Annotated in this window: 112 protein-coding genes, 1 tRNA gene and 2 pseudogenes (1 of these 115 cut by a window edge); 69 read left to right on the top strand and 46 right to left on the bottom strand. The window is 60.6% G+C overall.

Annotated features, from left to right (window positions below; all coding sequences use genetic code 11):
* Positions 1-881, bottom strand: the 5' portion of a protein-coding gene (gene treS / locus HU759_RS15900) for a maltose alpha-D-glucosyltransferase (protein WP_170037542.1). The gene continues 1186 nt to the left of window position 1, outside the view; 881 of the gene's 2067 nt are visible here — the first part of the coding sequence; it begins with the start codon at positions 879-881; its stop codon lies beyond the left edge, outside the window.
* Between the two features lie 72 nt (positions 882-953).
* Positions 954-1712 (bottom strand): AraC family transcriptional regulator, encoded by a 759-nt coding sequence (locus HU759_RS15905; protein ID WP_017138870.1) that lies wholly within the window; start codon positions 1710-1712, stop codon positions 954-956.
* Positions 1713-2033: 321 nt separating this feature from the next.
* On the opposite strand from HU759_RS15905, the gene HU759_RS15910 reads away from it, so the two are divergent.
* From HU759_RS15910 to HU759_RS15930, 5 genes are read left to right on the top strand one after another with little or no spacing between them, the layout of a single operon-like run.
* Positions 2034-3659 carry an APC family permease gene (locus tag HU759_RS15910; RefSeq protein WP_017138871.1) on the top strand — a complete coding sequence of 542 codons (1626 nt, stop codon included), beginning with the start codon at positions 2034-2036 and terminating at the stop codon, positions 3657-3659.
* Positions 3660-3670: 11 nt separating this feature from the next.
* The gene (locus HU759_RS15915) at positions 3671-4597 is read left to right on the top strand and encodes a 4-hydroxyproline epimerase (RefSeq protein WP_170037545.1); all 927 of its coding nucleotides are present in this window, start codon (positions 3671-3673) and stop codon (positions 4595-4597) included.
* 38 nt (positions 4598-4635) lie between these two features.
* Entirely contained in the window at positions 4636-5583 is a 948-nt protein-coding gene (locus tag HU759_RS15920; RefSeq protein ID WP_169986179.1) for a dihydrodipicolinate synthase family protein, read from the top strand.
* 60 nt (positions 5584-5643) lie between these two features.
* Positions 5644-7215: an aldehyde dehydrogenase (NADP(+)) gene (locus tag HU759_RS15925; RefSeq protein WP_186616860.1), complete on the top strand. Its 1572-nt coding sequence runs from the start codon at positions 5644-5646 to the stop codon at positions 7213-7215.
* A gap of 3 nt (positions 7216-7218) precedes the next feature.
* Positions 7219-8475 carry an FAD-dependent oxidoreductase gene (locus HU759_RS15930; protein ID WP_186616859.1) on the top strand — a complete coding sequence of 419 codons (1257 nt, stop codon included), beginning with the start codon at positions 7219-7221 and terminating at the stop codon, positions 8473-8475.
* A 167-nt stretch (positions 8476-8642) separates the two neighbouring features.
* Here the strand turns inward: HU759_RS15930 and HU759_RS15935 are convergent, their stop codons facing one another.
* From HU759_RS15935 to HU759_RS15950, 4 genes are all read right to left on the bottom strand, one after another.
* Positions 8643-9626 (bottom strand): GlxA family transcriptional regulator, encoded by a 984-nt coding sequence (locus HU759_RS15935; RefSeq protein WP_050547755.1) that lies wholly within the window; start codon positions 9624-9626, stop codon positions 8643-8645.
* A 447-nt stretch (positions 9627-10073) separates the two neighbouring features.
* Entirely contained in the window at positions 10074-10679 is a 606-nt protein-coding gene (locus HU759_RS15940) for a LysE family translocator (RefSeq protein ID WP_017138877.1), read from the bottom strand.
* 234 nt (positions 10680-10913) lie between these two features.
* Positions 10914-11378, bottom strand: a complete 465-nt coding sequence (locus tag HU759_RS15945; protein WP_017138878.1) for a hypothetical protein — start codon at positions 11376-11378, stop codon at positions 10914-10916.
* Between the two features lie 424 nt (positions 11379-11802).
* A complete protein-coding gene (locus HU759_RS15950) occupies positions 11803-12513 on the bottom strand; it encodes a CerR family C-terminal domain-containing protein (protein WP_186616858.1) in 711 nt (236 codons plus the stop codon).
* Between the two features lie 112 nt (positions 12514-12625).
* Here HU759_RS15950 and HU759_RS15955 point away from each other — a divergent pair, with 112 nt between their 5' ends.
* From HU759_RS15955 to HU759_RS15985, 7 genes and pseudogenes are all read left to right on the top strand, one after another.
* Positions 12626-13735, top strand: coding sequence for an HlyD family secretion protein (locus HU759_RS15955; protein ID WP_170037560.1), 1110 nt, complete (start codon positions 12626-12628; stop codon positions 13733-13735).
* A complete protein-coding gene (locus HU759_RS15960) occupies positions 13728-15296 on the top strand; it encodes a DHA2 family efflux MFS transporter permease subunit (protein ID WP_099549688.1) in 1569 nt (522 codons plus the stop codon). Before HU759_RS15955 ends, HU759_RS15960 begins: the two co-directional genes overlap by 8 nt.
* Positions 15293-16714 carry an efflux transporter outer membrane subunit gene (locus HU759_RS15965; protein WP_186616857.1) on the top strand — a complete coding sequence of 474 codons (1422 nt, stop codon included), beginning with the start codon at positions 15293-15295 and terminating at the stop codon, positions 16712-16714. The genes HU759_RS15960 and HU759_RS15965 overlap by 4 nt, the downstream gene beginning before the upstream one ends.
* Before the next feature lie 31 nt (positions 16715-16745).
* Entirely contained in the window at positions 16746-17279 is a 534-nt protein-coding gene (locus tag HU759_RS15970) for an N-acetyltransferase (protein WP_186616856.1), read from the top strand.
* Entirely contained in the window at positions 17280-17531 is a 252-nt protein-coding gene (locus HU759_RS15975) for a hypothetical protein (RefSeq protein ID WP_056860128.1), read from the top strand.
* A 27-nt stretch (positions 17532-17558) separates the two neighbouring features.
* Positions 17559-17789, top strand: a pseudogene (locus HU759_RS15980) (helix-hairpin-helix domain-containing protein); the annotation flags it as partial.
* Positions 17790-18000: 211 nt separating this feature from the next.
* Positions 18001-18498 (top strand): hypothetical protein, encoded by a 498-nt coding sequence (locus tag HU759_RS15985; protein WP_177033181.1) that lies wholly within the window; start codon positions 18001-18003, stop codon positions 18496-18498.
* 64 nt (positions 18499-18562) lie between these two features.
* On the opposite strand, the gene HU759_RS15990 is transcribed toward HU759_RS15985, so the two are convergent.
* Positions 18563-18904, bottom strand: a complete 342-nt coding sequence (locus HU759_RS15990; RefSeq protein ID WP_225932992.1) for a hypothetical protein — start codon at positions 18902-18904, stop codon at positions 18563-18565.
* Between the two features lie 229 nt (positions 18905-19133).
* Here HU759_RS15990 and HU759_RS15995 point away from each other — a divergent pair, with 229 nt between their 5' ends.
* Positions 19134-19388, top strand: a complete 255-nt coding sequence (locus HU759_RS15995) for a DUF3077 domain-containing protein (protein ID WP_170037571.1) — start codon at positions 19134-19136, stop codon at positions 19386-19388.
* Between the two features lie 118 nt (positions 19389-19506).
* Here the strand turns inward: HU759_RS15995 and HU759_RS16000 are convergent, their stop codons facing one another.
* The 6 genes and pseudogenes from HU759_RS16000 to HU759_RS16025 form a co-directional block, all read right to left on the bottom strand.
* Positions 19507-19701 (bottom strand): hypothetical protein, encoded by a 195-nt coding sequence (locus tag HU759_RS16000; protein ID WP_186616854.1) that lies wholly within the window; start codon positions 19699-19701, stop codon positions 19507-19509.
* Between the two features lie 779 nt (positions 19702-20480).
* Positions 20481-21461, bottom strand: a complete 981-nt coding sequence (locus tag HU759_RS16005) for an MBL fold metallo-hydrolase (protein WP_217858118.1) — start codon at positions 21459-21461, stop codon at positions 20481-20483.
* Between the two features lie 103 nt (positions 21462-21564).
* Positions 21565-21759 (bottom strand): annotated as a pseudogene (locus HU759_RS29875) (kinase); the annotation flags it as partial.
* Between the two features lie 116 nt (positions 21760-21875).
* Positions 21876-22814: a DUF481 domain-containing protein gene (locus HU759_RS16015; RefSeq protein ID WP_225932993.1), complete on the bottom strand. Its 939-nt coding sequence runs from the start codon at positions 22812-22814 to the stop codon at positions 21876-21878.
* A gap of 311 nt (positions 22815-23125) precedes the next feature.
* Positions 23126-23878 carry an alpha/beta hydrolase gene (locus tag HU759_RS16020; protein ID WP_186616852.1) on the bottom strand — a complete coding sequence of 251 codons (753 nt, stop codon included), beginning with the start codon at positions 23876-23878 and terminating at the stop codon, positions 23126-23128.
* A gap of 338 nt (positions 23879-24216) precedes the next feature.
* Complete coding sequence (locus HU759_RS16025; RefSeq protein ID WP_186616850.1) at positions 24217-25521, bottom strand: serine hydrolase; 1305 nt, start codon at positions 25519-25521, stop codon at positions 24217-24219.
* Positions 25522-25831: 310 nt separating this feature from the next.
* Between HU759_RS16025 and HU759_RS16035 the strand changes: the two genes are divergently transcribed.
* The gene (locus tag HU759_RS16035) at positions 25832-26794 is read left to right on the top strand and encodes a LysR family transcriptional regulator (RefSeq protein ID WP_017138895.1); all 963 of its coding nucleotides are present in this window, start codon (positions 25832-25834) and stop codon (positions 26792-26794) included.
* On the opposite strand, the gene HU759_RS30040 is transcribed toward HU759_RS16035, so the two are convergent.
* From HU759_RS30040 to HU759_RS16050, 3 genes are all read right to left on the bottom strand, one after another.
* On the bottom strand, positions 26774-27190 hold the full coding sequence (locus tag HU759_RS30040; RefSeq protein WP_026013832.1) for a hypothetical protein: 417 nt from the start codon (positions 27188-27190) through the stop codon (positions 26774-26776). The two genes, HU759_RS16035 and HU759_RS30040, sit on opposite strands and share 21 nt — an antisense overlap.
* A 294-nt stretch (positions 27191-27484) precedes the next feature.
* Positions 27485-27558: transfer RNA gene (locus HU759_RS16045), tRNA-Cys, on the bottom strand.
* Between the two features lie 212 nt (positions 27559-27770).
* Entirely contained in the window at positions 27771-30050 is a 2280-nt protein-coding gene (locus HU759_RS16050) for an acylase (RefSeq protein ID WP_186616848.1), read from the bottom strand.
* A 239-nt stretch (positions 30051-30289) separates the two neighbouring features.
* Here HU759_RS16050 and HU759_RS16055 point away from each other — a divergent pair, with 239 nt between their 5' ends.
* Positions 30290-30667: a fe2+ zn2+ uptake regulation protein gene (locus HU759_RS16055; protein ID WP_099549681.1), complete on the top strand. Its 378-nt coding sequence runs from the start codon at positions 30290-30292 to the stop codon at positions 30665-30667.
* Positions 30668-30694: 27 nt separating this feature from the next.
* Here the strand turns inward: HU759_RS16055 and HU759_RS16060 are convergent, their stop codons facing one another.
* On the bottom strand, positions 30695-30889 hold the full coding sequence (locus HU759_RS16060; RefSeq protein ID WP_017138898.1) for a hypothetical protein: 195 nt from the start codon (positions 30887-30889) through the stop codon (positions 30695-30697).
* Between the two features lie 172 nt (positions 30890-31061).
* Between HU759_RS16060 and HU759_RS16065 the strand changes: the two genes are divergently transcribed.
* Complete coding sequence (locus HU759_RS16065; protein ID WP_169986206.1) at positions 31062-31205, top strand: hypothetical protein; 144 nt, start codon at positions 31062-31064, stop codon at positions 31203-31205.
* 47 nt (positions 31206-31252) lie between these two features.
* Here the strand turns inward: HU759_RS16065 and HU759_RS16070 are convergent, their stop codons facing one another.
* The 5 genes from HU759_RS16070 to HU759_RS16090 are packed head-to-tail and all read right to left on the bottom strand — an operon-like array spanning position 31253 to position 35657.
* A complete protein-coding gene (locus HU759_RS16070; protein ID WP_170037583.1) occupies positions 31253-32014 on the bottom strand; it encodes an ABC transporter permease in 762 nt (253 codons plus the stop codon).
* Positions 32011-33210, bottom strand: a complete 1200-nt coding sequence (locus tag HU759_RS16075) for an ABC transporter substrate-binding protein (RefSeq protein ID WP_170037586.1) — start codon at positions 33208-33210, stop codon at positions 32011-32013. Before HU759_RS16075 ends, HU759_RS16070 begins: the two co-directional genes overlap by 4 nt.
* Entirely contained in the window at positions 33197-34000 is an 804-nt protein-coding gene (locus HU759_RS16080; protein ID WP_170037589.1) for an ABC transporter ATP-binding protein, read from the bottom strand. The genes HU759_RS16075 and HU759_RS16080 overlap by 14 nt, the downstream gene beginning before the upstream one ends.
* Positions 33997-35058 carry an acyl-CoA dehydrogenase family protein gene (locus HU759_RS16085; protein WP_169986208.1) on the bottom strand — a complete coding sequence of 354 codons (1062 nt, stop codon included), beginning with the start codon at positions 35056-35058 and terminating at the stop codon, positions 33997-33999. Before HU759_RS16085 ends, HU759_RS16080 begins: the two co-directional genes overlap by 4 nt.
* A 38-nt stretch (positions 35059-35096) precedes the next feature.
* On the bottom strand, positions 35097-35657 hold the full coding sequence (locus tag HU759_RS16090) for a carboxymuconolactone decarboxylase family protein (protein ID WP_170037592.1): 561 nt from the start codon (positions 35655-35657) through the stop codon (positions 35097-35099).
* Between the two features lie 102 nt (positions 35658-35759).
* On the opposite strand from HU759_RS16090, the gene HU759_RS16095 reads away from it, so the two are divergent.
* The 22 genes from HU759_RS16095 (at position 35760) to HU759_RS30015 (ending at position 64539) form a co-directional block, all read left to right on the top strand.
* Positions 35760-36671 (top strand): AraC family transcriptional regulator, encoded by a 912-nt coding sequence (locus tag HU759_RS16095; protein WP_017138905.1) that lies wholly within the window; start codon positions 35760-35762, stop codon positions 36669-36671.
* Between the two features lie 324 nt (positions 36672-36995).
* A complete protein-coding gene (locus HU759_RS16100; protein ID WP_080593797.1) occupies positions 36996-37892 on the top strand; it encodes a calcium-binding protein in 897 nt (298 codons plus the stop codon).
* 161 nt (positions 37893-38053) lie between these two features.
* Complete coding sequence (locus tag HU759_RS16105; protein ID WP_170037595.1) at positions 38054-40048, top strand: methyl-accepting chemotaxis protein; 1995 nt, start codon at positions 38054-38056, stop codon at positions 40046-40048.
* Positions 40049-40138: 90 nt separating this feature from the next.
* Positions 40139-40597: an SRPBCC family protein gene (locus tag HU759_RS16110; protein WP_017138908.1), complete on the top strand. Its 459-nt coding sequence runs from the start codon at positions 40139-40141 to the stop codon at positions 40595-40597.
* A 112-nt stretch (positions 40598-40709) separates the two neighbouring features.
* On the top strand, positions 40710-41156 hold the full coding sequence (locus HU759_RS16115) for a DUF411 domain-containing protein (RefSeq protein WP_169986211.1): 447 nt from the start codon (positions 40710-40712) through the stop codon (positions 41154-41156).
* A gap of 3 nt (positions 41157-41159) precedes the next feature.
* Complete coding sequence (locus HU759_RS16120; RefSeq protein ID WP_017138910.1) at positions 41160-41603, top strand: YqaA family protein; 444 nt, start codon at positions 41160-41162, stop codon at positions 41601-41603.
* A gap of 44 nt (positions 41604-41647) precedes the next feature.
* Positions 41648-42664: an alpha/beta hydrolase gene (locus tag HU759_RS16125; RefSeq protein ID WP_186616846.1), complete on the top strand. Its 1017-nt coding sequence runs from the start codon at positions 41648-41650 to the stop codon at positions 42662-42664.
* Between the two features lie 26 nt (positions 42665-42690).
* The gene (locus HU759_RS16130; protein ID WP_186616844.1) at positions 42691-43641 is read left to right on the top strand and encodes a D-2-hydroxyacid dehydrogenase family protein; all 951 of its coding nucleotides are present in this window, start codon (positions 42691-42693) and stop codon (positions 43639-43641) included.
* A gap of 603 nt (positions 43642-44244) precedes the next feature.
* The gene (gene glgA, locus HU759_RS16135; protein WP_169986213.1) at positions 44245-45801 is read left to right on the top strand and encodes a glycogen synthase GlgA; all 1557 of its coding nucleotides are present in this window, start codon (positions 44245-44247) and stop codon (positions 45799-45801) included.
* A 39-nt stretch (positions 45802-45840) separates the two neighbouring features.
* Positions 45841-47586: a malto-oligosyltrehalose trehalohydrolase gene (gene treZ, locus HU759_RS16140; protein WP_186616843.1), complete on the top strand. Its 1746-nt coding sequence runs from the start codon at positions 45841-45843 to the stop codon at positions 47584-47586.
* Positions 47583-49667 (top strand): 4-alpha-glucanotransferase, encoded by a 2085-nt coding sequence (gene malQ / locus HU759_RS16145; protein ID WP_099549667.1) that lies wholly within the window; start codon positions 47583-47585, stop codon positions 49665-49667. Before treZ ends, malQ begins: the two co-directional genes overlap by 4 nt.
* Positions 49664-52420, top strand: coding sequence for a malto-oligosyltrehalose synthase (locus tag HU759_RS16150; RefSeq protein ID WP_186616842.1), 2757 nt, complete (start codon positions 49664-49666; stop codon positions 52418-52420). Before malQ ends, HU759_RS16150 begins: the two co-directional genes overlap by 4 nt.
* 24 nt (positions 52421-52444) lie before the next feature.
* A complete protein-coding gene (locus HU759_RS16155) occupies positions 52445-52714 on the top strand; it encodes a DUF2934 domain-containing protein (RefSeq protein ID WP_017138916.1) in 270 nt (89 codons plus the stop codon).
* A gap of 124 nt (positions 52715-52838) precedes the next feature.
* On the top strand, positions 52839-54998 hold the full coding sequence (glgX, locus tag HU759_RS16160) for a glycogen debranching protein GlgX (RefSeq protein ID WP_017138917.1): 2160 nt from the start codon (positions 52839-52841) through the stop codon (positions 54996-54998).
* Between the two features lies 1 nt (position 54999).
* Entirely contained in the window at positions 55000-55998 is a 999-nt protein-coding gene (locus HU759_RS16165; protein WP_186616841.1) for an acyl-CoA dehydrogenase family protein, read from the top strand.
* Positions 55995-56753, top strand: a complete 759-nt coding sequence (locus tag HU759_RS16170; RefSeq protein ID WP_186616840.1) for a PIG-L family deacetylase — start codon at positions 55995-55997, stop codon at positions 56751-56753. Before HU759_RS16165 ends, HU759_RS16170 begins: the two co-directional genes overlap by 4 nt.
* Positions 56750-57349, top strand: a complete 600-nt coding sequence (locus HU759_RS16175; protein ID WP_177033199.1) for an SAM-dependent methyltransferase — start codon at positions 56750-56752, stop codon at positions 57347-57349. The genes HU759_RS16170 and HU759_RS16175 overlap by 4 nt, the downstream gene beginning before the upstream one ends.
* On the top strand, positions 57346-58005 hold the full coding sequence (locus HU759_RS16180; protein ID WP_099549661.1) for a glycosyltransferase family 2 protein: 660 nt from the start codon (positions 57346-57348) through the stop codon (positions 58003-58005). Before HU759_RS16175 ends, HU759_RS16180 begins: the two co-directional genes overlap by 4 nt.
* 177 nt (positions 58006-58182) lie before the next feature.
* Entirely contained in the window at positions 58183-58944 is a 762-nt protein-coding gene (locus HU759_RS16185; protein ID WP_017138922.1) for a PIG-L family deacetylase, read from the top strand.
* A 244-nt stretch (positions 58945-59188) separates the two neighbouring features.
* Positions 59189-61738, top strand: a complete 2550-nt coding sequence (locus tag HU759_RS16190; RefSeq protein WP_186616839.1) for an autotransporter outer membrane beta-barrel domain-containing protein — start codon at positions 59189-59191, stop codon at positions 61736-61738.
* A gap of 139 nt (positions 61739-61877) precedes the next feature.
* The gene (locus tag HU759_RS16195; protein WP_169986227.1) at positions 61878-62897 is read left to right on the top strand and encodes an alpha/beta hydrolase; all 1020 of its coding nucleotides are present in this window, start codon (positions 61878-61880) and stop codon (positions 62895-62897) included.
* A gap of 148 nt (positions 62898-63045) precedes the next feature.
* A complete protein-coding gene (locus HU759_RS30015) occupies positions 63046-64539 on the top strand; it encodes a methyl-accepting chemotaxis protein (protein WP_169986229.1) in 1494 nt (497 codons plus the stop codon).
* Between the two features lie 24 nt (positions 64540-64563).
* Here the strand turns inward: HU759_RS30015 and HU759_RS16205 are convergent, their stop codons facing one another.
* Together HU759_RS16205 and HU759_RS16210 are read right to left on the bottom strand one after the other, a co-directional pair.
* The gene (locus tag HU759_RS16205) at positions 64564-65544 is read right to left on the bottom strand and encodes a 2-dehydropantoate 2-reductase (RefSeq protein WP_099549658.1); all 981 of its coding nucleotides are present in this window, start codon (positions 65542-65544) and stop codon (positions 64564-64566) included.
* 244 nt (positions 65545-65788) lie between these two features.
* Positions 65789-66277 carry a DUF2867 domain-containing protein gene (locus HU759_RS16210; RefSeq protein WP_170037629.1) on the bottom strand — a complete coding sequence of 163 codons (489 nt, stop codon included), beginning with the start codon at positions 66275-66277 and terminating at the stop codon, positions 65789-65791.
* A gap of 250 nt (positions 66278-66527) precedes the next feature.
* Here HU759_RS16210 and HU759_RS16215 point away from each other — a divergent pair, with 250 nt between their 5' ends.
* The 7 genes from HU759_RS16215 to HU759_RS16245 all read left to right on the top strand — a co-directional run bounded on the left by HU759_RS16215 (position 66528) and on the right by HU759_RS16245 (position 73071).
* Positions 66528-67148, top strand: a complete 621-nt coding sequence (locus HU759_RS16215; protein ID WP_170037632.1) for a LysE family translocator — start codon at positions 66528-66530, stop codon at positions 67146-67148.
* 39 nt (positions 67149-67187) lie between these two features.
* Positions 67188-67601, top strand: coding sequence for an ester cyclase (locus tag HU759_RS16220; RefSeq protein ID WP_170037635.1), 414 nt, complete (start codon positions 67188-67190; stop codon positions 67599-67601).
* A gap of 35 nt (positions 67602-67636) precedes the next feature.
* On the top strand, positions 67637-68116 hold the full coding sequence (locus HU759_RS16225) for a VOC family protein (protein WP_017138934.1): 480 nt from the start codon (positions 67637-67639) through the stop codon (positions 68114-68116).
* A gap of 162 nt (positions 68117-68278) precedes the next feature.
* On the top strand, positions 68279-69253 hold the full coding sequence (locus HU759_RS16230) for an alpha/beta hydrolase (RefSeq protein ID WP_170037638.1): 975 nt from the start codon (positions 68279-68281) through the stop codon (positions 69251-69253).
* A 287-nt stretch (positions 69254-69540) separates the two neighbouring features.
* Entirely contained in the window at positions 69541-70392 is an 852-nt protein-coding gene (gene dapA, locus HU759_RS16235) for a 4-hydroxy-tetrahydrodipicolinate synthase (RefSeq protein WP_186616838.1), read from the top strand.
* A gap of 139 nt (positions 70393-70531) precedes the next feature.
* Positions 70532-71908, top strand: a complete 1377-nt coding sequence (locus HU759_RS16240; protein WP_017138937.1) for a cystathionine beta-synthase — start codon at positions 70532-70534, stop codon at positions 71906-71908.
* The gene (locus HU759_RS16245; RefSeq protein ID WP_099549649.1) at positions 71905-73071 is read left to right on the top strand and encodes a cystathionine gamma-synthase; all 1167 of its coding nucleotides are present in this window, start codon (positions 71905-71907) and stop codon (positions 73069-73071) included. Before HU759_RS16240 ends, HU759_RS16245 begins: the two co-directional genes overlap by 4 nt.
* A 120-nt stretch (positions 73072-73191) precedes the next feature.
* Here HU759_RS16245 and HU759_RS16250 read toward each other — a convergent pair whose 3' ends face one another.
* A complete protein-coding gene (locus HU759_RS16250; protein WP_138454053.1) occupies positions 73192-75390 on the bottom strand; it encodes an OsmC domain/YcaO domain-containing protein in 2199 nt (732 codons plus the stop codon).
* 134 nt (positions 75391-75524) lie between these two features.
* Here HU759_RS16250 and HU759_RS16255 point away from each other — a divergent pair, with 134 nt between their 5' ends.
* Complete coding sequence (locus HU759_RS16255; RefSeq protein WP_017138939.1) at positions 75525-76145, top strand: LysE family translocator; 621 nt, start codon at positions 75525-75527, stop codon at positions 76143-76145.
* A 3-nt stretch (positions 76146-76148) separates the two neighbouring features.
* Here the strand turns inward: HU759_RS16255 and HU759_RS16260 are convergent, their stop codons facing one another.
* Positions 76149-76805: a class I SAM-dependent methyltransferase gene (locus tag HU759_RS16260; protein WP_170037647.1), complete on the bottom strand. Its 657-nt coding sequence runs from the start codon at positions 76803-76805 to the stop codon at positions 76149-76151.
* A gap of 111 nt (positions 76806-76916) precedes the next feature.
* On the opposite strand from HU759_RS16260, the gene HU759_RS16265 reads away from it, so the two are divergent.
* Both HU759_RS16265 and HU759_RS16270 read left to right on the top strand, forming a co-directional pair.
* Entirely contained in the window at positions 76917-77549 is a 633-nt protein-coding gene (locus HU759_RS16265) for a TetR family transcriptional regulator (RefSeq protein WP_170037650.1), read from the top strand.
* A 265-nt stretch (positions 77550-77814) separates the two neighbouring features.
* Positions 77815-78375, top strand: a complete 561-nt coding sequence (locus HU759_RS16270; protein WP_017138942.1) for a cysteine hydrolase family protein — start codon at positions 77815-77817, stop codon at positions 78373-78375.
* On the opposite strand, the gene HU759_RS16275 is transcribed toward HU759_RS16270, so the two are convergent.
* The 3 genes from HU759_RS16275 to HU759_RS16285 are packed head-to-tail and all read right to left on the bottom strand — an operon-like array spanning position 78372 to position 79688.
* Complete coding sequence (locus HU759_RS16275; RefSeq protein ID WP_186616837.1) at positions 78372-78821, bottom strand: NUDIX domain-containing protein; 450 nt, start codon at positions 78819-78821, stop codon at positions 78372-78374. The genes HU759_RS16270 and HU759_RS16275 overlap by 4 nt on opposite strands.
* Positions 78814-79245 carry a VOC family protein gene (locus tag HU759_RS16280; protein WP_170037653.1) on the bottom strand — a complete coding sequence of 144 codons (432 nt, stop codon included), beginning with the start codon at positions 79243-79245 and terminating at the stop codon, positions 78814-78816. The genes HU759_RS16275 and HU759_RS16280 overlap by 8 nt, the downstream gene beginning before the upstream one ends.
* Positions 79242-79688, bottom strand: a complete 447-nt coding sequence (locus tag HU759_RS16285) for an HIT domain-containing protein (protein WP_170037656.1) — start codon at positions 79686-79688, stop codon at positions 79242-79244. Before HU759_RS16285 ends, HU759_RS16280 begins: the two co-directional genes overlap by 4 nt.
* An 85-nt stretch (positions 79689-79773) precedes the next feature.
* Between HU759_RS16285 and HU759_RS16290 the strand changes: the two genes are divergently transcribed.
* A complete protein-coding gene (locus HU759_RS16290; protein ID WP_170037659.1) occupies positions 79774-80418 on the top strand; it encodes an aspartate/glutamate racemase family protein in 645 nt (214 codons plus the stop codon).
* A 68-nt stretch (positions 80419-80486) separates the two neighbouring features.
* On the opposite strand, the gene HU759_RS29885 is transcribed toward HU759_RS16290, so the two are convergent.
* Positions 80487-80756: a hypothetical protein gene (locus HU759_RS29885; RefSeq protein ID WP_225933074.1), complete on the bottom strand. Its 270-nt coding sequence runs from the start codon at positions 80754-80756 to the stop codon at positions 80487-80489.
* Between HU759_RS29885 and HU759_RS16295 the strand changes: the two genes are divergently transcribed.
* The gene (locus HU759_RS16295) at positions 80640-82499 is read left to right on the top strand and encodes a methyl-accepting chemotaxis protein (protein ID WP_225932994.1); all 1860 of its coding nucleotides are present in this window, start codon (positions 80640-80642) and stop codon (positions 82497-82499) included. The two genes, HU759_RS29885 and HU759_RS16295, sit on opposite strands and share 117 nt — an antisense overlap.
* A 58-nt stretch (positions 82500-82557) precedes the next feature.
* On the opposite strand, the gene HU759_RS16300 is transcribed toward HU759_RS16295, so the two are convergent.
* Together HU759_RS16300 and HU759_RS16305 are read right to left on the bottom strand one after the other, a co-directional pair.
* Positions 82558-83319 (bottom strand): nucleotidyltransferase domain-containing protein, encoded by a 762-nt coding sequence (locus HU759_RS16300; RefSeq protein ID WP_170037662.1) that lies wholly within the window; start codon positions 83317-83319, stop codon positions 82558-82560.
* Positions 83316-83795 carry an ATP-binding protein gene (locus HU759_RS16305; protein ID WP_170037665.1) on the bottom strand — a complete coding sequence of 160 codons (480 nt, stop codon included), beginning with the start codon at positions 83793-83795 and terminating at the stop codon, positions 83316-83318. The genes HU759_RS16300 and HU759_RS16305 overlap by 4 nt, the downstream gene beginning before the upstream one ends.
* 123 nt (positions 83796-83918) lie before the next feature.
* Here HU759_RS16305 and HU759_RS16310 point away from each other — a divergent pair, with 123 nt between their 5' ends.
* From HU759_RS16310 to HU759_RS16320, 3 genes are all read left to right on the top strand, one after another.
* Positions 83919-84431 (top strand): GNAT family N-acetyltransferase, encoded by a 513-nt coding sequence (locus HU759_RS16310; protein WP_017138949.1) that lies wholly within the window; start codon positions 83919-83921, stop codon positions 84429-84431.
* Between the two features lie 126 nt (positions 84432-84557).
* The gene (locus tag HU759_RS16315) at positions 84558-84983 is read left to right on the top strand and encodes a DUF2231 domain-containing protein (RefSeq protein ID WP_170037668.1); all 426 of its coding nucleotides are present in this window, start codon (positions 84558-84560) and stop codon (positions 84981-84983) included.
* Positions 84980-86272, top strand: a complete 1293-nt coding sequence (locus HU759_RS16320; protein WP_170037671.1) for a sorbosone dehydrogenase family protein — start codon at positions 84980-84982, stop codon at positions 86270-86272. Before HU759_RS16315 ends, HU759_RS16320 begins: the two co-directional genes overlap by 4 nt.
* Before the next feature lie 137 nt (positions 86273-86409).
* Here the strand turns inward: HU759_RS16320 and HU759_RS16325 are convergent, their stop codons facing one another.
* Both HU759_RS16325 and HU759_RS16330 read right to left on the bottom strand, forming a co-directional pair.
* On the bottom strand, positions 86410-87813 hold the full coding sequence (locus tag HU759_RS16325; RefSeq protein ID WP_099549644.1) for an MFS transporter: 1404 nt from the start codon (positions 87811-87813) through the stop codon (positions 86410-86412).
* A 143-nt stretch (positions 87814-87956) separates the two neighbouring features.
* Positions 87957-88487, bottom strand: coding sequence for a GNAT family N-acetyltransferase (locus tag HU759_RS16330; RefSeq protein WP_017138952.1), 531 nt, complete (start codon positions 88485-88487; stop codon positions 87957-87959).
* A gap of 153 nt (positions 88488-88640) precedes the next feature.
* On the opposite strand from HU759_RS16330, the gene proP reads away from it, so the two are divergent.
* Both proP and HU759_RS16340 read left to right on the top strand, forming a co-directional pair.
* The gene (gene proP, locus HU759_RS16335; protein WP_186616836.1) at positions 88641-90143 is read left to right on the top strand and encodes a glycine betaine/L-proline transporter ProP; all 1503 of its coding nucleotides are present in this window, start codon (positions 88641-88643) and stop codon (positions 90141-90143) included.
* Positions 90144-90195: 52 nt separating this feature from the next.
* Positions 90196-90702: a GAF domain-containing protein gene (locus HU759_RS16340; protein ID WP_177033224.1), complete on the top strand. Its 507-nt coding sequence runs from the start codon at positions 90196-90198 to the stop codon at positions 90700-90702.
* Here HU759_RS16340 and HU759_RS16345 read toward each other — a convergent pair.
* Positions 90677-91594: an AraC family transcriptional regulator gene (locus HU759_RS16345; RefSeq protein ID WP_186616835.1), complete on the bottom strand. Its 918-nt coding sequence runs from the start codon at positions 91592-91594 to the stop codon at positions 90677-90679. The two genes, HU759_RS16340 and HU759_RS16345, sit on opposite strands and share 26 nt — an antisense overlap.
* A 166-nt stretch (positions 91595-91760) precedes the next feature.
* Between HU759_RS16345 and HU759_RS16350 the strand changes: the two genes are divergently transcribed.
* Positions 91761-92783, top strand: coding sequence for an alpha/beta hydrolase (locus tag HU759_RS16350; protein WP_169986258.1), 1023 nt, complete (start codon positions 91761-91763; stop codon positions 92781-92783).
* Positions 92783-93970, top strand: a complete 1188-nt coding sequence (locus HU759_RS16355; protein ID WP_186616834.1) for an MFS transporter — start codon at positions 92783-92785, stop codon at positions 93968-93970. Before HU759_RS16350 ends, HU759_RS16355 begins: the two co-directional genes overlap by 1 nt.
* On the opposite strand, the gene HU759_RS16360 is transcribed toward HU759_RS16355, so the two are convergent.
* Entirely contained in the window at positions 93963-94784 is an 822-nt protein-coding gene (locus HU759_RS16360; RefSeq protein ID WP_186616833.1) for a helix-turn-helix transcriptional regulator, read from the bottom strand. The two genes, HU759_RS16355 and HU759_RS16360, sit on opposite strands and share 8 nt — an antisense overlap.
* A 97-nt stretch (positions 94785-94881) precedes the next feature.
* Between HU759_RS16360 and HU759_RS16365 the strand changes: the two genes are divergently transcribed.
* Together HU759_RS16365 and HU759_RS16370 are read left to right on the top strand one after the other, a co-directional pair.
* A complete protein-coding gene (locus tag HU759_RS16365) occupies positions 94882-96093 on the top strand; it encodes an MFS transporter (protein WP_017138958.1) in 1212 nt (403 codons plus the stop codon).
* 110 nt (positions 96094-96203) lie between these two features.
* Positions 96204-97364: a GGDEF domain-containing protein gene (locus tag HU759_RS16370; RefSeq protein ID WP_186616832.1), complete on the top strand. Its 1161-nt coding sequence runs from the start codon at positions 96204-96206 to the stop codon at positions 97362-97364.
* Here the strand turns inward: HU759_RS16370 and iolG are convergent.
* Entirely contained in the window at positions 97361-98365 is a 1005-nt protein-coding gene (gene iolG / locus HU759_RS16375; protein ID WP_099549640.1) for an inositol 2-dehydrogenase, read from the bottom strand. The two genes, HU759_RS16370 and iolG, sit on opposite strands and share 4 nt — an antisense overlap.
* Positions 98366-98398: 33 nt before the next feature.
* Positions 98399-99424 (bottom strand): LacI family DNA-binding transcriptional regulator, encoded by a 1026-nt coding sequence (locus tag HU759_RS16380; protein WP_099549639.1) that lies wholly within the window; start codon positions 99422-99424, stop codon positions 98399-98401.
* Positions 99425-99547: 123 nt separating this feature from the next.
* Between HU759_RS16380 and HU759_RS16385 the strand changes: the two genes are divergently transcribed.
* The 3 genes from HU759_RS16385 to HU759_RS16395 are packed head-to-tail and all read left to right on the top strand — an operon-like array spanning position 99548 to position 102483.
* Positions 99548-100393 carry an SDR family oxidoreductase gene (locus tag HU759_RS16385; protein WP_017138961.1) on the top strand — a complete coding sequence of 282 codons (846 nt, stop codon included), beginning with the start codon at positions 99548-99550 and terminating at the stop codon, positions 100391-100393.
* Positions 100393-101517 (top strand): phytanoyl-CoA dioxygenase family protein, encoded by a 1125-nt coding sequence (locus HU759_RS16390; protein WP_170037680.1) that lies wholly within the window; start codon positions 100393-100395, stop codon positions 101515-101517. The genes HU759_RS16385 and HU759_RS16390 overlap by 1 nt, the downstream gene beginning before the upstream one ends.
* A 42-nt stretch (positions 101518-101559) precedes the next feature.
* Entirely contained in the window at positions 101560-102483 is a 924-nt protein-coding gene (locus HU759_RS16395; protein WP_017138963.1) for a sugar ABC transporter substrate-binding protein, read from the top strand.
* Between the two features lie 91 nt (positions 102484-102574).
* Here the strand turns inward: HU759_RS16395 and HU759_RS16400 are convergent, their stop codons facing one another.
* On the bottom strand, positions 102575-102997 hold the full coding sequence (locus HU759_RS16400) for an MAPEG family protein (protein WP_099549637.1): 423 nt from the start codon (positions 102995-102997) through the stop codon (positions 102575-102577).
* Entirely contained in the window at positions 102990-103295 is a 306-nt protein-coding gene (locus HU759_RS16405) for a DUF2834 domain-containing protein (protein WP_170037683.1), read from the bottom strand. The genes HU759_RS16400 and HU759_RS16405 overlap by 8 nt, the downstream gene beginning before the upstream one ends.
* Before the next feature lie 83 nt (positions 103296-103378).
* Here HU759_RS16405 and HU759_RS16410 point away from each other — a divergent pair, with 83 nt between their 5' ends.
* Both HU759_RS16410 and HU759_RS16415 read left to right on the top strand, forming a co-directional pair.
* Positions 103379-104161 (top strand): helix-turn-helix domain-containing protein, encoded by a 783-nt coding sequence (locus HU759_RS16410; protein WP_176992128.1) that lies wholly within the window; start codon positions 103379-103381, stop codon positions 104159-104161.
* A 55-nt stretch (positions 104162-104216) separates the two neighbouring features.
* A complete protein-coding gene (locus HU759_RS16415) occupies positions 104217-105917 on the top strand; it encodes an amidase (RefSeq protein WP_170037690.1) in 1701 nt (566 codons plus the stop codon).
* A 154-nt stretch (positions 105918-106071) separates the two neighbouring features.
* Here HU759_RS16415 and HU759_RS16420 read toward each other — a convergent pair whose 3' ends face one another.
* The 3 genes from HU759_RS16420 to HU759_RS16430 are packed head-to-tail and all read right to left on the bottom strand — an operon-like array spanning position 106072 to position 107502.
* Complete coding sequence (locus tag HU759_RS16420; RefSeq protein WP_170037766.1) at positions 106072-106809, bottom strand: CPBP family intramembrane glutamic endopeptidase; 738 nt, start codon at positions 106807-106809, stop codon at positions 106072-106074.
* 7 nt (positions 106810-106816) lie between these two features.
* A complete protein-coding gene (locus HU759_RS16425) occupies positions 106817-107287 on the bottom strand; it encodes a RidA family protein (RefSeq protein WP_170037693.1) in 471 nt (156 codons plus the stop codon).
* Positions 107284-107502, bottom strand: a complete 219-nt coding sequence (locus HU759_RS16430) for a DUF6434 domain-containing protein (protein ID WP_017138970.1) — start codon at positions 107500-107502, stop codon at positions 107284-107286. Before HU759_RS16430 ends, HU759_RS16425 begins: the two co-directional genes overlap by 4 nt.
* Positions 107503-107759: 257 nt before the next feature.
* Here HU759_RS16430 and HU759_RS16435 point away from each other — a divergent pair, with 257 nt between their 5' ends.
* Entirely contained in the window at positions 107760-108191 is a 432-nt protein-coding gene (locus HU759_RS16435; protein ID WP_186616831.1) for a nuclear transport factor 2 family protein, read from the top strand.
* 16 nt (positions 108192-108207) lie between these two features.
* Here the strand turns inward: HU759_RS16435 and HU759_RS16440 are convergent, their stop codons facing one another.
* The gene (locus HU759_RS16440) at positions 108208-109533 is read right to left on the bottom strand and encodes a PLP-dependent aminotransferase family protein (protein WP_170037695.1); all 1326 of its coding nucleotides are present in this window, start codon (positions 109531-109533) and stop codon (positions 108208-108210) included.
* A gap of 88 nt (positions 109534-109621) precedes the next feature.
* On the opposite strand from HU759_RS16440, the gene HU759_RS16445 reads away from it, so the two are divergent.
* Complete coding sequence (locus HU759_RS16445) at positions 109622-110512, top strand: DMT family transporter (RefSeq protein ID WP_170037697.1); 891 nt, start codon at positions 109622-109624, stop codon at positions 110510-110512.
* Here the strand turns inward: HU759_RS16445 and HU759_RS16450 are convergent.
* Positions 110509-111078 carry a YceI family protein gene (locus tag HU759_RS16450; protein ID WP_170037699.1) on the bottom strand — a complete coding sequence of 190 codons (570 nt, stop codon included), beginning with the start codon at positions 111076-111078 and terminating at the stop codon, positions 110509-110511. The genes HU759_RS16445 and HU759_RS16450 overlap by 4 nt on opposite strands.
* 124 nt (positions 111079-111202) lie before the next feature.
* Between HU759_RS16450 and HU759_RS16455 the strand changes: the two genes are divergently transcribed.
* The 3 genes from HU759_RS16455 (at position 111203) to HU759_RS16465 (ending at position 113301) form a co-directional block, all read left to right on the top strand.
* Positions 111203-111697 carry a hotdog domain-containing protein gene (locus tag HU759_RS16455; RefSeq protein ID WP_058420462.1) on the top strand — a complete coding sequence of 165 codons (495 nt, stop codon included), beginning with the start codon at positions 111203-111205 and terminating at the stop codon, positions 111695-111697.
* Positions 111698-111741: 44 nt separating this feature from the next.
* Positions 111742-112629 carry a YghX family hydrolase gene (gene yghX / locus HU759_RS16460; RefSeq protein ID WP_170037701.1) on the top strand — a complete coding sequence of 296 codons (888 nt, stop codon included), beginning with the start codon at positions 111742-111744 and terminating at the stop codon, positions 112627-112629.
* A gap of 378 nt (positions 112630-113007) precedes the next feature.
* The gene (locus HU759_RS16465; protein ID WP_225932995.1) at positions 113008-113301 is read left to right on the top strand and encodes a hypothetical protein; all 294 of its coding nucleotides are present in this window, start codon (positions 113008-113010) and stop codon (positions 113299-113301) included.
* 227 nt (positions 113302-113528) lie between these two features.
* On the opposite strand, the gene HU759_RS16470 is transcribed toward HU759_RS16465, so the two are convergent.
* A complete protein-coding gene (locus HU759_RS16470; protein WP_138453804.1) occupies positions 113529-113759 on the bottom strand; it encodes a hypothetical protein in 231 nt (76 codons plus the stop codon).
* Between the last annotated feature and the right edge of the window lie 29 nt (positions 113760-113788).

Raw genomic sequence — 113788 nt, forward strand, 5'->3', positions numbered from 1 at the left:
TCCAGGCGCAGGATCTTGGCGCCCATCACATCAATGGCATGCAGGGCGTCGCCGATGATCATCTGCTGCGCGGCAAACGAGGGGTCCAGCCAGTTCAGCGACGGCTGGCCTTCCTTGAAGTAATGCAGGTACACCCAGCGGCGCGGCTTGTCATCCACACCGATGACCACCGGGGTTGCACTCCAGTCAGTTTCCTTGACGCCGGGTTCGAAGAAGATCACCCGCTGCAACTGGCCGACGATGTAATGCTTGTCGCGCAGCGCATCCACCTGCGCGGGGCTGAGGTTCTGCGCATCACGCCCTTCGGCGACGTCAGGTAACAGCGGCCAGTCTTCCTCGCGGATCTCGACCATGTGGTAGAGCCCCGGATAGTCCTCATACGCCATCTCGGCCAGGCGGAAGTCCGCGCCCTTGCCCGTGTGGGAGGGGATCACATCGTCGATGATCACCGCGTTGTGCGCGGCGGCCATGCGCGTCAGGGCCTGCAACTGCGCTTCGGTGCCCAGCTGTGGGTCAATCTCGAAGCTGATGCGGTCGAAATTGCCATCGATGGTCGGCGTATGCCGTGTGCCGTCGAGCCCGCCGGACTTTTTCAGCGGGCCGTTGTGAATGCCCTGGATGCCGATCTTCGACAACGCCTGCCACAGGCTTTCATCGCCCAGGGCTTCGAGCACCGTGCCGTTCTCACGGGTCACAATCGAGGCCGGATAAGCGGTGAACCATACCGACGACAACGCTGAGGCATCACGCGGCCGGGTCTGCGCATACGGCTGCTGCCACAAACGCCCTTGCCCGCTGTACAGCCTTGCCCGCTGACGCGCCGCATTGAGCATGGATTGTTGCACCAGCCAGTTCACATGATCGTTATCCGCCGCCGTCATAAGCCTGTTTCCTATTGCCGTGAAAAGGTGATTGGTAAGCATAGGAGCGGCGGAGGCCTTGATTCGTTGCATTTACTCCAATTGCCGGTACTGCCTGGGCGTAAACCCGGTCAATGCCTTGAACTGGCGGGTAAATGCGCTGTGGTCGGTGTAGCCGCATTGCAGCGCCACCTCGGTGATCGGCAGGTCGGTGTGCAACAGCCGGTGCGCATGCTCCAGGCGCACCTTCTGGATCATCTGCCGGGGTGTGAGGTGGAATACACGTTTGCAGTAGCGCTCCAGTTGCGCCACGGAAATCCCGGCAATGCGGGTCAGCTCGCCGAGGGTGACACGGCGGTTGAAATGTTGGCGAATGTGCTCATCCACGGCGGCCAGGCGCTGGTAGGCCGGATGCTTTTCGCTGGCCGATTGCAGGTCCACCGAAATACCCGCCAGGCCGATGATCGCGCCCTTGTCGTTGTACAGCGGCCATTTGTGCGTCAGGCACCAGCCCGGTTCGCGGCTGCCATACAGGTGCAGCTCTAGCTGGTCTTCTAGCACAAAACCCTGCTGCAGCACGCGCCGGTCCTGCTCGGTGTAGCCCGGCCCCAATTGTGCAGGGAACACTTCGGCGCTGGTCTTACCCAGCAGCGGCTGCAACTGTTTGAGGCCGCAGCGTTGCACCAGGGTGTGGTTGGCGAGGACGTAGCGGGCGTCGATATCCTTGATGAAAATCGCCGCGTTGGGGATTACGTCGAGCAAGGGCAACAACTGCGCGACCCCCGCCAATAGTTGCTCGATGCTGTTGGGGCGGTTGGTCTGTAGAAAGCTCGCAAATGCACTGGGCAGCATGGCCTGCACTCCATTTTTCTTAAGCAGATTGCCCTATGCCAGCCTGAGTATCTACACAAGGTTGTGGCAGCCTTGGAAGCCACACTCGATCAAAAATGTGGGAGCTGGCTTGCCTGCGATGCAGACGCCTCGGTCATTCAGGCAAACCGAGGTGATGCAATCGCAGGCAAGCCAGCTCCCACAAAAAAGCCTGGATCTACGCATTCAAACTGTGCCGAATTCGTCATTCACATCAACGCAAAACATCAATCGCAGCGCCCTTGATCGGTTCAGGATATCGCCACTGCATGCCTATCCAATAACTCACAAGAAGGCGCCGCCATGTCTGCTCAAGGCAAGTTCAAGAAACAACTTTCACTGATGGACCTGACCTTTATCGGGTTAGGCGCCATCTTCGGTTCGGGCTGGTTGTTTGCGGCCAGCCACGTGTCCGCCATCGCCGGCCCGGCGGGGATTATTTCCTGGCTGATCGGCGGTTTCGCCGTGCTGCTGCTGGGCATTGTGTACTGCGAACTCGGCGCCGCCCTGCCCCGCGCCGGTGGCGTGGTGCGTTACCCGGTGTATTCCCATGGCCCGCTGCTGGGCTACCTGATGGGCTTTATCACGCTGATCGCGTTCTCCAGCCTGGTGGCGATCGAAGTGGTCGCCTCGCGCCAATACGCCGCGGCCTGGTTTCCCGAGCTGACCAAGGTCGGTTCCAGCGACCCGACCACCCTGGGCTGGTTGGTGCAATTTGCACTGCTGTGCCTGTTCTTTGTGCTCAATTACCGCAGTGTGAAGACCTTCGCCATCGCCAATAACCTGGTCAGCGTATTCAAGTTCATCGTGCCGCTGCTGGTGATTGGTGTGCTGTTCACCTTCTTCAAACCGGCGAATTTCCAGACCCAGGGTTTTGCCCCGTTTGGCCTGTCGGGCATCGAGATGGCGGTGTCGGCCGGCGGAGTGATTTTTGCCTACCTGGGCCTCACGCCGATCATCTCGGTGGCCAGTGAAGTAAAGAACCCGCAACGCACGATTCCGATTGCCTTGATCCTCTCCGTGCTGCTGTCGACTGCCATCTATGTGCTGCTGCAAACCGCCTTCCTCGGTGGCGTGCCGACCGAGATGCTGGCCGATGGCTGGGCGGGTATCAGCAAGCAACTGGCGCTGCCTTATCGTGATATTGCCCTGGCGTTGGGCGTGGGTTGGCTGGCCTACCTGGTGGTGGCCGATGCGGTGATCTCACCCAGCGGCTGCGGCAATATCTACATGAATGCCACGCCGCGTGTGGTGTACGGCTGGGCGCAGACCGGCACGTTTTTCAAGATCTTTACGCGCATTGATGAGAAGTCCGGCATCCCGCGCCCGGCGCTGTGGTTGACCTTTGGTTTGTCGGTGTTCTGGACCCTGCCGTTTCCGTCCTGGGAAGCACTGATCAATGTGGTGTCGGCGGCGCTGATCTTAAGCTACGCCGTGGCCCCGGTGACCGTCGCCGCGCTGCGCCGCAATGCGCCCGGCATGGCCCGGCCGTTCCGGGTCAAGGGCATGGCGGTGCTCGGCCCGCTGTCGTTCATCATCGCCGCGCTGATTGTGTACTGGTCCGGCTGGAGCACCGTGTCGTGGCTGCTTGGCCTGCAAATCCTGATGTTTGTGGTGTACCTGCTGTGCGCACGCTGGGTGCCGACCGCGCACCTGAATCTCAAGCAACAAGTGCGCTCGTCGGCCTGGCTGATCGGCTTCTACGCGGTGACTATCCTGCTGTCCAAGCTCGGCAGTTTCGGCGGTATCGGCGCGATCAGCCACCCGTTTGACACGCTGGTCGTCGCCCTCTGCGCCCTGGGCATCTACTACTGGGGCGCCGCCACCGGCGTGCCCGCGCACCTGGTGCGCCTGGAACACGAAGACGACGAAAGCGAAGCGGTCAGCGACGCGCATTACAGCGCGCCACTGTCGCCAGCCACTCACTGATGGAGCCTGTTATGAAGCGCCTGCATGTTATCGACTCCCACACCGGCGGCGAACCGACGCGCCTGGTCATGGACGGCTTCCCTGCGCTCGCCGGCGCTACCATCGCCGACCAGTTGCACACCTTGCGCAGCGAACACGATCAATGGCGCCGCGCCTGCCTGCTGGAGCCACGTGGCAATGACGTGCTGGTCGGCGCGCTGTACTGCGCGCCGGTCACGCCAGGCGCCACCTGCGGGGTGATCTTTTTCAACAATGCCGGGTATCTGGGCATGTGTGGCCACGGCACCATCGGCCTGGTCGCCTCCTTGCACCACTTGGGCCGCATAACGCCCGGCGTGCACACCATCGACACGCCGGTCGGCCCGGTAGCCGCCACCTTGCACGACGACGGCGCGGTGACCTTGCGCAACGTACCCGCCTACCGTCATCAGCGGCAGGTGCCGGTGGACGTGCCGGGCTATGGCGTGGTGCATGGCGATGTTGCCTGGGGCGGCAACTGGTTTTTCCTGGTGTCGCAGCACGGCCACAGGCTGGCGATGGACAACGTCGACACCCTCACCGACTACACCTGGGCGATGCTCAAGGCCCTCGAAACCCAAGGCATCCACGGTGCGGACGGTGCAGTGATCGACCATATCGAACTGTTCGCCGACGACGCCCACGCCGACAGCCGCAACTTCGTGATGTGCCCCGGCAAAGCCTACGACCGCTCACCGTGCGGGACCGGCACCAGCGCCAAACTCGCGTGCCTGGCGGCTGACGACAAACTCGCCCCCGGCGCCACCTGGGTGCAAGCCAGCATCACCGGCAGCCAATTCGAAGGCCGTTATGAGTGGGATGGCGAGCGCATTCGCCCCTTCATCACCGGCCGCGCCTTCATGACCGCCGACAGCACCTTGCTGATCGACGAACAGGACCCTTTTGCCTGGGGCATCTGAGCCCGGGCCTTATTTAACTGAACGCTGGAGTTAGAACAATGAGCGACAACATCTTCACCGGTTGCATCCCCGCACTGATGACCCCGTGCACGCCTGAACGCAAACCGGACTTCGACGCCCTGGTCGCCAAGGGCCGTGAACTGATCGATATCGGCATGAGCGCCGTGGTGTATTGCGGTTCCATGGGTGACTGGCCGCTGCTGACCGAAGCCGAACGCCAGGAAGGCGTGGCCCGTTTGGTTGCCGCTGGCGTGCCGACCATCGTCGGCACCGGCGCGGTCAACAGCCGTGAAGCGGTGGCCCACGCCGCCCACGCGGCCAAGGTCGGCGCCCATGGCTTGATGGTAATCCCGCGCGTGCTGTCCCGTGGCGCTTCGGCCACCGCGCAAAAGGCGCACTTCTCGGCGATCCTCAAGGCCGCGCCGAACCTGCCGGCAGTGATCTACAACAGCCCGTATTACGGCTTCGCCACCCGCGCCGAGCTGTTCTTTGAACTGCGCCGTGAACACCCCAACCTGATCGGTTTCAAGGAATTCGGCGGCGGCGCCGACCTGCGCTACGCGGCAGAGAACATCACCTCCCAGGACGATGCCGTGACCCTGATGGTCGGCGTCGACACCCAAGTGGTACACGGCTTCGTCAACTGCAACGCCACCGGCGCCATCACCGGTATTGGCAACGCACTGCCGCGCGAAGTGCTGCAACTGGTCGCCCTGAGCAAAAAAGCCGCCAAAGGCGACGCCAAGGCCCGGCGCCTGGCACGTGAGCTGGAAGCCGCGCTGGCCGTGCTGTCGTCCTTCGACGAGGGTTGCGACCTGGTGCTGTATTACAAGCATTTGATGGTGCTCAACGGCGACCAGGGCTACGCCCTGCACTTCAACGAAACCGACGCACTCAGCACCGCCCAACAGCGTTACGCCGAAAACCAGTACGCACTGTTCCGCCAGTGGTACGCCAATTGGTCGGCTGAACAGAACGTCGCCTGACACCCTCGCGCGCCGCTGTGGTTCTCACAGCGGCCAACCCTCATTTTTCAAGGACACCCCATGACTCTGACGGGCAAGATGCTGATCGGTCAGCACGCAGTCTGCGGCCATCGCGAAGCGATCCAGGCCATTAATCCCGCCACCGACCAGCCCCTGGCGCCCGCCTACCCAGGCGGCGCTGGCGAGCATGTCGAACAGGCCTGTGCCTTGGCTTGGGCGGCGTTTGACAGCTATCGCGACACCTCGCTGGCAGCACGTGCGGCCTTTCTTGAAACCATCGCCGACAACATTGAAGCTCTCGGCGATGAGTTGATCGAACACGCCATGGCCGAAACCGGCCTGCCACGCCCGCGTATCCAGGGCGAACGCGGCCGCACCTGCGGGCAATTGCGCACATTCGCCCGCACGGTGCGCGCCGGTGAATGGCTGGACGTGCGCGTCGACACCGCGCAACCGGCGCGTCAGCCATTGCCACGTGCAGACCTGCGCCAGCGGCACATCGCACTGGGGCCGGTGGCGGTGTTTGGTGCGAGCAATTTCCCCTTGGCCTTCTCGGTGGCGGGCGGCGACACCGCCTCTGCACTCGCCGCCGGTTGCCCGGTGATCGTCAAGGCCCATGGCGCGCATCCCGGCACCAGCGAACTGGTCGGCCGTGCGCTGGCCAAGGCCGTTAAAGACTGCGGTTTGCCCGACGGGGTGTTTTCGCTGCTGTATGGATCGGGTCGCGAAGTCGGCATCGCATTGGTCACCGACCCGCGTATCAAGGCCGTGGGGTTTACCGGCTCACGCAGCGGCGGTATCGCCCTGACCCAGGCGGCGCAAGCGCGGCCGGAGCCGATTCCGGTGTATGCGGAAATGAGTTCGATCAACCCGGTGTATCTGTTTCCTGCGGCGTTGCACACGCGTGCAGAGGCGTTGGCCCAAGGTTTTGTCGCCTCGTTGACCCAAGGCGCCGGGCAGTTTTGCACCAACCCTGGCTTGGTGATTGCGGCCGCAGGCCCGGCACTCGAGCGCTTTGTCGCCACGGCGAGTGAGTTGCTCCCGGCGTGCGCCGCCCAGACCATGCTGACGCCAGGTATTTTCCAGGCCTATGAAGCGGGCGTCGGCAAGCTGACCGAACACGCACAAATCGCCGCCAAAGGCATGGCGGCGCAAGGCCCGAACCAAGGGCAGGCACAGCTGTTTGTGACCCAGGCCAGCGCGTTTTTGCGCAATGAGCATCTGCAGGCGGAAGTCTTTGGCGCAGCCTCCTTGGTCGTGGTGTGTGCCAACGACGAGGAAGTACGCCAGGTTTCCGAGCAGTTGGAAGGCCAGTTGACCGCCACACTGCACCTGGACGACGCCGACCTGGCACGCGCCCAAGCCCTGCTGCCGGTATTGGAGCGCAAGGCCGGGCGCCTGCTGGTCAACGGCTGGCCGACCGGCGTGGAAGTGTGCGACGCCATGGTCCACGGCGGCCCGTTCCCGGCCACCAGCGACTCGCGCAGCACCTCGGTCGGTACCGCAGCGATCCTGCGTTTTCTGCGCCCGGTGTGTTACCAGGACTTCCCGGACAGCTTGCTGCCCGCCGCGCTGCAACACGCCAACCCGCTGCTGTTGCGACGCTTGCTCGACGGCCAGAGAGAGGCCTGAACGATGAGCGACAGCAACCGTGCTGATATCGCTGTGATTGGCGCCGGCATCATTGGCGTCGCCTGCGCCCTGCAATTGGCCCGTCAAGGCCAACGCGTGGTGGTCATCGACCCACAGGCGCCGGGCATGGGCGCGTCCTATGGCAACGCCGGGCATTTGGCCACCGAGCAAGTGTTCCCGATTGCCGACGCATCGATCCTCAAGCGCCTGCCCGCCATGCTGATGGACCCTATGGGTCCGTTGCGCCTGGACTGGAAGTACCTGCCACGCGCCCTACCCTGGTTCGTGCGCCTGTTGCTCAACCTGCGCCCGACGAACTACCGGCGCACGGTGGCGGGCATTCGTGCGCTCAATGAGGCCAGCCTGGGCGCTTGGCAACGTCTGCTGCAGGCCATTGAGCAGCCGCAGCTGTTGCGCGCCGAGGGTTCGTTGCTGGTATTTGAGCGTGCCGCGTCCGGGGAAGCCATCGACGCGTTGCGCCAACGCATGCAGCAGCAGAATGTGCCGGTGGATTTCTGGTCGGGCGAGGCAATACGCAAGGCCGCGCCGCAACTGAACGATGCGATCCAGGGCGGCCTGTTCTTCCCGGGCACCGGGCATTTTATTGATCCGTACAGCGTGGTGTGCGCACTGGTGAGCGCGGCCAAGGCTTGCGGTGTGCAGTTTGTGCAGCAACGCGTGCTCGATGGGCGCCTGGAATCGGACGGCGTATCGCTGCTGACCGATCAAGGCAGCCTGACTGCCCGCCAGGTGCTGATCGCCTGCGGCGCCCATTCGGCCAAACTCACCGCTGCACTCACCGGCAAGCATGTCCCGCTGGACACCGAGCGCGGCTATCACCTGATGCTGCCCCACGAACACCAGCGCTTGCCCTTTGCCGTGACCTCGTTCGAGCGCAAATTTATCATGACCCCCATGAACGATGGCTTGCGCCTGGCCGGCACGGTCGAATTCGCAGGCCTGGAGCGCCCCGCCAATATGCAACGCGCCTGGCAGTTACACCGGTTGAGCCAGGGCTTGTTTCGCCAGGACTTGAGTACCCGGGACGCAACCCCATGGATGGGCTTTCGCCCGTCGCTGCCGGACTCGCTGCCGATCATTGATCGGGTGGCGGAAGGCAAGGTACTGCTCGCGTTTGGGCATCAGCATTTGGGGTTGACGCAGGCGGCGGTGACGGCGGAGATGGTCGTGCAACTGGCCACGCCAGGTAAGCGCATGGCGCTGCCGGACCTGGCCCCTTACCGATTGGCGCGCTTTTAAGTCTTTGGCGTTTTTGTGGCGAGCAGGCTTGCCCTGCGTTGGGCTGCGCAGCAGCCCCATACCGTTACACCTGACTCACCGAGTCGTCTGAATGAGGGGCGGCTTCGCCACCCAACGCAGGGCAAGCCTGCTCGCCACAGTGACAATCACAGTGCTCGCCCTCAACGCTACTTGACCAAGCGCTTCTCTTTGGACGGCCGATAGCCGAAATACGCGCTGTAGCACTTACTGAAATGGCTCGGCGACACAAACCCGCACGCCACCAGCACATCCACCTGTGACAGTTCGGTGTGCTGCAACAAACGCCGCGCCTCGGTGACACGTAACTCCATGTAATAGCGTTGCGGCGTAGTGCCCAGTTGCTCCTTGAACAGGCGTTCGAGCTGGCGCCGCGAGCGGCCGGCGTAGACTGCCAATTGGTCCAGTTCCAAGGGTTCTTCGAGGTTGGCGTCCATCAGTTTCACCACTTCACGCAGTGGCGCGCTGACGCTGATGTTCTCTGTGGGTTTGATACGCCGGTAGCGTGACTCTTCAAACGCCAGGATGTCTTCGATACCTTCGACCAGGGCCTTGCCATGCAGGCTTTTGATCCAGTCCAGGGCCATATGGAACGCGCCCGATGGGCTGGAGGCGGTGAGGCGATCGCGGTCAATCACGTAGGGTTCGCTGGTGACCTGCGCAGCTTTGGACACTTCCGACAGCGCCGGGCGATGTTCCGGGTGGATCGCGCAGCGGTAACCCTGCAACAGCCCGGCGCGACCAAGGAACCAGGCGCCGTTCCATAGGCCGGCGAGGCTCACACCCTGTTCGGCGGCGCTGCGCAACAGCTGGATGAAATCCTCGCCGGCTTTGAGTTCGGTGCGAAAACCGCCGCAGATCACCAGCAAATCCAGGTCGGGCAATGCCGACGCTTGCAGGCGGGCATCCGGGCGGATCACCAGGCCCAAGTCGCTGATAACTTCGCCCTCGTCACACCCGAAGGTACGCGTGGCAAACAGCTCGGGGCGCAACAGGTTGGCGGTGATCAGGGTGTCGAGGGTCTGGGTGAATGCCGGCAGGGAAAAGTGTTCGAGCAGCAAAAAACCAACGCGGGTGACCGGCGACGGCTGCTGGAAGTTTTCATTCAGGTAGCGCAGGTTCTTGCCTTTCATGCCACCGCTGAACTGGCGTCTTTCCATCGAGGGTTGGCCCACTCTTTTTGTTTATGCAATGGGCGCTATCTTAGGGGCAAATGCGTCGGCTGTCGTGCCGCATTCCCACGAAGAATAATGACTATGCTGCGTAGCCGCCGCCACGATGGAGGACGCTTGCCTGTTGATAGTCAACACGACCTTTAAGCCTGATCTTTACAAAAGCAACCGCCTCCCAGGCCCGCAGCATCGCAGCCGCGGGACCATCTGATACGGTTTTTTCTTTGCTATCTGCGTCTGTATCGAAACGCCAGTGAAGCGGACAATGGGCGCCATTCCGACACTCCTGTCGACTCCCTTCCCTTCGGAGGCCTTATGACCAAGATGGCAATTTTCCTGTTCGGTTTTCTGGTGCTGACCATCGGTATCGGCTTGCTGGCAACCATCTCGCCGGTGTGAGGCACTGCTTCACGCAAAAAGCATCGGGTACAACGACAGCACCAACAGCGCCGCCATCGACCCGTTGAATACCCGCAACCAACGCGGCTCGCGCAGCACGTTGCGCAATCCACTGCCGCAGCCCACCCACACGCACACACTGGGCAGGTTGACCACCGCAAATACCAGCGCAATCACCAGTACATTGGTCACATAACCTTCGGCCGGCGTATAGGTGGTGATTGCTCCCAGCGCCATGATCCATGCCTTGGGGTTGACCCACTGAAACGCGGCCGCGCCAAGAAAGGTCATGGGTTTGCCACGCTCGTCAGGGTTCTCGGACATGCCGCCAGCGGTGGCAATCTTCCACGCCAGGTAGAGCAAATAGGCTGCTCCCACATAGCGCAACACCGTGTAGGCCCACGGGAAAACCTTGAACACTTCGCCCAGGCCCAGGCCTACCGACATCACCAACAGCATGAAGCCGATGCTGATCCCCAGCGCGTGGGGCATCGAGCGGCGAAAGCCAAAATTCACCCCCGAGGCGAGCAACATGGTGTTGTTCGGGCCGGGCGTGATCGAGGACACGAAGGCAAACAGGACAAAGGCGGACAACAGGCTGGTGGACATGAACATGGCGCGGCATCCAGGCGGTAGTGGTATGCCTGCGACAGTAGTGGGTTACAGCCCTTGCCGCCCCGTACAGCTAGAGGCGGATCGAGGCATACACTTTGGCGTTATCGAGCTGATCGGTAGAGTTGCGCGCCTTGCTTGAGTCTGCGCTGAACACATCACAACGGCGTACCGGCCGACTACGGTTCCCGCTGAGCCCGCCGGGAACCGTTGGTGTTGGCAGGCAACCCACGCGTCTCAGTTTTGTGGCCGTTGCTTGGTCGAGTCCAGCTCAGCCTTTTTGCCCGTGGAGATCTCGGTGATCTGCGCAGACTTGGCGATGGCAAAGTCGAAGGTGTCCTGCATTTTGGCGATGGCGTCGGTCGAGGTGCCATCGAGCCCACCCTTGGCCGCCCAATCGAAGTTCCACACGCCGGAGAGGTTATCGGCCCCCGCCACGTCGTGGGTTTCGATCGCGGTGAACACGTCCGGGTGGCGCTCCATGTACTTGGCAGCGTCGGACACATCCGTGGGCACTTTGCCCGAAGCGTTGTTGGCCAGTTGCGTGAGTTCCTGCTTGGTGATCGCTGACTTGCCCGTTTGGCGCATGTAGTCGGCAATAACCTTGCTGGACTTGGCAATGTTCAACTTGTCGTCGAACGTGGAAGGCGAAGACTTTGGCGTATTCGACCCGCCAGACGCGGGCGTTACGGTAGTAGACATCGGCGCTGCTCCTTCAATGGAACGAATGAAATCGTCAAGCTGACGATACCCCGACGCGGACGTTAGCATGGGCAAAGGGCCATTCCGCACGCTTCACAACATTTCACAACGCCAGGCGGGTTTTGCCGGTGTTTTCGAAGCGCCGTTACTCTGTGCTAGCTGACAACCTCTAGTATGAGTGGGCTGTTGTGGCGAGCAAGCTTGCTTGCGCTGGGGTGCGAGCGGCCCCAATAAAGGCACTGCAATGTTCCTGAAAGAACTCAGCGACTGGGTTTGGGGCTGCTTCGCAGCCCAACGCAGGCGGTGCGACGATTCGACAAGCCTGCTCGCCACAGGAGAAATTGGCTGCCTTGAAAAGTTGTGTAGGTACCTAGGGCCATCGCAGGCAAGCCAGCTCCCACATACAAGCAATTCGAAAAAATCATCAGGTCGTGCGCACATCCCGCTGCCTGGCCAACCCTTCCAGCGTAAACCGTGCCTGCATCAGCACCACATCGCGCACCGCCTCCATCTCCTTCTGATTCACCTCGGTCCACTTCAGCGCTTCCAGCAACTTGGGCTTCTGCACCCGAAACGCCAAGCCCTGGGTGAACAGCGCCATGGAGTGAATCACCGTGCGCTCGTCTTCCACGGCAAAGCCGGAAAGGCGCGCGATCAGTTGGCGTATGACCCGACCAATGCGTGCCTTGAAGCGGTCTTCAAAGGCGGTGGTTGCGCTTTGCGGGCACAGGCCGGCCTGATGACGATCCATAAATGCGCGCCAGATCGTGGTCTGGGGGCTGTCCTGGATGGTGGAGACCACCGTACCCAGAATGCCCAGCGAGACGTCGATCAAGGTTTTATCGCTCGCCTTGGCATCCGCCAACGCGGCCTCGGCCGCTTCCACGCACGGCGACATCTTGCGCCACAGCAGCGTGATCAAATGCTCGACACACTCCAGGTACACGCCTTCCTTGCCATCGAAGTAGTACTGGATCGCGGGCGCATTAACCCCGGCAGCCGTGGCGATGTCACGGGTGGACGCGCGGTCATAGCCGCGTTCGCCAAACACCTCGACCGCCGCTTCGACGATACGTGCGCGGGTTTCTTCACCGCGCTGGTAACCACCTTCGGCAGCAGGTTTATGTCGTGCCATGTGCAGCTCCTCTCGAATACCGGACCAAAATATACCAGTTGACAAAAATTCGCGAAAAATAGAATTTATTCCATCCGATATAAAACCGGCTCTCACAAACAGGAATGACTCGATGTCCGCTGCAACACCCTCCCCTCAGGTCATTCCTGAAGACACCGTTAATGGCCAGCGCAGCAAAGCGCGCCGCATTCTCCTGAGCATCGCCACCCTCGCGCTGCTGGGCGGCCTTGGCTGGGCCGCGTGGTGGTGGCTGGACGGGCGCTTTATCGAGACCACCGACGATGCCTACCTGCAGGCCGACAGCATCAGCGTAGCGCCCAAGATCAACGGCTATGTGGCCGAGGTGCTGGTCAGCGACAACCAGAACGTGAAGCGTGGCGACGTGCTGGTGCGCCTGGATGCGCGCAAATACCAGGCGGTGAGCGACGAAGCCTCGGCGACGATAGCTGCGCGCAATGCCGACTACGCCAAAGCCCAGGCCGACCTGGTACAGCAAGATTCCACCATTGCCGAAGCCCGCGCCCAATTGCAAGGCGCCCAGGCCGACGCACAACACGCACAAACCGAAGTGGCCCGTTATGCACCGCTGGCCCGCTCCGGCGCCGAGCCAGAAGAACGCCTGGCGCAACTCAACAACCAACTGGCGCAGGCACGCAGCACCGTGGCGGCCAAACAGGCAGCGCTGCGCTCCAGCGAAACCCGCTACGGCACCCTGCAAGCCCAGCTCAAGCAGGCCCAGGCGCAACTCGGCGTGGCCAAGGCCAGCGAAGCGCAGAGCCAGCTGGATGTAGATGATGCGGTGATCCGCAGCCCGCTGGAGGGTCGGGTGGCCGACCGTGGTGTGCGCGTCGGCCAGTATGTGCAGCCCGGCACGCGCTTACTGACGGTGGTGCCGATCAGCGCGATCTACCTGACCGCCAACTACAAGGAAACCCAGATCGGCGCCATGCGTCCCGGCCAGGCCGTCACAGTGCACGTGGATGCACTGCCCGGCCGCAACCTGCAGGGGCATATCGACAGCCTGTCGCCCGGTACTGGCGCGCAGTTCGCCTTGCTGCCGCCCTCGAATGCCACCGGCAACTTCACCAAAATCGTGCAGCGTGTGCCGGTGAGGATTGCCCTTGATGTACCCGATGATATTCGCGCGTCGTTGATGCCCGGCCTGTCGGCCACCGTCGAAGTCGACACGCGTAGCCACGCGGCGGATGCCAACCATGGCTGAGGCGCTGATGGCCGAGGCCGTCGCCGAAAAACCGCGCAACGCCTCGTTGACCGACTGGATCGCCGTGGCTGCCGGGGCATTGGGCGCGTTGCTGGCGACGCTGGACGTGTCGATCACCAACTCGGCGCTGCCGCAGATCCAGGGCCAGATCGGCGCGACCGGCACCGAAGGCACGTGGATCGCCACCGGCTACCTGATGTCGGAAATCGTCATGATCCCGCTCGCCGCATGGCTGACGCGGGTATTCGGCCTGCGCCGCTTTCTGATCGGCACCGCGCTGATGTTCACCGCGTTTTCGATGTTCTGCGGCTTGTCCTCCAGCCTCGGTGCGATGATCGCCGGGCGCATCGGCCAGGGCTTTGCCGGCGGCGCCATGATCCCCACCGCGCAGACCATCGTGCGCACGCGCCTGCCCCCGCACCAACTGGCGATCGGCACCACCATGTTCGGCATGACCGTGATTCTCGGCCCGTTGCTGGGCCCGGTGATCGGCGGCTGGCTCACGGAAAACATCAACTGGCGCTGGTGTTTCTTTCTGAACCTGCCCATCAGCATTGCGCTGATCACCTTGCTGATCACCGGCCTGCCGACCGAGCGCATGAACCTGCAACGCTTTATCAGCGCTGACTGGTTGGGCATCCTCGGCCTGGCCATGGGTTTGAGTTCGCTGACCGTGGTGCTCGAAGAAGGCCAGCGCGAACACTGGTTTGATTCGCTGCTGATCATCTGGCTGAGCATCGCCACCGTCACCGGGTTCTTCCTGATTGCCGTGGGGCAACTGCGCTCAACAACCCCGATCCTGCGCCTGCAACTGGTGCTCAACAAAAGCTTTGGCAGCGTGCTGTTGATCGGCACAGCGGTCGGCGCCGGCATCTATGGCACGGCGTACCTGGTGCCGCAATTCCTGGGCATTTTGTCGGGCTACAACGCGCAGCAGTCGGGCGCGATCATGCTGTTATCGGGGATTCCGGCGTTTGTGTTGATGCCGATTCTGCCAAGAATGCTGGGCCGCTACGACCTGCGCTGGATGGTCGGCGCCGGGCTGTTGCTGTACTGGGCCAGTTGCTACGTCGACACCACGCTCACCACTGACAGCGTTGGCCATGACTTTATCTGGTCGCAACTGCTGCGCGGGTTCGGGCAGATCCTGGTGATGATGCCTCTAAGCCAATTATCCATGCGCTCGGTGCAAACCCACGAAGCCGGGGACGCTGCCGGGCTGTACAACATGTCGCGCAACCTGGGCGGCACCATCGGCCTGGCCCTGCTCGGCGTGTTGATGGACCGGCGCAGCCACTTTCACGACGACATGCTGCGCGAAGGCGTCCAGGCCAACAGCCAATTGGCCCAGGACCACATGGCAAGCAGCACCGCCAGCTACCTGGCACAAACCGGTGATGCGTCCACCTCACAGCTGCAAGCCTTTGCGCAACTGGCCAATGATATCGCGCGGCAAGCTTCGGTCATGGCCTACAACGACTCGTTTTATCTACTGGGACTGGCGATGCTGGCGTGCCTGCCCCTGATATTCATTCTGAAAAAGCGCACGGTAACCCGATGATCCCTCGCAAGCTTGCTCTTCTGTTCAGCGTTGCGCTGCTGTCCGCCTGCACGGTCGGCCCCGACTACCAGGGTGCCCCCAACGTTGCGCCAAAAACCCTGGCGGCCGGGCGCCTGCCGCATGCCGATAACACCTCCGCTGGCGCACCCGCTGTCGCGCAGTGGTGGCGCACGCTGGGCGACGCGCAGCTCAACGAACTGGTGGACAAAGCCCTGCGCAACAGCCCCGACATCGCCACCGCCCAGGCCCGGTTGAAGCAATCGCGCGCCAGCCTTAGCGGCGCACAGGCCAACGCGATGCCCAAGGTCAGCGGTGATGCTGCGATGCTCAAACTGCGCTCGCCCGACACCTCCGCGCTGGGTGGCAACAGTGGCGGCGGCCGCGGCCCGCTGAACCTCTACCTCGCCGGCTTCGATGCCAGCTGGGAAGCCGACCTGTTCGGCGGCACCCGTCGCGCCGTCGAGGCTGCGCAGGCCGAAGCCGACGCGTCCCAGGCGCAATTGGCCGATGCCCAGGTGCAACTGGCCGCCGAAATCGTCCAGGCCTACACCGACCTGCGCGACCAGCAAACACGCCTGGCACTGGTGGACTCCAGCGTCGACATCGAAAACCAGGCCCTGGACCTCACCCAGCAGCGCCGCGAGCGCGGCGTGGCCTCGCAACTGCAACTTGAACAAGTCATCACCCAAGCCGAAAACACCCAGGCCCAGCGCCTGCCACTGCAAGCCGCCATCGTCGAATCCCTCGACCAACTCGGCCTGCTTTGCGGCCTGGAACCCGGCGAACTGGATGGCCAACTCGCCGCCGCCCGCGCCCTGCCCGCCTTGCCCGGCACCGTGCCGCTGGCCGACCCGGCGGCGGTGCTGAGGGCGCGCCCGGATATCCGCATGGCCGAGCGTAAACTGGCCTCCAGCAACGCACAGATCGGCGAAAAAACCGCCGACTGGTTCCCCAAGCTCAGCCTCACCGGCGACCTGTCCTTCTCGGCCAGCGACCCCGGCCACCTTGCGCGTAAAGACAGCGGCACCTGGCTGGTCCTGCCGCGCATCACCTGGAACGCCCTCGACTTCGGCCGCGTCGCCGCCAGCGTCAAAGGCGCCGAGGCCGGACGCGATGAAGCCTTGGCGCAGTACAAGAGCGTGGTATTGAGTGCATTGCGCGATGCGGATGTGGCCTTGGCACGCTATGGGCGTCAGCGCCAGAATGTGGTGCTGCTGCGTAATGTGGAATCTTCGGCAGTACGCGCCGCCGACCTGACACGCCAGCGTTATCGCGCGGGCACGGCCAGCACCCTCGATTGGCTGGACGCCGAGCGCACGCGCTACCAGGCGCAAGAGAGCCGGATATCCGGCGACGCTGAACTGCTGAAGGATTTTGCCTCGCTGCACAAGGCGCTTGGGTTAGGCTGGACGCTGTAAAGGGTTCTACGCACATAAACCAAGGAACAACATGATCACCCTTCGTAAAGCGACAACGGCCGATATCGATACGCTGCGCGAGGTCGGTTGCCAGACCTATCGCGAGCATTTTTCGACATTATGGTCGCCTGCCGGTATGCACGGTTTTCTTGAGCAGGATTTTTCATCCAGTGCGCTGCGCCAGTCACTCGAGTTGCCAGGCAAGCATGCGTGGTTCACTGCTTTCGATGAACAAGGCAACGCCGTCGGGTTTGCCAAAGTGAATTGGTCGGTGCCGGCGCCGTTAACCGGTGAAGTGGGCGCGGAGCTGCAGAAAATCTACCTGCTCAAATCCGCCGCCGGCAGGGGTTACGGCAAACAACTGTTGCAGTGTGTTCGCGATGAAGTGGCGCAACGTGGTGAGCATTTACTGTGGCTGGACGTGCTCAAAACCAACGTCAGTGCACAGGGCTTTTATGAGGCATTCGGGTTTCGGCGCACGGGCGAAATCCCCTTCAGCACGGACCTTGCCGACATAGGGATGGTCGTCATGGGACTTCAATTGAAACAGCAGGCGCAGCGCTAAATGGCCGAACTGATAGAGGGCCTCGACGGGCCCAGAACCGCACAACAAGAACTGTTTTACGACCTTGACGATGCACGCGCAGTTATCGGCTGGTCGGTGGTGGAGCTGACGGCGATGGCCGCGAACGGCCGAACACCCGATGAAGCGGTGGCGCTGATGAAAATGTGCGCATTGCTGGCTGCGCAACAAGCAAAGCTTGGCGTGTACGCCGAAGAAGTGAAGGCGCAACGGATTGTCCGCGCTGAGGCCTAGCGAGTAATAAAAAAAAGGAATTTATACATGCCGTTTTCATTGGAAGAAAGAACCGCTTTGCTCGCTCTCAAGGGCGTAGGTCCCACCGTGATTACACGGCTGGAGCAGATGGGCATTGACTCATTGGAAGTGCTTGGAAAGTCGAACGTGAGCGACATTCTGGCGCAAGCATCGGCAGCAGTCGGGTCGACCTGCTGGAAAAACAGCCCCCAGGCACGGGCAGCCATTACAGCGGCCGTGGCGCTTGCGAGGGCGACTAAGCCACCCATGCCCACGACTCGCAGCGGAACGATATTATCCGGGGAACACACGGGCTGGACGATAACGATCCAGGATGACACCGCAGGTGAAACCGGAGGCTATTACCTCTACCTGGCCGACGAACAGCTCAACGGTTTCGATGCATGGTTTGAATCCATGGAGCCGCTGGAACGGGAGATTTCTGAACTGGAAGTTCGCTGGGATTAATGTGCTCGAGAGCAGTCAGTCAGCACTCGCTGATAACAAAGCGTTTCTGGAGGCAATAAATCGCCTTCCCACCGTGCGCATCACCCACCGACTGACTCGGGAAAACCTGATCAAGAAAATGCAGGCTGGCGTATTGATGCCCTACCCGGCAAAGCGCGGGCGCCTGCCAGAATGGTTCGCCCATTGGATGGATGGCAAACACCCCGCCACCTGGGTATCCATTGGCAAACCTGAAGACGTCAGCCCTGCTCTGCTGGGGTCCGTTCGTCAAAAAGAATGGCCCATGGCAATTTCGTTCCATGTGCCAAGTACAGACATCGTGATGCCACCTGGTTTTCTGAAACACCTGTATGGCTGCTACCAACAGCGGCTGCTCAATACGGTGAAGATCCCACACAACGCCGATCTGTATAAACGCGTCGGGAAAAATTGGCAGTTGCTGAGCCTTCTGGAACGCCAAGCACTGTACGCTCCGGTTGCTACGGCGGTGGCGGCTTAACAAAAGAAAGGGATGGATTCATGTCACTGAACATAGGTCCGTCCCTTCTCTCGGCAGCAGAGCATCAGCGCTGGTCGATTTCGATTTTTTGAGTTGGATCGGGGCTGTACTTTTGGCGTTTTAATTGCGGGTCGCCTTTGGCCAGGCAAAAGAAGAATATCTCCGCCTCCCCGCAGCCGCCGTGCAAGGCGCATTCGCTTGACTGCATGTGGTCTAGAAGAATTTCCCGGCCTTGAGACTCACAAAACTGATTCGCTTCTTTCAGCGCCTGGCCTTTCGCCGAGGCCGGCCCACCAAGGGGAACTCGCGTTGAGATGGTGTAGGTGTCAGGCCCCACTTTTATAGGACCGCTGTCGGCGCAGGCCGTGAGCATCGCAGTGACTAAAACCATTAGCCAGATTTTCATTGTTATCCCCCAGGAAAGGCATGAGGGTACATGGCAGCTCGCCAGCTCGCCTTATAATTTTACTTTCTGAACATCGCTAACGCTGCTCTGCTTGGTCTCGGACGTTTCCCACAAACTAACGAGGTTGAGCCATAGGAAGTGACTTGGTTAGGATTTGCCGTCGCAGTAATTACTGTGACCGGGCGTCGCAACCTGAATTATCTGAGTATTGCCCTTTGGAGCATCACTCTTGAAAACACCCACACCTGGCAACGACCATTCGACTAACGCGTTTAAAGTGAGGACAGAATTAAGCACGGAAGATGCGCTAGTGAATGCAAGTGAAATTTTGGCTTCGGCATCGGTTATGGCGAATGAACAAGCGTTCGGATCAACTGGATCTCGACGGTTTCAAATATTTGGGTTGGCGCAGCTGATTGAGAACGCGCAACTGCTCGTGGATGATGCGTTGGAGAAATTGAGCCCAATAGCCGCTGACCATTGACCGCCTAGCAATTGAACATGGGAAGACCACCTTTTTTAACATTCAGAAATTGTGGCCTGACCCCTTTTAGTCAAAAAAACCTCGCCGAAGCGAGGTTTTGACCGTGGCACAACAGCAATCAACTATTCGCCTGCGCTAAAAACTGCCGAATTTCCTCGTCGGTCTTGCCCTTCAACAGTTCTTTTAAGAGTTTGAATTGCTCTTCATCAGTAGGCTTAAAAGAGTCTAAAACTTCAAGCGACTGCTCCTTATCTAAAATGTTGTCTTTATCTTCCGATAGCGTGTAAGCATAAACCATATGATCAATAGACATAACAATCTCCTTTACATTAATATTTAATGGAGATGAAATCATCCATCGTCATTGATTTTTGTGAACCTGTGAAAATTAGCAGTTTCTTATACTGATTTGTAATTAAAAAGCGCATTCGACCGACATGCAAAATTATCAAAGTGCATCAGCAAAAGCCCTGGATAAAATCGCCCCAACATCCGAAATGAAGTCCTGCAACGCATTGTTCATGTAGTTGGCCCGAGGCTCAATGCGCGAGACATGCGCGGGGTTGCGGAACGGCTTTCAAATTGCAGGCATTAAAAAACCCCGTAGACCGTTGATCTACGGGGCTTCCAAGAGTGGAGGCCGAGGTCGGAATCGAACCGGCGTAGGCGGATTTGCAATCCACAATTAAAACTCTAAAAATCAATTAGTTAAATAAATTACTTTTCCGCATTTGTGATGTATTTAAACGGCCGGAGACCTTTGTTTGCGCGACGTTGATTTTTCATTGCGGAACTGTTTTTCGCTCCAATCTTGGCTGATCAGCATCGCCGCCGTCGCTTCACCCACTCCCTGAGCTGGCCCTCGACACAACGGCAAGACAGGCAGCTATCGGCCCAAAACATTCCTTCACGAAGAGCAGGAATTGGCTGATTCCTGCTGCCTGCAACCGACACAAGACCGAGCGCATGGGGCTATTTTTTGGGCGCCATAGATCACTCCCCCCATATTTCTTTGAGAAAATCGGGTCCTTGCGTTTTCTTAATTTACCGGTGGCTTCTTTAGGCCAACCGAGTCGCCGGCCTATTCGATGGCTACAAGGCATCTAGATCGATCGGGGCGAAAGCGACAGGCAGTTGCACCTTCACAGCGTCCCGTTGTGCCAGGGGTATCAACATGCCCATGCTCTGATCGAAAGAGTCCAATATGCGCGGCATAGCGGTCAACGGTTGGTCCAAGGGCTCAAAAAAATTATCCCAATGGATCGGGATCACGATTTTAGCGCCCGTCTGGACAACCGCCTCTTGCCAATATTGCGCGACAAACTCCGGGGTTTGTTTACCTAACGTTCCGATGCCAAGGAACACCACATCTGCCCTGACATCCTTGAACTTGCCTGGACTGTAATTACCACTGGCGATCACCAGAAGACGACGGCTGCCATGAGTAATCAGGTACGAGAAGTTTTCGCCAACTTTGAAATCCTCCTGCCGGGCAGGAGTGTGCAGCGGATGATCGATGAAACCTGGTGAGGTGGGATGTGGTGAATGCGGGGTCTCGAAGGCTTTGATTTGAAATTGACCAAACGAAAAAGAATCTCCGTCTTTGATTACCTTGATACGCTCAGGAGGTAATCCGGCACCCATAACGGCGTTGGCAGTCGATGCTGTACCCAATACCGTAGCGCCTGTTTTGAGAGCAACCAAGCCACTGTCCAGGACATGGTCGTAATGCGAATGCGCGACGAATATCGCTGCAAGCTTGGAAATGCCAGCGCTGCGCAAACTTGCATCAATGCGCTGCTCATTAGGCTGTATAGCCGTCAGTAGCACCGAATAAATACTTGGCCGTGAGAAAAAACCGTCCTCCATGATCGCAGTCTCCCCATCATCGAAGCTCAATGTGCCAGCGCCCAGAAAACGCACCGTCAAGTCCGGAGATCCTTGACCGACTTGCGGTCTTAGCGAAGCAAAGGGTTGAACCGAGGGTGATGAGAATTTCCATGCCCCCCAGAGCGCCCCTGCCAACACTGCCATAACAAATGCACAGCCCAACACTTTTTTGCTACGACTCACGCTACATCTCCTGATATTGATATTGAAATGGATAGGCATCGCTGCCCTCCATAGCCGGATCTAGTTTTTTATCTAAGCTGGCCCTCATATAAGACGAGACGCATTAAGCTACGCTGTAAGCGCCCGCTAAGTAAGCGTTGCCAATCACACTTTGCGATGACGCCAAGACTGTGTCTATATTAAACGGATCGTTTCCCCACGTCTCATATTCGTAATCCAGTCCAGATTGCCAGGTCGGCGGAGTCAGCCCAAGAATATCAATTTCCCTGGTTACTACCCGGCGCTGGTGTCCATGTTTGCAGTAGCGCTACAGCGCTGCCCAGAATTTCAGGCTGTCATCGATTGCTTTGCTGATGGCCGAACCTTCGGGCTCGAGGTCGCACTGGGCGCTCATCCAGGCATGCAAAATATTCATCACCAATTCACACCAAAACCGGCTGTATATCTAGCACTGTCCAAGTTGCTATTATCGGATTTACCCGCGACTACCGCGTGTTCATATTTCAGATTTAAGGAAGCCCATTCCGTGACACTGTAACGCAAGCCTAGCTCAGAGTCATAAGCATAATATGCTATATCGCTGAGTGGCCTTCCCAACTCACCCGATGTAAAAAATTCAAACTTTTTTCCAACCAGATATCGTTTGAAGTCCCAGCGGGCAGACGTGAAGTAAAACGTACTACTGCTACCGTCTGAGTACCCGAAACGCATACGATTCAACAGCGCTACGATGGTAAGCTTGCCTAATTGATCGTCCCAGAATTGGTAACCGGGACCGGTGCCAATTTTTCGCCTGGTTATTAGGTCTTCGAACTGATCCTTTTTGTAATTGAAGCCTCCTTCCCAAAGCCAGTTATCGGTTAGGAAACGATCCACGGAGTACTCGGCACTCCAGTTTGCCGTACTTGCAACCTCTGCGTCATCTTCGCGGACGTGAGCAGTCGCGCTATGCCGCCAAGAGCCACTGACAAAACTTGTTTGTGCCGCAAGTTCAACATTTTCACTCTCTGCCTTAGCCTTTTCGGCATGAAGCGCAAGGTCAATGTTCCCCTTCCAAATTGCAGCCGTGAGGTTGGGTTGGGGCTTCATAATCTGGTCGATATTGTTAAGGTCGACAAGACTCAAACCAACGCCCACACCAACTCGCACGTTGCCTTGCGGACCGGTTTGAATCGATTCAACAGTTCCTTGCAACTGGCCCACTTGCTTTACCATGAGCGGCTGTTTGCTTTCCAAAGTTTGAATCTGGTCCTTACTGATCGTTATATCGCCTCCGTAATTCGTACTCAGAACAAGATTTGCGCCCTCCATCAAAATGATGTCTCCGCTAACACGGTCACCATTTTTCAGCATTACATTGTCCGCAGATGCGCACAGTGAAAGAACGCTCACGTAGACAGAGCACGACAATATCACCGCTGTTAATCGCATGACGAACCCACCGGGCTTGAGAAACCTGCCATATGTCACAATTACCGTGTTTTACATTATGAAGAACCGCCCTCCGTTCGCTTTGCAGCGTGAAGTCAGCATCGCAATCTCAATGCCGTCGTTAGCCGCGAGATCTAAGTTTCTAAATAGAGCTATTTAGCTTGACCGATTCGAAATCATACAGGACTGCTGCGCATCACTTATTTACTTGACAGTTGACGCTCATACCAGCATTAAAGAAAACAAGCTATTTTATCCATAGCTTGTTTCGCTTCAGGTATCGGAAGGATTGGCCACACGTGAATCATTCCTCTCCCGATATGCAACTGAACCTCACCTCCAAGCGCCAACGTTTTCTCACAGAAATTAATTGCATCGTGGTGAATAATGTCGCGGGTGCCAGCGAAAATAAGGATCGGAGGTAGATTTTCTGGATCTCCGTTAATCGGACTTACGTAGTTGTGGTCCGTACCAAGACCTCCCGCATACATCATGCCGGCCGCTCTTAAACCTCTCGCGGAGAGCATTGGATCTGACTTCTCGGTTTTTGAAATTAACTCGTTACTCAACGTGACATCCATCCAAGGGCAGATCAATACTAGCTTAGTAGGTTGCACATATCCGATATCTGTTAACGCGAAGCAGAGGGCAACTGCAAGGCCGCCGCCAGCTGAGTCGCCCATTACATTCATTGCGTGACATCGAGCGTTAAAACAAGCAAGCTTATATATAGACAACATGCGAAAAATAACGGTTTTACATTTAGTCTCTGGTGCAAGGGGATAAAGCGGCACTATGATAATATAGCCATATCTTTCGACTAACGTTTGAAGAAAGCGCCAGTGCAGAAACGTAATAGGCCAAACGTAAGCTCCACCATGAAGATAGAAAATATGTTTGGAGCTTGCTTGGTCATCTTTAGGGGCTAGCCTGTAGACTTCGATACCATCAACCATTTGGAGTTCGATGGAGATTTTCTTTTGCATTTTAATAGTTGGTCTTGCAGGGCCCTGCTCTCGTGATTTCCGAAAACTCTTCAGCACTCTATCCAAGGAGCCATAAACTGATTTTCGCCTGACCAGCAAAAGATATGCTATAAGTGCGCGACTTCTAAAACTAGGTTTTTGAGGATTAGTTAGCGAGCCCACAATATATTCCAGTATAAATATTATTAAAAATTAAAATAAGTAATCGTTCAAACCAGCGTTGGTCAACCGGTCTAAGCAGTATTCGTTATTGCGAAACGACTCAACATTGGCGAATGGTACATCGCGGAACACTGCCGCCCACTCTCCAATGCCTGCTATTACCGCTTTTCATCGCACTATAGCGAGTTGGCCATCAGATGATTGGCCACCGCTCGATAGGCGGGCAAGGTAGTCGGATCGAAGTTCGAACTGCTAGCCAAGGGGTGCGAGGCATAACGCACAATGACCATTTTCGCCTTGGGGTCGATATACATGCTTTGTCCGTGGAGCCCACGTGCCGAGTAGACGCCATGAGTGTCGTGGGACACCCACCACATGTTGCGATAACTCCAGTTTGGCAGCAGCTCATAGCCTGCCTTGGCGAAGTCTTGCTGGCTGGCGCCCCCACGAATATTCGCGATCACGCTCTTGGGCACTATCTGCTGGCCATTAAACTTGCCGTCCAGGCGCATCATCTCGCCGAAACGGGCCAAGTCGCGCAACGAGGTGTTGAAACCGCCACCGGTAAACGCGGTACCCACCTCATCGACGATCAAGTAGGCGTCCTGCTCGGCCCCCAGCTTGCTCCAGATGCGCTCTTGTAGATTGACTGCGATGGGTTTGCCCGTCGCGCGCTGGATCACCCAGGACAAAACGTCGGTATTGACCGTCTTGTAAGCAAAGGCCTGACCGTGCTCGCCCTCTTTGCGCAGTTTCATCAGGTATTCGGTCACCGCGGTTGCGCCGACGTATCCCTCCGGTCGCGATGTCATATGGGCGGCTCGTAAGTACTCCCAGATTTCCGCTTTGGGGTCGGCGTAGTCTTCCGAGTAGCGAACACCGACTGTCATATCCATTACTTGGCGTACCGTGGCATCGCCAAATGCACTGTCCCTCAACTCCAGAACGTAGTGGCTGACCTTCGCCTGTGGGTCGATACTACCTTCCTCGACCAGCATCGCCGCCAAGGTGCCGATAAAAGATTTGGTGACCGACATGGCAATGTGCTGGCCCTGATCAGTCAACGCGCCGAAGTAGCGTTCATAGACCACTTGCCCGCGGTGCAGTACCAGGATCCCATCGGTGTAGTTGGCCTTCAGTGACTGTTCCCAGGTCATAGTGCGGTCGCTGCCCAGTAGGGTGAAGACCAGGGCGTCGATGTCTCCGCGTTCGGCGCGAGGTAACGGGCTGGCTGCTCCCTTTCCACGCGCGACCTGCACGCTTGGCAACAGCTCGCGCAGATGCGAGAACGACCAGCGCGTCTGCGGGAACTGCAGGATGCTGCTGAACCGCACGACCTTTTCCGGCACCGGCGGTGAACCTTGCATCCAGCCTATGACCTGCGGATCGCTGGCGTCGGCGCTGAGGAACTGCGGCTGGACGTCATGCTGGGCTATAGCGCTGCCCGGCAAGGTTTGCAGAGCGTCTATTTTCACTTGCATTTTAGTCTCCTTCGCACGCTTGATTACTCGGATTGCGTCGCAATCGGGTGGCCAGCAGGCCTTTTCTGTTCACAGCAACCAATTAGACCTAAGGCCGCAAGATCACACGGAGCTCTGTACTCAATTGCAGGTCGTGAATGCCTTTGAAGATCATCAAGAAGGTCTCACCCTTTTTAAAGTTGAGCCGGCCGTCATCGTTTCAGGGCATCGAAACGCAAACGCGCAGGCTGCCAACCAAGCGCAAACTCTGGCGAATTTTCTGGGAATGAGGTACAACCGTCCAATGCAAATATGAAGAGCGATTGATGCATTGAGCGACTTAATTGACTTGAAGCGAATTCGTCACCTGGTCTTGCTTGGAGAGGAACTGCACTTCTCCCGGGCTGCGGAGCGAGCCCATCTTTCGCAGACGGCGTTCAGCCGTAGCATCCAATCGCTGGAAAAAGACCTAAAGGTGCGCCTGTTTGATCGGGACACCCGCTCAGTGACGCTGACATGCGCTGGTCACCAGCTCATTGCTCGGGCGCGCGAGATGCTGGCGTGCGCCGACAAGTTGGTCGCGGAGGCCAGCGACATCGCCGGGGGGCAGGGAGGTGAACTCAACTTCGGCGTCGGCATGATGACCGCCAACACCACCCTTCCCAACGTGCTGCTGGCCTTGCGCAAGAGCGCGCCCAAGCTGGTGGTGACCCCTGAAGTCAATTACTGGCATCACTTGGCCAACCAACTGGCACAGGAAGACATCGAGTTTGTCGTAGCGAGCGTGCGGGTCGAGCAGGGGGTAGACCCACGCTTTGACGTTCGGAGTTTGCCGCCACAACCGGCCTCTATCTTCTGTCGCCACGAGCACCCACTGGCTCGACAGGCCGAGCCGGTGACGCATCAGCAACTACTCGCCTACCCGTGGGCTGCTGTGACCACGGACGACGTGCACGCCCGGGCGCTATTCGGAATGCCCTCGACGACACTACTGCCGTGGAAGTTGGTATGCAATGAGCTGAACTGCCTGCGTCAGGCCACGCTGACTAGCGACGCGCTACTGCTCACTTGGCAATCTTGGCTAGCGCCTGATTTGGAGAGTGGCGTGCTGATCGATCTAATCGAAAAAATCCAGCCTGCGATCCCCATACATTTGCGCTCTATCCCGGAAACCATCGTGTTTCATGCCGGCCGTACGTTGTCACCCATCGCCAGAAAAACCATCGCACTGATTATCGACGAGGCAGAAAAACGCCTGCCTGTCGTAACTCAGTCAGCGGCCATCTCGGACTAACTTCAGACTACGGTCGAGCTCCATCTGAGCAAACGAAGCGCTGGTCAGCATGAGAACCGAACTTTCTCTCTTTCCCCTCCGTTGTATGCAGGGCTGACTGACAAAGCAAACCCTTGCTTTGACGTTCGCCGAAACAAGGAAAAGCCACGGGACTATTATGCCGGTGAAACCGTATGGAACGCGGTATACGCGGAAGCGGTACAGGAGTTCAAGGACGCGATGGATCTGGCCTACCTGACCGGCCAACGTCCCGCCGATGTGCTCAAGATTGCAGCCACCGACTTGAACAATGGCTTTTTGCTGATTGGCCAGGGCAAGACCGAAAAACGCCTCCATCTTCGTTTGGAGGATGCCGGAATCCAATCCGGCCTGAGTAGCTTTATCGACGACCTGCAAGAACGCAGAGCCGTCAATGGAATCCGAACGTCAACCTTGATAACAAACGCGTCTGGACTTCGGATGAGCCAGCAGATGCTACGTATGACCGCTTCCGGCCGTTGTGGGCGCTTAGGCTCCTTAGTCTCAAGCACAATCCCACGTCCAATCGAGGAGAGGCATAACGATAACGGCGTCTTGAATTTCCCGAAAAAAGGCAGTGTTGCGGAAGTGATCCGAAAAATTGCGAAAGCGATGAGCAAATCTCAGACAATAAAAAACCCCGTAGACGTTAATCTACGGGGTTTTCAAGAGTGGAGGCCGAGGTCGGAATCGAACCGGCGTAGGCGGATTTGCAATCCGCTGCATAACCATTTTGCTACTCGGCCTCAAACGATCAATGCCCTGACTGCTGACATTCACCGCATAAAAACTTGAGTGGGCTGTAAAACCCTGTCTCTACTCTAACTCATTGAATGCATTGAAGTTTTAAATGCTTCGTTGCGTTCGATGGGCGCCATTATGTACGCATTTGCTTTTACCTGCAACCCCTTGATTTCAAAAATATTTCGTATAGTCATCAAGGAGTTGCGGGCCTGCCCTACTCCTGGATGCGCTGTTGCTGATAGTGCGGGTCGGCCTTGATCTGGGCTTCGGTGAAAGGCAGCGCGCGCAGCTTTTTCTCGGAGAAGGCTTGGGTCTGGTCCTTGGCGTGTTTGGATGCGGGGTTGCTGGATTCGGAGAAGGCCAGCACGCCCAGTGCCTGGGGGCCTTTGTCGTCGAAGGTGACGATTTGCAGGTAGCTGGTGCCGCTGACGACTTCGCGTTTGCCATCGGCGCGGGGCACGGTTTGCATGGCGTTGTAGATGCCCAGCTGTTGCGGGCCGCCGTGCATGGGGGTTTGGCCGCTGACCTGGATGTCGCCCCAGCGGGTGGCCTTGAGTTTACTGACCTCTTCACTGGAGGCCAGCATGGCTTCGCGCAGGGCTTTGGCCACCTCGATGTGGTCGATGGCCAGGCCACGGGGTGTGGTCAACGGCTGCGCCGGGTCGAAGGCAACGCGCCAGGCGTCGGGGATTTGTTGCAGGTGTTCGACCAGGTTAATGAAATGCACCAGGCCGATGCCACTGTCGAGGTTGGCGTGCTGGTCCCAGGCTTTCAGGCTGGTACACAACGGTTGCAGCGCGGCGGCGTCAGTGCCCAGATGTTTGGCGCAATATTCGAGCAGGTCTGGCATGACTTGGCTGGCGAGGTACACCTCGTTGTCCATGACCATGTTTTGCAGGTCGGCCACGCTGATCGGTTGCTTCTCCAGGGATTGCAGGCGCTGCACGGCGAAGCGTGCGCGCGGGCCGAGGCCGATGTGGTCCTGGCTGATCACCGGGGAGAAGCCGGTGAGTGGCGACTTGGGGTTGGCCAGCCACGCCGAGTCGTTGGAGTGTTGCACGTAGTCGGTGCGTTGCAGTTGCGGCAACTGGTCGGCAGCGAAGATGCCAGGTTGCGCTGCACGCGGGTCAACGTCCCAGGCGCAGGCGCTGTGGGCGCCGTCGAGCATGATCATTTGCAGGCCCGCGCGAGGGTCGTTGCATTGCGCCAGTTTGGCTGCGCTGACGTTGGGCACCACCGACAGGTTCATGTAGAGGCTCTGGCCCTGGTCGTCGGCGGCCACGGTATTGACCCACGGTATGCCTTGCAGGGTGTGCACCGAGGTTTGCAGTTCTTTAAGGCTGGTGGCGCGGTTCATCGCGTACCACTGTTGCAGCACGCGGTCGTTACCCAGGTTGGCGTCGCGCAGGCTGAAGGCGTAGTGGCTGTCCCAGTCGAGCTTGCCGGGCCATTGCACCACGGGGCCGAATTGCGAACTGTAGACCGTATGAGTGACCTCTTTGAGGCTGCCATCGGGTTGTTTGACTTGGACCTTCACCGCACGATGCTCCATAGCGATGGATTTCCCATCCAGCAGATAACGCGTGGAATCCTTGGGATCGAGGGTCAGCCGATACAGGGTGAAATGCTTGGACGTGTCCACCGTGTGGGTCCAGGCCACGTGCTGGTTAAAGCCGATATTGATCACCGGCAAACCCGGCAGTGCTGCGCCCATCACGTCCAGTTGGCCCGGGATGGTCAGGTGCATCTCATAAAAACGCATGCCACCGACCCACGGAAAATGCGGGTTGGCCAGCAGCATGCCACGGCCATTAAATGAACGATCACGGCCCACGGCCACGGCGTTGCTGCCACGGTCGAGGCTGAAGCGTTGCTGATTGGCTGCTGCCAGTTCAAAGGCCTTCATGCTCAACGGCACAGCGGCAGTGGCGTTAGGCGGCGTGGCGCCGACCAGGGCTTCGGCGAATTGGCCGACACCGCCTTCCACCAGCAGCCTGCGGGTCAGCTTGACCAGGTCTTCCACCACCAACGGGCGCACCCAGGTGGCGTGGCACTGGGTCGGTGCGCCCTGCTCTTTCAGATAACGGTTGTAGCCGGCGACATAGCCTTCGATGCGCTGCTGCATCTGTGGGGTTTGCGCCTTCCAGAATGCGGCAACCGCCTGGGGCGTATTCAGCCAGTTGAAAAACACATCACTGGCCAGGTTGTTGCGCTCTTCGAGGGCCGCCTGGTCCGGGCCGAAAAACCGCGCACGCTCGCCGTTCACCGTGACCACTTCATTGGCCAGCAGGCACAGGTTGTCTTGCGCATACGCGTAACCAATACCGTAACCCAAGCCACGCTCATCATTGGCGCGGATGTGCGGCACGCCGAAGGTGGTGCGGCGAATATCGGCTGAAGCCTGTGTCACCTGTTCACGCGCTGAAGCGTTCAGGCTCAGCCCCAGCAATAGCCCTGCCACGCACGCCTTGGACAACCGGTTGGAAATAATCACGCAAGCTCCACAGTCAATTTGGACACCCTTACAGGGGGCAACGACCCCACCGTAAGAACGCAGGCAACCGGGAATAATTTAGCCGCAGCGGGTGTTTTTTAAGGGCGGTCGACGTGTGACAAAGCGGATACCGACAAAATTTCTACATCCAGGACTTCATGATTTCGCTCGCTCGTTCGTCTTATTCAAATAAGAGCGCCATCATTTTCCTGATCAGGCTCTGATAAGGAGTTTTTTGCATGTACAACCCGCAACCGCCCATGGATGGACATTCACCGGCTGCCGACGCCAATTACGGCGGCGGCGCACAAGCGTTCGGCAAAGCGCCGGAGCACGGCAACCAGCGTATCCGCCATTTGCTCAAGTGCTTCGGTTTGCGCACCAGCCTGATCCGGCTGAAGGTCATTGACGCCCTCCTCACTGCTGCCGACAACCAGCGCACATTGGGCGTGCGCGGTGTGCACAGCCATTTGCTGGAGCTGGGCATTCCGTTGTCGTTTCTCAGTGTGCGCGAGGTGCTGAAGCGCCTGTGCAGCGAGGGCGTGATCACCCTCAATGCCGATAAGAGCTACAGCCTCCATGCAGAGGCTGCCAAAGTGCTCGACAGTCGCGCCTGACGCTTTCGCTCGGCGCTCCAGCAGGCATCAGAAGTGAGGCTTGACCTTGCGACGCATGATGCCGTTGATCACCACTACCACGACGGCAATCGCAATCGCCAGGTACTGGAACGTTTTTTCGCTGATCACGCCGGTGTTTTGCAGATAAGACAGGCCAAACATCGACGCCAGTACTGTCAGGGCGATCAGAATCGAATATTTCAAACGTTGCTTTTGGGTCATGACGGGTTCCTGAAGCTTAAGAATGTATCCACTTTGTATCGCCGAGCATGCCAAGCACATACCCGGTTACGGGGATGGCACCGGTTCGGCAGGGTCATATGTTACAGGCGCTGAGAAATTTTGGCTTGTTCCGCGCCTGATTGAACCTGTCGGTACTTTAGAGGATTTGAAAATGCTCCGTCGAATCACACTGTTGATTCCATTGCTGATCATGTTGACCATGAGCGGCTGCTTCTTTTTCCCACGTGGCGGCGGTGGCGGCTGGCACGACCACGACCATCGCTACGATGGCGGCCGTGGCTACGAGCACCGCTGACACCACGCGCGTCTCGCTTTGCAGTGAGCAAAGCGAGACGCCTGCAGTCAGCCTGCATGCACCCAACGTTGATATAGCCAGCGCGCAAAGGCATCCAGCGCAAACCCCAGCAAGCCGATCACCACCACCATCGCCATCAACTCCGAATACGCCAGGCGGTCACGCGTGTCGAGGATGTAATACCCCAGCCCCGCGCTCACCCCGAGCATTTCGCACGGCACCAGCACGATCCACAAAATGCCAATGGCCAGGCGCACGCCGGTCAGCACATGCCCGACTACGCCGGGAATGATCACCCGTCGCAGGGTTTCCCAGCGCGTGGCGCTCAGGCTTTTACTCAGTTGCAACCAACGCGGGTCCAACTGGCGTACGCCAGCGGCGGTGTTGAGCATGATCGGCCACACCGCCGCAAACGCCAGCAGGAAGTAAATCGGCTGGTCACCCACGCCCATCAACATCACCACAATGGGCATCCAGGACAGTGGCGAGATCATCCGCAGAAACTGGAACGCCGGTGTGGTGGCGGCCTCCAGGTTGCGCGAACTGCCCACCAGCAGCCCCAACGGCACACCGACCAACAAGGCCAGAAACAGCCCAACGAATATGCGCTTCAGGCTCACCGCGATGTGCAGGTACAGCTCGCTGCGCCCGAGCAATTCCCACAAGCTGCTTGCCGTTGCCGCCAGCGAAAAGCGCGCCGACAAGCCATCGGTATCGCCAAACACTTTCACACCCAACCACCACAGCAACAGCAAGCCGGCCAAACCACTCAGCCCCAGCCACCAGCCAGGGATTCTGCCGTTGTTCAAACGCCGATCTCCTCGTGCCGTTCGTAACCGTCGGGCAAACCGAAGGTTTTCATGCCGCCCACGGATTCGATGGCATTGCGCACGAAGCGGTCGTCCACCAGGTCCTTGGCCACGAACGTTGGGTCCAGGTCAGCGAGGAATTTCTTGTCGCCTTCGATCAAAGTGTCCTTCAAGCGCCGTACCAATTCCTCGGTGTAGCTGGGAAATGGGTACGGCTGGAAGTCGATGCGATGCTCGTCCCAGTTGGCATGCTGGATCGCGCCGTCAGCCAGGTACGCGGCACGGTCGGCGGCGGCCGGGGCCAGCACCTTGCTCAACACCGGCTCGGCGTGCGGTGTATAGCGGTTCGGGCCGTCCTTGGACAGCAGCTTCACCGCCTCTTCGCGGTTCTCGCGAGTCCACACCTGCGCCTTGACGATGGCATTGACCACCTTCTGCGACCACTCCGGGCGGTTGGTCAGGTCATGCTCGTGCATGAACACCACGCAGCAGGCGTGGTTGCGCCACACATCGCCGGTAAAGCGCTGCACGCGGCCGACCTTGAGGTTTTCCGCCAGGGCGTTGAACGGCTCGGCGACGATGTAGCCGTCAATGCGTTTACTCGCCAATGCCGGCGGCATATCCGAAGGCGGCAACACGATCAGGTTGACCTCATTGGCCGCAATCGCAGCCCCGGCGGCACGCGCTACTGGCGTGAGGCCGTTGTCGCGGAACAGTTGCTGCACCACTACGTTGTGGATCGAGTACCAGAACGGAATCGCCACCGACTTGCCGCCTAATTGCTTCACCTCGGTAATGCCCGGCGAAACCGTCAGGCCCGAACCGCCGACATGGTTCCAGGCCACGACTTTGGCCGGCACCTTGCTGCCGTAGCGCGCCCATACCGTCATCGGCGACAGCAAGTGAATCACGTTGACCTGCCCGGAAATAAACGCCTCGATCACCTGCGCCCAACTGCGCAACAGCACCGGGCGCTCGGCCTTGATGCCTTCGGCCTCGAACAAACCGTTGTTATGCGCCACCAGCAAGGGCGTGGCGTCGGTGATCGGCAAATAGCCGATGCGTACCGGCGCGTCCGGCTCGCTGGCGGCGCGGGCTTGCAGGCTGCTGAGCAGCGGCAAGGCACCGGCGGCACTGAGCACCGCCGAGAGTTTGAGAAAGTCACGGCGCGAGTGCGTAAGGTCATCCAGACACATGTGAAAACTCCTGTTGATCAATGGGGTTGGGTTGAGGGCGGCTCGCCTGCCGTAAGGTTTTCAGAATCTCGATACGCAACGCGCCGATGGCTTCAACCTGCTCTTCGCGCGGTTGCGGCAAATCTATGCGCCATTCGCCCAAGGTCCGCGCCGGGCGGTTGCCCAGTAGCAGGATGCGGTCGGATAGCAGCAGCGCTTCGTCGATGTCGTGGGTGATCAATACCGCCGCCGAACCCTGCTCGCGATTGACCTTGAGCAGCAGGCGCTGCATGTCGGCGCGGGTGACTTCATCCAGCGCGCCGAACGGCTCATCCAGCAGCAACACCTGCGGCTGGCGGGCGAGGCAACGGGCCAACGCGGTGCGCTGGGCCATGCCGCCGGACAACTGCGCTGGAAACTGCTGGCGCGCATGTTCCAGGCCGACCGCCGCAATGGCGTGGTCGACGCGCTGGCGGCGCTGCTCAAGGCTCAAGTGCGGCTGACGGGCGAAATCCAGGCCAAAGGCGACGTTCTTTTCCAGGTTCAGCCAGGGCAACAGGCTGGGGTCTTGAAACGCCACTGCCACCCGTGGATGCGGCCCGGCCAGCGGCTCGCCCAGCACCTGCACGCTACCGCCATGCGGCGCCTGCAAACCGGCCAGCACGCGCAGCAGGCTGGATTTACCCACGCCGCTGGGGCCGAGGATCGACACCACTTCGCCCGGCTGCAGCTGCAAATCAAACCCTTGCAACACCGGCCCGCTGGCATAGCCCAGGCAAATACCCTCGGCGCTCAGTACCGCCTGACTCATAGGTTGGCCTGACGGTGCAGCTCGGTGCGCAGCTGCACCAGGCTTGGCGTCACGATCGGCACAAAGGCCGACTCGCGCCAGCGCCGTGCAAAGCCACTGCCATGGGCTGTGAGGTAGGCCTTGCCACCACTGGCTTGCAGTTCCAGCTGCACCGCGCTGGCGGCGGTTTCGGCCAGGGCGATGCGCAGTTTGAACAAGGGCACCGGCTCGACGGCAAAACGACCGGCCAACAGGCCGCCTTTAAGTTCTGTGACCAGGTGATCGAGGGTCGCTCGCAAGGCTTCCAGCTCGTCACGCAACACCGTGCGTGAGGAGCCCAAATGGTTGGCCACTTCCGCCAGTGAGCGCCTCGCCAGGCCAATGGACATGCCGCACTGCAAACCCAGGAACGCCGGGCGTACGGCCGGCAGAAACTTGCGTGCATCTTCATGCAGCAACCAGTCGCGGCTCAGCTCCACGCCTTCCAGGCCCAGGGCCGCGGTATTGCTCGATTGCAGGCCCATCAGTTCCAGGTCACGCGAACGCTGCAGCCCTGCGACCGAATCCGGGATGGCCAGAATAAACGGCGCGCCGCCGCCGGCATGCTCAATCGCCGCCGCCGCAACAAAACCGTTCTTGCGCAGGTTGGTCACCCAGTGCAGGCGGCCATTAAGGGTCCAACCGTCTTCGGTCGGCTCCGCGCTGATTTGCAGGGTCTCGATGCCGGACAAAAATTTCATCGCGTTCGACAGCCCGGTCGCCCCGGCCAGCTTGCCGCTGAGCAGGTCCGGCAACAGTTGCTCGCGCAGCCGCTCATTCGGGCTCTGCAACAAATATTCGATAAAAGAGCGCTGGCCCCAACACACAAACGCCGCCGCCAGGGAATGGCTGGCCACGTTGGCAATGGCTTCCACCGCGCCGGTCACATCACCGCCCAAGCCGCCCAGCGCCTTGGGCACGCCAATGCTTAATACATTCGACTCTGCCAGCCTTGGCAGCACTTCCTGTGGATCGCAACTGCCCACATCCAGGGCCTGCGCTTGAACATCGAGCCAACGGCTCAAGATAGGGTCAAGCATTCGTTTCTCCTTTTTACAGCAGGTGGACCATCGCCGATTCAGCTTGCCGGTTTTTCCCAACGGTATTGCGCCAGCTCCGGGTTCAGCGGGGTACGGGCAAACACGTTAGCGAAGTTGCACAGGGTTGCCAGGCTGACGCCCAAAATAACTTCCAGCGCCTGGCCCTCGGTATAACCGGTGGCGCGGAACGCTTCAAAACCCGCGTCGCTGACATCGCCACGGGTAGCGATCACTTCGCGGGTGAAGGCGGCGAGTGTCTCATAACGGGCGTTGGGCAATTCACCGCGCTGGCGCAGGGCGTCAATCACGTCTTCGGGCAGCTTGGCTTTATTGCGCGCGACAGCGGTATGGCCGGCCACGCAGAAATCGCAGCCGTGGGTGGTGGCGGCAATCAGCTGCACCACTTCGCGGTCGGCCAGGCTCAGCTCAGACTTGGCGTTGAGCCCGGACACGGTGATGTAGGTTTCCAGCGCCGCCGGTGCATTGGCCAACACGGCGAGCAGGTTGGGAATGAAACCCGAGCCTTTGAGGGCATTTTCCAGGAAGGGCTTGGCCGCTTCCGGAGCGGTTTCGGGGGTGAGCAACGGTACACGGGACATGGAGTGGTCTCCTGATGGGTTCATCGCCTAAGTCTGTTGGTTATAAAAAAACGCCTCAATAGGCTAAAGTAGCGATTACTTGCTCTAGAGTCTTTCCGTTAGATGAATTCGTCCAGTGCGCTCGTTGATTGGTTATTAGACAGCCTCGAACTCAACACCAGCCTGTTCCATGTCGGCCGCTATTGCGGCGCGTGGCATGCCAGCACCCATGGGCTGGCCAGCGCGAGTTTCCACCTGATTGTGCAGGGCCAATGCTGGTTGCATATTGACGGCGAACCCCTTCCCCATCACCTGAATAATGGTGATGCGGTGTTTCTGCTGCGTGACCTCGAGTATCGGCTGTCTGGCGAGGCCACGGCCGCGGCAGCGCAGGAATGCCCGCGCCGACCGATGCTGGCGCTGGACAGCAACGCCGAAGATGGCGTCGGCCTGGTCTGCGGTTTTTTTCACTTCCATTCCGGTTTGTCGGCGATGATCGTCGACGGCTTGCCCGCCTGGATCATCCTGCGCGCCGGCGACCCATCGCTTACTGCCGCGCGTAATCTGTTCGAATTGATCCTGCAAGAGTGCGAGCGCGTCCCGGCGCCCTCCTCGGCATTGCTCGAGCGTTTGTGCCATTTATTGTTTCTGTATGTGCTGCGTCAGCAAGTCATCGATAACAGCGAACTGGGCGGTCTGGCGGCACTGGGCCGACAACCGGCATTCGCCGAGTTGCTCGAGCAATTGATCGCCCGACCGGCAGACCCATGGACCCTGGAAAGCATGGCAGCCTGCACCGGTTTGTCGCGCTCGGCATTTTTCAAGCGTTTCAGCGAGCTGTGCGGGCAATCGCCGGGGCAGGTGCTGTTGATGATGCGCATGCGCCATGCCTGCCGCCTGTTCAAAGAAGACATGACCGTGGCCGATGTGTCACTGGCGGTGGGTTATCAGTCGGTGGCAGCGTTTACTCGGGCGTTCTACAAGACCACCGGCCAGCAGCCTGGGGCTTATCGCAAAGGTCAATGGCGGAATTAGCAACCAGGAAAGCCGGAAATCGCATGAAAACGCACCACACAACAGGCCCGGCTCACGTGCCGACGCGGCAGTGGTGTATTGCGATCCGACCGTTTTAGGCGATGAGAGAGGCTTCCTGTTTATACCTGCAGTCGTGAAATGGACCGGCCTTTGCGCAAGCGCTACCTGGTCTGACCCTCTACGGCCGATCATCACCGGACGAACGACATATCCAGTCGCAAGCTCTGCGCGGTTGCCAGGAACGCTCTTGCATCGATCGCCCACGTAAGAGGAGCCCTGACATGCGGTCAGGTTTATACCTTGGTTATCGAGAAGGACATCACCATGCTCTCTCCCTACGCTCACGCCCCAGCAACCGCGCGTCACCTTGTGCCAAGCGTCGAGCCGGTCAAGCCCAAACCTTCACCCTATGATCCACCCGCCGACCTGTCACCGGGCGCGCGAGACGTCAGGACACACATACTGCTCCAAAAAGGCGATGTGACCTTTAGCCGCGAAATCACCTGGAGCACGGCGTACCCCGGTAAACCTAAGATTGTTGCCAATCAACTTAAGGTTGAAACCGGTAACGACGACGACATCATTCGCGTGCGCAGCTGGCCAGGTGACAAGTTGCAGTTCATCGTCAACGGACAGTCGTATGTGGTCGATATCCCACCCCAACAAAGCTTGAACAACAACCTGTTGATCAAGACCAATGGCGGTAATGACACAGTCATCGTCGAGGATGACGTCAAGCATTACGTGTTAATCGAGGGGGGTGATGGCGACGACAGACTCCAGGCCGGCGCAGGCCCGACCGGACTCCTTGGGCAAGACGGCAACGATACGCTGCGCTTGGGCAGTGGCTTTGGCGTTGCACAAGGTGGCGACGGCAACGACAGGCTGTACGGCGGCAGCGGCCCTACCATTCTGTTCGGCGAGGCTGGCGACGACCACCTCCAGGCCGGGTTCAGCAGCGCGCATAAATGGAACCTTCTCAATGGTGGTCCCGGCGACGACACGCTCTTGGGTGGGAGTGGGGACAACTACCTGCACGGAGAAGGCGGCGACGACGAATTGGTGGGGCATGACCGTACGTCGTTCTTCACCGGCGAAGGTAATGACCGCATTCGGAATAATCGGAGCAAGGACCGTATTTTCGCTGGCGCCAATGATCACTTCGACACCACGCAAGGCTCGGCTTTCACTGAGGTGAAACCGAGCACCACTGGCCAATAAGGTCAGCTCAAGGGGTGACCTTGCAGTGGCGAACACCGGCAAGGTCACCGTTGCCCACTCACTTTGCACCATCGTACCTAAAGCTCCTTCTCTCCAAGCCGATAGCCCTACGAAGCTCTAACAAAGCCGCGTCGATAATAACGCTTCGTAAGGACGATCCCATGCCCCCTCTGCGCTCCATCCAAACCCGCTACACCTTGTTTCTGGTGCTGTTCGTCCTGCTGATATTGGTGTTGACCGTTGTCGGTATCGGCCAGTTGGTGGCCCCCACGCTGCGCCATACCGAAGAACAGGTGGTGCTCAACCGCGTCGCCGAAGTGGCTGAGCGCATCCAGGGCGAACTGAACAAGGTTCAAGCCCAACAACGTAGCATCACCCAAACCATTCCCCTGCTCGACAGCGATGCCATCGACAAGGTGCTGCCCGGCCTGGTGGACCAGTATGGCGAGCTGAAAGTCTTCGGCGGCGGTATCTGGCCACTGCCCAACCAGCGCGCTCCAGGGCGCAACAAGTTCAGCACCTTCTGGCACCGTGATGCGTCGGGCAAACTGGCGGTCAACACGTTCTGGAACAGCGACGCTGCGCCCAACTACTACGACCAGAGCTGGTACAAAGGCGGCCTCGCCTCGCCGCGCGGCCAGTGCGCCTGGGCCGCCGCCTACAAGGACGACGCCAGCCAGGAGCCACGCACCAACTGTGCCATGGCCATTCAGCGCGATGGCGCAGCCTATGGCGTGGCCACCATTGACGTAACCCTGGGGTTCTTCAATGAGCTGGTGGCCAGCAAGGAAAAAGACATCGGCGGCCAGATGCTGATCGTTGAAGGCGACGGCAAGATCATCAGCAACAGTTCGCGCATCAGCGGCCCGGTGGTGTTGAAGAACATCAGCGAGCTGGCCAGCACCTCGGCGTTTGCCGCCCAAGTGAGTCAAGCCCTGGCCCATCGTGACCAAGGGCTTGTGCGTAACGAGTTCGACAACCAGGGCGTGGCCAGCACCTTCTACCTGCGCCCGATCGAGGGCACGCCGTGGTTCCTCGCCACCGCCCTGCCGACCTCGTTGATCACTGCCCAGCGTGATGACGTGCTCGGCAGCCTGGCCCTGCTGCAAATTCCCATGGTGTTGCTGCTGGTGCTGCTGGCCGCCTATGCGATCCGCCAACTGGTGCAGCGCATGAAGTCGTTGAAGACCAATATCGATGCCTTGTCAGCCGGCGACGCCGATCTGACGCGACGCATCACCATTCGCGCCGAAGACGAACTGGGCGCCATCGGCCATTCGGTCAACCACTTTATCGTCTACTTGCAGAACATGATTGGTGAAGTGACCCAGGCCACGGGCGCCATGTCGTCGAGCCTGGCGCAACTGCAGCAGACATCGGCCCACACCAACCAGATCCTGGTGCGCCACGCCTCGGAGACCGACCAGACCGTCACCGCCATCACGCAAATGAGCTCGACTGCCGACACCGTCGCGCAAAACGCGGCGGAAACCGCCTCGTTCACCCAGCGCGCCAACGAGCATGCCGACCGCTCCCGCGTGGTGGTGGGCGAAGCGTCCACCAGTGTCAGCGCCTTGATCGGCGAAGTCGCCAGCGCCACCCACACCGTGGAGGCCATGCGCCAGGACGCTGCACGCATCACCGAAACCCTCGGCGTGATCGGCGCGATTGCCGGCCAGACCAACCTGCTGGCCCTTAACGCAGCCATTGAAGCAGCGCGGGCTGGCGAGCAAGGCCGTGGTTTTGCGGTGGTGGCCGATGAAGTACGGGCGCTGGCGGCACGGACCCAGGCCAGCACCTCGCAGATCAACGAGATGCTCGCGCGCCTGACCACCGGCGTGAGTTCGTCGGTGGCGGCCATGGAAAACACCCAGGCCAGTTGCCAGTCGGCGGCGGATGCCACGGCACGGGTGAACACCGGGCTGGATGAGATGGCCGGTTCCGTCAGCCATATCAATAACCTCAGCACCCAGATCGCCACGGCGGCCGAGCAGCAAAGCGCAGTGACCGAGGAGATCAACCGCAGCATGGTGCAGATCCGACAGATGGTCGATGAGTTGGTAGAAAGTGGCCACGCCACCCAAACCAACACTCAGAGCCTGTTGGATGCCAATGGCCGGGTCATTGCATTGATGGGCCGCTTCAAGGTGCGCTGATAAAAGACTGAGACACTCCCGTGCAATGCGCGGGAGTGGGACTATTCTGACAGTTCTCAGGACAAACTCTCGCCACACAGGAGGTGTGTCATGCATGCAGCTGAGCATTCGGCCCGCTTGGAGCGGATCAGTCAGGAACGCTTTATCCAGGCGCCAATCGAGGTCATCTACGACTATGTGACCCAGCCGGATCGCTGGCACGAGTGGCACCCCACCTCCCTGAGTGCCGACACCGGCACCACCGGCTCACTGCCGGCCGGCACGCGCTTTACCGAAATCATCGACCTGCTGGGCGTGCGCGTCCCCATGAGCTATCGCGTACAAATCGCCCGCCGCCCCAGTGAATTCAAGACCGTGTTCACCTCCCTCGCGGTAGACGGTTCGATTCACTACTTCCTGCAACCCCACCGTGGCGGCACGCTGTTCAAACGGGTGCTCACCTACGAAACCGAATTGCAATTGGCCACCTTGCACGCGCGCATGATCGACCTGTCGACCATTGCGCTGGACCAACTCAAGCACCGCCTTGAAAACGCGGCTTTCGTATAATTTAGAAACATTACTGCCACCCCGCTCACCCTGTGGGAGCTGGCTTGCCTGCGATGACGTCGTCATGATCGCCGCAAAATCCCGACGCCGTCCTCTTGCCCACGAGCCCCACATGAAAAACCCCCTGCGACTGGCCCTACTTTGCGCCCTGTTCACCACCACACTGGCCCAGGCGGCCGACCTGATCCCAATCGACGTGCACCGCGATGCCAACTGCGGTTGCTGCAAAAAATGGATCAGTCACCTTGAAACCAACGGTTTCAAGGTTAATGACCATGTCGAAGCCGATATGAGCGCCGTCAAGCAGCGCCTGGGCGTAGCGCCGCGCCTGGGCTCGTGCCATACCGCCGTGATCGACGGCAAGTTCGTCGAAGGCCATGTGCCCGCCGAGCAGGTGCTGGCACTGCGCGAACGCGATGATCTGCTAGGCATTGCCGCGCCCGGCATGCCCATGGGCTCGCCCGGTATGGAAATGGGTGACCGCCGCGAGGCCTACCAGGTCATCGGCCTGACGCGCGACGGTCAGGATGTGGTGGTGGCTGACTACCCGGCCCACTGATTAATGCTCGCCGGTTACCTGGGGCTGTTTTTTGCCGCCTTTGGCGCAGCAACCTTGTTACCACTGCAATCGGAAGCCGTGCTGGTTGGCTTATTGCTCAGCGGCCACTACAGCCTGTGGCTGCTGCTGGGTATTGCGACGGTGGGCAATGTCCTGGGGTCGGTGGTCAATTGGTGGCTGGGCCGCTGGGTTGAACACTTCAAGGATCGCCGCTGGTTTCCGGTCAGCGCAAAGCAACTCGACAAGGCCAGTCGCCATTACGAACGCTGGGGGCACTGGACGTTATTGCTCAGTTGGGTGCCGATCATCGGTGACCCGCTGACCTTGGTCGCTGGGGTAATGCGCGAACCGCTGTGGCGGTTTTTGCTGTTGGTCACGCTGGCCAAGAGCCTGCGTTATGGCGTGCTGGCGGCGCTGACCCTGCACTGGGTGTTAATCCCCACTTAATCCCCTCGCAACAGCATCCGGGCATTCCTTCCGGAGCCCTGTTCATGTCGCTAATCCGCGCCTTTTGCATCACCGGCCTGCTCACGGCGAGCGCCGCTCCCGCCCTCGCCGCTGCTCCCCTTGCCACTACCTATGGCCCCGAGCTGCAAGGCTTTCAATACCCTCACCCGGTCGAACATTTCAGTTTCCAGTCCCAAGGCAAAACCCTGCACATGGGTTATATGGACGTGCCCGCCAAGGGCCGTGCCAATGGCCGCAGCGTGGTGTTGATGCACGGCAAGAACTTTTGCGGCGCCACTTGGGAAGATTCGATCAAGGCCTTGAGCGAAGCGGGTTACCGTGTGATCGCGCCGGACCAGATCGGGTTTTGCACCTCCAGCAAACCGGACCACTACCAGTACAGCTTCCAGCAACTGGCGATCAATACCCACCAACTGCTGGAGAAACTCGGCATTCAGAAGGCCACCCTCATCGGCCATTCCACCGGCGGCATGCTCGCCACCCGTTATGCACTGTTGTATCCGCAACAAACCGAGCAGTTGGCACTGGTCAATCCCATCGGCCTGGAAGACTGGAAAGCCTTGGGCGTACCGTATCGCAGCGTCGACCAGTGGTATGAGCGCGAGTTGAAACTCAGCGCCGACGGCATTCGCCAGTATGAACTCAACACTTACTACGTCGGGCGCTGGAAACCGGAATACGAACGTTGGGTCGACATGCTTGCCGGCCTCAATAATGGCCCGGGCCATACCCAGGTCGCATGGAACTCGGCGCTGATTTACGACATGATCTTCACCCAACCGGTGTACTACGAGTTCAAGGATTTGCAGATGCCCACGCTGCTGTTGATCGGCACGTCCGACACCACCGCCATTGGCAGCGATATCGCGCCGCCGGCGGTCAAGGCCAGGCTCGGTCACTACGACGTGCTGGGCAAGCAGGTGGCCAAGCTGATCCCCCATGCGACCCTGGTGGAATTCCCGGGCCTGGGCCACGCACCGCAGATGGAAGAACCGGCGCAGTTTCATAAGGCACTGTTACAGGGGTTGAATGCCCTTTAATCCAACCTTTTTCGAGGCACTCCTGAATGTCGGTACAGATCGCAGTCATTGATGATTGGCAGAATGTGGCCAGTGGTGTGGTGGATTGGTCGGCATTGGCGGCGGTGGGCCAGGTGCATTTTCTGCACGATTACCCCGCCGATACCGCCACGATGGTTGAACGTTTGCAGGGGTTCGACGTGATTTGCCTGATGCGCGAGCGCTCGACCTTCGATCAGGCCCTGTTGCAAGGCCTGCCCAAGCTGAAACTGCTGGTGACCGGCGGCATGCGCAACGCGGCCATCGACATAGCCGCCGCTAAAGCCCTGGGCATCCAGGTGTGCGGCACCGACAGCTACAGGCAGGCGGCGCCGGAGTTAACCTGGGCGCTGATCATGGCCTCGACCCGCAACCTGCTGGCCGAAGCCAACTCACTGCGCGCCGGCGGTTGGCAGGTCGGGCTGGGTGGCGATCTGTATGGCAAAACCCTGGGGGTTCTCGGACTGGGCAGCATCGGCCAGAAGGTTGCGCAGTTTGGCCAGGCATTTGGCATGCGCGTGATTGCCTGGAGCGAGAACCTTACGCCGGAGCGGGCCGCAGAGGCGGGTGTGAGCTGGGTCAGCAAGCGTGAGTTGTTCGAGCAGGCGGATATTCTGAGCGTGCATCTGGTGCTCAGCGAGCGCAGTCGCGGCCTGGTGGATACGCAGGCGCTGGGTTGGATGAAACCGAGTGCGCGCCTGGTCAATACCTCACGTGGGCCGATTGTGAATGAGCAGGCGCTGATCGAGGCGTTATCGGCCGGGCGACTGGCGGGGGCCGCATTGGATGTGTATAGCGAAGAGCCACTGCCGGTTGATCATCCCTTCCGGCGTTTGCCGAATGTGTTGGCCACGCCGCACGTTGGGTATGTGAGTGAACAGAATTATCGGCAGTTTTATCAGCAGATGATCGAAGACATCCAAGCCTGGGCCAGCGGGACGCCGATTCGTAGCCTATAAGCGGTATCGCAAGCAAGCTTGTCTTGCCATGCAGGCTTGTTGTGGCATGCAAGCTTGTTGTGGCGAGCAGGCTTGCCCTGCGTTGGGCTGCGCAGCAGCCCCATAATGAGCACACCCGGTCTATCTGATGCACCGATTGAGCGATTTGGGAGCGCTGCGCGCTCCAACGCAGGGCAAGCCTGCTCGCCACAACAAGCCTGCTCGCCACACCAGCTCTTTTCACTTCAATTATCCGCCGTTCTCCCAAAATCACCGCAAGTTCCGAACGGTGCATATCGTTACAAGTTTTTTGTCCTACAAAAAACCCCTAGAAACCGTACAGTCTCTGGGATCTGTCCTAGACTGATGACCGATGGGTCCGTTTCAAAACAAAAACCCCGCAAAAAATCGAAACTTTACAACTCTGCCGCAGGTCAAGTTTTTAAGGGAGACGAGCGCAGGCGCTTCAGCCGAACGCCCGTCCATCCACTCTTTTTTCGCAATGGGTGCAACTGGCATACGCCTTGCCAGCTTGTACTGTGCTTGTGCGCCTGGCCGCAGGATGTGGCCAATCGGAGCCGATGGCAGCGGGCCATCAGCCGACCAAACATGTAGGAGAGAACTATGATCAGTGCTGCAGTCGATACTCAGGGAGAGCGTTTTAGTCAGCCGGCAGGGGGACCGACTTCGTTGGCCGACCTGCCCAACACTGTGCGGCCGATCGTGAGTCAGAACCCTAATCGTAAGAAAGTCCTGTTTGTGACGTCCGAATTCGCCGACCTGGTGAAAACCGGCGGCCTGGGCGACGTCTCCGCTGCCCTGCCCCGCGCCATGGCGCACCTGCATGATGTGCGCGTGTTGATCCCGGGCTACCCGCAGGTAATGGAAAGTGACAACCCGATCCATATCATTGGCGAGCTGGGCGGGCACGCAGCGCTGCCGCCGTGCAAGATCGGGCGCATGGACCTCAAGGATGGCCTGGTCATCTATGTGCTGATCTGCCCCGAGCTCTACGAGCGTGAAGGCACGCCCTACGGCGCCAACAATGGCCGCGACTGGCCGGACAACCATATCCGTTTCGCTCGCCTGGGCCTGGCCGCCGCCGACATGGCCGCCAACCTGGCGCAGATCCACTGGTGCCCGGACCTGGTGCACGCCCATGACTGGCCGGCTGGCCTGGCGCCGGCTTATATGCACTGGCGTGGGTCGCGCACCCCCACGCTGTTCACCATTCATAACCTCGCCTACCAGGGGGTGGTCAGCCTGGCGTCGACCCCGGAATTGGGCATTCCACCCCATGCCCTGCAACAGGAAGGCATGGAGTTCTACGGCAAGATGTCGTTCCTCAAGGCGGGCATGGCGTATTCCAGCCATATCACCACCGTGAGTGCGACCTACGCCCAGGAAATCACCACCCCGGAATTCGGCTGTGGCCTCGACGGCTTCCTCGCCAGCAAGACCCAGCAAGGCCTGCTCAGCGGGATTCCCAATGGCATCGACGAAAGCTGGGAAACCTCCACCGACACGCATCTGACCCATAACTTCAATATTGGCGACTGGGAGGGCAAAGCCGTAAATGCCGCCCATGTGCGCGAGCTGTTCGGCCTGCACGAGTCCAGCGGCCCGCTGTTCGCGGTGGTATCGCGCCTAGTGTACCAAAAAGGCCTGGACCTGACCGAAGCGGTCAGCAGCTTTATTGTCGAGAACGGTGGCCAGATCGCCATCATCGGCCGTGGCGAGCCGGAAGAAGAACACGCCATGCGCGAACTGGCCCTGCGCTTTCCTGGCCAGGTCGGGGTGCGCATCGGCTTCAACGAAACCGATGCACGGCGCATGTTCGCCGGCAGCGATTTCCTGCTGATGCCCTCGCGCTATGAGCCGTGTGGCTTGAGCCAGATGTACGCCCAGCGTTTCGGCTCGCTGCCGGTGGCGCGCAATACCGGCGGCTTGGCGGACACCATCGAAAATGGCGTCACCGGCTTCCTGTTCAATGAGTCCACTGTCGAGAGCTATAAAGAAGCACTGAGCCGCGCGTTCAGGGTGTTTGCCAATAAAGGCCTGCTTAACGCCATGCGCAGCCGCTCCATGACCCAACCGTTCAACTGGTGCCAGGCGGTGGAACCCTACGCCGAGCTATACGAGCAACTGGTGGCCAAGGCCCTGGGGAAACCCACGAAGTAATTTTTTGGTTGTTGTTTCAAAAAAGGGAGGTCTTCATAGATGCCGTCACGGACTCTGGAAACCTGGCCCCACGGCGCAATCATGCTGGACGCGCAACACACGCGTTTTGCCTTGTGGGCGCCAGACGCGTTTTATGTCAGCGTTGAATTGCAAGACGGCAAGTCCATCGCCATGCTGCCCCAGGCAGATGGCTGGTTCGAGGTAGAAACCGAGTGCCCGGCGGGCACTTGTTACCGCTACAACATTGATGGCGAACAGGACGTGCCGGACCCGGCATCCCGGGCCCAGGCACTCGACGTGCACGGCTGGAGCGTGGTCGTCGACCCCCTCGCCTATCAATGGCGACACAGCCAGTGGCAAGGTCGCCCTTGGCATGAGGCGGTGATCTACGAACTGCATGTGGGCGCACTGGGTGGCTATGCTGGCGTGCAAAAGCACCTGCCACGCCTGGCCGAACTGGGCGTGACCGCCATTGAACTGATGCCGCTGGCGCAATTTCCCGGCGAGCGCAATTGGGGCTACGACGGGGTGCTGCCCTACGCCCCGCAAGCCTCCTATGGCTCCCCCGAACAACTCAAGGCCCTGATCGACAGTGCCCACGAACACGGTTTGGCGGTGATCCTGGATGTGGTCTACAACCACTTCGGCCCCGATGGCAATTACCTGGGCCAGTACGCCCAAGGCTTCTTTGAAGAAGACGTGCACACGCCGTGGGGCGCCGGGATTGATTTTGATCGCCGTGAGGTGCGCGACTTTTTCCTCGACAACGCACTGATGTGGTTGCTCGAGTACCGCTTCGACGGCCTGCGCCTGGACGCGGTACACGCCATCGACAACCCCGGTTTCCTCAAGGAACTTGCGCAACGGGTACGCCAGCAGGTGGACACCGGCCGGCACGTATGGCTGGTGCTGGAAAACGAACTCAACCAGGCCCGCCTGCTCAAGCACGACTTTGATGCGCAGTGGAATGACGACTTCCATAACGTACTGCACGTACTGCTCACGGGCGAAACGGATGCGTATTACAGCGACTTCGCACAAGACCCCACCGAGAAGCTCGCGCGCTGCCTGGGCGAAGGTTTTATCTACCAAGGCCACACCACCCGTCACGGCCATGCGCGCGGCGAACCCAGTGGTGATCTGCCACCCAGCGCCTTCGTGGCGTTTTTGCAAAACCACGACCAGGTCGGCAACCGCGCCCTGGGCGAGCGCCTGCACCAACTGTGCTCGCCCCAGGCGTTGAAGGCGGCCACCACCTTACTGCTGATGTCGCCGATGATTCCGCTGATGTTTATGGGCGATGAAGTCAACGCCGAGCAGCCGTTCCTGTTTTTCACCGATCATCACGGTGAGCTGGCCGAAGCCGTGCGCGAGGGCCGACGCAACGAATTTGCCGATTTCGCCGCGTTTAAAGACCCTGAGCGGCGCGAACAGATCCCCGACCCGAATGCGCTGCCGACTTTCCTGCAGTCGGCGCCCCGCTTCACCGAGCACGAACACGCGCAGCTTTACCGTCAGCTGCTGAGCCTGCGCCATCGGCACATCGTGCCGCACTTGCCCGGCAGCGTGGCCCTGGGCGCGCAGGTACTGGCCGACGGCGCCGTCACCGCGCGCTGGCGCCTGGGCAACGGCAGCCTGTTGCAGATTGACCTGAACCTGGGTGCCACGCCGCTGGATCACCCGGCGCCGCCGCACCTGCTATTCGAGACGTCTGCCCATGAAGGCGCGCAACTGGCGCCGTTCAGCGCACGCGTCGCCTTATCCCCTGTTGGAGATCACCCTTGAGCGAAGCGAACCTGGAAATACTCGCCAGCCGCGCGGGCCTGGCCGTCGATTGGATCGACGCAAACGGCCGTCCGCAACATGTCGAACCCGCCGCCTTGCGTGCCGTCCTCAAAGGCCTGGGCCACCCGGCCGATACTGACGCCGAGATCAATGCCAGCCTGCTCGAAATGGAACGGGTGCAACAAGACAAGCACCTGCCACCGCTGATGACCGTGGACACCGGCGTGGGTCTGGACCTCGCGCATTACTTCGCCCCGGACACACCGTGCCGCGTCAGCCTGGAACAGGGCGAAACCCTGGAATTGCGCCTGGACGGCAATGCCGAACTGCCCGGCGTAATCGCGCTGGGTTATCACCAGGTGCATATCGACGACCAAACCTTCACCCTGGCCGTGGCCCCTACCCATTGCTACAGCGTCGCTGAAGCGGTCGACAGCCAACCGGCCCGCGCCTGGGGCCTGAGTGCGCAGCTGTATGCACTGCGCCGCCTGGGTGACGGCGGCTTCGGTGACACCCTGGCATTGGAGCACCTGGCCCGCAGCGCCGCCGAACGCGGCGCCGATGCCTTGGCCATCAGCCCGATGCATGCGATGTTCAGCGCCGACACCGAGCGCTACAGCCCCTACTCACCTTCCAGCCGCCTGTTCCTCAACAGCCTGTACGCCTCGCCCGCCTGCATCCTTGGCGAGCGCGAAGTGCGCAACGCCATCGAGGCACTGGACCTTACGGATGAGCTGCACGCCCTGGAACAGCTCACCTTGATCGACTGGCCCACCGCCGCCCGCGCCAAGCAGCGCCTGTTGCGTGCCTTGTATGAAGATTTCCGCCACGGCCAGCACCCGCAACACGCCGACTTCCTGAGCTTTCGCCAGGCCGGCGGCGAAGCCCTGGAGAACCACTGTCGCTTTGAAGCCGTGCAAGCCTTGCGTGCCGCCGCCGGTGAAGACCTCGACTGGCGCCACTGGCCCGAAGCATGGCGCTCGCCTCAGAGCCCGGCGCTGACGCAATTTGCCGCCGACCATACGAATGAGATCGGCTATTTTGCCTTCTGCCAATGGCTGATCGCACGCAGCCTGGAGCGCGCGCAACAAGCCGCGCGTGGCAGCGGCATGGGCATCGGCCTGATCGCAGACCTGGCGGTCGGTGCCGATGGCGGCGGCAGCCAGGCGTGGAGCCGGCAGGACGAGCTACTCGCCAACCTTACCGTCGGCGCGCCACCGGACATTCTCAACCGCGCGGGTCAAGGCTGGGGCATCTCGGCGTTTTCCCCTGAAGGTCTCAAGCGCAACGGCTTTCGCGCCTTTATCGAAATGCTGCGGGCCAACTTCGCCCACGCCGGCGGCCTGCGCATTGACCATGTGATGGGCCTGCAACGCCTGTGGGTCATCCCCATGGACGCTACGCCGCGCGAAGGCGCGTATTTGTACTACCCGGTGGATGACCTGCTGCGCCTGCTGGCGCTGGAATCCCACCGCCACCAGGCCATCGTGCTCGGTGAAGACCTGGGCACCGTGCCCGATGGCCTGCGCGAAAAACTCAGCGGCCGCTCGATCCTGGGCATGCGCGTCTTACTCTTTGAACAAAACCACGACGGCCACTTCAAGCCGATCCTCGACTGGCCGGACAACGCCCTGGCTACCACCAGCACCCACGACTTGCCAACCCTCAACGGCTGGTGGCACAGCCGCGATATCGAATGGAATATCCAGCTGGGCCTGATTGATGCGCCCACCGTGGAGCAATGGAGCGAACACCGCCTGCGCGAACGCCAGGCGCTGCGCCAGGCCTTGAGCCAGGACCCGCAGAACTTCGTCGATGAAATCCGCAATGACACCGACCACATGCTCGACGCCAGCGTGCGCTACCTGGGCCACACCCGCGCGCCGTTGGTGCTGTTGCCGCTGGAAGACGCGCTGGGCATCGAGGAACAAGCCAACCTGCCCGGCACCACCGACACCCACCCCAATTGGCGCCGCCGCCTGCCGGGTGAAGCCGCCAGCCTGCTCGACAACGACAGCGCCGCCCGCCGCCTGGAGCTGCTGGCCGTGGCGCGCAACCAGGCCCATGAGCGTGACCGATGAACGCATTACCCCTGCGCGCGACCCAGCGCCTGCAATTTCACAAAGGCTTCACCCTGGATGATGCCGTGCCCCTGGTGCCCTACTTCGCCCAACTGGGCATCAGCCACCTGTATGCCTCGCCGCTGCTGGCCGCCCGCGCCGGTTCCATGCACGGCTACGATGTGGTTGACCCGACCCGCGTCAACCCCGAACTTGGCGGCGAGCCGGCCTTGCACAGGCTGGTTGCGGCACTGCGTGAGCATGGGATGGGGCTGATCCTCGATATCGTCTCCAACCATATGGCCGTCGGCGGTGCAGACAACCCGTGGTGGCTGGACCTCTTGGAATGGGGCCGCCTGAGTCCCTACAGTGAGTTTTTCGATATCCAGTGGCACTCGCCGGACCCGCTGCTCAAGGGCCAATTGCTGATGCCGTTTCTGGGCAGCGACTACGGTGAAGCGCTGCAAAGCGGCAACCTGGCGCTCAAGTTCGATGCCGTGCAGGGCGGTTTTTACGTCGAGCATTACGAGCACCGCTTCCCGATTTGCCCGCGTGACTACGCCATGATTCTGGGCGGCGATGAATTGTTGAAGCCCCTGGCCGAGCGTTTCAGCGCCCTTGCCTACCAGGATGACGCCTACACCGAAGCCGGCTGGCTCAAACACGTGCTGGCCGAACGGGCCACCGAAGCCTCGGTGCTGCACGCCATCGAACGCCAGCTGGCCGAATTTGATGGGCGCCAGCCGGACGGCTTCAATCACTTGCACGCCTTGCTGGAACAACAGGTTTATCGGCTGGCCAGTTGGCGCACCGCAGCGGACGATATCAACTGGCGGCGCTTCTTCGACGTCAACGAACTCGGCGGCCTGCGCGTAGAACGCAGCGCCGTGTTCGAAGCCACCCACGGCAAGATTTTCGAGCTGATCAGCCAAGGGCTGGTGGACGGCTTGCGCATCGACCATATCGACGGGTTGGCTGACCCACGCGGGTATTGCCGCAAGTTGCGCAGGCGCGTGGACTCGCTCTCGCCAACGCGGCATTTGCCGATCTTTGTAGAAAAAATCCTCGGTGAAGGCGAAACCCTGCGCGAAGACTGGCAGGTGGATGGCACCACCGGCTATGAATTCATGAACCAGCTGTCGCTGTTGCAGCACGACCCGACAGGCTTTGCGCCGTTGGCGGAGCTGTGGACGCGCCACAGTGAACGGCCCGCCGCGTTTATCGAAGAAGCCTGGCTGGCCCGCCAGCAGATTCTCAACGGTTCCCTGGCCGGTGACTTCGAGAGTGTGGCCCAGGCCCTGCTGCAAGTGGCCCGCGACGACGTGATGACCCGCGACCTGACCCTGGGCGCAATCCGCCGTGCCTTGCAGGAGCTGATCGTGCACTTCCCGGTGTACCGCACTTATATCAGTGCCCGTGGGCGCAGTGCGCACGATGATGTGTTTTTCCTGCAAGCCTTGTCCGGTGCTCGCAGCACCTTGGGCGAAGGCGACTGGCCGGTGCTCGACCACCTGGAAAAATGGCTGGGCGGCCAGCCGTGGCGCAACCGCCCGGTCGGGCGTGAACGCAAGATGCTCAAGCATGCCTGCGTGCGCTTCCAGCAGCTCACGTCGCCGGCGGCGGCCAAGGCCGTGGAAGACACCGCCTTCTACCGCTCGGCGGTGCTACTGTCGCGTAACGATGTGGGCTTCAGCACCGAACAGTTCAGTGCACCGCTGGCGGACTTTCATGCGGCCAATCAACAGCGCCTGCAGACCTTCCCCGACAACCTGCTGGCCACCGCCACTCACGACCACAAGCGCGGCGAAGACACGCGAGCGCGCCTGGCGGTACTGAGTGAATGCGCGCCGTGGTACGTCGAACAAGTCGAGCATTGGCGCCGCCTCGCCGCACCGTTGCGCGACGATGCACACAGCCCGTCGGCGGGCGATGAACTGATCCTTTACCAAGTGCTGCTCGGCAGTTGGCCGCTGGATAGCAACCCGGACATGCAGGGTTACCAGCAACGCCTGTGGCAATGGCAGCAAAAAGCCCTGCGCGAAGCCAAGTTGCAAAGCAGTTGGAGCGCGCCCAACGAAGCCTATGAACAGGCGGTCGATGCCTTCCTGTCACGCCTGTTGCTCAGCGATGCCGGCACCCCGTTACGCAACGCCATCGGCAGCGCCGCCCAGGCCATCGCCCCGGCGGGCGCACTGAACGGCCTGGCGCAATCCTTGCTTCGTATCACCGTGCCGGGTGTACCGGATTTGTACCAGGGCGATGAGTTCTGGGACTTCAGCCTGGTAGACCCGGACAACCGCCGCCCGGTGGATTTCAACGCACGGCAACAGGCGTTGAACACACCGCCGGACGTCGGCGAGCTGTTGTCCCATTGGCGCGACGGGCGTATCAAACAGGCGCTGATTGCCCAGGTGCTGGCCGTGCGCAAGGCCAACGCCGAACGCTTCCAACGCGGCAGCTACACGCCGCTGGAAGTGGTAGGCAAACACGCCGATCACGTCGTCGCATTTTGCCGCACGTATCAAGGCAAACACCTGCTGGTGGTGGTGCCACGCTGGCCCCATCGCCTGCTGGAAAACAGTGAACAACCCCATATCAATGCGCAGGTTTGGGGCGATACGCAGGTGAAATTACCGTTCGCCACCACAACACAAAACTGGAAGGGACTTTTTCATACAGGCGCAGTCACACCAAACAAGGAGCTGTTGATCAGCGCTGCCCTGGGGGATTTCCCGGTCAATGTCTTTATCAATCCCGATGATCAAGAAAGCTGAAAATTTTCTGTGAGGAGTATTGTGATGAGTACTGAAGACAAACGCATACGCGAGTTGGCGCATCAGATCTGGGAATCCGAAGGCAAGCCCCACGGTGAAGATGCACGCCACTGGGAGATGGCGCGCAAATTAGCCGAAGCCGAAGCGCTGACCCCAAGCAAACCCAAAGCTGCGGCCAAACCCAAGACCGCTCCCAAGCCTGCGCCAAAAGCCAAGCCGCCGGCCCCGGCGGCCAGCAAGCCCGCACCGCCAGCGGCCAAAAAGCCTGCGGCGCCGAAAAAGCCCAAGCCTTAACAGCCCACGCGCCTCCTGCCGACACTGTCGCCAGGAGGCCCTTTTTACTTTTCAGTGCGCCAGCTGAGCAACCGTCGGCACGGTAGCGCTTGGCCCGAAAAAAGACCCTTGCAGGAGCAATTTAATGAGCAAACCCGATAACAACCCAGCCACGCCGGAAAACGAGCCGTCGCGGATTCGTGAAGGTTTGCCCTTCCCTCTAGGCGCCACCTGGGATGGCCTGGGTGTCAACTTTGCGCTGTTCTCAGCCAATGCCACCAAGGTCGAGCTGTGCCTGTTCGATGATACCGGCGAGGTCGAGCTTGAACGTATCGAACTGCCCGAATACACCGACGAAATCTTCCACGGCTACCTGCCCGACGCCCATCCCGGGCTGATTTACGGCTACCGCGTGTACGGTGCGTATGACCCGGCCAATGGTCACCGCTTCAACCACAACAAATTGCTGATCGACCCGTATGCCAAACAGCTGGTGGGTGAACTCAAATGGTCCGAGGCACTGTTCGGCTACACCATCGGCCACCCGGACGACGACCTCAGTTTTGACGAGCGCGACAGCGCGCCCTTTGTGCCCAAGTGCAAGGTCATCGACCCTGCGCACACCTGGGGCAACGACCAGCCGGTACGGGTGCCGTGGGACCGCACGATCATCTACGAAACCCATCTGCGTGGCATCAGCATGCGTCACCCGTCAGTGGGCGAGTCGGTGCGCGGCACCTGTGCCGGGCTGATGGAAGATGACGTGCTCAAACATATTCGCCAGCTCGGCGTGTCATCCGTCGAACTGCTGCCGGTGCATGCCTTCGTCAACGACCAGCACCTGCTGCAAAAAGGCATGACCAACTATTGGGGCTACAACAGCATCGCGTTCTTTGCGCCTGACCCGCGTTACCTGGCCAGCGGCAAGATCGCCGAGTTCAAGGAGATGGTCGCGCACCTGCATGAGCAGAAGCTCGAGGTGATCCTTGATGTGGTCTACAACCATACCGCCGAGGGCAACGAGCGCGGCCCTACCCTGTCGATGCGCGGCATCGACAACGCCTCGTACTACCGGCTGATGCCCGACGACAAGCGCTTCTACATCAACGATTCCGGCACCGGCAATACCCTGGACTTGAGCCACCCCTGCGTGCTGCAAATGGTCACCGACTCCCTGCGCTACTGGGCCACCGAAATGCACGTGGACGGCTTCCGCTTTGACCTGGCGACCATTCTGGGGCGCTACCGCGACGGTTTCGACGAGCGCCACAGCTTCCTTGTGGCCTGCCGCCAGGACCCGGTGCTGCGCCAGCTGAAAATGATTGCCGAACCCTGGGACTGTGGTCCCGGCGGCTACCAAGTGGGCAACTTCCCACCCGGCTGGGTGGAATGGAACGACCGCTTCCGCGACACCGTGCGCGCCTTCTGGAAAGGCGATGACGGCCAGTTGGCGGACTTCGCCGGGCGCATGACCGCCTCGGGCGAGATGTTCAACCACCGTGGGCGCAGGCCTTACAGTTCGGTGAACTTCATCACTGCCCACGATGGTTTCACCCTGCACGACCTGGTGTCGTACAACGACAAGCACAACGAGGCCAACGACGAAAACAACCAGGACGGCAGCAACAACAACCTGTCCTGGAACCACGGCGTCGAAGGCCCCACCGAAGACCCGGAAATCAACGCCCTGCGCCTGCGCCAGATGCGCAATTTCTTCGCCACGCTGCTGCTGGCCCAAGGCACACCGATGATCGTGGCCGGTGACGAGTTCGCGCGCACCCAGCACGGCAACAACAATGCCTATTGCCAGGACAGCGAGATCGGCTGGGTCAACTGGGACCTGGACGACGACGGCAAGGCACTGCTCAAGTTCGTCAAACGCCTGATCAAATTGCGCCTGGCCTACCCGATTCTGCGCCGTGGGCGTTTCCTGGTGGGCGACTACAACGAAGACCTCGGCGTAAAAGACGTCACCTGGCTGGCGCCGGATGGCAACGAGATGAGCACCGAACAGTGGCAAGACAGCCATGGCCGCTGCCTGGGCATGCTGATGGATGGCCGCGCCCAGGAAACCGGGATTCGTCGCGCTGGGGGTGATGCGACCCTGTTGCTGGTGGTCAATGCCCACCACGACATGGTGAATTTCCGCCTGCCGCCGGTGCCCCAGGGTGAATTCTGGACCTGCATGCTCGATACCAACGCCCCCGCAGTGCGCGGTCAGGAGCGTTTTGACTTCGAGCACGAGTACGCGGTGACCGGACGCTCACTGCTGCTGTTCGAATTGCAACGCGACGACGAGGTGTGAGATGGCTCTGCATGGATTCCTTCAAGGCAACCGCAGCTACGCCGACACGCAGGCGCTGGGCGTTGCACTGAAGGCGCTTCAGGAAGAAGGCCTGGACCAACTGCCATTACCTGGCAGCGGCCAGACGTTGGAACGCTTCAGCCGGTTGGCGCAGGTGGCAGGTCATGACCTGCGCCTGTGCAAGCTGTTCGAAGGTCACACCGACGCCCTGGCGATCATCGCCGAGCTCGACAGCCCCTTGCCGCCCGTGGGCAGTGTTTGGGGCATGTGGGCCGCCGAACCGCCGACGGCCAAGGTACGCGTGCGCCGCGACGGCCAGCGCTTGATCGTCGATGGGCGTAAAGCCTGGTGTTCCGGTGCAGCGGTGGTCAGCCATGGCTTGCTGACCGCCTGGGACGAAAACGACCGCCAACAGTTGGTGGCGGTCGAGATGGACCAGCCCGGCGTCACCGTCACCCACGAAGGCTGGAAAGCCGTGGGCATGGCGGCCACCGGCAGTGTCGACATCATCTTTGATGAGGCCCGCGGCATCGCGGTTGGCGAGCCGGGCGACTACCTGGCACGGCCTGGCTTCTGGCACGGCGGCGTCGGTATCGCCGCGTGCTGGTATGGCGGCGCGCAACGTCTGGCTGAGGTGCTGCGTGTGCATTGCAGCCAACGTCCCGAACAGCATGCGCTGGCGCACTTGGGCGCGGTCGACAGCGTGCTCAACAGCGCCGCCTGTGTACTGCGCGACGGTGCTGAGCAGATTGACCGCCACCCTCGCGCCAATGCGCGGCAACTGGCCCAACAGGCACGGGCGTGCGTCGAGGATACCGTCGAGCAGGTCATTCATCACGTCGGGCGCGCGGTGGGTGCCGGGCCTTACTGCAAAGATCCGCACTTCGCCCAATTGATGGCGGACTTACCCGTATATGTACGTCAAAGCCACGCCGAGCGTGACTTGGCGGCGCTGGGAAAGCTGGTTGCGGACGAACCCACAGGTAGGTGGCTGTTATGAAACTCAACCCGATCATTGGCCAGGGCACGCCGTTGCATCAATGGCAGGGTTCAGCCCATATGGCCCAATTGCCGCAAATCAGTGTCGAGCAGTTGGTGCCCGCGGGGCATCGCGCCGTTATTATTGCTCCGCACCCGGACGACGAAGTGCTGGGCTGCGGCGGCCTGCTGCAAGGCCTGGCCATGCTGGACCGGCAAATCCAACTGATTTCCGTCACCGACGGCAGCGCCAGCCACCCAGGCTCCAGGCGCTGGCCGGTCGAGCGCTTGAGCATCGTGCGCCCGCAGGAGTCGGCCCAGGCCCTGCACCGTCTCGGCCTGCGAATGCACAGTTTGCAGTGGCTGCGCGCAGGCTTTGCCGACAGCCAGGTGGCGGCCCGTGAAGATGAGTTGAGCGCGTTCATAGAGCGGTATCTCAAGCCCACCGATGTGGTGTTCACCACCTGGCGCGAAGACGGGCATTGCGACCATGAAGCCGCTGGCCGCGCCAGCGCCAAAGCGGCGCAGGCGGTAGGTGCGACCCTGTACGAACTGCCCGTTTGGACCTGGCATTGGGCAACGCCCGAAGACAGCCAGGTGCCATGGCAACGTGCACGCAAAATCGCGCTGACACCTGAAGCGGTGGCGCGCAAACGGCATGCCATTCACGCCTTTGCCAGCCAACTTGAAGGCGATCCGCAAGTGGGTCTTGCACCGGTGCTGGCACCCTATGTGGTGGAGCGTTTGCTGCAACCTTTTGAAGTGGTGTTTGTATGAGTGTGGCCACACCCTATTTTGATCAACTGTTCGCCGGTAATGACGACCCTTGGGCCTTTCGCCAGCGCTGGTACGAACAGCGTAAACGCGCACTCACCCTGGCGGTGCTGACACGGCCCCGCTATCGCTCGATTTTTGAACCCGGCTGCGCGAACGGCGAGCTGAGTGCCGAATTGGCGCCGCGCTGCGAGCGCCTGGTGTGTTGCGACACGGCCGCCGCTGCCGTAACGCTGGCGCAAACCCGATTGCGGGGGTTCAGCCACGCCCAGGTTCATCAAAGCCGTTTGCCTGAGGAATGGCCGCCCGGCCAGTTCGAACTGATTGTGTTGAGCGAACTCTGCTACTACCTCGATGCCGAGGATTTACAGCGTTTGATCGACTGTGCCCTCAACGCACTGACCGACAACGGCCAACTGCTCGCGTGCCACTGGCGCCCGCGCATCGATGGCTGCCCGCAAACGGCCGAACAGGTGCACGAAATGCTCGCGCAACGCCTGGGCATGGCCCACCTCGTCCAGCATCACGACAGTGACTTTCTACTCGACCTGTGGAGCCGTGACGGCACCTCGGTCGCCACCCATGAGGGCTTGCGATGATCGGCATTCTGATCCCGGTGCATAACGAAGAAGCGCTGTTGGGCGAGTGCCTCAAAGCCGCGATGATTGCCGCCAGCCACCCTGATTTGCTGGGTGAGCCTGTGCAGATCCTGGCCGTGCTCGACAGCTGCAGCGATGGCAGTGCGGCGATTGCCCAGGCGTATCCGGTGCAGTGTTTACACGTGCAGGCACGTAACGTGGGGCAGGTGCGCGGAGTGGGTGCGCGGCACTTGTTAAACCAGGGCGCGCGCTGGATTTCGTGCACCGACGCCGACAGCCGTGTCGCCCCCGACTGGTTGGTGGCGCAACTGGCCTTGGGCGCCGATGCTGTGTGCGGCACAGTGACGGTGGACGACTGGAGCGAAGGCTTCGGCGTGGCAGCCCAAATCCGCTACACCCAAGCCTATGAGGCTCGCGACGGCCATCGCCATATTCACGGTGCCAACCTGGGCGTGAGTGCCGGGGCGTATGTGCAGTCCGGCGGATTCGAACCGTTGGCCTGCCACGAAGATGTGCAACTGGTGCGCAACCTGGAGCGCTGCGGCGCTTCAATCGCCTGGAGTCATACACCACAGGTAATTACCAGCGCACGCCTGGACTGCCGCGCCCAAGGCGGTTTTGGTGATTACTTGAAGAGTTTGATGCAGGCCACCTGAATATTTCGACCCTGCACGATGTAAAAACGCCGAATCCTTGACTATGCTGAAATCGCCTTGCTGGTCATCCAGGGTTGGATGGCCGCAGTTCATCGCAGCGGAGCCTGTGCTGAGTACAAGAGCGTCGTCCCGTCAACGGGGTACGACCCGGCATCATTCGACAAGGACGTGACACCGATGAAATCTGCCTCATTAAGTGAGGGCCGTCGCGGCCCTGCGCAAATCTGGAACAGTGCGCCACAGTTGGCGCAAATCCCCTTTATCAAGCCCTCCTCCCTGGTGCCACGCGGCGCGCGCGTGGTGGTCATCGCGCCTCACCCCGGCGATGAGGTGTTGGCGTGTGGCGGATTATTGCAACTGCTCAGCACCCTCGACCACCCACTGCAACTGATCTCGATCACCGATGGCAGCGCCAGCCACCCAGGCTCGAATGCCTGGCCGGCAAGCCGCCTGAGTGTGATCCGCCCGCAGGAAAGCGCTGAAGCGCTGCGGCGCCTGGGGATGCCGCTGCACAGCCTTAAGTGGATTCGCGGCGGCTTTTGCGACGACGCCCTGGCCGCCCGCGAGCAGCCCATGAGCCAGTTCATTGCGCGCTATCTGCAACCGGGCGACGTGGTGTTTACCACTTGGCGCCACGACGGCAAGGACGACCATGACGCCGTCGGCCGAGCCAGCGCCAAAGCCTGCCAGCTCACCGGCGCGCGCCTGTATGAACTGCCGATATGGGCCTGGCATTGGCCGCTGCGTGAAGGCTCGGTGATCCCCTGGCATCGCGCGCGCAAGGTGCGCCTGGACAGTTGGAGCGTTGCGCGCAAGCTTCACGCCGCCCATGCGTATGCCAGCCAATTGGTCGGCGACCCGGAGATCGGCCTGGCGCCCATGCTTGCCCAGGAGTTGCTGGAGCGGATGCGTGAGCCCTATGAGATCGTGTTTGCCTAGGCCAGCACTCGCCTGTACCTGTCAGTTCTCACAGTAGCACCCGGCTCACTCTGCGACTAAGGTGCAAAAAGCCTGCACAGCTTGATGTGCAGTCGAGAAAGCCATGCCAACCCCTTGCATTCGCCGGTGTTTTCGTAGAACAGGCAACCCGTCGTGCCTGCTCCGTATCGCGCTCTACCTTCCCATGGCTTGAACCGCACCTGATTGCTCAGGTGCGGGAACTTCCTTCGGACAAGGAGCCGTCATGCGCACACTGCCAGTTTTTCTGACTTACCTGGGTATCACGTTGATGGCGGTGTGGCCGCTGCCGTCGCTTGGCGCCTGCACGATCAACATTACCGCCGGCAATGACACCTCGACCTGCAACAGCGGCGCCGCGCCGGGCTTTACCGACACCGCCGGCAACAACACGCTGAACCTCAGCGGCAGCGGCTCCCTCAACGGTGATGTCACCTTGGGGGCCGGCAACGATCTGGTTGACATCAACGGTGCGACAGCGGCAATCAATGGGATGCTGCACCAGGGCGACGGTGCGAATACGTTTCGTCTGACGCTGGGCGCGGTCACGGGGTCCATTACCCAGGGCGATGGTGTGGATCTGGTGCAGATCAACGGTGGGCACGCGGGGGCGATCATCCAGGGCGGGGGCATTGACAGTTTTGTCATGCGCGATGGCACTGTCGAGTCACTGGCCCAAGGCGACGGCCATGACACATTCGTTATGAGTGGTGGCACCATCAAGGGCGCCTTTGAAGACGGCGATCAAGCATTGATGACCGGCGGCACCATCGGCCGGGTCGACATGAAACTCGATAACAACGTCTTCGATATGCGCGGCGGCACCATCGTCGGCAACCTTGTCACAGGGCTTGGCAGGGACACCATTCTCGTCTCGGGCACCAGCACCATCGGCGGCAACATCAGCACCAGCGCCGGCGTGGATTTGATCCAGGTCAGCGGTGGCAGGGTCAACGGCCAAATCCTCACGAGCTTCGGCGCCGATCAGTTCATTTGGACCGACGGGGGAACAATCAACGGGGCAATTCTCATGGGTGCCGATGATGATTCTGCCCTGCTGAAAAACCTCCGCGAAACCTTGCTGGCCGCCACCCCCCAACTGGACGGCGGCGCGGGTAACGACACCCTCACCTTTGACGCAACGCAAACCAGCGTCCCGAGCCGCTACACCGGCTGGGAGCGGGTGTCTATGGTCAATGGGTCGGCCCTGACACTCGGTGGCACATTCGTATTGGGAGGCAGCGATACCGGTACCGGCGCAATGAGCATTGATGCAACGAGCAGATTGATCGTCACAACGGGCACTCTCGCGCCCTTCACGTCCGGACAATTGGCAACCTTGAACAACGCCGGTCTGATCGATATGAGTACCGACAGTTCCAGCACGACCGACAGCTTGACGGTCAACGGCAATTACATCGGCACGGGCGGTCGGCTGGCGCTGCAAACGATGTTGGGCGCGGATAACTCACCCAGCGACAAACTGGTGGTCAGCCAAGGCACCCTGCTGGGCGCCACGGCGATCAGCATCACCAACCTGGGCGGTGCAGGTGCGCTGACCGTGAAGGATGGCATTGAGGTGGTACAGGCAACCCAGGGCGCCACCAGCAGCGTCGGTGCGTTCTCGCTGGCTGGCCCCGTGTCTGCTGGTGCGTTTGACTATCACTTGTTCAGAGGGGGCGTGACCGCGGGTACGGAACAGAATTACTACCTGCGCTCCACCGTGCCGGCGCAGCCCACGCCGGATGCGGTGATTACCCCGCCCACCCCAGCGCCTGGCACCCCGGCATTGCCGCCCAATCCAGGCAACACCGCAATCCCCCTTTACCGCGCCGAAGTGCCGGTGTACGCCGTGCTGTTTCAAGCTGCCGAGCAAATCGTGCAAGGCATGCTGGGGACTTACCACGAACGCGTGGGCGATCAGCGCCAGCAGCAACAAACCGGGGTATTCCCCACGGGTTGGGCCAGGGTGTACGGCGGCAACAGTCGCCAGAGTTTCGCGGGAACGGTCAGCCCGACACTGGACAGTTCGCTGTCGGCCTTCCAGGTGGGCAGCGACCTGTACGCCACCAGCACGGACAGCGGCCAGACTCACCGGCTTGGCTTCTTTGTGGGCCACAGCCGCCTGCAAGGCGACGTCAAGGGTTTCAACGGTGGCTTCCAAGACAAGGACGCAGGCCGCCTGACCTTGCGCGGCGACAGCCTGGGCGCCTACTGGACACTGATCGGCGCCAACCGCGCCTATCTGGACCTGGTGGTAATGGGCACCCGCTTCACCGGCAACAACGAGTCCGACCGGGGCATCAAGATGAAAACCAAAGGCAGCAATGCATTGGCGTCCGCCGAAGCGGGCTGGCCTTTTACTGTGAGTGCCCAATGGGAACTGGAGCCACAAGCCCAGCTCATCGTCGACCGCACGCGGCTGGACAGCCAGAACGACCGAATCTCCGCCGTCTCCTACGACGCTGACACGCATGTCACCACCCGCCTGGGTGCCCGCTTGCGTGGCAGCTATGAGGTGAGTGGTATGCCCCTGCAGCCATACGCGCGTGCCAACGTCTGGCATGCCCGCGCCGGCACCAACACCGTAAGGTTCGATGATGCTACCGACATAAACACCGAGCAAAAGTCGACCACGCTGGACCTCAACGTCGGCGCCACCTTGACCGTTGCCCAAGGCATCAGCCTGTACGGCCAACTGGGCTACAACCGCAACCTGGACAGCAATGCCCTCAACGGCCGCCAAGGCACGCTGGGGCTTCGAATGGATTTCTGATCCGCGTATGTGTATCGCACTGTATCCAGGGCCCGTTGCGATACACAACGTTTAACCCATGGCACTTGCTGAAACACAGCCGATACAGCACGACGTTCAACTGAGCACTCGGCACACATCAAGCCCCAGGAGGCTCGCCATGCACGCTCAGTTGAAACGCCACCCACTTTTCCTGGCTTTTGCCCTGTTGCCATTCGCGGCCATGGGCATGGCCCATGCCGAGATGCCCGAACCGCAAACCCCGGCACCGCAGCATCAATCGGCGTTCGGGACGCTCAAGCACATCAAGGCCGGCCTGCTGGATGTGGCCTACGCCGAGGTCGGCCCGGCCAATGGCCAAGTGGTGATCCTGTTGCATGGCTGGCCCTACGATATCGACAGCTACGCCAACGTCGCACCGCTGTTGGCCGGCAAGGGCTACCGCGTGTTGATCCCGTATGCGCGTGGGTATGGCGATACGCGTTTTCTGTCGGATAAAACCTTACGCAATGGTGAACCGGCGGCGCTGGCCCAGGACGTGATCGATTTCATGGACGCGCTGAAGGTCCAGCAAGCGGTACTGGGCGGTTATGATTGGGGCGCGCGCTCAGCAGATATCGTCTCGGCGCTGTGGCCGGAACGGGTCAAGGCATTGGTGTCAGTCAGTGGCTACCTGATCGGCAACCAGGCCGCCGGTAAGAACCCGCTGCCACCCAAAGCTGAGTTGCAGTGGTGGTACCAGTTCTACTTCGCCACCGAACGCGGCGCCGCCGGTTACCAGAAAAACACCCACGATTTCGCCAAGCTGATCTGGCAGACCGCCTCGCCGAAGTGGGCCTTTGACGAGGCCACCTTCGAACGCAGCGCCAAAGGCCTGGACAACCCCGATCACGTGGCCATCACCGTCTTCAACTACCGCTGGCGCCTGGGCCTGGTACAGGGCGAAGCGCAATACGCTGCGTTGGAGCAAACACTCGCGCAGTCACCGAGCATTGGCGTGCCGACTATCACGCTTGAAGGCGACGCCAACGGTGCGCCGCACCCGTTACCTGAGGACTACGCCAAACGCTTTACCGGCAAGTACCAGTTTCGTCTGGTGAGCGGCGGCATCGGCCATAACCTGCCGCAAGAAGCGCCGGCGGCGTTTGCCAAGGCCATAGTGGACGCCGATCGCCTGTGAAGCGACGTGAACTGCTTGGCAGCCGTGCCTAAAGTCGCCCAAAGGAATGCCGATACGCTTCTGGCGCCGCCCTTTGGCGTTCCTTTTGCGAGCCGTCATGGCACGCCGCATGCTTTGTTCCTGGCTCGACCACATGGAGTAAGAGTGAATGCCCGAACGCGCCCGCTTCCTGGAGCACTACCGCAAAGCCGACCGCATCATGCTGGCGTTGATCTGGCTGATGTTTTTATTCTCCCTGGGCCTGGCCTTCTGGCACGACACCTGGCTGCAAGCGGTGATCGTCGGCGGCGGCGCCAGCGTGGTGCTCACCTTGCTCTATCGCGCCCTCGGTGGCACCCGTTTGATGCGTTGTTTGCTGGGCGCCGGCCTGATGGTCATGGCGGCGCTGCAGATTAACCAGGCGCAGGGCTTGATCGAAGCGCACTTCGGTATCTTCGCGCTGCTGGCGGTGCTGACGTTTTACCGCGACTGGCTGCCGATCCTCGTCGCGGCGCTGACCATCGCCGTCCACCACGTGGTGTTTCACGCGTTGCAACATCAGGGTTTCCCGGTATTTGTGATGGACCATCATGGCGGCTGGAACATGGTGTTCGTGCACGCCTTCTACGTTGTGATGGAGACGGTCGCCCTGCTCTACCTCGCCATTCATAGCCAGGCCGAGGCGGTCGAAAGCCAGGAGATGCTGGAAAAAATGCTCGCCGTGACCTCCCAGCTCACGGTAGAAACCGCCCAGGGTGAAGGCAAGGTGCATGTGTCCCTGGCCAAGCGTTTCGACCACTTCCTGCAGCAGATCACCCACCTGATCGATGGCGTGACCCGTGACTCCCACGGTCTCGGCCAACTCGGCCAGGCATTGGCCAGCGCCAGCGGTACCCTGGAAACCGGCGCACGCCATCAGTTGGCGGAAATCAACCAGATGACCGGCTCCATGCAGCGTATGGAAGACGCCACCGCCCACATCACGCAACACGTCGAACACGCGGTGGAGCATGCAGGCCAGGCCCGCGAACAGATTGTGCGCGGCCAGCAAAGCGTCGGCCGTGCCCAACATGAAATCACCCAACTGGCCTCACGCATCGACGGCACCAACCACACCGTACAAGGCCTGGCCACCCAGGCCGAGCAGATCGGCTCGGTACTCGAAGTGATCAGCAGCATCGCCAACCAGACCAACCTGCTGGCGCTCAACGCCGCCATCGAAGCCGCCCGCGCCGGCGAGCAAGGCCGGGGTTTTGCGGTGGTCGCCGATGAGGTCCGCAGCCTGGCGCAACGCACCGCCGTCTCCACCCAGGAAATCAAACAGATCATCGAAGGCCTGCAACACGGCAGCCGCCAGGCCGTCGAGGCCATGCACGACAGCCAGGCAGGTGTAGCGCGTTGTGTGGAGGACAGCCAACTGGCGGTGGACATGTTGCAGGCCGTGGGCGCCGACATCGCGCATATCGACGAGCTGAACGGGCGAATCGTGATGACCACCCGCGAACAAACCTCGGCCAACCTGGAGATCGTCGGGCGCCTGCAGTCCGTGCAGAACATTGCACAAAACACCGCGGATGATGTGGAAACCCTCGCGCGCAGCAGTGAGCAGTTGCCGCCGATAGCAGTGCGGCTGGATGCGTTGGGGCGCAGGTTTCACCCCTGAAAAACGCCTCAACGTGAGGATGGCTCAGCCTGGCAAAATCCCAAGGTTTTTAGCCCGCATGCGCGCCAAGGCATACACGGTGCGCGTGCGAGGTATCGGTGCCCCGATGCGATCAGCCACTGAAACAAGCGTGCCAAGGATGGCCTCGATCTCCACCGGTTTGTGCCCCTCAACGTCTTGCAGCATCGAGGTTTTCACCTTGCCGAGCTTGCGGGTGATCGCAATGCGTTGCGCGGAATCAATCTGGGGCGCGATGCCCAGTGTGCGTCCCAAATCCAGCAACTCATCCATCATGCCGATGAACAGTGCGTGCAGGAATGGGTCGTCGATCAACTCATCGGTTGCGCAGCCCACCAACAGGCTGACCGGGTTGAAGCAGGCATTGCCCAGCAGCTTCAACCATATTTCTTCGCGCACATTGGCGTGGGCGTGGGCATCAAAACCTGCCTCACGAAAAGCCTCGGTGGTTGCATCTACGCGCGCGCTATTACCACCGGCCGGCTCACCGAACACCATTCGGCTTCCGGACATGTGCTTGATCACACCGGGACTCAACACGGTACATGAGGCAAATACAACGCAACCGACAACGGCTGCAACGGGCACAGCCTTTTCTATCACGCCACCGGGGTCGACAGCCTCAAGACGCATACCCGCCAAAGCGCCTGCCGACTGCAGGAAATACCACCAGGGTAAGCCGTTGAGTGCAGGAATAACCAGGGTTTGCGGGCCAATCAATGCCTTGGCCTGTTCCACCACACTGGGCAATGCCGGCGCCTTGACGGCAAATATGACCATCTCCTGAATGCCAAGCTCTTCAGGTGCGCAGGTCGCTTTCAGTGGGGCAACCAACACCTCATCGCCCGTGTGCAGCTTCAGCCCATGCTCGCCAATGGCGGCGAGTGTTTCGCCACGCGCGATCACGCTGACGTCGTGGCCGGCGGCGAACAATTTGCACGCCAGGAAACCACCGATTGCTCCAGCACCTACGACCGTGACGCGCATGGGTAAACCTCACTGAGGGAGTGGAACAGAATACTGGCTAAACAGGCCGGAACAAGCCCGTCTCATTGAAAAACAGCCGCACTTGGCTCAAACCCATCAGCCAAGGCAAACATAGCCTCTGTGGCGAGCGGGCTTGCCCCGCGCTGGGTGGCGAAGCCACCCCACTTCAGGCAACGCGGTTAGTCAGTTAGCAAGGCAGGGGCTGCTACGCAGCCCAACGCAGGGCAAGCCTGCTCGCCACAGGTTACTTTTGCAGCGCATCCAGCTTGCGTTTCAGTCGCCTCAGGTTGCTGTTGACGATCAGCTTGTGCGCCGGCCCAACCGGCAACATGTACAGACGCCCAAAGGTGTTATGGGTGAGCACCGATGAGGTGATCGTAAACACCCGCTCACTGATCGACAGGCAAATCATCACATCCAGGTGCCGGTCGCGCTCGGTCAGCACCAACACGTCCGGGGCGCTGTGTTCTACCAGGAAAAAATCCAGTCGCTCGCCCGCTTGTACGCTGATTCGCGGCGAGCCCGAGAACCCACCGATGCGTTTCACACCGAACAACGAAGAAATCCGGTCGCGGATTCGAAAGGCCAACCGCATGAACATGCCAGGTTCGGCGGTCATGATGTTCCACGCCGCCAGTGCAGTGATATCAACGGGCAACACAACCGACCTGCGGTCGTAGTAATCAAGCGCTGTCGGTGCACCCAGCGTGTGAACAATGTTCGTGGTAACCAACTGATTTTCTCCCTGAAAAACGCGGTTTGTGATGAAACAGGGCGATGCCTGAAGGGCGCAGGTTATTTTGCACCGCAACTCAAGTAAAGCGCGGGACAGGCTGGGTATCGTGGTAAGCCAAGATAAACCTGACCTCACGGGCTGCCTTCTTGATTGTGCCCCACGCGCGTTGGGGTTCACGTGCTAATTGCTCAAGCGCCTCAACTGCATTTATCCTCAACGCTTCCATCCGCCCCCACCCAGAGCCGCCATGGACCTCGCCACCCTCGCCCTATTCTTGCCCGCCTGCTTCGCCCTGAACATGGCGCCCGGCCCCAACAACCTGCTGTCCGTGAGCAACTCCACGCACTATGGCTATCGCACTTCTTGCCTTGCGGGTATTGGCCGTTTGCTGGCCTTTGCCGGCATGATCGCCCTCGCCTCTGCCGGCTTGGCGGTGGTGCTGCAGACTTCGGAGCTGTTGTTCTACGGGATCAAGATTCTCGGTGCGGCGTATCTGTTTTATCTGGCGTTCCAGTTGTGGCGGGCTAATCCGCAGAAAGAAGCTGAATCAGCCACGCACAAAGTGGGATTGTGGGCCTTGGCACGTCAGGAGTTCCTGGTGGCGGCTGGCAACCCGAAAGCCATCCTGATCTTCACCGCGTTCCTCCCGCAATTCGTGGTACCCGGCCAACCGATCACCCCCCAATTCGCGCTGCTGGGTGGGATGTTCCTGGGTTTAGAATGGATAGCGATCAGCGCCTATGCCTACATGGGCACGCACATGCGCCGCTGGTTTGCCGAACCCAGCGGCAAGCGCCTATTCAATCGCTGCTGTGCCGGGTTGTTGTCGGCGGCGGCGACGGTGTTGTTGATGGCGCGCAGGGCGTGAGGACAAGCCTGCGCACTCAACGAACAGGGAAAACGCGACATGACCCGAATCGAACTCGCCGACTTTTACCAAGGCTACATCGACTGCCTCAACCGCCAGGACTGGGAGCACCTGGGCCACTTCGTCCACCCGCAGGTGACCTACAACGCCACCACCGTCGGCCTGGCAGGCTACCGCGCGATGCTGGAACGCGACTTTCGTGAGATCCCGGACCTGGTGTTTCGCATCCAGCTGCTGGTAGCCGACCCGCCTACCATCGCCAGCCGGTTGAATTTCAACGTCAGCCCCAAAGGTGAGTTCTTCGAGCTGCCGATCAACGGCAGGACCGTGGCCTTCGATGAAAACGTATTCTACGAGTGCTGCGACGGGAAAATTGCGCAGGTCTGGTCGGTCATCGACAAAGCCGCGATAGCCCAACAGCTGACACCCGATAAACCTTGCTCGACCGTCTAGACTCTCTACACCCAACCACCCCGTGGAGACCCAAGATGAACAAAAACACCCTCTGCCTCTGGTACAACGGCACCGCCCTGGAGGCGGCCACTTTCTACGCCCGGACGTTTCCGAACAGCGCTGTGACGGCCGTGCATCACGCCCCTGGCGACTTTCCGGCGGGCAAGCAAGGCGATGTGTTAACCGTCGACTTCAGCGTGCTGGGCATTCCCTGCCTGGGCCTGAATGGTGGCCCGGCGTTCCCGCACAGCGAGGCGTTTTCGTTTCAGGTGGCGACGGACGACCAGGCCGAAACCGACCGCTATTGGAATGCCATTATCGACAACGGCGGCCAGGCCAGCGCTTGCGGCTGGTGCAAGGACAAATGGGGCGTGTCCTGGCAGATCACCCCGCGCGTCTTGTCTGCGGCGGTGACGCATGCCGACCCGGCCATCGCCAAGCGTGCGTTCGATGCGATGATGACCATGACCAAGATCGACGTGGCCGCCATCGAAGCTGCGATAGCTGGGCGTTGAACGCAACACAGACCAGTGTGGGAGCGGGCTTGCTCGCGAATGCAATCTTTCAGACAGGCAGATATTGACTGACCCACCGCTTTCGCGAGCAAGCCCGCTCCCACACCCGCCCGCAGTCTGGCATTCTTGCGGCCTCAGTCGTCGAACACGAGTCTCAGGCCCATGAACCATGGCGTAAAACTTGAACCGCGCACCATCCCGGTCCCAAGCTCGATCAGCGCCCCAGCCCAGGCGACACTCCAGCGCCTGGTCGGGGCTGATGGCGTGCCGTTGAACGCACTGCACAGCATGCCAGCGCCGCACGACCACGATGGCTGGCGCCAGCTGCAAGCCGTCGTCGACCAGAACTACACCAGCGCCAATGCCGGACAGGCGGACGGCCTGCGCGCCAGCCTGCACACCATCACAGTAGAAAGCGCCACCGTGCACGTGGCCACACCGCCGGGCTACACGCCCTTTGCCTACATCGATCTGCACGGCGGCGCACTGGTGTTCGGTGGCGGCGAAAACTGCCGTATTGCCGCCGGCAAGCAGGCCGACCTGCACAACCTGATGTGCTACGGCATTGATTACCGCATGCCGCCTGATCACCCGTACCCGGCGGCGCTGGATGACTGCGTGGCCACCTACCGCCATGTACTCAAGCACCATGCGCCTGAGCACATCGTGATTGGCGGCCGTTCGGCAGGCGGTAACCTGGCGGCGGCAATGGTCTTGCGCGCCCGTGACGAAGGGTTGCCAATGCCAGCGGCGCTGGTGCTGCTCTCGCCGGAGGTCGACCTGACCGAATCCGGCGATAGTTTCCATGTCAACCGAGACGTCGACGTGGTTCTGCCCATGCCGCTGATGAGCACCAACCTGCTGTATGCCAACGGCGCGGATTTGTCCCACCCGTACCTGTCGCCCCTGTTTGGTGATTTGGCCGGCTTCCCGCCGACCTTCCTGCAAAGCGGTACACGGGATCTGTTCCTGTCCAACACCGTGCGCATGCACCGCGCCTTGCGCCAGGCGCAGGTGCCGGCGCTGCTGCATGTGTTCGAGGCCATGCCCCATGGCGGCTTCATGGGCGCACCGGAAGATGCGGAACTGGCAGCCGAGGTCGCCGCATTTGTGCGCGAGCACCTTCGGCGGAGTTGACATATTCAGTCACATCCCCTGAAGATGGAGATCTTATTCAGGGTGTGCCAGCGCATGTCAGCAACGTCTTTCGTTAACCTTTGTGCCATTGGCTTGATTGCCAAGGCGCAAGGTTGCGTGGCGCACGCCCTAAAATCGAAGAAACAGTCGCTCATGTGACCGGGGCGCGCTGTCCCGTCAGATGAGCTGACAGGACATTGAGCGCGGCGGCCCCCTCCTCCTCCTTCTGCACAATCCCTCTGCCCTTCTGACGGTGACTTTAGCGGTCAACCATCAGGAGAAAGTGCATGTCATCGTTTCAAGGTATCTGGGTTCCCATAGTCACGCCGTTTCAGGATGGCGCCATCGACTTTATCGGCCTGCACCGGCTGGTCGGTCACCTGCTGGAAAAACACGTCGCCGGGATCATGGTCTGCACCACCACGGGCGAAGCCGCGTCGTTGAGCCGTCAGGAGCAGCTCGCCGTGCTCGATGCCGTGCTGCAATGGGTGCCCGCGCAGCAGGTGGTGATGGGCCTGGCGGGCAACAACCAGATAGAACTGCTGCACTTTCAAAGCGAAATTCTCAAGCGCCCGGTAGCCGGTCTGCTGGTGCCCGCGCCCAGCTATATCCGCCCTTCCCAGGCTGGCCTTGAGGCGTTTTTCCGCACGTTGGCGGATGCCTCCAGCGTGCCGATTGTGCTCTACGACATTCCCTACCGCACCGGCGTGACCTTTGAGCAGGCCACGTTGTTGAGCATCGTCAAACACCCGCGAATCAGCGCGATCAAAGATTGTGGCGGCAACCTGGCCAATACCCTGGCGTTGCTGGCCAGTGGTGACGTGAATGTGTTGTGCGGCGAAGACGTCCAGATTTTTAACGCGCTGTGCCTGGGCGCCAGTGGCGCGATTGCGGCCTCGGCGCATCTGCATACCGAGGCCTTTGTGGCGCTGTGCCAGCAAGTACGCGATAACCAATTGGCCGAGGCCAGGACGACGTTTTTCACGCTATTGCCGCTGATCAACACGATGTTCATAGAGCCCAACCCGGCGCCGGTGAAGGCTGGGTTGGCGTTGCAGGGCTTGATCGGCAGCGAACTGCGCGCGCCGATGCAAGCTGCCAGTGCGCGCATACAACAGGCGTTGGGCGCGCTGCTGTAAACGCCCTGTCGGGTTCATGCGCCAAAAAAAGACATCCAACGGACCGCCCGGTTGCGACCGGCGCGATCCCGGCCTATGTTCCAAGGCACGCCTTTACTTTGCTGCACCACCTCTGTCTGCTCGCAACCAAGGTGAATTCATGCCCAGCCTCCCACGTCCCGCCGTGCTCGAACTGATCGGCAACACGCCGCTGGTCAAGGTCAGCCGTTTCGATACTGGCCCTTGCACGCTGTTTCTCAAGTTGGAATCGCAAAACCCCGGTGGCTCGATCAAGGACCGTATCGGCCTGGCCATGATCGACGCCGCCGAACGTGACGGCCGCCTGCAACCGGGCGGCACCATTATCGAAGCCACCGCCGGCAACACCGGCCTGGGCCTGGCGCTGGTCGGCCGGGCCAAAGGCTACCGTGTGGTGCTGGTGGTGCCCGACAAGATGTCGACTGAAAAGGTCTTGCACCTCAAGGCCATGGGCGCCGAAGTACACATCACCCGTTCCGATGTCGGCAAGGGCCATCCCGAGTACTACCAGGATGTGGCCGCTCGCCTGGCCAAAGACATTCCCGGTTCATTCTTCGCCGACCAGTTCAACAACCCCGCCAACCCGCTGGCCCACGAAACCAGCACCGCCCCGGAAATCTGGGCGCAAACCCAGCATGATCTGGACGCGATTGTGGTCGGTGTCGGCTCGGCCGGCACCCTCACCGGGCTTACGCGCTTCTTCAAACGCGTGCAGCCCGAACTGGAAATGGTGCTGGCCGACCCCGTGGGCTCGGTGATGGCCGAATACAGCCGCAGCGGGAAAATGGAAACGCCCGGCTCCTGGGCCGTGGAAGGCATCGGCGAAGACTTTATCCCCTCGATTGCCGACCTCTCCAGTGTGCGCCATGCCTACTCCATCAGCGATGAAGAAAGCTTCGACCACGCCCGTCAGTTACTCAAGGCCGAAGGCATCCTCGGCGGCTCATCCACCGGCACCCTGCTTGCCGCCGCACTGCGTTACTGCCGCGAACAAACCGAGCCAAAACGTGTGGTCACCTTCGTCTGCGACACCGGTACGCGCTACTTGTCCAAGGTCTACAACGACCAGTGGATGAACGACGCGGGCCTGTTGCAATACAAACACTACGGCGACCTGCGCGACCTGATCGCGCGGCGCTTCGAAGACGGCCGGGTGATCAGCGTGAGCCCCGACGACAGCTTGCTCACCGCCTTCCAGCGCATGCGCCTGGCGGATGTCTCGCAACTGCCGGTGCTGGTGGATGGGCGTGAATTGGTCGGCGTCATCGACGAATCCGACATCCTGCTGGGCCTGCATCAGGACGCCACACACTTTTCCATGGTGGTGGCAGACGCCATGAGCAAAACCTTGCAAACCCTGGCCCCCAGCGCCAGCCTGGCCCAATTGCAGGCGGAACTGGATCGCGGCCTGGTCGCGATTATTGCCGACACATCCGGCTTCCATGGCCTGATCACCCGCGTCGACCTGCTTAACCACCTACGGAGATCCCTTGCATGAGCCTGCCCGATAAAAGCGCGTTTGCCACCCGTGTGATCCACGCCGGGCAATCCCCCGACCCAACCACGGGCGCGCTGATGCCGCCGATCTACGCCAACTCCACCTATTTGCAGGACAGCCCCGGCGTGCACAAGGGGTTTGATTACGGGCGCTCCCACAACCCCACGCGGTTTGCCCTGGAGCGCTGCGTGGCCGACCTGGAGGGCGGCAGTGCGGCGTTTGCGTTTGCTTCGGGGTTGGCGGCGATTTCCACTGTGCTGGAACTGCTGGATGCCGGTGCGCATATTGTCTCCGGCAACGACCTGTATGGCGGCACGTTCCGGCTGTTCGACAAGGTGCGTCAACGCAGTGCCGGGCACCGTTTCAGCTTTGTCGATTTAAGCGACCTGTCGGCCTTTGAAGCCTCACTGCAGAGCGACACACGCATGGTCTGGGTCGAGACCCCGAGCAACCCGCTGCTGAGCCTCACCGACCTCAGCGCCATTGCGCGCATCTGTCGCGATCGCGGCATCATCTGCGTGGCCGATAACACCTTCGCCAGCCCATGGATCCAGCGCCCACTGGAGCTGGGCTTCGACATCGTGGTGCACTCCACCACCAAATACCTCAACGGCCACTCCGACGTGATCGGCGGTATCGCCATCGTCGGCCACAACCCGGAACTCGCCGAGCGCCTGGGCTTTTTACAAAACTCGGTCGGCGCGATTGCCGGCCCGTTCGATGCCTTCCTGACCCTGCGCGGTGTAAAAACCCTGGCACTGCGCATGGAGCGCCATTGCAGCAACGCCCTGGACCTGGCCACCTGGCTGGAGCAGCAGCCGCAAGTGTCGCGGGTGTACTACCCAGGCCTGGCCTCGCACCCGCAGCACGCACTGGCGCGCAAGCAGATGCGTGGATTTGGCGGGATGATTTCGGTGGATTTGAACAGTGACCTGGCGGGTGCCACACGTTTTCTGGAAAACGTGAAAATTTTCGCGTTGGCCGAAAGCCTCGGCGGCGTGGAAAGCCTGATCGAACACCCGGCGATCATGACCCATGCAAGCATCCCTGCGGCGACGCGGGCGCAGTTGGGGATTGGCGATGGGTTGGTGCGGTTGTCGGTGGGGGTTGAGGATGTGGAAGATTTGAGAGCCGATCTGGCTCAGGCGCTGGCCCTGATCTAGACGCCTGTGGGAGCTGGCTTGCCTGCGATACAGACACCTCGGTGTATCAGTTGCACCGCGGTGATGCTATCGCAGGCAAGCCAGCTCCCACACAAGCCAGCTTTCACAAGGGGGATTGTGTCAGGCTGAAGTGACGTTGGCCCGCGCCGAATGCAGTTTTTTATAGCTCTCGATCAAGCGCAAATGCCGATCCAGGCCTTCCAGCTTCATGCTGGTCGGGGTCAAGCCATAAAACCGCACACTGCCATCGACCGAACCCATCACCGCATCCATCCGCTCGTGACCGAACATCCGGCGGAAGTTGGCCTCGTAATCGGCGAGGTCCAGGTCGTCGTCCAACTGCATCTCCAACACTGCGTTCATGGCCTGGTAGAACAGGCCGCGTTCAGCGGTGTTGTCGTTGTATTGCAGGAACATCTCCACGCACTCCTTGGCCTCCTCATATTGCTGCAAGGCCAGGAAGATCAGCAGTTTCAACTCCAGGATGGTCAACTGGCCCCACGCCGTGTTGTCGTCGAACTCAATGCCGATCAAGGTGGTGATGTCGGTGTAATCGTCCAGCTCGCTTTCGATCAGACGCTCGACCAACGCCTGCAGCGCCTCCTCGTCAAGGCTGTGCAGGTTGAGGATATCGGCGCGGAAAAACAGCGCTTTGTTGGTGTTGTCCCAGATCAGGTCGTCTACCGGGTAGATTTCCGAGTAGTCCGGCACCAGGATCCGGCAAGCCGTGGCGCCGAGGTGTTCGTACACCGCCATATAGGACTCTTTGCCCATGCCTTCGAGAATACCGAACAGGGTGGCGGCTTCTTCGGCGTTGGAATTTTCACCTTCGCCCGAGAAGTCCCACTCGACGAACTCATAGTCCGACTGCGCACTGAAGAAGCGCCACGACACCACGCCGCTTGAGTCAATAAAGTGCTCGACAAAGTTGTTCGGCTCGGTCACCGCCTGGCCTTCAAAGGTCGGCTGCGGCAGGTCATTCAAACCTTCAAAACTGCGGCCCTGGAGCAGTTCGGTGAGGCTGCGTTCCAGCGCCACTTCCATGCTTGGGTGTGCGCCGAACGAGGCGAATACGCCGCCGGTGCGAGGGTTCATCAGGGTGACGCACATCACCGGGAACTCGCCGCCCAGGGATGCGTCCTTGACCAGCACCGGGAAGCCCTGGGCCTCCAGGCCTTCGATACCCGCGACAATGCCGGGGTATTTGGCCAGCACTTCTGCGGGCACGTCCGGCAAGGCGAACTCGCCTTCGATGATTTCGCGCTTCACGGCGCGCTCGAAGATCTCCGACAGGCACTGCACCTGGGCTTCAGCCAAGGTATTGCCCGCGCTCATGCCGTTGCTGAGGTAGAGGTTTTCGATCAGGTTGGACGGGAAATACACCACTTCGCCGTCGGACTGGCGCACGAACGGCAGCGCAACAATCCCGCGTTCTTCATTGCCCGAGTTGGTGTCGAACAGGTGCGAGCCACGCAGCTCGCCCTCACGGTTGTAGACCTTCAGGCAGTAAGCATCGAGGATTTCACTCGGCAGCTCATCCTTGGGTCCAGGCTGGAACCAGCGTTCGTCCGGGTAATGCACGAACGGCGCGTTGGCCAGCTCCTCACCCCAGAACTGGTCGTTGTAGAAGAAGTTGCAGTTAAGCCGCTCGATAAACTCGCCCAGGGCAGACGCCAATGCGCCTTCCTTGGTTGCGCCCTTGCCGTTGGTGAAACACATCGGCGAGTGTGCGTCGCGGATATGCAACGACCACACGTTGGGCACGATATTGCGCCACGAGGCGATTTCAATCTTCATGCCCAGGCCGGCGAGAATGCCGGACATGTTGGCGATGGTCTGCTCCAGCGGCAGGTCCTTGCCGGCGATGTAGGTGCCCGCCTCGGAGGTAGAATTGGGCATCAACAATGCCTGCGCATCCGCGTCGAGGTTTTCCACTTCCTCGATCACAAATTCCGGCCCGGCCTGCACGACTTTCTTCACGGTGCAGCGGTCGATGGAACGCAGGATGCCCTGGCGGTCCTTGTCGGAGATGTCCGCTGGCAACTCGACCTGGATCTTGAAGATCTGGTTGTAGCGGTTTTCCGGATCAACGATGTTGTTCTGTGACAGGCGAATATTCTCGGTGGGAATATTGCGTGTTGCGCAGTACAGCTTCACAAAGTACGCCGCGCACAACGCCGACGAAGCCAGGAAGTAATCGAACGGACCCGGGGCCGAACCGTCGCCTTTGTAGCGAATCGGCTGGTCGGCAATCACCGTGAAGTCATCGAACTTGGCTTCAAGCCGAAGGTTGTCGAGAAAGTTGACCTTAATTTCCATGCGGGCACACCAGAATAACGAGCTAAACAAATTGGCCGCCATTATGAAGATTTTCGCCGGGAAGTCTCAGGGTTTTGCGAATCGGCTGCCGATCGGTGCTAACGTCCACCCACCACACTTTGAGCCATCGGCCCATGTCCATTACCGATAACCTCCTCGCCTTTACCTTCGCCGCCACCCTGCTCACGCTCACGCCGGGGCTGGATACCGCGCTGGTGCTGCGCACCGCCACAGTCGAAGGCAAACGCCAGGCGCTGCACGCCACCTTCGGCATCAACGCCGGTTGCTTGCTGTGGGGCGCGGCCGTGGCGTTTGGCCTGGGCGCTTTGATTGCAGTGTCGGAGCTGGCGTACAACCTGCTCAAATATTGCGGCGCGGCTTATCTCGCGTGGCTGGGCCTGAACATGTTGGTGCGCCCACGCCGCTCACTGTCACCCGCCAAAGCCGAGGGCAAACCGGGCGGCAACTGGTTCCTCAAGGGCATGCTGGGCAATGTGCTGAATCCCAAAGTGGGCATCTTCTACGTGTCCTTCCTGCCGCAATTCATCCCCCAAGGCCAGCCGCTGATTGCCTGGACCTTTGGCCTGGTCAGCATTCATGTGCTGCTGGGCCTGCTGTGGTCACTGCTGCTGATTGGCGCCACCCGGCCGCTGTCCGGTTTCCTGCGCAGGGAAAAGGTGATCCGGTGGATGGACCGCACCACCGGCATGATCTTCGTGTTGTTCGCCGCGCGCTTGGCATTGAGCAAGCGCTGAACCTTAGCCGAGGCGGATCGACAGTTCGATATCATCGGCAAACGGCACCGACAGATAGCCGTTCCCAGGTTCGCGCACGTGCGCCAGGTATTCAGGGCAGTAGTTGGTGTTGTCAGCCACCACCAGCGCGCCCGGCCGCAGGTGCTTCTCTACCAGATTCAACACATCGCCATACAGCGACTTGGCGCCATCGAGCAGCAGCAGGTCGACCGTTTGCGGCAGGTTTGCAGCCAATGAGACCAGCGCGTCGCCTTCGCGCACCTCGATCAGGTCGCTGACGCCGCCTTCGATGAAATGTTCGCGCGCCAGGGCAATCTTTGACGGTTCGAATTCGCTGCCGATCAACACGCCGCCGCCGTTGTCGCGCAGTGCGGCAGCCAGGAACAAGGTGGACAACCCGAACGAGGTGCCGAACTCGACAATAGCTTTTGCATGGCTGCTGCGGGCCAGCATATAGAGCAGGTTGCCGGTGTCACGCGATACAGGCAGCCACAGATCCTTGAGCATCGTGTAAAGCTCAAGGTACTCGGTTTTGCTGTACATCAGGCGGTTGCGCTCTTGCGGCGATACAGTATCGATGAGCGGGCTGGTCGCCGCATTGGCTTGGGCGTAGAGGCGTTCGATCAGGGCTGCAAGAGGCGCGGTGGTCAGGGTGGTCATGATTGATTTCCGTCGAATGGGGACTAAGATGCGATTAATTCGTCGCATTAAAAGTATGCGAGTGATTCATCGCCTTCGCTATTCGCGTTCGCCCAGCGCTCGGAACCCGAAATGACCACCCGCCAGACGCCCCGTATTGCCTCGCGCAAACAGCCACAACAAGCACGCTCGACCGAGTTGGTGGCGGCGATTCTCGAAGCCGCTATTCAGGTTTTGGCCAAGGAAGGCGCTACGCGTTTCACCACCGCGCGGGTCGCGGAAAAAGCCGGCGTGAGTGTCGGTTCGGTGTATCAATATTTCCCCAACAAGGCCGCGATCCTGTTTCGATTGCAGAGCGATGAGTGGCAGCAGACCACCCAAATGCTGCGCGACATCCTCGAAAAAACCGAAATAGCGCCGCTGACCCGCCTGCGCACACTGGTGCATGCATTTATTCATTCCGAGTGCGAAGAGGCGCTGATGCGCGGTGCGCTCCACGACGCGGCGCCGCTGTACCGCGATGCACCGGAAGCCGTGCAAGTGCGCGCGGCCGGCCGGCAAGCCTTTGAGACCTTCATGCACGAGTTGCTGCCCGAGGTGCCCGACGCAACCCGCGCACTGGCGTGTGACCTGATCCGCAGCACGCTGGGTTGCGTGGGCAAGGACTTTTCCTTCAGCCCGCGCACCGCTGCCGAAATCGAGGTGTATGCCAATGGCATGGCCGCTATGTTCAGTGCTTATGTGAATACACTCAATCGGCCCTGATTGCTTACGAAGCCGTAGCGCAAGGTTCACACGGCGATTGAAGGCACCAGCGCTCGATGGGAGTATCGGCGACTGTGGGAGCTGGCTTGCCTGCGATGGCGGTGGGTCAGTAACAGATTTATGCACTGATAGACCGCTATCGCAGGCAAGCCAGCTCCCACTTTGGATCGATGTGCATCGTGCAAATGAGCTTCGAACAATAGACCTGTTTAAGCACGCCCAATCGCTGCTATGTTTCGCGCCTGATCCAGCTAAAGGATGTGCCATGGAACCGCTAGCCACAAACGCCGCGTTGTTGATCATCGACATGCAGCAAGGCATGAATGACCCCACGCTGGGGCGCCGCAATAACCCCGACGCCGAGGTGCAGATACAGCACCTGCAGCGTGCATGGCGGCAGTCCAATCGCCCCGTGGTGCATGTAAGGCACATGTCCCGCAGCGAAGGCTCGGTGTTTTGGCCGGGCCAACCGGGCTGTGAGTTCCAGCCGGCACTGGCACCGCTCAAGCATGAGCATGTGGTGGAAAAAAACGTCCCGGATGCGTTCGCCGCCACCGGCCTGGAGCGTTGGCTGCATGTGCGTGGGATCCGGCAATTGGTGATCGTTGGGGTGATCACCAACAACTCTGTCGAGTCTACGGCGCGCTCCGGCGGCAACCTGGGTTTTGAGGTAACAGTGGCGGCGGACGCCTGCTACACCTTTGATCAAGCCGATTTATCGGGCCGCCTCTGGCCTGCCGAGGATGTGCATGCACTGTCGCTGAGCAACCTGGCGATGGATTACGCCAGGGTCACAGCCACTGCCGATATCCTGGCCATGCTTTAAAAAACGCCTGCCTGCGCGAGCATGTCGATAAGCCCTTCTGGCCATACCGTGTCTGCCGTCGAATGCAGCTCCTCGGTGGACCACCAATGGTGATCCGCCATGACCTGGGCTTCTTGCACAGTCCATTCGTCTCGCGACAGGTGCTCGTTTTGCGCCTGCACAACAAAGTACTGCTCAATGGCCAACACCGTTTCACCACTGGGTAGCATCAGCTCAAATCGGCGATCTGATACCGGCGCTTGTACGTCACTGACCACAATGCAGGTCTCTTCGCGCAGCTCACGGATCGCAGCGGTGTGAAAGGTTTCCCCGGCTTCAACACCGCCGCCGGGCGTCGCCCAGTAATTCCTGCCGGCCAGTGCCCCGTCCTTGTGGACGAACCGGAACAGCAGCACTTTTCGAGCCGGGCTGATCACCAAAAGGCGTGCCGCCTTGCGCTCACGCATTGTCTCTCGTCCTTTCACCAAGCCGCTCTACCAGTCTTACCAGATAACCATCCGGGTCCTGCACCAGAAACTCGCGCTGCCCAACCTCGACCTCGCCTGCCCGGTACCACACGTCTTTGCAGGCCTTGAACACGGGATAGGCCGCCCTCTCCAGCCGTTGAATAACCGGATGTACCGCCACGACATCAATTTGCAGGTTCATGCCGCGCCCGAATGGCCTTTCCAACGCCCCCGTGAGCCATTGACTGGCGAGTGGGTCGACTTGTTCAAGCATCACCTGGGCTCCGTCCAGGTCAAGATACGCGAAGCCGTCTTCCAGGCGCTGATAAGCCACCGTGAACCCCAGACAACCGACCCAGAACTCAAGGCTGCAGTTCAGGTCGGTCACCATCAATTCCGGGACCAGATTATTTCTATGCATCATCCAGCTTCCATGGCGGATTTGAGTAACTGCGCGATCGTGTTGCGCAACTCACCGTGTTGATCTTCAGCGTAAGGTATGGCGGTTTTCCAGTCGTAGAACCACACCGGCATCTTGCGTTTGCCCTCCGGCTCCGAGGCGTAACGCGGGAAAATATGGCAATGCAACTCCGGTTCCGAGTTGCCCAGAATCTCGTAGTTCATGCGCAGGGCACCGGTAGCCGCCAGCACGGCATCGCCAAGGCGCGCCATATCGAGCAGGTAGATTGCACGCGCCTCGGCATCCAGATCATTGAGGCTGGCAACCACCGGGTCGGGCAACAACAAACAATAGCCCGGCAAGAACTGCACATCGCCCATCACCGCCCAGCCTGAGGCCATGCGGCAAATAACCTTATCGTTGGCGCCGTTGCGGGCCAGCGCTACACGTTCCGTGATCAGTGGCATGCATTGTCCTTAATGAGAAGATGTCGACGGCATCTTAACTGTGATAACACTGTGGGGCTCAGCACTTCCAACCTGGCGACCCCCTATGCGAATCACCTGCCTTCATACCGCAGCCAGCAACATTGCCGTCTTCGACGCAGCCGCACAAGCACTGGGAATCGCACCCGCCGTTTTGCAGCATGAAGTGCGTACCGACCTTCTGGCTGCGGCGGAAGAAATGGGTAATCTCACGCCTGAAATTGCGGCCTCAACCGCCAACGCATTACTTTCACTCGCTCAACACGCTGACGTCGTGGTACTCACCTGCTCGACGTTGGGGCCATCGGTTGATGAGCTTGACGAGTGTACCCAGTCATCCATCCTCAGGGCGGACCAAGCCCTCGCTCTCACAGCCGTTCAAGCAGGCGGCAAGGTTGTGGTGTTATGCGCCGTCGAAACCACCCTCGCCCCCACCTCGAGCCTGTTCCACCGCGCAGCGTTGCACTCAGACGCAACCGTTGACGTGCAGCTGGTTCCAGGCGCCTGGGCGCTGTTCAAGGCGGGCGATATTGATGGCTACCTGTCGACCATCGCCAGGGCGGCCGATCAGGCCTATATCGATGGCGCATCCGTGATTGCGCTGGCCCAAGCCTCCATGGCCGGGGCCGCTGCTCTCGTGACGGCAGGGCCGACGCCGCTGACCAGCGCGACCGGCGGCCTGAAGGCTGCCTTGAAGGCAATCAAGGGTTAATCCAAGTGCGCCTTCCGGCAGGTTAATTTCTCAGGACAAAATCAATTGTTGTTGTACACAAAATAAAGCTAAAGCTTTATAACCCTCGGGCCGAGACAGTCAGTGATATCAAATCGCCTCTTCGCCCAGTGGTCGTCTCGATGAAAATAAAAAACAAGCTCGTTCTCGCGTTCGTCTCTGTCGCCTTTATCCCGGTTAGCCTGGTTGCAGTTATCTCCGTCATGAACACGCGGACTCAGGCGGTCGATCAGTTTATTGATGGCAGCACCCGCGAAATACGTCAGATCGATGGCAATATCCGGCAATTCTTCGACGGCACCTTGCAGAACGTCGATCAAATGTCCGCTGATCCTGTATACACTTCAGTGAACACTCTAAAAGATTATCAGCCTGCAAACGCCGCGAGTCAGCCAATGCCCGCCCAGGCGCAGCAGGTAATCGACCAGTTTGCCCGTTTTGGCGCCACCCACCCTTCCGCTGCGATTCTGTCCATTGGCCTCGAAGACGGCACCTACGCCAAATGGCCCGATGACCCACAACTGGCCAAATACGACCCGCGCACCCGCCCCTGGTACAAGGCTGCCATGGCCAGCCCCAACAAGACCGTGCGCACACCCGCTTACTACTACGACAAGGATGATGTGGCGCTGGTGGGCACCGCACGTGCGCTGCTCGACAGCAGCGGCAAGGCCAAGGGCGTGTTCGTGGTCAGCGTGTCGCTGAAGAACCTCACCGAATTGCTCAAGAGCATCAAGCTGGGTGAAAGCGGCTACGTGATGTTGATCGAAGACGGCGTGGTGCTGGTCGACCCGCGCAACGCCGCGCACAACTTCAAGCCGCTCAAGGACCTCGGCGCGCCCTATGCGCACCTGGCCGAGACGCCCCAGGGCTCAACCGAGGTGGTCATCGACGGCGTGCGCTACATGGCCAACGTGTGGACCTCGCCGGGCCTGGGCTGGCGGTATGTGGGGCTGATCGAATACAACGAAGTCATGGCAGCGGCGACGCGCATGACCTACCTGACCACGGCAATCGTGGCCGTGCTGGTGCTGATCTTCGGGCTGATCGCCGCGGCGTTTTCCAAGGTGATCGTCAAACCGATCGGCCAGGTCAGCACCGGCTTGCAGTCCATCGCCCAGGGTGAAGGCGATTTGCGCCATGAGCTGCAAGTACAGGGCAAGGATGAAACTGCCGAGCTGGCGGGCTGGTTCAATAAATTCCTCGCCGCAATCCGTCAACTGATCCAGCATATTGGCGCGGCCTCCACCAATCTTCAGGACGCGTCACGGGTCAACAGTGAAGTGGCACACAACATGAACGAAGCCGCCGGGCGCCAGCGTGAGGCGGTGGAATTGGTGTCTACCGCGTTCAATGAAATGGTCGCCACCGCCAACGAAGTCGCACGCTCGTGCAGCGGCGCGGCGGAGTCGGCCGAGAACGGCCATCGCCGTGTGGCCGAAGGCAAACAGCAGATCGAAGTCACCACCGATAACGTCAACCGCCTGGGCCGCCGCCTGACCGAGTCATCCCAGGCCATGGTCGAGCTGGAAGCCGGCAGCCGCAGCATCAACCAGATCCTCGGCACTATTCGCGCCATCGCCGAGCAGACCAACCTGCTGGCCCTCAACGCCGCCATCGAAGCCGCCCGCGCCGGTGATCAGGGCCGTGGTTTTGCCGTGGTGGCCGACGAAGTGCGCGCACTGGCCAAGCGCACCTCCGACTCCACCGGCGAGATCGAGCAGTTGCTCGGCACCCTCGGCAGCAAGACCGAAGAAGTCACCCAGAAGATGAGCAGTTGCCTGGACCTGTCCCGCGCCAGCGTGTCGTCCATCGAAAACGCGCGGGACAGTTTCGAGGGCATCCAGTTGTCGGTAAACGAGATCCGCGACCAGAACCTGCAGATTTCCGCCGCCGCCGAGGAACAACACAGCGTGGCCGAAGAAATCAACCGCCATATCCAGCAGATCTATGACGAGGCAAGGTTGGTGGAGAGCCTGGCCAATGCTGCGCAGGATGATTCGGGGCGGTTATCGAGCCTGTCGCAGGAGCTGAATGGCTTGGTCGGGCGTTTTAAATCCTGATGTGCGCAGCGTAGGTAAAGTGAGCCTGAGTGCCAAATTACCTATCTATACCTGCTGTCTATACCTGCTGTGAAACCATCCAGTCGATAAAGGTTTGCAGTCGCACGCTGAAGGGCTCGCCCACGGCACTCGGGTTTCGCGCCTCGAACAGGAAATACGCGATCTGGATGCGCATCGCGGGGTGATGCTGTACGAACAAGGCAACGTGCTCTTCGAGGGTGTACGGCCAGGGCGCGTCGGGGCCGCGCAATATGTTGGTCGCTCGAATCAGCTTGCGAGCCGCTTCGCGTTGCAGCCGCAGGCGCTCGGTTGGGGTATTGGCCTGATGGATGAGGTTGAGATAGCCGCTCAACACGGATTCAAAATCACCATTCAACGCCAGGGCGATTTCGCGCGAAGGCTGGAAGCGTTCAAAGCGCAGCGAAAGATCCTCGCCCCACACACAACGGCAATGATGCTTGAGCCAGAAACCCCATTTATTTGCATTTTCGGGCGCCAGTACTTCGGCGCGGTGGCCGATATCGAAGTCAATCTTGGTGACCACCGGGTGGCGTTGCTCCAGCGCCTGGCGCAGCGTTTCCAAGTGTGCCAATACCTGTGCATCCGGCGGTTCGAGCAGAATCAGGCTAAGGTCCAGGTCCGACTCACCTGGGCGGGCTTCGCCCCTGGCGACACTGCCATACACATAAATGCCGTCCAGCCCGGACTGGGAGAGGCTGGCGATAACATCCGCCAGCAGCGGCTCAAACTCAGGCTGGAAGGCGGCATTGCCCAGCGTCAGCACACAGCCCTGGGCATCCACACCGGTCACCGTACTCATGGGTGATGCACCTCGATCACCAGGCCTTCCGCCTCACTCGGCACACAGAAATGGCGGGTGATCAGGTCAAACTCGGCGTCGGTGGCGGCGAAATCATGCTCGCCCTGGGCATTGCGCGCCTGTAAACGGCTGCGGCAGGTGGCGTCATCCAGCTCCAGATAGTGCAGGCAGTGCGGCGCTCGCGCAGCCTGGGCCAAGCTCAGCAGCCACTCGCGATTAGCCAGCGTATTGGCCGGGAAGTCCAACACAACGCTGATGCCCGATCGCAGCACGTTGATCACCAACGGCCCGAGCACACCTCGAATACGCTGGGCGCAGCTCACGTAATCGGCAATCGAGAGGACTTCACCGGGGTAAAGGGTGGCGAGCCAATGGTCTTCGCTCAACAGGATGGCGGCGTGTTCAGCGGCCAAAGTGTTGGCCAGGGTGGATTTGCCGGAGGCGATCTTGCCGCACAGCAGGTGCAGGGTTGGCATGGACACGGTTCCTTTTGTCAGGCCCTGAAGCATGCCAGTTTTCAGGGCTCTGCATAATGAGAACCTATTCTGTAACAGTGAATGGGCACCCTGGTTTCGACAAATTAACGACAAGGGATGGTTATGATTCGTGATGCATTGCCCAAGGACGCCAAGCACATCGCCCAGGTGCATGTGAGCAGTTGGCAACAGGCTTATGTAGACCTGATGCCAGCAGATTTTCTGGCCTCGCTGAGCACAACACTGCCGCAGAAAGAGGCTAACTGGGCGCGCTTGATTGAAAGCCAAGACGCTGGCGTATTAGTCGCCGAAGTGGATGGCAACGTTATCGGCTGGCTGTCGCTGGGCCTTTGCCGGGATACGGACACGCCCGAGGTCGCATCGGGAGAGGTCATGGCTATCTACGTGTTGGCGGACTACTGGGGTCACGGCATCGGCGCGCAATTGTGGCAGGCGGGTTTCCAACGTTTGGTTGAACAGGGTTATAAACGCATTTCCTTATGGGTTTTAGCCGCCAACCAAAGAGCCGTACGTTTCTATACACGCTTTGGCGGCACTGAAGACCCAGGTAGCCGTCGCACGCTGGTGCGCGGTGGCGTGACGCTGGAAGAGGTGCGCTATGTGTGGACCCGTTAAAGCCCTCTCAAACCCTGAAATAATATTTCGACACGAATTGCGCTGAACTATCCGCCAGGCTCTACGCTCCTTCCCTATGCGCTGCCCCGCCCCGGGGCGTTGGATAAAACAAGGAGCCGCGACCCTATGACCACCCTTCCCGCCTACCCACTCGTCAGGCCTGGCCCGCTGCACTCGACCCTGTTGGCCGGCACCGTGCCGCTGTTTCTCGGTGCGTTGCTCAGTGACATCGCCTACGGCCAGACCTATCAGATCCAATGGGCCAACTTCGCGTCCTGGCTGATCGCCGGTGCCTTGGTGTTTTGTGGCTTTGCATTGTTGTTCGCGCTGGTCAACCTGGTGCGCGCCGAGCATAAAGGCGGACGCCCCGCCGCGTACTTCCTGCTGTTACTGATCACCTGGGGACTCGGGCTGGTCAACGCCTTCCAACATGCCAAGGACGCCTACGCCATGATGCCTGTTGGCCTGGTACTGTCGGTGATCGTGACGGTTCTGGCGATTTTTGCCACATGGGTCGGCCTGACCAACCTGCGCTCGGGAGCTGCCAAATGAACCCACTCAATACGCTGACCTTACTGAGCGCAGCGCTGTTGCTGAGCGCGTGTGGCGACGCCGGCGACAAAACCCAGGCACGCGGTCCCGATCCCAAACTGCCCGAGCAACAAAGCAGCCTGCTGCCGAGCATGAAGATTGCCGAGCCGACACCCTGGGGCGAGCAAAAACCCACGGTGCCGCAAGGCTACAGCGTCACGGCCATCGCCACCGACCTGGCCATTCCTCGGCAAACCCTGGTGCTGCCCAATGGCGATATCCTCGTCGCCGAAGGCCGTGGCGGCAGTGCGGCCAAGCTCAAGCCCAAGGATGTAATCGCCAGCGTGATCAAGGCTCAGGGCAACACCAAGGTCAAGGGTGGCAACCGCATCACGTTGCTGCGCGATGCCGACGGTGACGGCAACTACGAGCTCAAGACCGTGTTTGCCGACAACCTCAACGCGCCCTATGGCCTGGCTTTCGCCGACGGCAAGCTGTACGTGGCCAACCAGGATGCCCTGGTGCGCTTCGACTATACCGACGGCCAGACCCAAGCCAGCGGCGCGCCGACCAAAATCACCGACCTGCCGGCGCAGATCAACCATCACTGGACCAAATCCCTGGCCATCAGCGAAGACGGGCGCCAGCTCTATGTGGGCATTGGCTCCAACAGCAACATCACCGAGCGCGGCATGGAAGTGGAGATCGACCGCGCCATGGTCTGGCAGATCGACGCAGCCAGCGGCGCGCACAAGCCCTACGCCACCGGCCTGCGCAACCCGACCGCACTGACCATTCAGCCGGGCTCGGGGCAATTGTGGACGGTGGTCAACGAACGCGATGAACTCGGCCCCGACCTGGTGCCGGACTACCTCACCTCAGTGCGCGAAGGCGCCTTCTACGGCTGGCCCTACAGCTACTGGGGCCAGAACGTCGACCCCCGCGCGCAACCGCAGAACCCACTGAAAGTGGCGGCCGCGATCAAGCCGGATTACAGCCTGGGCTCGCACGTTGCGGCACTGGGCGTGGATTTTTCGATACCGGCCATGGGTGAACAATTCGCCGACGGCGTGTTTGTCGGCGAACACGGCAGCTGGAACCGCGACAACCCGGTGGGCTACAAGGTGATCTTCGTACCGTTCAGCAACGGCAAGCCGGCTGGCGAACCGATTGATTTCGCCACCGGTTTCCGTGGCGACGACGGCAAGACCCGTGGCCGCCCGGTGGGCGTGACGGTCGACCCCAAAGGTGCGCTGATCATTGCTGACGACTTGGCCAACACCGTTTGGCGGGTGACACGCAATCGGTAACCGCCGTTGAACCTTGTCACTGTGGCGAGGGAGCTTGCTCCCGCTGGGCTGCGAAGCGGCCCCTGCTCTTTGCTTCAAGAGCATGGGACTGCTACGCAGTCCAACGGGAGCAAGCGCCCTCGCCACAGGGGACGGGTTTACAGGTCAGTGATTTCCTTATGCCGCGGCACCAGCGCCTTCATCACGCTCCACGCGACCAGGTACGCCAAGGCACAAATCGCAAACATGATCATATAGCCGGTGTGAATGTCGTTGATGGACTTGTAGTAGTCGAACACCCAGCCACCGATCTTGGTCATCACCACACCGCCCAGGCCGCCCGCCATACCGCCGATGCCGACCACCGACGCCACGGTTTTTTGCGGGAACATATCCGACACGGTGGTGAAGATATTGCACGACCACGCCTGGTGCGCCGAGGCGCCCACGCCGATCAACAACACCGGCACCCAGAAGCTCAGGTAACCGAACGGTTGCGCCAACAGCACCACCAGAGGGAACAGCGCGATCACCAGCATGGCTTTCATGCGGCCGTCATACGGGGCATCACCGCGCGCCATAAAGTAGCTGGGGAACCAGCCGCCGCCGATACTGCCGACCATGGTCATGCTGTACAGCACGGCCAACGGCATCACGATATCCGCGCCTTTCATGTTGTATTGCGCCGACAGGTACGTGGGCAGCCAGAACAGGAAAAACCACCACACGCCGTCGGTCATGAACTTGCCGAAGGCGAACGCCCAGGTCTGGCGGTAGGTCAGCAGCTTGAACCACGAGACTTTTTTCGGCGTCGCCCCCACAGGCTCAGGCGCGAAAGGCTGTACGGTCTGGTCACTGCGAATGTAGGCGAGTTCTTCGGCGGACAAGCGCTTTTGCTGCTCCGGTTTCTCATAGAGCATCGACCACACCGCCACCCACACAAACCCGAGCATGCCGATCACGATAAACGCGGCTTCCCAGCCCCACATGCCGGCAATCAGCGGCACACAGATCGGCGCGAGGATTGCACCCACGTTGGCGCCGGAGTTGAAGATGCCGGTGGCCAGGGAGCGTTCTTTTTTCGGGAAATATTCCGCAGTAGCCTTGATCGCGATGGGGAAGTTGCCCGCCTCGCCAATCGCCAGCACGGCGCGGGAGAGCATAAAGCCAGCAATCGATACCGGAATCACCGCCAGGCCGATGGCGGCGCTGAGCGAGGCAATCCCCGCGCCCATCGGCACCGAGAACGCATGCATGATCGCGCCGGTGGACCAGATGGCAATCGCCACCACATAGGCCGCCTTGGTGCCGATCTTGTCGACAAACCGCCCGGCAAACAGCATGGCAATCGCATAAACGAACTGGAACACCGCAGCGATGTTGGCGTAATCGGTGTTGCTCCAGCCAAATTGCGTCGACAGTTGCGGCGCCAAGAGGCTGAGCACCTGGCGGTCGAGGTAATTGACGGTGGTGGCAAAGAACAACATCGCGCAGATGGTCCAGCGATAGTTGCCGACTGCCTGGCCGACGCGGTGGGCGTTGATGGGCTCATTCAAATTCATGGCATCACTTTTTATTTTTGTTAGATAGGACATATGTAACGTCATATGTCGTCGTACAACTGCGACTTTTATAGCCGGGCGCCTTGGCGGTGTCAATCTGAAAGATTGCCGTTTCTTCAGGTATTACTTGGGCGTATAAACAATCAGTTCAAAGCGGTTGTAGGATGACAAACGCGAAACACCCGGCTAGGCGCCTTGCCCGGTACATCGTCGAGCAGGCCGTAGGGCTGCATGCCTAGCTTTTCCAACACACGGATCGAAGCCGCATGATCGGGTCGCACCAGACCGAAAACCTCCGGCAGATTCAGTGTTTGGAAGGCCAGCGCCAGCGCATCCCGACCCAGCTCGGTGGCGTAGCCCTGCCCCCACGCCTCCACGGCGAAGCGATAACCCAGGTTGATGCGCCGCTCGGTCAGGTAATTAAGCGGCGCTATGCCGCCAAAGCCAATGAGGTGCCCAGGCTGCTCCTTACGGGCGATCGCCCACCAGCCATAACCCTGGGCGGCCCACTGTTCGAGCCAATGGTTGAGCACACGCTGGGCGTGCTCCAGGCTGGCCATCGGCCCTGCGGGGTTGAACATATTTGTCTGCGGGTCACCGAAGATCGCGAACAATCGCTGCACATCGTTGGCTTCGGGCTTGCGGTAGATCAGGCGTGAGAGGGTGTCAGGCATGCGCATAATTCCTTGTTGATGCCATGAAGTTCAACGCATCAGCAAAAAAACGCAAATAGAGGTGAATTATTTCATGTCGGCTTGTATCTGAACTGACAGAGCGGTGCCATCGCAACGATGGCACCTCCCCTGTTCAGTTTTAGAGTGACCCGCATGAAATTACGTAAGAAAAGCGTCAAACCCATCGGTTTGAAAGACATCACCATCGTCGACGATACCAAGGTGCGCAAGGCGATCACCGCCGCCGCACTGGGTAACGCCATGGAGTGGTTCGACTTTGGTGTCTACGGGTTCGTCGCCTATGTGCTCGGCAAGGTGTTCTTCCCCGACGCCTCGCCCAGCGTACAAATGATCGCTGCCTTGGGTACCTTCTCCGTGCCCTTCCTGATTCGCCCGCTGGGCGGCCTGTTCTTCGGTGCCCTGGGTGACAAATACGGGCGGCAGAAAGTATTGGCCGCCACCATCGTGATCATGTCCCTGAGCACCTTCGCCATCGGCCTGATCCCCGGCTACGCCTCGATAGGCATCTGGGCGCCGATCCTGCTGCTGTTGTGCAAAATGGCCCAGGGCTTCTCGGTGGGCGGTGAATACACCGGCGCCTCGATCTTTGTCGCCGAATATGCACCGGACCGTAAACGCGGGTTCCTTGGCAGCTGGCTGGACTTCGGCTCCATCGCCGGTTTTGTGCTCGGTGCCGGCGTCGTGGTACTGATCTCGACGATCCTCGGTGAAGCTGACTTCGAGGCCTGGGGCTGGCGCCTGCCGTTCTTCCTCGCCCTGCCCCTGGGCATCATCGGCCTGTACCTGCGTCACGCGCTGGAAGAAACCCCGGCCTTCCAGCAGCACATGGACAAGCTCGAACAAGGCGACCGCCAGGGCCTGACCCACGGCCCCAAAGTCTCGTTCAAGGAAGTCGCGATCCAGCATTGGCGCAGCCTGCTGACCTGCATCGGTATCGTCGCGGCCACCAACGTGACGTACTACATGCTGCTCACGTATATGCCCAGCTACCTGTCGCACAACCTGCATTACAAAGAAAACAGCGGCGTACTGATCATCATCGCGATCATGGTCGGCATGCTGTTCGTGCAGCCATTTATCGGCTTTGTCAGTGACAAGATCGGCCGAAAACCCTTCATCATCGCCGGCAGCGTGGGCCTGCTGTTCCTGTCCATTCCGGCGTTCATGCTGATCACCAGCGGCAAGATCGGCCTGATCTTCGCCGGCCTGCTGATCCTGGCGGTGGTCCTCAACTTCTTTATCGGCGTGATGGCCTCGACCCTGCCGGCGATGTTCCCCACGCACCTGCGCTACAGCGCGCTGGCCAGTGCGTTCAACGTCTCGGTATTGATCGCCGGTGTCACCCCCACCGCCGTGGCGTGGCTGGTGGAAAGCACCAACGACCTGTTCATGCCCGCCTACTACCTGATGGTGTTTGCCGTGGTCGGCTTGATCACGGGCCTGACCATGAAGGAAACCGCCAACAAGCCACTGCGCGGCGCCGCGCCTGCGGCCTCGGACATGGCAGAAGCCAAGGAAATACTGCAAGAGCACCACGACAATATCGAGCAGAAGATCGAAGACATCGACACTCAGATTGCCGAACTGGAAGCCAAGCGCCAGAACCTGGTGCAGCAGCACCCACGCATCAACTGACTACTGACCTGGTGTGGCGGCCCCTGCCGCCATGCCTTTGGAGTGCCTGAACATGGTTCCAAGCGTCACCGCAGCACACTCGCTACTCAGCGCCGACGAACGCGCTGCCATCGCCGAAATAGAAGCCACCACCAGCATCCTGCAACTGGTTACCCGCTTGACCGGCATGCGCTTTGCCGGCATCGCCAAATTTACTGACCTTGAGTGGGTCGTCTGTTCGGTGCACGACACGGCCGACATGGGCATTCATGTCGACGACGTGCTCGACCTCGAAACCACACTGTGCAGTGAGTTCTGCATTAACCCGCAGACCCTGTTCATCCCGCAGATCAGCCACAACGGCCGCTTCGCCGCGCGCCCGGTGGTCAAGCAGTTCGCCATCGAAAGCTACGCCGGTGCGCCGATCTTCCTGCCTGATGGGCGCCTGTTCGGCGCATTGTGCGCGCTGGATTCGCGGGCGATGCTGTTTGAAGACCCCAACCTGCCGGAAACCCTGAGCCTGTTTGCGCGGCTGATCGGCTGTATTTTCTTCGCTAACTTGAACGCGGTTGATCAGTGAGCTTGCCGCGCAAGGCGGCCATATCGCGCTTGGGTGGCACACCGAACAGCCGGCTGTACTCGCGACTGAACTGTGACGGGCTTTCATAACCCACCTTGAACGCCGCACTGGACACGTCTTGATGTTCGTTGAGCATCAAGCGCCGCGCTTCATTCAAGCGCAGCCATTTCTGATACTGCAAAGGGCTCATCGCGGTCAGGTGACGAAAGTGATGATGAAAGGTGGCAGCGCTCATCTGCACCCGCGCCGCCAACTCCTCCACCCGCAACGGTGCGGTGTAGTTGAGCTTCAGCCAATCGATCGCCTTGGCGATCCGATAGCCCTGCCCGTCAACGGCGCAGATCCTGCGCAGGCGCCCGGCCTGGTCAGTCTTTAACAGCCGGTAATGGATTTCACGCTGAATCAACGGCGCGAGTACCGGGATCGCCTCGGGTTCGTCCAGCAAAGCGACCAAGCGTGCGAACGCTGCCAGCATGCCTTCGGTGACCGTGCCGATTCCCACCCCTTTCATCACTGCCCGCTCCCGAGTGGGCGGCAACTCACTCTGGGCGATCAGCTCGGCGAGGATGCGCAGGTCCAGTTTGTAGGTCAGGCCCAGGCAGGGCCGGGCCGGGCTGGCAACCAGCACTTCGGAGTTGGCCGGGATATCCAAAGACGTCAGCAGAAACCGCGTCGGGTCATAGGGGTAGCCTTCACCGCCGACCCACAGTTGTTTTTCACCCTGGGCGACCAGCACGACGCACGGCTCGACCATGCACACCACCGGCGCTGCCGGCTGCTCACGCCGATAAAAGCCCAGGCCCGGGACTGGCATGGGGTAATCGCCGGGCGCCGTGACCTGCGCGTTGATCGCCTGGATCAAGGCGTCCAGGGGCAATGGATTAATCGTCATAAAAGGCTCTTTTAACGCGTGACCGAACTGTACCGCGCACACCAAGCAAGTGTCACCGACAACCCACAAGACTCAGAGGATCAGGCAAGTAATCCACTGGAACGCACTACAGAACGCCGGTCCATGCCGGGAAAATGCGCGGACCAACCTTATCCGGGATCACGCCATGAAAAGCCTTTTGCTCGCCCTGAGCGTGCTGCTGACGTCTTTTTCTTCATTGGGAGCCGATATGTCCAACGGTGCTGACAACTTCTACAAAAGCGACAAAGTGACGGTGCAAAAGGTCACCTTCAACAATCAGTACGGCATGGCGGTGGCGGGCCATTTGTTCATGCCGAAAAACCTCGCCCCCGGCGCAAAAAACCCAGCCCTTGTGGTTGGGCACCCGATGGGCGCCGTCAAAGAGCAGAGCGCAGACCTCTACGCCACCAAAATGGCCGAACAAGGCTTCGTCACCTTGTCTCTGGACTTGTCATTCTGGGGCGATAGCGCAGGCTCACCACGCAATGCGGTGCTGCCCGACCTCTACGTCGAGGACTTCAGCGCTGCCGTGGATTTCCTCGGTACCCGCCCGCAAGTTGATCGCGAGCGCATCGGTGTGATCGGTATTTGCGGCAGTGGCAGCTTCGCCATTGCCGCCGCGAAGATTGACCCACGCTTTAAGGCAATCGCTACCGTGAGCATGTACGACATGGGTGCGGCCAACCGCAATGGCCTCAAACATAGCGTGACGCTGGCGCAACGTCAGCAACTGCTGCGCCAGGCCGCCAACCAGCGCTATGTGGAATTCCAGGGCGGCGAGACCGTCTACACCGGCGGCACGCCAGCCACCCTCACCGGCGATGCGGTGGGTGATGAGTTTTACGATTTCTACCGTACGGCGCGCGGCGAATTCACACCCGTCGGCGGCTCACCGCAAACCACCACGCGGCCGACCCTGACCAGTAATGTGAAGTTCCTGAACTTCTACCCCTTCAACGATATCGAGACGCTATCCCCTCGCCCGCTGTTATTGATCGCCGGCGCCGACGCGCACTCACGTGAATTCAGTGAAGACGCCTACCAACGCGCGGCCGAGCCCAAGGAACTGCTGATTATCCCGGGCGCAGGCCATGTCGATCTTTACGACCGGGTCGATCTGATCCCTTTCGACAGACTCGCCACTTTCTTCAAAGGCCACTTGAAATAATGTCCGATAAATCACAGATGCATAGCTGGGCCGCGGTGTTTGCGATGTCGTTGGCGGCGTTCGCACTGGTGGCCTCTGAGTTCATGCCGGTAAGCCTGCTGACGCCGTTGGCCGCCGACCTGCAGATTTCCGAAGGCCAGGCCGGCCAAGGCATCTCGGTGTCCGGTCTGTTCGCCTTGCTCACCAGCCTGGTCATCGCTGCCGTCGCTGCGCGGGTTGAGCGCAAGCGTCTGCTGTTGGCGTTGACCGTCCTGATGATCCTGTCTGGAACCGTGGTGGCGCTGGCGCCGAACTACCTGACGTTCATGCTCGGTCGCGCGCTGATCGGCGTGGCCATCGGCGGTTTCTGGTCGCTGTCGGCGGCGACCGCCATGCGCCTGGTGCCCACGGCCCAAGTACCGCGCGCGTTGGCGATCGTGAATGGCGGCAACGCACTGGCGACGGTGATCGCGGCGCCCTTGGGCAGTTTTCTCGGCGCACTGATCGGTTGGCGTGGCGCATTTTTCTGCGTCGTGCCGGTGGCGGTAGCGGCTGGCCTATGGCTGCTGTTCAGCTTGCCCGCGATCAAGGTGCAAGGCCAGGCCAAGACTGGCAACGTGCTGCGCTTGTTCAAACAGACGCCTGTGGCCCTGGGCATGCTCGCCATCAGCGGCTTTTTCATGGGCCAGTTCATGCTGTTCACTTACCTGCGTCCGTTTCTGGAAAGCGCCACGCGGGTCAGTACCTCCACACTCTCGTTGCTGCTGTTGGTGCTCGGCCTGGCCGGGCTGGCGGGCACTGTGCTGATAGAGCGCGTGCTGAAAAACCGCCTGTATCCTGTGCTGATTGCCATTCCATTGATCATGGCGGTGATCGCCGTGGCTCTGGTGGCCTTCGGCGGCTCGCCGGTCACCACAGCCGTGTTACTCGGTTGCTGGGGTTTCGTGGCAACCGCCGCGCCGGTGGGTTGGTGGACCTGGTTGGCGCACGTGTTGCCGGACGATGCCGAGGCCGGCGGTGGATTAATGGTTGCAATCATTCAATTGGCGATTACTGCCGGTGCCACTGTCGGTGGCGTGGCGTTCGACCACAGCGGTTATCAGGCCACCTTTGAACTGAGCGCAGCCACGCTGGGGGTTGCCGCGCTGCTGGCAGGCCTGGCCGCGCGGCACTCAGCGCCGGGGTTGATGGCCAGCCGCCCTACCTGAAAAACTGACTCGGCGTCTTGCCAAACTGTTTCTTGAACATGCTGGTAAAGGCGCTCGGGCTCTCGTAGCCCAGTTCGATGGCAACATCGATAATCTTCTGCCCCACCGCAATCCGCTCCAGCGCCAGCAGCAAGCGCGCCTGCTGGCGCCATTGGCCAAAGGTCAACCCGGTTTCCTTGCGAAACAGACGCTGGATGGTCTTCTGGTCCAGCTCAAGGCGCCCACTCCAATCCTCCACCGTCGACGCATCCCCGGGATCCTGCTGCAGCGCCAGGCAAATCCGGTTGATACGCGGGTCGCCGGGCTGCGGCAACGACAGCGGCAAGGCCGGCAGAATCGCCAGCTCATCGAGGATCAGGTGCATGATCCGCGCATCGCGTGAGTCCTCGGCATACGGCGGTTTCAAACTCACCGACGCCTTGATCAGCTCACTGAGCAACGGTGAAACGCTCACCGCCTTGGTCTCGGTCGGCAGGTTCGGGAACGCATCGGGGCGCACAAACACACTGCGCATTTTCAACGGGCCGACACAGCGCAGCGAGTGGACTTGCCCGCAAGGCATCCAGAAGCCACGATTGGACGGCACCGTCCATTGGTTGTGCGCCGAGTGCACCACCATCACGCCCTCGATGGCGTAGAGTAACTGGTGCTTTTCGTGGCTATGCTCGGGGATCACCCAGTTTTCGGGGTAATCGGTAGCGGAACTGATGACAGCCCAGTCGCCTGCGTCGATTTCCTGCAAAAATTCATTCAGTGGTCTGATCATTTCGCCCTTTTTGCGACAGTTGCCTCCCGAATTTCGTGAGACAGGCATTGGCACCGAATTTAGCATAACCGCCGAAACAATTAGAAATGGGTGCCGGGCTCAAGTACTCGCCACCTCAGTTTGCTGCCCTGTATGGAATGCCTGCATGACGACCGTTACCGCGTCACCCGCCGCTGCAACCACTACACCCCAAGTGAGCCCCTTGGTTATGCGCGTCCTCGGCGCCTGCGCCTTGGCCCACCTGATCAATGACCTGATCCAGGCCGTGCTGCCCTCGATCTACCCGATGCTCAAGGCCAACTACGGGCTGAGTTTCACCCAAGTGGGCCTGATCACCCTGACCTTCCAATTGACCGCCTCGCTGCTGCAACCCTGGATCGGCTACCACACCGACCGCCACCCCAAGCCCTGGCTGTTGCCGGCCGGCATGGTGTGCACCTTGATCGGCATTCTGATGCTGGCGTTTGTCGGCACCTTCCCGGCGATTTTGCTGGCGGCGGCCCTGGTGGGCGTCGGCTCGTCGACCTTTCACCCGGAAACCTCGCGCGTCGCACGCCTGGCCTCCGGTGGGCGTTATGGCCTGGCGCAATCGACCTTCCAGGTCGGCGGCAACACCGGCAGCGCCTTCGGCCCATTGCTGGCGGCGGCGATCATCATTCCTTACGGCCAGAGCCATATCGCCTGGTTCGGGCTGTTCGCCGTGTTTGCGATTCTGGTGCTGTACGGCCTGAGCCGCTGGTACCGCAACCACCTCAACCTGTTCAAGCTCAAGCAAGGCGGCAAGGCCACTCATGGCCTGTCCAAAGGCCGCGTGACCTTTGCCCTGGTGGTGCTGGCGCTGCTGGTGTTCTCCAAATACTTCTACATGACCAGCCTGACCAGCTACTTCACGTTCTACCTGATCGAGAAGTTCCAGCTGTCGGTGGCCAGTTCGCAGATGTACCTGTTCCTGTTCCTTGGCGCGGTGGCGGTGGGCACCTTCGCCGGTGGCCCGATTGGCGACAAGATCGGGCGCAAGAAAGTCATCTGGTTCTCGATCCTCGGCGCGGCGCCCTTCACCCTGGCCCTGCCCTACGTCGACCTGTTCTGGACCGCCGTACTCAGCGTGGTCATCGGCTTTATCATCGCCTCGGCCTTCTCGGCCATCGTGGTCTTCGCCCAGGAACTGGTGCCGGGCAATGTGGGCATGATCGCCGGTATCTTCTTCGGCCTGATGTTCGGCTTCAGCGGCATTGGTGCTGCGCTGCTGGGCTTGCTCGCTGACAACCACGGCATTGAGTACGTGTATAAGATCTGCTCGTTCCTGCCGCTGGCGGGCATCCTCACGATATTGCTGCCTTCGACCAAAGGCGTCTGACCCGCCGATTATCGGCTGGCCGTGTGCTATTAGCCGGAATGCTCTGAAAAACCTGCGTGTGCGCTTACAATCCCGATTTTCAAGCGCACACCCAGGCAGCCCGGCACGACATGACGCTCGACCCTCCTACGATTCTGATTCTGACCATCGCGCTGGCCGCCGCTGCCGCGTTGTATCTGGCCATTGAATGGCGCAGCGTACGCGAGGCTTCCCTGCTGTTCTGGGCCGCAGGTTTTGCGACCATCAGCGTCGGCTCCACCCTGGCGTTGCTGCGCGGCAGTGGCCTGTTAATGATCGGCATCTGGTTCGCCAACGGCTTGCTGGTGACTGCGCACTTTCTGTTCCTGCTCGGCGTGGCGCGTTTTACCCAGGCGCGCCTTTCACCGCTATGGCTGTTGATGCTGCTGGTGTGGCTGGGAATGCTGATGCTTCCAGCCGAGCTCCCATGGTCCAAAGCCATGCTGGCGGTGCAGTCGCTGCTGGTGGCAGCGCCGACTCTGCGCGCCAGCTTTTTGCTGCGCCCGCACGGCAAATCACTCAGCATCGGCGCGGTGCAGTTGCGCTATGTGCTGCTGATCCATGGCGCGTTTTATGTAGCCAAAGCGTTGTCAGTGATGATCCCCGGCACACTGATTGACCTGGCTGCCTTCAAGGGCGAAATCATCCAGGTGTCCCTGGTGGAAGGTGCGATGGCGATCATGTTGATCGCGCTGTCGATGACCGGCTCCGAACGCTACCGCCGCGAGCAGCACATCGCGCGGCTGGCGGCCCGCGACCCACTCACTGCGCTCTTCAACCGCCGCGCCCTTGACCTGCAAGCGCCCCGCCTGTTGGCGCGAGTTTCGCCGGCCCAGCCAGGCGCCGTGCTGTTGATCGATATCGACAACTTCAAAGGGGTCAACGACCTCTACGGCCATACCGCCGGCGACCGTTTGCTCATCGCCCTCAGCGAGATGATCCGCGGCGTCGTCCCCCAGGATGCATTGGCTGCGCGCCTGGGCGGGGACGAGTTTTTGATTCTACTGAACAACACCTCGACCCAGCAGATTGTCGAGCTGGGCAGCCGCTTGCGTGAACAGTTCCAGCAAGTCGCCGCTGAAACCTTTACCACGCCGGCGCCGGTGACCTTGAGCATCGGCGCCAACCTGTTCGACCAACCACCGGCAAGCCTGGCCGCGCTGATCGAACAAGGCGACACCACGCTCTACGAAACCAAGCGTGGCGGGCGCGACAGCATTCGTCTGGTGGACCAGACCGGCACGTTCGGCTAAAGGTCGTAATGCACCGCTACGCTGCGCCCGGTCTTCACCGACTCCAATGCACTATCGGCCAGGTGCAAGGCATACAGGCCATCACGCACGCTGGTCGGTAGCTCTCGGCCAGCGTTCAGCGCGTCAATAAACTGTGTTAGCTCATTGCGATAAGCATCCGCGTAACGCTCGAGGAAAAAGTGCTGCAACGGCTCCAGCGCTTCGGTGTGGTCGGCACTCCAATGGCGCAACGTGCTGGGGCGGTGGTTGTCGGTGAGCAGCACGCCCGTGGCGCCGGACACTTCCACGCGCTGGTCATAGCCGTACACCGCCTGGCGACAGCAGTTGATGTGGCATTGCTTGCCGGAGGCCGTGCGCAGCAGCACCATCACACTGTCGTAGTCGTCGATGTCGGCCAGGCTCGGGTCCACCAAGCGGCTGGCGAAGGCACTGACTTGCACCGGCTCCTCGCCGAGCAGGTGGCGGGCGGTGTCGAAGTCATGGATGGTCATGTCGCGCAGGATGCCACCGGAGTGTTCCAGGTAGTCACGCGGCGCCAGGCCGGGGTCGCGACTGGTGATGATCACCTGGCGCACCGCGCCGATCTGGCCGGCGTCCAGCGCCTGGCGCAGACGCAGCATGTCGGGGTCAAAACGTCGGTTGAAACCGAGCATCACCTTGCCGCCCAGGCGTTCGACGGCCTGGGCGGCGCTGCGAGCCTTGGCGATATCCAGGTCGATGGGCTTTTCGCACAGTACCGCCTTGCCTGCGGCCACCGCTGCCAGCAGCAAGTCGATATGGGTGTCGGTGGGCGTGCCGATCACCACGGCATCAATGTCTTGGCGGGCAAGCACGGCGGCGCAGTCATAGGCCGCTTCGCAGCCCAATTGTGTGCTGAGCGCATCGACACCTTCGCGCCAGGGGTCGGCCACCAGCACCAGCGTGGCGTTGGGGTGAGCGGCGACGTTGGCGGCGTGGATCCTGGCGATGCGCCCGGCACCTAAAACGGCAATACGTAGCATGGTCGAACTCCTGGCGTTGTTATTGAGGGAGCTTCAGTCCGGCAGGTTGAACGGTGTCACGATCTGCACCTGTGACGGCGCAATCGGCCCGGTTTTCCATAGCCGGTGGTGTTGCAGGATGTGCAAAAACACGCTGCGGGCATCGATCTGCAGGTTGTGGTCGATGATCGCGGCGACTTTTTCTTCCAGCAGCAGCTGGCGATTTTCTTCGTCCAGGTCATGGCCGATAAACACTTCCAGCGGGCGCTCGAGCGCGGTGAAGGCATCGACAATCGCGCGGTTACCGCCGCCGACGCTGTACACCGCCTTGAGTTCGGGGTGTTGCTTGAGGGCCTGGGTGACGCGCTCAAACGTGCGGTCGTACACGCCATAGCCGCCGCTGATATCCAGCACCCGCAGGTGCGGGGCACGCCCACGCAGCCAGGCGCGAAAGCCCATCTCGCGCTCTTCTTCGCCACGGAACAGTTCGCTGCCGATCACCACCGCTACGTCCTGGGGTTGCGCCGGCAGCCAGCGCGACATCAGGTAGGCCGCGGTTTGGCCGGCGGTGCGGTTGTCCATGCCTACATAACCGATGCGCTCGCTTTGCGGCAGGTCGGTGACCAGGGTTACCACGGGAATGCCGGCCGCGATCAGCTGCTTGACGGCCTGATTCACCGCCGGCTCATCCGCCGCTTTAAGCACCACGCCCTGGCTGCCGGTGTCGAGGCAGCGCAGTAATTGGTCATGCATGGCCTGGGGTTCGATTTCTTCAAACAGGTGAAAACGCGGCGCGATGCGAAACGGCGCCAAGCTGCCCAATTGCGCGGTGATCGCCGCCTGCACCGCCGCGCTGAAGCGCTGGGGTGTGTGCATGATCACATCGACGTGAAACGTGCGCCCCACCGCCAGACCGTTTTTTTCCTGGGCCTCCAACTCATCCAGCGCCTGCTCGATGCGCCGGGTGGTCTGCGCATGCACGCTGCCGCGCTGGTGCAACACGCGGTCGACCGTGGCTTTGCTCACGCCGGCCTGGGTCGCGAGCTGCTTGATGGAGAAGTGTTTTGCGCGTTCGAGCATGCGGTTCGCCTGAGGTGTTTTTGAGGTCTTTTTTGGGCGTTACTGAGGTTTTGCAATGCTAGTCTCAGTTTTGCCCGGCGTCGAGCCGGGTCGATAAAACAACAACAATTTCAGGAGAACCGCATGCCTCACACCGATCTCGCCAGCGCATTCAACGGCCAATATTTTGTTGTCACCGGCAGCACTCAGGGGCTGGGCGCTGCCGTGGCACATACCCTGGCGCAGCGTGGCGCTGCCGGGCTGATCGTCTGCGGGCGCCGCCGCGCCGAGGGCGAAGAGCAGGTCCGGCAACTGGCACAGCTCGATTGCCAGGCATTTTTTGTCGAGGCCGACCTGGAAAACGTCGAGGATTGCCGTGCGATCATCGACGCAGCACGCACCCACTTCGGCACCTTGCACGGGCTGGTGAACTGCGCCGGCATGTCGGATCGCGGCACTATTCTCGACACCTCGCCCGAGCTGTTTGACCGGCTGTTTGCGGTGAACGTGCGGGCGCCGTTTTTTCTGATGCAGGAAGCACTCAAGCTGATGATCAGCACCGGCGTGGAAGGCGCGGTGGTGAATATCCAGAGCATCACCGGGCATGGCGGGCAATCGTTTTTGAGCGCCTATGCGGCGTCCAAGGGCGCGCTGGCGATTTTGACCAAGAACGTGGCGTTCAGCGCATTGCGTAATCGCATCCGCGTGAATGGCCTGAATATCGGCTGGATGGACACGCCTCACGAGGATCAGATCCAGCGCCAATACCACGGCGCGCAGGACGGCTGGCTGGCCGAGGCCGAGCGCGCGCAGCCGTTCGGGCGGCTGCTCAAGCCCGAAGAAGTGGCGCAAAGCGTGGCGTTTTTGCTCTCGCGTGAAGCCGGGATGATGACCGGCTCGGTGATCGACCTAGAGCAAGGCGTGGTCGGCTGCACCGACAGCGGCAGCCCGCAACCGCACCAGGCACTGAGCCTGCCGGGAGGTGTGTGATGTCGGCGTTCGTGACCGGCGCGGCGGTGCGCCTGGCGGATTTCAGCCGTATTTGCGCCCAACGGACCAACGCCGAGGACTACCCGCTGTGTGCCGAGGTGGTGAGCAATGTGCCGATCTATCAGGCCGGCACTTTACGCAACAGCGAGCGCTTGCGCGTCATGGATGAGCTGCATCACCTGTTCCGCGACGGGCCTGGGGTGATGGTGGTGCGCCAGGCCTATGAAGACCTGGCGGTGGTCGATCGCCATAGCCAGGTATTCGAGGCGATCTTTGCCCATGAGGCTGCGCAAGGCGTGGCCGCCGACCATTTTGCCCAGGCCGGCAGCAACGGGCGCATCTGGAATTCGCTGCAGAAAGCCGCGCTGCAGTCGCCGGAATCGTTTGCCGAGTACTACGCCAACCCGCTGCTCGGTTTGATCGCCGAAGCGTGGCTAGGCCCGAGCTTTCAGATGACGGCGCAAGTCAACGTGGTCCACCCTGGCGGGCAAGCACAGCAGCCGCACCGTGACTATCACCTGGGCTTTCAGACCACTGAGGTGGTTGAACGCTTTCCGCTGCCGCTGCATCTGTTGTCGCAATACTTGACGCTGCAAGGCGCGGTAGCCCATTCGGATATGCCGCTGGAAAGCGGGCCGACCCAACTGCTGCCCTTCTCCCAGCAATACCCGCTGGGTTACCTGGCCTGGCGCCGCGCGGAGTTTATCGACTACTTCCAGCAGCACGCCGTGCAACTGCCGCTGAACAAGGGCGACCTGCTGTTCTTCAACCCGGCGCTGTTCCACGCGGCGGGCAGCAACCGCACGACACATCACCGGCGCATGGCCAACTTGCTGCAAATTTCCTCGGCATTCGGCAAACCCATGGAAGCCCTCGACCGCGACCGCATGATGCTCGCGGTGTACCCGGTGCTGCTGGCCAACCCTGCGTTGAATGCCGAAGCGGTGATCGCCTGTACGGCCGACAGTTACGCCTTCCCCACCAACCTTGACACCGACCCGCCCTTGCACGGGCTCGCCCCGCAAACCGGGCAACAATTAATGCAACAAGCCCTCAACGAACGCTGGCCCTCTGCGCACTTCGCCGCTGCCGTGGCGCAGCTGCGGGCCAAGCGCCAGGCGTGAATCACACTGCTTTTACAGCAACAAAAAGAACGGAGCACCACCATGAAGAAGCAACTTCTCGCAGCACTGCTGACCCTCGCTGTTACGCCCTGGGCCTGGGCGGATATTCGTATCGGCGTGAGCATCGCCCAGGTCGACGATGTGTTCCTCGCACAGATGCGTGACTACATGGCCGCCCACGCCAAGGAGCTGCCCGGCGTGACTTTGCAATTTGAAGACGCACAGGGCGATGTGGTGCGCCAGCTCAATCAGGTGCAGAACTTTACCGCCCAGGGCATGGACGCGATTATCGTCAACGCGGTGGACACGGCGGCCACGCAGAAAATGACCGTCAATGCCCAGCAGGCCAAGATCCCGCTGGTGTACGTCAACCGCCGCCCGGAGTTCCAGGACGTGCCGCCGGGCGTGGGTTATGTTGGCTCGGATGAGATCAAGGCCGGGGAAATCCAGATGCGCTACCTGGCAGAGAAAATGGGCGGCAAGGGCAACCTAGCGATCATGCTCGGGCTGTTGTCCAACAACGCCACGCACAACCGCACGCTGGGGGTGAAGACGGTGCTCAAGGATTACCCGGACATCAAGATTGTCGAGGAGCAAAGCGCCGAATGGCAGCGCGGCAAGGCGATTGACCTGATGAGCAACTGGATTGTGTCCGGACGCAAAATCGATGCCGTGGCGGCGAATGCCGATGAAATGGCGATTGGCGCCGCCATGGCGATCAGCCAGGCGGGCATGCAACCGGGCAAGGATATCCTGGTGGCCGGCAGCGATGGCGGCGCAGCGGGGCTGGACGCGGTGAAGAAGGGCCAGTTGCTGGTGACGGTGTATCAGGACAACAAAGGCCAGGCCGTCGGCTCGATTGATCTGGCGGTGAAGATGGTCAAGAAGGAACCCTATGTGGCTGAGCTGACCATTCCTTATCAGCAGATCACCAAAGACAATTACCAGGCGTTTCTGAACCCTTAATCCCTTGCCTATGGCAAGGTTTTCTTGTGGCGAGCGGGCTTGTTGTGGCGAGCGGGCTTGCCACAATAAGTTTGCTCAGCCAGGGGGGATTTCATCTCAGCCTCAAGACCACCAGGGCACCGAGCCCGAAGAGGCAGGCCACGCCCACTGCATAGGCCAGCGTGCGCCAGGGTTGCAGCCCTGCCAGATACGTCACCGTGTGCGCCAATCGAGCCAGGGTAAACAGGCCAAAGAGCCAACCCGTGACACCCTGGGAACTCCCCAGCGCCACACATAATCCGCCCAACACAAAAAACAGCGGGATGTTTTCCAGGTCATTGGCCCACGCCCTTTGCGCCCTCACGACGTGCGGCAATTCTTGTGGCTGCGCCATGCGGCTGAAGAACGCCGCATCTTCAAGGTTGGTGAACGCCCGCCGCCGAATCCGCCAAAAACCCTGATAGCAGGAAATCGCAAACATTTTCAGGCACAGCACCAGCACACAGCCTGCGTAGATAGCCAGCAGGTCATTCATCGCGCAACCCATTGACGACGATATAAAGCAACGGCCCCACCGAAACAAACACCGCCGTCAGCGCAAAATACGGCAGCACAGACACGACTGACCGCCCGCGACCACGCGCATCCCGATACATCCACACACACGCCAGCACCGCCATCAGGTACAGGTCCATCACTACCTGCGCGGTGTCCGGACGCGACATCAATTGCCGCCCGAAGGCCAGCAGCGATTGCTCGGCGGTGAGCATCGTCACCAGTGTATAGAGTGAAAATCCAACTAACCCGACCAGGGCAATAGAGGGTCTGTGCATGGTCTCGTCCTTGAAGTGAATGAAGCTCACGATAGTGATAAGGTCTTGGCCCTCGCAATGACCTCACAGGTTATGAACCCGCCATGGACACTACTGCCGGCGACCAGCTGCGCCAACTGCGTCGCCACGCCAAGCTGAGCCAGCTGGACCTGGCGCTGATCACCGGCGTTTCGCAACGCCACCTCAGTTACATCGAAACCGGCCGCGCCAAGCCGAGCCCGGGCACGTTGCACAATTTACTGACCGCGCTGGATGTGCCGCTTGAGCAGTGCAATCGCGTGTTCCTCGCCGCCGGCTACGCGCCACGCTACACCGCCACCCCGCTCGCCTCACCGGCCATGGCCGCGATTCGCGAAGCCGTCAGCCATGTGTTGCACGCCAATAACCCGGCCCCGGCGATTCTGCTCGACAGCCAATGGCAAGTGCTGGCGGCGAATGCGAGTACCGGCGTTCTGTTTGAATTGTTGGGGCTTGAACCGGATGCGGCAGACGGGCTGAACCTGCTGACCACGCTGCTGCAAACCGGCGGCTTGGGCGACCACCTGATCAACGCCGAAGAGATCCGCACGCTTGCCTGGCAACGCGCCAGCCGTGAGGCGTTGGGCAATCCTGAATTGGCGGTTTTATTAGCCAGCCTGCCGACGCCCACCCACACCGAACCACCCGGCCACATGCCGCCCTTGGTGCTGACGCGCATCCGCTCACCCCAGGGCGAGCTGAGCTTTCTGTCGACCTTCACCACGTTCGGCATGCCCCAGGACATCACCCTCACGTCGCTGCGTATCGAGCATCTGATTCCGGCTGACGAGCCGACGTGGCAAGTCATGCGCGCCGCCTATGCGGAGCATGCCGCGCTGGTTTTGTGAAATATCTGTCCGTAGACTGCCGCCATACCTCCCACTTGAAGGCGGCGAAAAAAACGTGATGCAAGTTACCGAAGTCTCCATTGCCCAACTGCGCGCGGCGCTTGAAACCGGCCAGACCACTGCCGTTGAACTGGTAAACGCCTACCTGGCGCGGATCGATGCCTATGACGGCCCGCAGACCGCCACCGCCTTGAACGCCGTGGTAGTGCGCAACCCCGAAGCCCTTAAAGAAGCCGAAGCGTCCGATGCGCGCCGGGCCAGGGGCGAAACGTTGGGGCCATTGGACGGCATTCCCTATACCGCCAAGGACAGCTACCTGGTCAAGGGCCTTACGGCCGCATCCGGCAGCCCGGCCTTTGCCAAGCTGGTTGCGCAGCGCGACGCCTTCACCATCGAACGCTTGCGAGCGGGCGGCGCCATCTGCCTGGGCAAGACCAATATGCCGCCGATGGCCAATGGCGGGATGCAGCGGGGTGTGTATGGCCGTGCCGAAAGCCCTTACAACGCCGACTACCTGACTGCACCATTTGCCTCCGGTTCGTCCAACGGCGCGGGTACCGCCACGGCGGCAAGCTTCGCCGCCTTTGGTGTGGCTGAAGAAACCTGGTCGAGCGGGCGCGGCCCGGCGTCCAACAATGGTTTGTGCGCCTACACACCGTCCCGTGGGGTGATTTCGGTGCGCGGCAACTGGCCGCTCACGCCGACCATGGACGTGGTGGTGCCCTATGCACGCACCATGGCCGACCTGCTGGAAGTGCTGGATGTGGTGGTCGCCGAAGACTCCGACACCCGTGGCGACCTGTGGCGCCTGCAGCCCTGGGTGCCAATCCCAAGCGTAGCGTCGGTGCGCCCCGCGTCTTACGCCGACCTGGCTGTGAGCAGCGAAGCCCTCGCCGGTAAACGTTTCGGCGTGCCGCGCATGTACATCAATGCCGACCCCGAGGCGGGCACCAGCGAAAAGCCCGGCATTGGCGGGCCGACCGGGCAGAAGATCAACACCCGCGCCAGCGTGATCGACCTGTGGGCAGGCGCACGCCAAGCGCTGCAAGCCGCCGGCGCCGAAGTGATCGAGGTGGATTTCCCGCTGGTGTCCAACTGCGAAGGCGATCGCCCTGGCGCGCCAACCGTGTTTACCCGTGGCTTGGTTTCCAGGGAATTCCTGCACGACGAATTGTGGGAACTGTCGGCCTGGGCCTTCGATGACTTCCTGCGCGCCAACAACGACCCGGCGCTCAACCGCCTGGCGGATGTCGATGGGCCGAAGATCTTCCCGCACGACCCGGGCACCCTGCCCAACCGTGAAGATGACCTGGCCGCCGGCATGGACGAATACGTGCGCATGGCCCAGCGCGGCATCACGCCGTGGAACGAGATCAGCACGGTGCCGGACGGTTTGCGCGGCCTGGAGCAAACCCGGCGCATCGACCTGGAAGACTGGATGGACACGCTTGGGCTCGATGCGGTGCTGTTCCCGACCGTGGCCGATGTAGGCCCGGCAGATGCCGACGTGAATGAAGCCAGTGCCGACATCGCCTGGAGCAATGGCGTGTGGGTCGCTAACGGCAACCTCGCCATCCGCCACCTCGGCGTGCCCACCGTCACCGTGCCGATGGGCGTGATGGCCGACATCGGCATGCCCGTCGGCCTGACCTTTGCCGGTCGTGCTTACGATGATTCGGCGCTGCTGAGCTTTGCCAGCGCGTATGAAGCCACCGGCAGCAAACGCCTGATCCCGCCGCGCACACCGCCGCTGTAAAAATTGTGGGATCACTGATCGTTCCCACGCTCCGCGTGGGAACGCATTCTGTGACGCTCCGCGTCACGACTTCAAGAGCGGACGCAGAGCGTCCAGGGTTGCATTCCCACGCGGAGCGTGGGAACGATCAGGGCGATCAGGGTTGTGTTTAATATCAGGCCATGTAGGGCACGGCGATCAGCAGGATGGCGGTGCCGTGGGCGAGTGCGGCGGGCAGTACGCCGTAACGCATGCGCACCAGCGCACAGGCCAACCCTTCAAGCAGGGTGAACAGCAACACCGGCCAGCCCAGTTGGGTAACGCTTAAGGCCAGGAACCCATGGCAGGCTGCAAAGGCCACGCCACTGATCAATGCAGCGCGCAATGGCGAAACCTGTTGCTCCAGGTAACCCTGCAAAAAGCCGCGGAACAGCACTTCCTCCAGCGCATTGGCGCCATAGGCCAATACCACCATGCCCGGCAACCACACCCAGTAGCCGTGGAACTGGCTTGCATCAATGCCTTGGTAAACCCGCAGCGGCACGCCGATCAAACAGCCGACCACAACCCCCACCGCCATGCCAACCAACGGGTTGCCAATGGACCAACGCATCAACCGCCACAACTCGGGTGCCAGGCGTGAGAGCAGCATGATCAGCAGCACCGACAGCCCGCCGAGCGCCGCCAGTACGAAGGCATTGCCACTGAATGCGATCTGCACATCGCGACTCACCGCCCACATACCCAGCGGCGTCATCACATCGCGCATCAGCACAAACGCCGCCAGCAGAATCAGGATGCGCATCGCCACCTGCGCTCTCGGTGTCAACGCGAACCACGCACCAAACAGCAGCAGACCCGGCGCCAAGTGCACGGCGTAGTCGTTCAGTACCTCAAGCCCTTGGGTGATCATCGCCAGTTCAATCGTGTGCAACAGCGATCATGTCGATCTCGACGGCCGCCGATTTGGGCAACTGCATCACCCCCACCGACGTGCGCGTGTGCACACCGGCAGCGCCGAGGATTTCGTGGAACAGGTCCGACGCGGCGTTGCCCACTTCACTTTGCTGATCAAAGTCTTCTGCGCTGCGCACATACACGGTGATACGCACGAGGGTCTTGACCTGATCCAGCGAACCCAGCGCTTGCTTGAGCAACCCCAGGCAACGCAACGCGCTGATACTGGCGGCGATTTGCGCCTGGGCCAGGGTCAGGCTTTCACCGACCTTGCCCGGCAGCATGAGGGTGTCACCGACACGCGGAATCTGGCCGCTGATGTACAGTTGGTTGCCATCGCGCACCAACGGCGTGTAGTTGCCGCCGATTTTGAATTCCTCCAGCAGGTAGCCGATGCGTTCCTGGGCAGCCTGGTATTTTTCGTCGCGTGTCATGGGCGTGCGTCCTCGTTGCGGCGTTGCCACTCATCCACCACATCGCCCAAGGTTTTGGGCATGTCGTTGCGAATCCAGGCCATGAACGGCCGGTCGAACTTGAACGTCGGGCCGCAGTGTTCGAGCATGAAACGGCGAACGTTCTGGGTATTTTTGTAGTGTGGGGTCACGGGAGTGGCGCGGGTGATGGCGTCGCTGTGCCAGTCAAAATCCATGTTGTCTCTCGGGCGGCTTGTTATTTGCGCAGTAGCATAGCGATCGGCTTGTTGGGCTGGAAGCGACAAGGTGTACCGCCCTCAGTTATTTATTGTGTTGGGACGTCGTACAAGAAGCTATGTGATTTACGACGCCATCTAGCTTAATCTTTTCGAGATATTTCAAAATTTCACTTTCCTTGCCCCCCGAAAATATTGCATGGTTGTACGACGACTTAAGTTGTCGTGTTCACCCCAACAACAATAAGGAAACACCCATGCCAAACGTCAAAGTGCTGATCGGTTTTGTGTGCCTGTTCACCGGCTACGTCGCAGCTGCGCCTGCCCCGGCCGAAAAGGATGTGGCTCACGCGGTCGACCAACTGACCCAAGCCATGCTGCACCTGGACCTCAAGGCGCTGCACGCGCTGACGTCCGACAAGCTCACCTATGGCCACTCCAGCGGCAAGGTGCAGAACAAAGCGCAATTTATCGCTGACCTGGAAACCCACACCAGCGCGTTCAAAACCCTCGAAATGCAAAACCAGACCATCACCCTGGACGGCGACACCGCGCTGGTGCGCAACCACTTTCACGCCCTGGCCGTGAACAGCGGCGTCGAAGTGCCGACCGATATCGACAACTTCCAGGTCTGGCAGAAGCAAAAAGGCAAATGGCTGCTGATCGGGCGTCAGGCTTACAAATACTGACGCCAAGCGGTGCGGCTCACCACCGCACCGCTTCCCGGACCTTCAGCAGCGCCTCACCCAGCGCGGCCATGCTCACCGAACCCAGCGCCAGGCGCAGCGCGTGCGGCACCGTGGCCGAGACCGCAAACGGCTCGGCGGTGGACACGGAAATCTGCTCGCGCTGCAAGGCCATGGCCACCTGATCGGCCCGCGCCTCGTCCCCCAGCGGCAACCACAAAAAATACGAAGACGGATGGCTGATGTAAGGCACGCCTTTGAGCACCTGCGCAGCCAAGGCTTGGCGTGCCCGTGCGTCTTGGCGCTTTTGTGCTTCGAGCTGCGCGACGGTGCCGTCCTCGATCCAGCCCACCGCAATCGCGCTCATTACACCGGGCACGTTCCAGGTGGTGGCCATGATCGTGCGCTCCAGTTTTTTCACCCACTCCAACGGCGCGGCGATAAACCCGACGCGCAAACCCGTGGCAACGCTTTTGGATAACCCGCCCACGTACACCGTGCACTCAGGCGCCAATGTGGCCAGCGGCGGTGGCGCGTCTTCGGCCAGAAACGCGTAGGCCGCGTCCTCAATGAGCATCAGATGGTGCTCACGCGCGATGGCAATCAGTTGCACGCGTTGCGCAAGGCTCATCACCCACCCCAACGGGTTATGCAGGGTTGGAATGCTGTACACCGCACGCACCGGGCGCCTGCGGCACAGCGCGTGCAGGAACGCCAGATCCGGGCCGCTGGCGGTCACCGGAATGGCGACGATTTCCAGGTGCAGGGTTTCGGCCAACACCTTGAAGCCTGAATAGGTCAGCGCATCCACGGCAATTACATCCCCAGGCTTGAGCAACGCCATCATCGTCACCGCCAGGCCGTGCTGGGCGCCGCTGACCATCAGCACCTGCTCCGCCTCAACCGCCAGGCCTCGGCTCAATAGATGCCGTGCCACGGCAGCGCGCTCATGCAAGCGACCGGCATGCGGCTGGTAACGCAACAGCGCTTCCAGGTCGCCCGACAGCGCCAATTGGCGCAGAGCGGTGCGCAGCAGGTCTGCCTGACCGGGCAGCGAGGGGTAATTGAAGTTCAGGTCGAGCATGCCGGTGGCCACATTCATCTGCCCACTGCCCTGCCCCGGCGGCAACGCGATTTCCCGCACAAAGGTGCCGCGCCCGGTTTCGCCGCTGACCAGGCCCATGGCTTCAAGCTCCGTGTACACCCGGCTCGCGGTGACCAACGCCAGGCCATGTTCAGCCGCCAATTGCCGGTGCGTGGGCAGGCGTGTGCCGGGCGCCAGTGCGCCTCTGCGGATGTCTTGGGCAAAGGTGTCGACCAGCGACTTGTAGCGGGCGCGCGGCATAGGCGGTGTATCCATGACAATTTTTTGATTGTCTTAATCCTGGCCCCTAGGATGGTGTTTACGCAACCACCTAGTTCGAGCCCTCACCATGGAACGCACCGCAAGCCTCACTGCACCGGATACCAGCGCCCAAGGCTGGATCAACGGCTTTATCGGCGTCGTCATCTTCAGCGGCTCCTTGCCAGCCACGCGCCTGGCGGTGATGGAGTTCAACCCGGTGTTTCTGACCATGATCCGCGCCGCCATTGCCGCCGTGTTCGGCGTGCTGTTGTTGTGGTTGTTCAGGGAAAAACGCCCTGCACGCCACCAATGGGGGCCGCTGGTGATCGTCGCCCTGGGTGTGGTGATCGGTTTTCCACTGCTCACGGCACTGGCGCTGCAATACGTGACCTCGGCGCACTCCATCGTGTTCATTGGCCTGCTGCCGCTGGCCACTGCAGTGTTTGGTGTACTGCGTGGCGGCGAGCGGCCGCGCCCGGTGTTCTGGGTGTTTTCGATTCTCGGCAGCCTGCTGGTGATGGGCTACGCCGTTGCCCAAGGCTTGAGCGCCGCGCCGGCCGGTGACCTGCTGATGCTGTTGGCCGTATTGGTGTGCGGCCTGGGATACGCCGAAGGCGCCACGTTGTCGCGCAGCCTGGGCGGCTGGCAGGTGATCTGCTGGGCGCTGGTGGTGTCGTTGCCGGTGGTGGCGCCGTTGAGCGTGATGCTGGCGCCGGCAACCCTCACGGGCATCAGCCTGCCGGCGTGGCTGAGCCTGGGCTATGTGTCGCTGTTCAGCATGCTGATCGGCTTTGTGTTCTGGTATCGCGGCCTGGCCCAGGGGGGCATCGCTGCGGTCGGCCAGTTGCAGTTGCTGCAGCCGTTTTTCGGCCTGGCGCTGGCGGCGGGCCTGCTGCATGAGCAGGTCAGCCTGGGCATGCTGCTGGTGACGGTTGCGGTGATCGGCTGTGTGGCCTCGGCCAAGAAGTTTGCCCGTTAGCGCTGCGGCGCAACCATCTTGAATTTGATGTTGATGTCATTGGACACCACGCTGTTGCCCGCCCATTCACCCTCACCAATCTTGAAGTCGCTGCGCTTGAGGATGAACGCCCCGTCAAACACGCCGATGCCGCTTTGCTCCTTGAGCTGCACCTCAATATCCACCGGCCGCGTGATGCCCCTGATCGTCAGGTTACCGGTGATCTTGTAGCGGTTATCGCCCAGCGCCGTGGCGCCATTGGACTCATACACGCCCACAGGATAGGTCGCGGTGTCGAACCACGCCGGTTGCTGCAATTGGGTATTGGCGTCCTGGCTGCCGGCGTCGATGCTGGCGAGCTGGATCTTGAGCAACGCATGCGCCGCCTCAGGCTTTTGCGTGTCGAAGGTCAGAGTGCCTTCAAAGTCACTGAAGGTGCCATACACCCGCTGCCCGAATTGCTGGAAGGTAAAACTGATCTGGCTGGCGGTGCGGTTGACGTCTTTGTATTCCACGGCCTGCGCGTTGCCGAGAAACACACCAAGGAGCACCGCCAGGCTTACAAACAGGGGCATTCGACGCTTCATGCAACACTCCGCAAGATAAATGAACAGATGTGCTGAGCTAACACGCCATGCCATGGTTTTATTCCCTTTCGCAGCGTGCCCTGCTAAACAGAGTAGTCGCCAAAAGAAACAATAAGGACTTTGCATGCACACCCCTTCCCTGCAGGACATCACCGCGCCCGAAGGCATCTGCTACGGCTGCGGCGGCAGCAACCCCCATGGCCTGCACATCAAAAGCCGTTGGGATGCCGATGGTATCCATGTGATCGCCGAGCACCTGCCCGAAGCTCAATACAGCGGCTGGCCGGACCTGGTCTACGGCGGCCTGATCGCCATGCTGGTCGACTGCCACTCCAACTGGACCGCCATGGCCTACCACTACCGCAACGAACAGCGCGAGCCCGGCAGCCTGCCGCGCATCGACTGCGTGACCGGTAACCTGGGGATCAAATTCATCAAGCCCACGCCCATGGGCGTGACGCTGACCCTGCGCGCGCGGGTTGAAGGCGACGTGGGGCGTAAAAGCCGCGTGGTCTGCGAGGTGTACGCCGGTGACGTGCTCACCGCCCTCGGCGACTCGGTGTTCGTGCGCGTCGATACCCGGCAACTGTCGGATTCCGCCCATGGCCGCGAACGTTGATCCTGGTCTACAGTGATGACCACCGCTAATCGAGGACTGCTCCGATGACTCGTCTCACCGCGAAAGACTTCGCCCCCGAACTGCTGGAACTCTACGACGGCTACGCCCACGGCAAGCTTAACCGCCGCGAATTTCTCGACCGCGCCGCGCTGTTTACCTTCGGCGGCCTCACTGCCTCGGCCCTGCTGGCAGCCCTGAGCCCCAACTACGCGCTGGCCGAACAGGTCAAATTCACCGACCCGGACATCGTCGCCGACTACATCACCTACCCCTCGCCCAAAGGCAACGGCACCGTGCGCGGCTACCTCGTACGCCCGGCCAAGGCCAGCGGCAAACTGCCCGCCGTGGTGGTGGTGCACGAAAACCGAGGCCTTAACCCCTACATCGAAGACGTCGCCCGGCGCCTGGCCAAAGCCGGCTTCATCGCCCTGGCACCCGACGGCCTCACCTCCGTGGGCGGCTACCCCGGCAACGATCAAAAAGGCGTGGAACTGCAACAAAAAGTCGACCCCACCAAACTCATGAACGACTTCTTCGCCGCCATCGAATGGCTGATGCACCACGACAGCAGCACCGGCAAAGTCGGGATTACCGGCTTCTGCTATGGCGGCGGCGTGACCAATGCGGCGGCGGTGGCGTATCCGGAGCTTGGCGCAGCGGTGTCGTTTTACGGCAGGCAGCCAGAAGCGAAGGATGTGCCACGCATCAAGGCGCCGATCATGCTGCATTACGGCGAGCTGGACACGCGCATCAACGAGGGTTGGCCGGCGTATGAACAGGCGTTGAAGGCCGCAGGCACGACCTATGAGGCGTTTATTTATAAGGGCGCCAATCATGGCTTTCATAATGATTCGACGCCGAGATATGACGAGGCAGCGGCGAATCTGGCGTGGGAGCGCACGTTGGGCTGGTTCCGCAAATACCTGGTCTGAACACGTTCAGAACTGTGGCAGCTAACTTCTTGTGGCGAGCGGGCTTGCCCCGCGTTGGGGCGCGAAGCGGCCCTGACACCTCACGACGCGATACATCTGGAAAACCGCGTTGACTCCCCTGGGGCTGCTGCGCAGCCCAACGCGGGGCAAGCCCGCTCGCCACAACACCCCGCCTCTCAGCTTTGATCGGTGTTGCCTGATCGACATGCAGTGTTAAAGGCCAGCAATCCATATCCCTTAACCTTGCAGGAAGCTTCCTAAGCAGCCCTTCGGCCTTGCGCCTGCGCATGCCACTGGCTAGCCTGTGCTCTGTCGCTGCCTATCAGCGAACAGGTGTGGAAACCTGAAACAAGTAGGCCCCTTATCAGGAGCTTATGCATGAGCAATACAACGCGCTTCACCCCCAGCCGCGAAATATTTGAACGCGCCCTGAGTCACTACCTGCAACCCACCTCACCGCAGCCCTTTACAGTGCATCACGACCTCAGCTTCGAAGACGCCCTCGCCCAACTCTGCGACCTGCTGCGCTGCGCAGCCGCCACCGCTGCCGACACCACCCAAGGCCTGACAGGCGATCAACGCCACATGGCCGGTGCCACCGAACACCTGATCGACAGGGCCCAAACCCTGGCCGACCGTGCGCTGGAGTGCCTGCAACCCAAAACCTGCTGACACACCACAAACCAACTGTGGGAGCTGGCTTGCCTGCGAAGGCGGTGTGTCAGTGCGGGGTTAATGACTGATACACCCCCGTAGGCAGCAAGCCGAACTGAGCACTTTCCCTCATGAGCCAATTTGCCGATTCAGGAAGGTTTTTTAAAAAAAATAGGGGTCAGACCACGTTTAGTGCTCCGTCAGAAGAATAGTGGTCTGATCCCACTCGATCTCTTTTGCTCCATCTACACTGCTTTAATCGCTGAAATCAGACCCAAAAGCTCGGACTCAGTCAACTCAAACTCCTCACCGTCCTCCATTGCCATCAATGTGAGAAGTGCTCGATCCATGCGAGCAGTGATTTCTAAGCCATGGTTTTGATAAATTTCAAATGCCAGTTTAGAAATCCTAAAGACATCGAAACCGTTAACCAGTGCTTTTTCTAAATCCATAGCGAGGTCGGCTTGTGAGTACATATTCCTAACTCTTCAACTCTGGAAAAATA

The sequence above is a fragment of the Pseudomonas sp. OE 28.3 genome (assembly GCF_014268205.2).
GTDB classification, from domain to species: domain Bacteria; phylum Pseudomonadota; class Gammaproteobacteria; order Pseudomonadales; family Pseudomonadaceae; genus Aquipseudomonas; species Aquipseudomonas edaphica.

Bases quoted from the DNA above. Each gene is read 5' to 3' on its own strand.
- HU759_RS16255 (WP_017138939.1), top strand. From the start codon at position 75,525: ATGTCCATTACCGATAACCTCCTCGCCTTTACCTTCGCCGCCACCCTG.
- HU759_RS16430 (WP_017138970.1), bottom strand. From the start codon at position 107,502: ATGGATTTTGACTGGCACAGCGACGCCATCACCCGCGCCACTCCCGTG.
- HU759_RS16150 (WP_186616842.1), top strand. From the start codon at position 49,664: ATGAACGCATTACCCCTGCGCGCGACCCAGCGCCTGCAATTTCACAAA.
- HU759_RS16470 (WP_138453804.1), bottom strand. From the start codon at position 113,759: ATGTACTCACAAGCCGACCTCGCTATGGATTTAGAAAAAGCACTGGTT.
- HU759_RS16170 (WP_186616840.1), top strand. From the start codon at position 55,995: ATGAAACTCAACCCGATCATTGGCCAGGGCACGCCGTTGCATCAATGG.
- HU759_RS16380 (WP_099549639.1), bottom strand. From the start codon at position 99,424: ATGCTCGAACGCGCAAAACACTTCTCCATCAAGCAGCTCGCGACCCAG.
- HU759_RS16175 (WP_177033199.1), top strand. From the start codon at position 56,750: ATGAGTGTGGCCACACCCTATTTTGATCAACTGTTCGCCGGTAATGAC.
- HU759_RS16020 (WP_186616852.1), bottom strand. From the start codon at position 23,878: ATGCAAAAGAAAATCTCCATCGAACTCCAAATGGTTGATGGTATCGAA.
- HU759_RS16300 (WP_170037662.1), bottom strand. From the start codon at position 83,319: ATGAGTACGGTGACCGGTGTGGATGCCCAGGGCTGTGTGCTGACGCTG.
- HU759_RS16205 (WP_099549658.1), bottom strand. From the start codon at position 65,544: ATGCGCGTCACGGTCGTAGGTGCTGGAGCAATCGGTGGTTTCCTGGCG.
- dapA (WP_186616838.1), top strand. From the start codon at position 69,541: ATGTCATCGTTTCAAGGTATCTGGGTTCCCATAGTCACGCCGTTTCAG.
- HU759_RS15950 (WP_186616858.1), bottom strand. From the start codon at position 12,513: ATGGCACGACATAAACCTGCTGCCGAAGGTGGTTACCAGCGCGGTGAA.
- HU759_RS16220 (WP_170037635.1), top strand. From the start codon at position 67,188: ATGACCCGAATCGAACTCGCCGACTTTTACCAAGGCTACATCGACTGC.
- HU759_RS16360 (WP_186616833.1), bottom strand. From the start codon at position 94,784: ATGCCTGTCTCACGAAATTCGGGAGGCAACTGTCGCAAAAAGGGCGAA.
- HU759_RS16425 (WP_170037693.1), bottom strand. From the start codon at position 107,287: ATGACACGCGACGAAAAATACCAGGCTGCCCAGGAACGCATCGGCTAC.
- HU759_RS15935 (WP_050547755.1), bottom strand. From the start codon at position 9,626: ATGAAAGGCAAGAACCTGCGCTACCTGAATGAAAACTTCCAGCAGCCG.
- HU759_RS16215 (WP_170037632.1), top strand. From the start codon at position 66,528: ATGGACCTCGCCACCCTCGCCCTATTCTTGCCCGCCTGCTTCGCCCTG.
- HU759_RS15930 (WP_186616859.1), top strand. From the start codon at position 7,219: ATGAGCGACAGCAACCGTGCTGATATCGCTGTGATTGGCGCCGGCATC.
- HU759_RS16305 (WP_170037665.1), bottom strand. From the start codon at position 83,795: ATGCCAACCCTGCACCTGCTGTGCGGCAAGATCGCCTCCGGCAAATCC.
- HU759_RS16000 (WP_186616854.1), bottom strand. From the start codon at position 19,701: ATGTCTATTGATCATATGGTTTATGCTTACACGCTATCGGAAGATAAA.
- glgX (WP_017138917.1), top strand. From the start codon at position 52,839: ATGAGCAAACCCGATAACAACCCAGCCACGCCGGAAAACGAGCCGTCG.
- HU759_RS16330 (WP_017138952.1), bottom strand. From the start codon at position 88,487: ATGCCTGACACCCTCTCACGCCTGATCTACCGCAAGCCCGAAGCCAAC.
- HU759_RS16250 (WP_138454053.1), bottom strand. From the start codon at position 75,390: ATGGAAATTAAGGTCAACTTTCTCGACAACCTTCGGCTTGAAGCCAAG.
- HU759_RS16245 (WP_099549649.1), top strand. From the start codon at position 71,905: ATGAGCCTGCCCGATAAAAGCGCGTTTGCCACCCGTGTGATCCACGCC.
- HU759_RS16315 (WP_170037668.1), top strand. From the start codon at position 84,558: ATGACCACCCTTCCCGCCTACCCACTCGTCAGGCCTGGCCCGCTGCAC.
- HU759_RS16440 (WP_170037695.1), bottom strand. From the start codon at position 109,533: ATGCCGCGCGCCCGCTACAAGTCGCTGGTCGACACCTTTGCCCAAGAC.
- HU759_RS16265 (WP_170037650.1), top strand. From the start codon at position 76,917: ATGACCACCCGCCAGACGCCCCGTATTGCCTCGCGCAAACAGCCACAA.
- HU759_RS16125 (WP_186616846.1), top strand. From the start codon at position 41,648: ATGTCGCTAATCCGCGCCTTTTGCATCACCGGCCTGCTCACGGCGAGC.
- proP (WP_186616836.1), top strand. From the start codon at position 88,641: ATGAAATTACGTAAGAAAAGCGTCAAACCCATCGGTTTGAAAGACATC.
- HU759_RS15965 (WP_186616857.1), top strand. From the start codon at position 15,293: ATGATCCCTCGCAAGCTTGCTCTTCTGTTCAGCGTTGCGCTGCTGTCC.
- HU759_RS16230 (WP_170037638.1), top strand. From the start codon at position 68,279: ATGAACCATGGCGTAAAACTTGAACCGCGCACCATCCCGGTCCCAAGC.
- HU759_RS16075 (WP_170037586.1), bottom strand. From the start codon at position 33,210: ATGTGTCTGGATGACCTTACGCACTCGCGCCGTGACTTTCTCAAACTC.
- HU759_RS16090 (WP_170037592.1), bottom strand. From the start codon at position 35,657: ATGTCCCGTGTACCGTTGCTCACCCCCGAAACCGCTCCGGAAGCGGCC.
- HU759_RS16420 (WP_170037766.1), bottom strand. From the start codon at position 106,809: ATGATCACCCAAGGGCTTGAGGTACTGAACGACTACGCCGTGCACTTG.
- HU759_RS16395 (WP_017138963.1), top strand. From the start codon at position 101,560: ATGAAGAAGCAACTTCTCGCAGCACTGCTGACCCTCGCTGTTACGCCC.
- HU759_RS16290 (WP_170037659.1), top strand. From the start codon at position 79,774: ATGCGAATCACCTGCCTTCATACCGCAGCCAGCAACATTGCCGTCTTC.
- treZ (WP_186616843.1), top strand. From the start codon at position 45,841: ATGCCGTCACGGACTCTGGAAACCTGGCCCCACGGCGCAATCATGCTG.
- yghX (WP_170037701.1), top strand. From the start codon at position 111,742: ATGACTCGTCTCACCGCGAAAGACTTCGCCCCCGAACTGCTGGAACTC.
- HU759_RS16345 (WP_186616835.1), bottom strand. From the start codon at position 91,594: ATGACGATTAATCCATTGCCCCTGGACGCCTTGATCCAGGCGATCAAC.
- HU759_RS16275 (WP_186616837.1), bottom strand. From the start codon at position 78,821: ATGCGTGAGCGCAAGGCGGCACGCCTTTTGGTGATCAGCCCGGCTCGA.
- HU759_RS16280 (WP_170037653.1), bottom strand. From the start codon at position 79,245: ATGATGCATAGAAATAATCTGGTCCCGGAATTGATGGTGACCGACCTG.
- HU759_RS16445 (WP_170037697.1), top strand. From the start codon at position 109,622: ATGGAACGCACCGCAAGCCTCACTGCACCGGATACCAGCGCCCAAGGC.
- HU759_RS16465 (WP_225932995.1), top strand. From the start codon at position 113,008: ATGAGCAATACAACGCGCTTCACCCCCAGCCGCGAAATATTTGAACGC.
- HU759_RS16410 (WP_176992128.1), top strand. From the start codon at position 103,379: ATGGACACTACTGCCGGCGACCAGCTGCGCCAACTGCGTCGCCACGCC.
- HU759_RS15955 (WP_170037560.1), top strand. From the start codon at position 12,626: ATGTCCGCTGCAACACCCTCCCCTCAGGTCATTCCTGAAGACACCGTT.
- HU759_RS30015 (WP_169986229.1), top strand. From the start codon at position 63,046: ATGCCCGAACGCGCCCGCTTCCTGGAGCACTACCGCAAAGCCGACCGC.
- HU759_RS16295 (WP_225932994.1), top strand. From the start codon at position 80,640: ATGAACACGCGGACTCAGGCGGTCGATCAGTTTATTGATGGCAGCACC.
- HU759_RS16370 (WP_186616832.1), top strand. From the start codon at position 96,204: ATGACGCTCGACCCTCCTACGATTCTGATTCTGACCATCGCGCTGGCC.
- HU759_RS16015 (WP_225932993.1), bottom strand. From the start codon at position 22,814: ATGCTGAAAAATGGTGACCGTGTTAGCGGAGACATCATTTTGATGGAG.
- HU759_RS16340 (WP_177033224.1), top strand. From the start codon at position 90,196: ATGGTTCCAAGCGTCACCGCAGCACACTCGCTACTCAGCGCCGACGAA.
- HU759_RS16100 (WP_080593797.1), top strand. From the start codon at position 36,996: ATGCTCTCTCCCTACGCTCACGCCCCAGCAACCGCGCGTCACCTTGTG.
- HU759_RS16385 (WP_017138961.1), top strand. From the start codon at position 99,548: ATGCCTCACACCGATCTCGCCAGCGCATTCAACGGCCAATATTTTGTT.
- HU759_RS16435 (WP_186616831.1), top strand. From the start codon at position 107,760: ATGCCAAACGTCAAAGTGCTGATCGGTTTTGTGTGCCTGTTCACCGGC.
- HU759_RS16085 (WP_169986208.1), bottom strand. From the start codon at position 35,058: ATGCTTGACCCTATCTTGAGCCGTTGGCTCGATGTTCAAGCGCAGGCC.
- HU759_RS16350 (WP_169986258.1), top strand. From the start codon at position 91,761: ATGAAAAGCCTTTTGCTCGCCCTGAGCGTGCTGCTGACGTCTTTTTCT.
- HU759_RS16120 (WP_017138910.1), top strand. From the start codon at position 41,160: ATGCTCGCCGGTTACCTGGGGCTGTTTTTTGCCGCCTTTGGCGCAGCA.
- HU759_RS15940 (WP_017138877.1), bottom strand. From the start codon at position 10,679: ATGTTCATGTCCACCAGCCTGTTGTCCGCCTTTGTCCTGTTTGCCTTC.
- HU759_RS16450 (WP_170037699.1), bottom strand. From the start codon at position 111,078: ATGAAGCGTCGAATGCCCCTGTTTGTAAGCCTGGCGGTGCTCCTTGGT.
- HU759_RS15925 (WP_186616860.1), top strand. From the start codon at position 5,644: ATGACTCTGACGGGCAAGATGCTGATCGGTCAGCACGCAGTCTGCGGC.
- HU759_RS16190 (WP_186616839.1), top strand. From the start codon at position 59,189: ATGCGCACACTGCCAGTTTTTCTGACTTACCTGGGTATCACGTTGATG.
- HU759_RS16285 (WP_170037656.1), bottom strand. From the start codon at position 79,688: ATGCCACTGATCACGGAACGTGTAGCGCTGGCCCGCAACGGCGCCAAC.
- HU759_RS15975 (WP_056860128.1), top strand. From the start codon at position 17,280: ATGGCCGAACTGATAGAGGGCCTCGACGGGCCCAGAACCGCACAACAA.
- HU759_RS16365 (WP_017138958.1), top strand. From the start codon at position 94,882: ATGACGACCGTTACCGCGTCACCCGCCGCTGCAACCACTACACCCCAA.
- HU759_RS16165 (WP_186616841.1), top strand. From the start codon at position 55,000: ATGGCTCTGCATGGATTCCTTCAAGGCAACCGCAGCTACGCCGACACG.
- HU759_RS16390 (WP_170037680.1), top strand. From the start codon at position 100,393: ATGTCGGCGTTCGTGACCGGCGCGGCGGTGCGCCTGGCGGATTTCAGC.
- HU759_RS16455 (WP_058420462.1), top strand. From the start codon at position 111,203: ATGCACACCCCTTCCCTGCAGGACATCACCGCGCCCGAAGGCATCTGC.
- HU759_RS16225 (WP_017138934.1), top strand. From the start codon at position 67,637: ATGAACAAAAACACCCTCTGCCTCTGGTACAACGGCACCGCCCTGGAG.
- HU759_RS15990 (WP_225932992.1), bottom strand. From the start codon at position 18,904: ATGAAAATCTGGCTAATGGTTTTAGTCACTGCGATGCTCACGGCCTGC.
- HU759_RS16060 (WP_017138898.1), bottom strand. From the start codon at position 30,889: ATGACCCAAAAGCAACGTTTGAAATATTCGATTCTGATCGCCCTGACA.
- HU759_RS16055 (WP_099549681.1), top strand. From the start codon at position 30,290: ATGTACAACCCGCAACCGCCCATGGATGGACATTCACCGGCTGCCGAC.
- HU759_RS15945 (WP_017138878.1), bottom strand. From the start codon at position 11,378: ATGTCTACTACCGTAACGCCCGCGTCTGGCGGGTCGAATACGCCAAAG.
- HU759_RS16105 (WP_170037595.1), top strand. From the start codon at position 38,054: ATGCCCCCTCTGCGCTCCATCCAAACCCGCTACACCTTGTTTCTGGTG.
- HU759_RS16195 (WP_169986227.1), top strand. From the start codon at position 61,878: ATGCACGCTCAGTTGAAACGCCACCCACTTTTCCTGGCTTTTGCCCTG.
- HU759_RS15910 (WP_017138871.1), top strand. From the start codon at position 2,034: ATGTCTGCTCAAGGCAAGTTCAAGAAACAACTTTCACTGATGGACCTG.
- HU759_RS16130 (WP_186616844.1), top strand. From the start codon at position 42,691: ATGTCGGTACAGATCGCAGTCATTGATGATTGGCAGAATGTGGCCAGT.
- HU759_RS16110 (WP_017138908.1), top strand. From the start codon at position 40,139: ATGCATGCAGCTGAGCATTCGGCCCGCTTGGAGCGGATCAGTCAGGAA.
- HU759_RS15970 (WP_186616856.1), top strand. From the start codon at position 16,746: ATGATCACCCTTCGTAAAGCGACAACGGCCGATATCGATACGCTGCGC.
- HU759_RS16095 (WP_017138905.1), top strand. From the start codon at position 35,760: ATGAATTCGTCCAGTGCGCTCGTTGATTGGTTATTAGACAGCCTCGAA.
- HU759_RS16180 (WP_099549661.1), top strand. From the start codon at position 57,346: ATGATCGGCATTCTGATCCCGGTGCATAACGAAGAAGCGCTGTTGGGC.
- HU759_RS16310 (WP_017138949.1), top strand. From the start codon at position 83,919: ATGATTCGTGATGCATTGCCCAAGGACGCCAAGCACATCGCCCAGGTG.
- HU759_RS16155 (WP_017138916.1), top strand. From the start codon at position 52,445: ATGAGTACTGAAGACAAACGCATACGCGAGTTGGCGCATCAGATCTGG.
- HU759_RS16185 (WP_017138922.1), top strand. From the start codon at position 58,183: ATGAAATCTGCCTCATTAAGTGAGGGCCGTCGCGGCCCTGCGCAAATC.
- HU759_RS16080 (WP_170037589.1), bottom strand. From the start codon at position 34,000: ATGAGTCAGGCGGTACTGAGCGCCGAGGGTATTTGCCTGGGCTATGCC.
- HU759_RS16240 (WP_017138937.1), top strand. From the start codon at position 70,532: ATGCCCAGCCTCCCACGTCCCGCCGTGCTCGAACTGATCGGCAACACG.
- HU759_RS16355 (WP_186616834.1), top strand. From the start codon at position 92,783: ATGTCCGATAAATCACAGATGCATAGCTGGGCCGCGGTGTTTGCGATG.
- HU759_RS15920 (WP_169986179.1), top strand. From the start codon at position 4,636: ATGAGCGACAACATCTTCACCGGTTGCATCCCCGCACTGATGACCCCG.
- HU759_RS16405 (WP_170037683.1), bottom strand. From the start codon at position 103,295: ATGCACAGACCCTCTATTGCCCTGGTCGGGTTAGTTGGATTTTCACTC.
- iolG (WP_099549640.1), bottom strand. From the start codon at position 98,365: ATGCTACGTATTGCCGTTTTAGGTGCCGGGCGCATCGCCAGGATCCAC.
- HU759_RS15960 (WP_099549688.1), top strand. From the start codon at position 13,728: ATGGCTGAGGCGCTGATGGCCGAGGCCGTCGCCGAAAAACCGCGCAAC.
- HU759_RS15915 (WP_170037545.1), top strand. From the start codon at position 3,671: ATGAAGCGCCTGCATGTTATCGACTCCCACACCGGCGGCGAACCGACG.
- glgA (WP_169986213.1), top strand. From the start codon at position 44,245: ATGATCAGTGCTGCAGTCGATACTCAGGGAGAGCGTTTTAGTCAGCCG.
- HU759_RS16270 (WP_017138942.1), top strand. From the start codon at position 77,815: ATGGAACCGCTAGCCACAAACGCCGCGTTGTTGATCATCGACATGCAG.
- HU759_RS16115 (WP_169986211.1), top strand. From the start codon at position 40,710: ATGAAAAACCCCCTGCGACTGGCCCTACTTTGCGCCCTGTTCACCACC.
- HU759_RS16260 (WP_170037647.1), bottom strand. From the start codon at position 76,805: ATGACCACCCTGACCACCGCGCCTCTTGCAGCCCTGATCGAACGCCTC.
- HU759_RS16025 (WP_186616850.1), bottom strand. From the start codon at position 25,521: ATGCAAGTGAAAATAGACGCTCTGCAAACCTTGCCGGGCAGCGCTATA.
- HU759_RS15905 (WP_017138870.1), bottom strand. From the start codon at position 1,712: ATGCTGCCCAGTGCATTTGCGAGCTTTCTACAGACCAACCGCCCCAAC.
- HU759_RS16065 (WP_169986206.1), top strand. From the start codon at position 31,062: ATGCTCCGTCGAATCACACTGTTGATTCCATTGCTGATCATGTTGACC.
- HU759_RS16320 (WP_170037671.1), top strand. From the start codon at position 84,980: ATGAACCCACTCAATACGCTGACCTTACTGAGCGCAGCGCTGTTGCTG.
- HU759_RS16400 (WP_099549637.1), bottom strand. From the start codon at position 102,997: ATGAATGACCTGCTGGCTATCTACGCAGGCTGTGTGCTGGTGCTGTGC.
- HU759_RS16325 (WP_099549644.1), bottom strand. From the start codon at position 87,813: ATGAATTTGAATGAGCCCATCAACGCCCACCGCGTCGGCCAGGCAGTC.